A 114,470-nucleotide genomic window follows, 5' to 3' on the forward strand; every position below is an offset into this window, starting at 1 on the left:
ATATCCGGCTTCATCTGAAAGCACGAGCACACATGGAATGTCATCAAGCTGTTTGAATTGTACTGTGTCACTTTTGATCAGTGTTGTCGTGACCGCCGCATCGATTTGCCGGCTTTCCAGTAGTTCCAACAGTGTCGCGGGCCAAATATTAAAGGTGAGATGGGGGTATCTCTCTTTGATCTGTGTTACTTTTTCAAGCATCAGAGCCGCGCAATAAATCGTTGATCCCACGGCAAGTGTGCCGGCTACTTCCTCCTTCAGCTCCTGTACCTCAATGACTGCATCTTCAAACCTATGCAGAATCTCTTTTGCTCTTTTTAGAAAAACAGCTCCTTCATATGTAAGAGTCATTTGTTTTTTCTTGTTCCGGTCAAACAGGACAACACCAAGTTCGTCCTCCAGCTGTTTGAGCTGCCTGCTTAAAGGCGGCTGCGCCATGTGAAGCTTTTTGGCTGCGGACGTGATTTTCTGTTCTTGGGCAATGGTAATGAAGTATCGAAGCTGGCGAATATCCAAAAGAAAGCGCCTCCTTATCATACCTTTTAGGTATTAAATATAGATTTAATAGATATTTTTCATATGGATATATCAGGAGTATGATTGAAATGAAAGCAGAATTCAAGCGTAAAGGAGGGGGCAAAGTGAAACTCGTTGTCGGAATGACAGGGGCAACAGGGGCCATTTTCGGGGTCAGGCTGCTACAGTGGCTGAAGGCCGCCGGAGTGGAAACCCATCTCGTTGTGTCTCCTTGGGCAAACGTCACGATCAAACACGAAACAGGCTATACCTTACAAGAAGTAGAACAACTGGCCACATACACTTACTCACATAAGGATCAGGCGGCAGCCATTTCAAGCGGGTCGTTTGATACCGATGGAATGATTGTTGCGCCGTGCAGCATGAAGTCTCTCGCAAGCATTCGCACCGGAATGGCGGATAATCTGCTGACACGTGCGGCGGATGTCATGCTCAAGGAGAGAAAAAAACTCGTCCTCTTAACGAGAGAGACGCCTTTGAACCAAATTCATCTCGAAAATATGCTAGCGCTTACGAAAATGGGCACCATCATTCTTCCTCCGATGCCGGCATTTTATAATCAGCCGAGAAGCTTAGAGGAAATGGTTGACCATATTGTTTTTAGAACGTTGGACCAATTCGGCATTCGGCTTCCTGAAGCGAAGCGCTGGAATGGGATTGAAAAACAAAAAGGAGGAGCTTGATCATGGCTTATCAAGATTTCAGAGAATTTCTCGCTGCCCTTGAAAAAGAAGGACAGCTGCTTACAGTGAATGAAGAGGTAAAGCCGGAACCGGATTTAGGGGCCGCCGCACGGGCAGCCAGCAATCTTGGCGATAAAAGCCCTGCGCTCTTATTTAACAACATTTACGGCTATCATAACGCGCGAATTGCGATGAATGTCATCGGCTCTTGGCCAAACCATGCCATGATGCTGGGCATGCCGAAAGACACACCGGTAAAAGAACAGTTTTTTGAATTCGCAAAGCGTTATGACCAGTTTCCGATGCCGGTCAAACGTGAGGAAACAGCGCCATTTCATGAAAATGAAATCACAGAAGATATCAATTTGTTCGATATACTGCCTCTTTTCAGAATTAACCAGGGTGATGGAGGCTACTATTTAGACAAAGCATGTGTCATTTCCCGTGATCTTGAGGACCCTGACAACTTCGGCAAACAAAATGTCGGCATTTACAGAATGCAGGTCAAAGGAAAAGACCGTCTCGGCATTCAGCCTGTCCCGCAGCACGATATTGCAATCCATCTGCGCCAAGCTGAAGAACGCGGCATCAATCTTCCGGTCACCATTGCGCTCGGCTGTGAGCCGGTCATTACAACGGCGGCATCGACTCCGCTTCTCTATGATCAATCAGAATACGAAATGGCAGGCGCGATTCAAGGCGAACCATATCGCATCGTCAAATCAAAGCTGTCTGATCTTGATGTTCCGTGGGGCGCTGAAGTGGTGCTTGAAGGTGAGATTATTGCCGGAGAGCGCGAATATGAAGGGCCGTTCGGTGAATTCACAGGCCATTATTCCGGCGGACGCAGCATGCCGATTATCAAAATTAAACGCGTCTATCACAGAAACAATCCGATCTTTGAACATTTATACTTAGGCATGCCTTGGACAGAATGCGATTACATGATCGGCATTAACACATGCGTGCCGCTTTATCAGCAGTTAAAAGAAGCGTACCCGAACGAAATTGTGGCAGTGAACGCCATGTACACACACGGTTTAATCGCGATTGTTTCCACAAAAACCCGCTATGGCGGGTTTGCGAAAGCGGTCGGCATGCGCGCACTCACAACGCCGCACGGACTCGGCTACTGCAAAATGGTCATTGTCGTTGATGAGGATGTCGATCCATTCAACCTTCCGCAGGTCATGTGGGCGCTTTCGACCAAAATGCATCCGAAACACGATGCGGTCATCATTCCGGACTTATCTGTCCTGCCGCTTGATCCGGGATCCAATCCATCAGGAATCACTCACAAAATGATTCTCGACGCCACTACACCGGTTGCGCCGGAAACAAGAGGCCATTATTCACAGCCGCTTGATTCTCCGCTAACAACGAAAGAATGGGAACAAAAACTAATGGATTTAATGAATAAATAAGGAAAGGATGTTCGAAATGCATACATGTCCTCGTTGCGACTCAAAAAAGGGAGAAGTCATGAGCAAATCGCCTGTAGAAGGCGCATGGGAAGTTTATCAGTGCCAAACATGCTTTTTTACATGGAGATCCTGTGAACCGGAAAGCATTACGAATCCCGAAAAATACAATCCAGCGTTTAAAATTGATCCAAAGGAAACAGAAACAGCAATTGAAGTTCCGGCGGTGCCGGAACGAAAGGCTTGATCCGCGTGAACTGTATGTCAGACCGTCTCTTTGAGCTGCTTGACGGGAGCTGCCTGAATGAGAAGCAGCATGAGGCCTTCGTTCTGCAAACAGTATCAGAGGATGGCTGGCCGCATGCCGCTATGATCAGTGCAGGTGAAATCATCGCGCTGAGCCGAACTGATATCCGAATCGCTCTGTGGAAAAACACAATGACTTCGGCCAACATCCTTCGCACAGGAAAAGCACAGTTCACGGCGTGGTGGAAGGGAGCGGCCTATTATGTAAAGCTTGAATGCGCGCCTTTACCGCCTTTGAAAGATGCCGAATATGAAAGAGACCGTTTTTCCTGCCGCATCGTTTCAGTGAAGGAGGACGTTGCGAAATACGCTGATTTGACTTCTGGTGTCCGTATACAGCTTCACAGACCTGAAGAGGTGCTGGGCAGATGGGAAAAGACCCTGGAAGATTTAAAACGGTAATATCGATAGCCTGACGCCATGCGTCAGGCTTTTTTTATATAATGAAAACAAAGGGGGCGTGAGAAATGGAACGTGCGGGGATCTGTCACTCGGACGGCTTTGATTTAGCTTATCAAATTGAGGGCGAGGGCGCACCCATCCTTGTGATCGGGAGTGCGGTTTACTATCCGCGCCTTTTTTCCTCAGATATCAAACAGAAATATCAATGGGTCTTTATCGACCATAGGGGATTTGCTAAGCCTAAGCGGGAGCTTCGTGCGGAGGATTCGAGGCTTGATGCCGTCTTGGCTGATATCGAAAGGATGAGAACATTTCTTCAGCTTGAGGATGTTACTATCCTGGGACATTCCGGGCACGCTTTTATGGCTTTAGAGTATGCCAGGACATATCCCAAACAAGTTCGGAAGGTGGCGCTCTTTAATACTGCGCCTGATAACAGTGAAGAAAGACAGCGAAAAAGCGAATCATTTTTCATGGAAACAGCCAGCCTTGAGAGAAAGAAACGCTTTGAAAAAGACATCGCGAATTTGCCGCAGGACATCGACAAAGATCCTGAAAGGCGCTTTGTGCACATGTGTATTCGCGCTGAAGCGAAAAGCTTTTATCAAGAGCGGCCGCATGCAGCTGCCTTATGGGATGGCGTATTCACGAATATGCCGATCATTGATGAATTATGGGGCAATACATTTGCCCGGATTGATCTTCTTCAGCGGTTAGCTGATGTTCGTATGCCGGTGTATATCGGATTAGGGAGATATGATTATTTGGTTGCGCCCGTTGCGCTATGGGATGCAGTTGACGGTTTATATCCCCATGTGGATAAGGTTATTTTTGAAAGGAGCGGCCATCAGCCGATGCTGGAAGAACCGGAAGCCTTTTCTCAAAGCTTCAGCAAATGGCTGGATCAATAAAAAAACAGCCCGCAGATCAACATCCGCGGGCTGTTTCTGATTATAAGACCCCTTTCATCGCGCGTTTGATAACCGGCGAGAGCAGCAGGAGAATGCCGCCAAGAACGATAGAAATCAAACCGATGGTGCCGAAGTACATTGTTTCAGGAATTTTATCAAACAATCCGGCTACTTGGGCATTGATCGCTTGTGCTGCTGCGTTCGTCAGAAACCACATACTCATTGTCTGTGCAGAGAAGGCAGCTGGTGCCAGTTTCGTTGTCACGGATAAACCGACTGGAGACAGGCACAGCTCTCCAAGCACGACAAGCAGGAAGCTGAGAACGAGCCAAAGCGGGCTTACGAGTGCTTCTTTTCCTTGCATAGCAGGGAATACCATAATGATAAATGACAATCCGGCTAAAATAATTCCGATTGAGAATTTAACTGGTGTAGACGGCTGGCGTTTGCCAAGCTTCATCCAGAGCCATGCGAATATTGGCGCAAAAATGACGACAAACAATGGATTTAATGATTGGAACCATGATGACTGAAGTTCGAATCCGCCCAATGAAAGTCTTATGCGTTCATCAGCGTATACCGCAAGAATGGTCGCTCCCTGTTCCTGAATGGCCCAGAACATGACAGCACCGATAAACAAAGGAACGTAAGCGGCAAGACGGGATTTTTCTGTTTTGTCCGCTTTTTTGCTTGTAAACATGATGATGAAATAAATCACAGGAATCAAAATACCGAGAATACTTACAAGGTCGATAAAACGATTGATCGTCAGCACGCCTGTTTGTACAGAGATAATCACTGCGATCGCCACGATGATAACACCGATTCCGGTGCCAATCGCAGATTTTTTAGACAGCGGATTCGGCACATTGGAACCTGCAAGCCCGAGGTTTTTCTTTCTTGTCAAAGCAAAAACGATAAGTCCGAGAAGCATTCCGACCGCGGCAGCTCCGAAGCCGAGATGATAGTTGTACTTCTGTCCGAGTGTTCCGACAATTAACGGCGCAAGTAAACCACCGAGGTTAATCCCCATGTAGAAAATACTGAAACCTGAGTCGCGGCGCGGGTCTTCTTTCGTGTAAAGATCCCCAACCACGCTTGAAACGTTTGGTTTTAATAAGCCTGTTCCGACAATGATAAGCACCATGCTGATATAGAATGCGATCGCGCTGCCCGGATAGGCGAGTGCAATGTGGCCGAACATAATGAATATGCCGCCGTAAAACACGGTGTTTGCGGTACCGAATACCCGGTCAGCGAGCCATCCGCCAATAATGGTGGACATGTATACGAGTGATCCGTAAATCGACATAATGGCAACCGCAGTGCCCTTGTCAAAGCCGAGCCCTCCGTTTACCGTCTCTGTATACAAATAGTAAAGTAAGATTGCTCTCATTCCATAGTAAGAGAAACGCTCCCAAAATTCGGTGAAAAATAGTGTAAATAGTCCTCGCGGGTGACCAAAGAACCCTTTTTGCGGGACGCTTTTAATGATACTTTCGTTATCAATCGAAGCCATGTCAGCCAAACCCTTTCTAAAAAAAGTGTATTATAAAAATCATATTCTTATATAATACTTGTGTCAATATAATTTATACTCATTTCAAATAGTTCCATAATGGAAAAATTATAAATACCTAAAAATAGTGATTTTCTCCTAATTTTTATACTCTTTATCGTGAGATTTTCTTACACAACTATTCCTTTATATTTTTTTAATAAAATTTTAGAGAAATGTACAAGCAGATCGGGCCTTTGTGAGTAACATGATAGTAATCATAGAGAAGGAGGCTCGCAATTGGCTGAATTCATATTAAATGCAGCGGATTTCGGTGTTCCTGGAGATGGTAAAACGGATTCGACAGAACGGATTAATCAGTGCCTCAGTACAGCTGTTTCGAAAGGCTATCATACTGTCTGGTTTCCAAAGGGAACATATTTAATAGACGCAACGCTTGGCGGAGATCTTAATCAGAGGTTTCGAAACGCGGGGATCATTGTTCCCGGCAACCTTGAGATTATGATGGACCCCGAATGTATTATGAAAGTGATACCGAATAGTTCGTGGGGTTATTCCGCATTTTATGTGGGCAAGCAAGAGAATATAACCATTTCCGGGGGACAAATTATCGGCGAACGGGATGAGCATACGTATGCCTCGGCAGGGATAAGGTCAACCCATGAATGGGGCTTCGGCATATGTATTGAAGGATGCTCGAATGTTGTCATTGATGATGTGAAAATTTCCGATTTTACCGGCGATGGGATCATAGTCAGCCCAAGGGGATTAAAGACCAATCAAGATTATCGAACGTCAGAGCAAATTATCATCCGCCGCTGTGAGGTTCGGCGGTCGAGGAGAAATAACATTTCCATTACCGGATGTGACATGGTCACGGTGGAGGAATGCTTGATTGAAGATGCCGGAACGGGGAATGGAACAGCGCCGAAATTCGGAATTGACATTGAAGGATATGGCGAAGGTGATGTTGATTATGAGGAACCGATTAATGTATCAATTCGCAATAACCACTTTGTTGGAAACGTTTCAAGTTCTGTGACCAATTTTAACGGGTATGGCATTTTAATAGAAGGAAATCACTCAGACAATACAATCAGCTACGGATATGGGACGCAAACAGTGATCAAGGGCAATATTCTGAGACGCCCTGAAGACGCGGCGGCTGCGCCAAGAGTCGGGATAACCGGACTCGGTGTATCACAAGGAAAAGAGACCAGTGATGCAGTGATCGCTGGCAACCTCATTACCGGATTTTCAACTGGAATTGATGTCAGGGGAAAGAGCGTTCTTGTGACCAACAACAAAATCAGCAACTTTGAAAACACAGGGATATTGGTTTATCAGTCTTCCGATGTAAAGGTAGACGGAAACCAAATTCAAAACGGACTGTCTGAAACAAGGCGCAGCATCGGTCTTCGCGCAGTGCTGTCAGATGACATCGCATTTCTGAATAACTGTCTCATTCAAGTCGTTGACGGTGTGAACGTTTCCGGCGGAAATATGATCATTAAAGATAATCTCCTGAGAAAATTCAGCCGGGGCATTTGGATTGCTCAAGGGAACGCGGTGATTGAAGGGAATATACTGAATCCTGACGCGTTTGAAGCAGTGCCGGAATCATATTCTGTTTCCGTCACAAACAATGCCGGCGCCATCATCAAAAACAATACATTTAAAGAGTTCAAAAATTACCCCATTTATTGCTCCACAAGTGCGAAAACCTCAATTATCAGCAACCACTTAGAGAGATCTCCGCTTTTGGTCACCATCTATATCAGCGCCGGTGTGCATGAGATTTTTGATAATACCATTTCAGTCAACAGAACAGCCGGGAATCCGATTGTGATTTATGTCAATGGCTCTGCAGGCTCTATCATCTCAGGAAACACCATCCATAACCTCTCCGCGGGCACTGCGACAGCAATTCAAACAAACACGTCAACCAATTCCAAAATCATCGGCAACCGCATTTTTAAAGGGACCATCAACAAACACAGCAGTGATACAATAGACGGCAATATGATCGTCTGAAAAAAGAGCCCCCTCTAGGGGTTCTTTTTTTTCGATTTATAGATCACGTACATTTCTCTTACAAGTACTAACACAAAAAATAAAATCACGACCCATTCCGCAAATGTTGTCATCTTAAAGCTGGACATATTGTTATAAACGGCTTTTGTTAAACTGAACCCTTGAAGCATGTCCATCAATACAGAAATAGCTAATAAACAAATTAATATGACTCCGGTCACGCCCAATATCTTCATGCTTCATCATCCTCCGCTTTTAGTGTCTATCGTTGGCGGAGAAGTTATACCGCATCTAACCCTAATGCATAATCTCAATTTTAAAAGGAAGAATATGAGAAAACGACAAGGAAAGGTATTTGTGTATGCCTTTATTTTCTAAGCGAAAGAACAATACCGATTCAAAAGACAAGCAGAATACAGACGAAAGGAACCAGGAACAGCAGCAAGAAAAAGAAAGGCCGGTTCTCATTTCTCCAAGTTTGGCAAAGAATATAGCGGAAACGAAAAAGGAAGTCGGAAGCAGCTCTGACGTCATCATTCGCGAGATTAAAATCGGGGAGCAGGATCATGTCCACCTAGCTGTTATCTATATTGCTGGGCTGGTCGATAATAACACGATCCATGAGTCGTTAATTGACCCATTGGTACAGGATGAGTCTATCCAGAATACTCATGCGATCCAGCAAATTCTTGAAAAAACGCTCCCGCTGGGCGGGGTGAAAGCGGAAAAGAGCTGGGACAAGCTTTTTTCCGAGTTAATGCTCGGCAATGCGCTCATTTTTGCTGATGGCCATGATGAAGCTTTGATTTGCAGCACTCAAGGGGGAGAGCAGCGCTCCATCCAAGAGCCGAGCACCCAGGTGTCATTCCGCGGCCCGCGCCAAGGGTTTACAGAGTCTCTGCAAACCAATATTTCCATGATCCGGCGATACATTAAAAATCCGAATTTATGGGTTGAAAAAATGAAAAAAGGTTCTGTTACGAATACGGATATCGCTCTCATGTACATTCAAGGAATATGCGATGAAAAGGTGCTGAAAGAAGTGAAGCAGCGCCTGGAAAAAATAGATATTGACAGTATTTTGGAATCTGGATATATTGAGCAGCTGATTGAAGATGAAACCTTTACGACGTTTCCGACTATGTATCATACAGAACGCCCTGATGTTGTAGCGGGTAATCTGTTAGAAGGAAGATTCGCGATTATTGTGGACGGAACACCGTTTGTGCTTATTGCCCCGGCCTTATTTGTCCAGTTTTTTCAGTCTGTTGAGGATTATTATTCGCGTTTTGACATTGCGACAAGCATAAGAATTCTTCGTGTTTTAGTCTTTTTCATTTCGCTTGTGGCTCCGGCTGTATACGTGGCAGCCACGACGTTTCATCAAGAAATGATACCGACTCAGCTGTTAGTGGTCATTGCGGCCCAGCGGGAAATTGTCCCGTTTCCGGCTGTTGTGGAGGCGCTGACGATGGAGGTTGCTTTTGAGATTCTGAGGGAAGCGGGAGTCAGGCTGCCCCGGGTTGTCGGCTCGGCAGTGTCAATCGTTGGCGCGCTCGTAATCGGCCAGGCTGCCGTACAGGCTGGTATCGTCTCTCCGGCAATGGTGATTATCGTGGCACTCACCGCGATTGCGAGCTTCGCAACACCGGCGTTTGCAATGGCGATTTCAGCCCGGCTTATTCGATTTATTTTTATTATTGCCTCAGCTGTTATGGGTTTTTACGGGCTGATTTTAGGGATCATTATGATGTTTGTCCACTTATGCAGTCTTCGTTCATTCGGCGTTCCATATATGTCGCCGCTTGCACCCTTTTCTTCACAAGGCGTAAAGGACGCGCTTTTTCGGGTTCCGTGGTGGGCCGATGAAAAAAGGCCGGAATCGGTCAGTAAGGAAGATAAGGTGCGGCAGGGACAAGATCAACGCCCAGAGCCAGCCGCTTCACGAGGAATGGTGAACAAAGATTTGGAAGAAGGGGATCAGAATGGTACGTAAATGTCTATTAGCCGTTCTCATACTTTTGAGCGTCATTGTGCTGCCCGGCTGCTGGGATAAGAGGGAGCTGACGGATCTTGCGATTATCTCGGCGATTGGCATCGATCGGACAAACGACAGCAACTACGTGCTGCATCTTCAAATTATCAATCCAGGAAATGTTGCCGGCGGCCTTCAGGGAGGCGGTGCTGGAGACAGGCCGCCTGTATCTGTCTATTCGATTGAAGGTAACAATATAACGGAAGCACTCAGAAAAGCCTCCATGAAGGTATCACGGCGGCTTTATTTTGCCCATACCAATCTAGTCGTGATCAATGAAAAGCTGGCAAAAGAAGAAGGTTTGGATTTTGTATTAGATAATCTTGACCGGGACACAGAATTCAGGACAACAGCAACATTCGTCGTTGCCCATAAAACAAAAGCAGAAAATATTGTGAAAATCTTGACGCCGATTGATAAAATTCCGTCAAATAAAGTCAATAAAACACTCGATTTCACGGAGGCACAATACGGGCGGGTGGTCAAAATCAATATTCAGGACGTTTTGAAAACACTTGCCGCCAACACTATGGCACCGGTCATCCCCGGATATATGATGATTGGTGACGATAAAAAAGGAGTCAGCATGGAAAACACGCAGGCGACTGACCCGAAAGCCATTCTTCAGGCAGATGGTTTGGCGGTTTTTGATAAGGCAGGATATTTAAAGTATTGGCTGGAAGATGATGAAAGCGTGGGGGCAGTCTGGCTTATGAATAAGATCCAGCATACGTTTATTAATGCTGACTGGGGCAAGACGAAGGATGCGGTCAGTTTGCAGGTTACCCATCAAGATACAAAGCTGGTACCGAAAATGCGGAACGGACGTCCGTACATCCATGTGAAAGTGTCGGTTGAAGGAATTATAGATGCTGTCAAATACCCTTTCCAATTGTCTGATCCCAAGGTGCTGGCCGCTATTGAAAAAGCGCTCAACAAAGAGCTTGAAAAGGAAATCAGCCATACTGTGAAAAAGATTAAGAAGAATAAAATAGATTTTATCGGTTTTGGTGACACGATATATAGAAAGTATCCGGAGCAGTGGGAGAAAATGAAGGACACTTGGGACAAAGAATATTTGCCGGAACTGCCCATCGATGTGAAGGCCGAGACGTATATCAGAAGGACGGGATTGCGGAACAATCCGATCAAACACCAGTTTAAAGATGATTAGGTCTGAAGAAAGGGGAAGTGACAGATGGAAAAAGCCAGAATAAGCATAAGGCAGCTGTTTGTCATGATTATCATTTTTGAACTGGGCAGCTCCTTATTGATTACACCGGGATCAATGGCGGGCAGGGATGCTTGGATAGCAGTTTTATTAGGCTGTGCGATCGGACTGTTTCTTTTCTATTTGTATCAAGGCATTTATCAATGTTATCCGAATTCTTCTCCGAAAGAATATATGGATGATATGCTGGGAACCAAGCTGAGCTGGCTGTTTTCATTTCTCTATATCTTGTACTTTGCCTATATTGCCGCAAGGGTGCTGCGTGACTTTGGAGAAATGCTGCTGACGTTTGCTTATCATGATACACCTATCATTATTGTAAATGCTTTATTAATGGTAGTAAGCATATATGCCGTAAGAAAAGGAATTGAAGTACTCGCACGCGCGGCCGAACTTCTTTTCGGGGCCATGTATTTACTGGGCGCGATCGGCCTCGTGCTGATTATTGTCTCGGGGACTATAGACCCACACAATTTAAAGCCGGTTTTGGCAAACGGTATCTCTCCTATCCTTCACTCTGTTTTCACGCAGACCATGTACGTCCCATTTGGTGAAATTGTTTTATTTGTGATGATTTTCCCTAACCTGAATGACAGAAAAGATGTGAAAAAAATGGGGATGATCGCCATGGCTATTAGCGGATTGGTTGTGGCGCTCACCGTGGCGATTAATATCAGCGTGCTTGATGTTGATCTTACACTCAGATCCCAGTTTCCGCTTTTAAGCACGATCCAGACAATCAAGGTCGAAGAATTTTTAGACCGACTCGATGTCTTTTTTATGCTGGCGCTGATCATCGGCGGCTTCTTTAAGGTCAGCCTCTACTTATATGCCACTGTGGTTGGGACATCTACGCTCTTTAAGGAAAAGAATCCCTCCCAATTGGCTTATCCGATGGGATTGGGCATCTTAATCCTTTCTATAACGATCGCGACTAACTTTTCAGAGCACTTGAACGAAGGCCTGAACGTGGTGCCGCTGTATATTCATTTGCCTTTTCAATTATTGTTTCCGCTCTTTCTGTTTATTGTGGCTGTTTGGAAAAAGAAACGAAGAGAGAAGTCAAAAGGGGAGGAAGCAAAAAAATGATAAAAAGAGCGGGGGGATGCGGCCGCCGCTCTTTTTATGTTCACTTCTATATAAAAGGGGGATATAGGGTGCGCCCCTGTCTGCACTGGCAGAGGCGCGTTTTGTTATACGACTGCGACGTTTTCCTTCACAGTAAAGCTTCCTCTTGAAAGTCTGATATTGATGTCTGACACTTTAGCAATTTGTTCATCGTGCGTCACCATAATGACGCATTTATCTTCCTTGTGCGCCAGATCCTGAAAGAGCCGTACGATCTCTTTTGATGTGTCCTCATCAAGGTTTCCGGTCGGTTCATCGGCTACGATAAGATCCGTGTCACAGCAGAAAGCCCTTGTAATTGATACCCGCTGCTGCTGTCCGCCGCTCAGTGTGAGCACTTTTTGCCGGGCTTGTTTTTCGTTGATGCCAACCTTCTGCAGCATGTCAAGCGCATATGATTCTTTGTTCTTTTCTTTAGAACCTGTGATTTCCATAGCGGTTGTGACGTTCTGCAAAGCCGTCATATACGGGAGCAGGTTGTACGCCTGAAAGACGATTGATACATATTGATTTCTGAAATTGGTTAAGCCGATTTTAGAAACTGCTTTTCCGTCGTAAAGGATGTTTCCTTCTTTTGGTGCGTCAAGTCCGCCTGCCAGAGACAGGAAAGTGGTTTTCCCCGTCCCTGATGTGCCGACGATTGTGTAGAATTTTCCTTTTTGAAAGCTGATGTTAATATCCTGAAACAATGGCTGGCTTTTGTCTTTATACCAGTAGCCGACTTGCTGAAATTCTAATAAGCTCATAGGTTCCGCCTCTTTCTATTCCTGTTTTGTCAATATCGTTTTCGGATGAAGCCGCAGTACTGAAATTGACGGCAGCAATGTTGCAATGATTGCGATTAGGATGCCGATCCCGCCCAGAATAAGCATGTCGTTCATAGAAACCGCGACGTTCAGTGAATCGATAACGTCCACGTTTGATGAACTGTGGCCGAACATTCCGCCGCCCATGCCGCCACCGCCGCCGGGTATTTGTCCGCTTGCGGTTTGCGTTGAATCGGTTGATGAACTGATTTGCTGGGATAAAAGCTGATTTCCAAGCTGATTCGCGACGAGATTTCCCGTCACAGATGCAAGGCCGATAGCGATAACGGCCACAATCAGAATCTCAGTCAAGAACTGTCCAATCAATTTCCATCGTTTTTCACCGATGGCCATTAACACGCCCATTTCGTATTTGCGCTCCCTGATTGACATCATGACAATCAGGCCAAGAATGACGGCGCCTGCCACTGATACAAGATACACGACGTTTTTAGAGAAAGAAGCCACATTTTCAATCGGTCCGACCATTTGCTGGTAAAGCTGATCGTTTGTATTCAGTGTGTACGTATCAAAGTCAATTGATGTTTTCTTCGCTGCTTTTACGAAAGCATCCATATTTTTCGCGTCGTCCATATAGTAAACAGCTGAGTCAATCGTATTTTTATAGTCGTCGCCTTTCAGCGCCGCTGTTGCTGTGTAAGGCGTATAAAGCTTGTTATAAGGATTTAAGAAAGAGAAATTTTGGGCTTGGTCATCACCTGAAGATGTTGTTTTATAAATACCGACGATCTTCAGTTTTACTGTTGTATCCTCATCCGTTGCTGATTCAATTGTGATCGAATCGCCAACGCTTAAATCATTTTCTTCCGCTAATGTTTCGTTGATCACTGTTACTTTTTTGCCGACATCTGATTTTGTAATCGCGCGTCCGTCTGTGATTTTTGAATCCCCGTCAGAGAAATCATCAACTAATGCTGTGCTGATGACACCTTCAATAGAAAGATCGGCTTGAACCATTTGCGGTCCGCCTTGTCCGCCACCTTGGCTGTTTTTAGCGTTTGAGCTTGAACTGCTGGAGCTGGAATCACTTGAACTAGAACTTGAGCTTTCAATCGCATCAAAGTTTCCCGCGTTGGCTGAAGCTGATGTGGTGTAATTGTAGCTCTTCACATGATCAAGCGCTGCAAGCTTATTCGCATCAGACACTTTGATCGGTGTTGATTCGAAGCTGCGCTTTTCACCGCTGTCCTGCTGTTTTTCCATTTGCTTTTGGCGGTCAACCTGAAGTGTCACGCTTCCGCCGAGTTCCTGTCTGGCCAGTTCGCTTGACTTTTGTGCTGCCGACTGGATGGTGAGGCCTGATAGAACAAAGACACATATGACTGTAAACACAAATAATTGCAATAACGTTTTTCCCTTTTTAGCCTTCATATTCCAAAAGGCCCGTTTGATAAAGTTCATTTATGTTCCTCCGTATAGGTACTTTGATTGATAAGGCCGCCTCTGGGGCGGGCTTGCTTGTTGATAAATTAATAGTAGTCCAAAGGTATGAAAAAAATATGAACAATCTATTTCTAGTTGATGAAATAAAAACTAACAATTGTGAAACGCAAAACCTTCTGTTTAAAATGGTGCTATTATATAAAAAAGCATCAAAACAATCGGAGGATATAATGAAAATATTAATGATAGAAGATAATGTTAGTGTATGTACGATGACGGAGATGTTCTTTTTTAAAGAAGGTTTTGAAGCGGAATTCGTTCATGACGGGTTAGAAGGGTACCAGCGTTTTACGGAAGAAAATTGGGATCTGATCATTTTGGATATCATGCTTCCATCTATGGACGGCGTGACCATCTGCAGAAAAATAAGAGAGACAAGCACGGTGCCGATTATCATGCTGACTGCCAAAGACACTGAATCAGATCAGGTCATCGGATTTGAGATGGGGGCGGACGATTATGTCACAAAGCCGTTCAGCCCGCTGACATTGGTTGCCCGCATCAAAGCCGTCATCAGAAGATACAAGGCGACAGGCAAAGCAGTTATTGATGAAGATATGATCGAATCAGAATGCTTTACCATTAATAAGAAGACGAGAGAAGTATTATTAAACGGAGAGCCTGTAGAAAATCTCACGCCGAAGGAATTCGATCTGCTTTATTACCTTGTCCAAAATCCGCGGCAGGTGTTCTCCAGAGAACAGCTGCTTGAGCAGGTATGGGGCTATCAGTTTTATGGAGATGAGCGGACGGTTGACGTTCATATCAAACGGCTGCGGAAAAAGCTTGCCAGCGAGGACAAGCCTTTCCTGTATACTGTGTGGGGAGTAGGGTATAAATTTGATGAAGATTAAATATTTATATCAGCTGCTGCTAAGCCATATCAGCATTTTGATTTTAGCGTTTGTCATTATCATTTCTCTGTTTTCCCACTTTGTGAAGGAATTTGCCTATCAGAACAAAGTAGAGGAATTGACGTCATATGCGGTGCAGATTGCAAATGAATTCCAAGCCGGCCAGGTGGACATGCGCAGGCTCTATCCTTATCAGGACATGTTAAGCACAAGAAAGACGCAGTTTATCATCTTTAATGAAGAGCAGCAGCCCTATTTTCTTCCTGAAGGCTTTCATCACCCACCAAGGGAACAGCTGAAGAAGTCAGAATGGAATAAGCTAAAAAAAGGGCAGACTGTCATGATCAGGGCAGATGGCCGTTTTGATGATGAAGTGTCCCTTGTGGCGCAGCCTATATTTGTTCAGAACGAATTTAAAGGCGCTGTTCTGCTGATTTCTCCGATCAGCGGTGTTGAACAGATGGTCAATCAGGTCAACCTCTATATGTTTTACGCTGTGATCAGCACGCTTGTGATTACGATTCTCGTGAGTTGGCTTCTGTCCAAATTCCATGTCAAGCGGATTCAAAAGCTGAGAGAAGCGACAGATAAAGTGGCTTCCGGCGATTATGACATCCATTTGGAAAACAGCTACGGGGACGAAATCGGCGTACTGGCGTCTGACTTTAATATCATGGCGAAAAAACTAAAGCAGTCAAGGGATGAAATCGATCGCCTTGAGAAGCGGAGAAGGCAGTTTATCGCTGATGTGTCACATGAATTAAAAACACCGCTGACGACGATCAACGGTTTGGTTGAAGGGCTGAACAGCCATACGATTCCTGAGGATAAGAAGGATAAATGCTTCTCGCTGATCAGTGAGGAAACGAAGCGCATGCTGCGGCTCGTAAAAGAAAATCTGGATTATGAAAAAATCAGATCCCAGCAAATTACCTTGAACAAGCTAGACGTTCCTCTGATCGAGGTGTTTGAAATCGTGAAAGAGCACTTGCAGCAGCAGGCGGAAGAAAAACAAAACAAGCTGATGATCCAGGTAGAGGATCACGTCATCGTACATGCCGATTATGACCGGTTCATTCAAATTCTCGTCAACATTACGAAAAACAGCATCCAATTTACGCAAAACGGTGACATTTGGCTGCGCGGAATGGAAGGTTATAAAGAGACGATTATTGAAATTGAAGACACGGGTATCGGCATTCCAAAAGAGGATATTGAGCATATTTGGGAGCGATTCTATAAAGCAGATATTTCAAGAACGAACACGGCATACGGTGAATACGGACTCGGTCTCTCGATCGTCAAGCAGCTTGTTGAAATGCACCAGGGCACAGTAGAAATCAAGAGTGAAGAAGGGAAAGGCACAAAGTTCATCATCCGCCTTCCTTTAACGGCAAAACAGCAATAGCATACAGGGCGGCGGCATCATCTGATGGAGCCGCCTTTTTTGCACACCGCTTCGGTTTATTGCGTGCTCCCGAAAACAAAGATTGCGTGTTTTTCGGGTTGGGACGGTCTATAAACATGATAAAATATGACATAAACAGTTTTTGATGGGAGAGGGTGAAGGAATGAAGAGCGGGGTAATTCCTTCTTCAGCGGTCGGTCAAAAAATTAACGAGTGGTACAGATATATCCGGACATTCAGCGTGCCGGATGCCGAAGTGTTAAAAGCTGAAATCCAGCAGGAACTGAAACACATGCAGCATGATTCCAACTTGCTGCTTTATTATTCACTAATGGAATTCCGGCACCAGCTTATGCTGGATTATCTTGAGCCGTTAGAGAAATTAAATATTGAAGACCAGCCAAGCCTGTCTGAATTATCAAGAAACATTGACAGCAACCAGGCAGATCTCAAAGGGCTGCTCGACTATTACGTGAATTTTTTCCGCGGGATGTATGAGTTTGATAAGCGGGAATTTATTTCTGCCATCACATACTATAAACAGGCGGAGAAAAAGCTCTCCTTTGTCGCAGACCATATTGAACGGGCTGAATTCTATTTTAAAATCGCGGAAGCTTATTATTATATGAAGCAAACGTATTTTTCATTGATTAATATAAAAAACGCCTATGAAATTTACGTGGAGCAGGAAACCTATAATGTGAGAATCATTCAATGCCATTTCGTGTTCGGGGTCAACCTGATGGATGAAAGAAATTTCGAACAAGCCGCACGCCATTTCAAATTGGCGCTCAATATGGCCCAAGCGGAACAAAAAGCCCAGCTGGTCGGAAGAGCATACTACAATCTCGGATTATGCTATTACAATCAAGACCTTCTAGACCCTGCCATTGATTACTTTGAAAAAGCGGTCTCCACTTTTGAAAGCAGCAGGATCGTCAATTCTCTCCCGCAAGCCTATTTTTTAATCACCCTGATTTATTATAAACGGGGAAAACATGATAAAGCTTCGGAATATCACAAGCGGGGCTATGAATATGCTAAAGAAACAGACGATGCAGACTATGCCGTAAAATTCGAGTTTTTGCAATCCCTATATCAGGATCAGCCCAATGAAGAAGGAATCGAACGATGTTTCCAATACTTAAAAAATAAAAATATGTACGCTGATATAGAGGATTTAGCCCTAGAAGTAGCAAAATATTACTATGAACAGAAATGGTTTAAACTGTCTGCTTCCTACTTTCTACAAGTTGAAGAGGCAAGAAAACAAATACAAAGGAGTGAAGGTTTGTATGAAATTGAAATCTAAGTTGTTTGTTATTTGTTTGGCCGCAGCCGCGATTTTTACAGCGGCTGGCGTTTCTGCTAATGCGGAAGCACTCGACTTTCATGTGACAGAAAGAGGAATGACGTAAGAACAAGCCCCTTCTCATTAGCGAGGAGGGGTTTTTCTTTTCAAAAAAACACCGCAAGACATAGTCTTGCGGTGCCGCCTTCATGGAGATTACGTTTATTTAGTAGCCTCCTACAAATGCAGTTCCCACAATGATCAAGAGGATAAATAACACAACAATCAAAGCGAAAGAAGTTCCGTAACCTGACATTTTGTGCACCTCCTTGCGAGATTGCTTCAGCAAATGCTGCAAAACTGTGGCGGACAGGGTCCCGCAGAGACGGTCAGCAGCTTAGAAGCCGCCAACAAACGCAGTCCCTACGATAATTAATAGAATAAACAATACAACGATTAAAGCGAAAGAACTGATGCCGCCGTAACCGCCGCCGTTAGAGTATCCTGACATAAGGTTTCACCTCCCTATGAAGGATACTATAAGATATGCTGAACCGATCCATTTGGCAGGGATAATAGTGGACAAGAGAAAAAATGAAGAATTCGGCTATATGAAGGTGATATAAAAAAATAGCGGGCGCTGCCGCCCGCTATTTATGTACGATTAAGAGATCAGCACGCCCGCGAAAAATTCCTGGTATAATGCTTGAACGGCTTTTCTTTCTTCGGCTTCTTTTACGCCAAACATCATGCTCACTTCAGAAGATCCCTGATTGATCATTTCGATATTCACCTGTGCCTCTGATAATGCTTTGGCGGCTCTTGCCGTTGTACCGACATTGTGGCGCATCGCTTCCCCTACAACCATAATCAGGGCGAGATGATGCTCGACGATGACTTCATCGGCATGCAAATCCTCTTCGATCCGTTTGATGACGCTGCGTTCAGTGGCGGCATCCATTTGCCCCTGCCGTAAAATGATCGTCATGTCATCGATTCCCGATGGAACATGCTCATACGTCACACCATGCTCCTCCAGGATTTGAAGGGCTCTGCGGCCAAAACCGATTTCTCTGTTCATGAGATATTTGCTGATATAAATGCTGCAAAAACCGGTGTCGCTGGCAATGCCGACGACAGGCCCGTTTTTGTTATCCCGCTTGCTGACGACGCGGGTGCCTTCGGCTGAGGGGTTGTTCGTATTTTTGATCTGAACAGGAATCCCCGCTCTGAATGCCGGAATGAGCGCTTCATCATGAAACACTGAAAAACCCGCGTAGGACAGCTCCCGCATCTCTCTATATGTCAGCTCGCTGATTTCCTTTGGATTCTCAACGAAGGACGGATTGACTGAATACACAGCGTCTACGTCTGTAAAGTTTTCGTACAAATCGGCTTGTAGTCCGTTGGCAAGAATCGAACCGGTAATATCAGAACCGCTCCGTGAGAATGTGATCACATCGCCATCCTTGCTGAATCCGAAAAAACCGGGAAAAATGATGAGTCCGTCACGTTCCCGAAGACGATAGAGGTTTTGATAGGATTCAGGAAGAACTTGCGCGTTGCCGGGTTCATTTGTCACAAAGAGTCCGGCATCCTTCGGGTTTACATATTCCGCTTTGACGCCTTTATAGCGGAAATAAGCGGCGATCAGCTTGGCATTGTTATCCTCTCCGCTGGCCTTGACTGCGTCAAGGTATTGTTCGGGATTGCTTTTATCTCCTTCTAAAAGCGTAAACAGATCATCTCTGATTTTTTCGATAATGCCTTGCCCCAGCTGAAGCTCAGTGGCGATGAGAGCGTACCGTTCCACAACCGCTTTCGCTAGTTCAGGTGCGCTGCCTGTTGCCAAATATTGTTCTGCACATGCGATTAAGAGATCAGTCACTTTCGTATCCTCGGCATAGCGTTTTCCCGGAGCTGAAACGACTACAGCTTTCCGTGCCGGATCTGAGGTAACGATGTGAAACACCTTGTCAAGCTGGGCGCCTGAAGCAAGTGAGCTGCCTCCGAATTTAACGACCTTCATGTTTACATCTCCTAATGTTTAAAATTTTCACACAAATTTAGTATTTATTATCTCTCTTTCAGTACTGTAAATCAAGGGGGAATTTCTTTCTGAGGAGAACATTTGTATTTTTCACGAGGAATAATGTTAGGTTTGCTGACCGTATGCCTGCGTTATAAAGATAAATATGGTAAACAGCCTAACGTTTTGGGATGGAAAATGGTTAGAATGATTAGTAAAATTGATAAATGACTAGGTTAATATTTTTAAAGAATATTGACTAACCCTATAAAAATGGTAATATGTAAATGATAATGATAATCAATTACTATATGGCCATATTGTTTTGAGTCCTTGCGGAGTAGGAGATACGTTCTTTTTGCTGTAAGGATGTAAGGAGGCAGCATGAAGCTACGTTACTTATTTATTCTACTTATCATATTAGCAGTCACATCTGTATTTATCGGTGTAGAAGATCTGTCGCCGCTTGATCTCTTCGATTTAAGCAAACAAGAGGCGTCAACGCTGTTTGCAAGCCGTTTGCCGCGATTGATCAGCATTGTCATCGCGGGATTAAGCATGAGCATCTGCGGTTTGATTATGCAGCAGATCAGCAGAAATAAATTCGTGTCACCGACGACGGCGGGCACGATGGATTGGGCGAGGCTCGGCATTTTAATTTCCTTGCTGCTGTTTACATCCGCCAGTCCTTTAATCAAAATGCTGGTCGCGTTTGTCTTTGCCCTTGCAGGAAATTTTCTGTTTATGAAAATCCTTGAAAGAATCAAGTTTAACGACACCATCTTTATTCCGCTTGTCGGTTTAATGCTCGGGAATATCGTCAGTTCAATCGCGACATTTATCGCATATAAATATGACTTGATCCAGAATGTGTCATCATGGCTGCAGGGAGACTTCTCTTTAGTCGTGAAAGGAAGATACGAGCTTCTTTATCTGAGTATTCCGCTCGTCATCATTGCCTATGTGTATGCGGATAAATTCACATTGGCCGGTATGGGTGAAAGCTTTTCTGTCAACCTCGGCCTCAAGTATAAACGGGTTGTGAACATCGGGCTCATTATCGTGTCCCTGATCACGTCTCTTGTCATTTTGACTGTCGGTATGCTGCCGTTTCTCGGTTTAATCATCCCGAATATTGTATCGATTTACAGAGGAGACAATCTGAAGAGCAGCCTGCCGCATACTGCGCTGTTGGGAGCAGTTTTTGTGCTGTTTTGCGATATACTGGGCAGAATCATTATCTTCCCTTATGAAATCTCGATTGGCCTGATGGTCGGAATCATCGGCAGCGGCATTTTCCTGTTTATGCTGTTAAGGAGAAAAGCCTATGCGTAACCAGATGAAAATAGCTTTGCTCGTTGGTTTAGCCATTGTATGTATTGGCTTGTTTTTGTTTTATGACTTAGGCAATTGGGATTACACCCTGCCGAGACGAATCAAAAAAGTCGCTGCCATTGTGCTGACTGGGGGAGCGATTGCGTTTTCGACCATGATCTTTCAAACGATTACGAACAACCGCATCCTGACGCCGAGCATTTTGGGCCTTGATTCTCTCTACATGCTGATTCAGACTGGCATTATCTTTTTGTTCGGTTCTGCGAATATGGTCATCATGAATAAAAACATCAACTTTATCATCTCTGTTCTGCTGATGATACTGTTTTCTCTTGTTTTGTATCAGATCATGTTCAAGGGTGAGGGGAGAAATATCTTTTTCCTTCTGCTTATCGGAATCGTGTTTGGCACGCTGTTCAGCAGCCTGTCTTCTTTTATGCAGATGCTGATTGATCCGAACGAGTTCCAAGTTGTGCAGGACAAGATGTTTGCCAGCTTTAACAATATCAATACGGATTTGTTATGGCTCGCGTTCATCATCTTCCTGCTGACAGGCGTTTATGTCTGGCGTTTTACAAAATTTTTCGATGTGCTGTCGCTCGGACGCGAGCACGCCGTGAATTTGGGCATTGACTACGACAAAGTGGTGAAGCAGATGCTGATCGTGGTTGCAATTTTGGTTTCTGTTTCAACAGCGCTAGTCGGGCCGATTATGTTTTTAGGCCTTCTGGTCGTCAACCTGGCGAGAGAATTCCTGAAAACATATAAGCATTCATACTTAATCGCAGGCTCCGTTTTCATCAGCATCATTGCGCTGGTCGGAGGGCAGTTTGTGGTTGAGAAAGTGTTTACCTTCTCAACGACGCTGAGCGTCATTATTAATTTTGCCGGCGGGATTTATTTTATCTACTTGCTGTTAAAGGAGAATAAATCATGGTAGAGGTCAGAAATGTAAGCAAACAATATGGCGGGAAAGTTGTTCTTGAAGAGACGTCAGTCACGATTCAAAAGGGCAAAATCACCTCGTTTATCGGTCCTAACGGCGCCGGCAAAAGTACGCTGCTGTCTATCATGAGCCGCCTGATCAAAAAGGATTCCGGCGAGATTTACATAGACGGACAAGAGATTGGAGCATGTGACAGCAAAGAGCTTGCCAAGAAAATGAGCATTTTGAAGCAGGCGAACCAAATCAATATCAGGCTCACGATCAAAGACCTCGTCAGTTTTGGCAGGTTTCCGTACTCACAGGGCCGGCTGACAGAGGAAGACTGGGTTCATATCAACCAGGCGCTTAGCTATATGAAGCTGGAAGACATTCAAGACAAATACTTGGATCAGCTGAGCGGCGGACAGTGCCAAAGGGCATTTATCGCCATGGTCATTGCCCAGGACACAGATTATATCTTTCTGGATGAACCGCTGAACAATCTGGATATGAAACACTCAGTTGAAATTATGAAACTGCTGAAACGGCTGGTAGAGGAGCTTGGAAAAACGATCGTGATCGTCATTCACGATATCAATTTTGCTTCAGTCTATTCTGACTATATCGTCGCTTTGAAAAACGGCCGAATCGTTAAAGAAGGACCGCCTGAAGAAATGATAGAAACATCAGTGCTTGAGGAAATCTACGATATGACCATCCCGATTCAGACGATTGATAATCAAAGAATAGGTGTTTATTTTTCTTAATATATAGAAGAGGTGAGGAGCATGAAAAAGTTCGCGTTACTATTCATCGCTTTGGTCACTGCCGTTGTCATTTCTGCATGCGGAAACCAAAGCACAAGCAGCAAAGGTTCTGATACAAAGAAAGAACAAATCACAGTGAAACACCAGCTCGACAAAAACGGCACAAAAGTACCGAAGAACCCTAAAAAAGTTGTCGTATTTGACTTTGGAAGCTTAGATACATTAGATAAACTAGGACTTGATGATATAGTAGCGGGCCTGCCGAAACAAGTCCTTCCTAAATATCTGTCCAAATTCAAGGATGACAAATACGCTGATGTCGGCAGCTTAAAAGAGCCAGACTTCGACAAAGTGGCAGAATTAGATCCTGATCTGATCATTATTTCAGCAAGACAATCTGAGTCTTACAAAGAATTCTCTAAAATTGCGCCGACGATTTACCTTGGTGTAGATACAGCGAAGTACATGGAATCATTTAAATCAGACGCTGAAACAATCGGTAAAATCTTTGATAAAGAAGACAAAGTGAAAGATGAACTCGCAAAAATCGATCATTCAATCGCAGATGTAAAGAAAACGGCTGAAAAGCTTAACAAAAACGGTCTCGTCATCATGGCGAACGACGGGAAGATCAGCGCATTCGGTCCTAAATCAAGATACGGCCTGATCCATGACGTGTTCGGCGTGACACCGGCTGATAAAAACATCAAAGCGTCTACTCACGGACAAAGCGTTTCTTACGAGTACATTTCAAAAACAAACCCGGATTACCTGTTTGTCATTGACCGCGGTACAGCGATCGGTGAAACATCATCTACTAAACAAGTCGTTGAAAATGATTATGTGAAAAATGTAAACGCAGTGAAAAATGATCATGTCGTCTACCTTGATTCTGCTACTTGGTACTTATCAGGAGGCGGTCTTGAGTCTATGGCACAAATGATCAAAGAAGTGAAAGACGGTTTAGAAAAGTAAAACCAAAAAGAGCCTCCGCTAAATAGCGGGGCTCTTTTTTTGTTAATCAGCGTGCCGGCTGCTGTTCGGCAGGGCGCTGAGGTTTCTTTAATGTGAATGAGAGAAGGAAGCCGACAAGTGCAATGACGGCAGCCACAATAAAAGCGGCATTCATGCCGTGCAGGGCGGCGTGCTTTACATTTGTCGTGCCTGCATGTGCCGCCTGGTTGCTCATCACGGAAACCAATAGTGCGGTTCCGATCGAGCCGCCGACTTGGCGAATCGTGTTGTTCATCGCAGTTCCGTGCGGAATCAAGTGGCGCGGCAGCGCGTTGATTCCGGCTGTTGTCACCGGCATCATGATCATGGCGGTGCCTAAGAGGCGAACGGTGTATAAAACGACAATCCAAGCGAGTGACGTATGGTCAGTCAGCTGCATAAACGGCAGAGATGTCAGGAAGATGATGCAGAAACCGGCAATCGCCAGCCCTCTTCCGCCGACACGGTCAAAAATTCTGCCGATAATCGGTGACATAAAGCCCATCACAACGGCTCCCGGAAGGAGCATAAGCCCTGTATCAAAAGCTGTGACGTCTCTGACATTTTGTGTATAAAGCGGCAGGATGGTTTCCGTACCGATCAATAATGCAAAGACGAGGGTTCCCAGCAGTGTTGTTAAGCTGAAAACGCCAAACGTGAAGACGCGGAATTCCAGCATCGGTTTTTTAAGCTTCATTTGTCTTGTGATAAACAAGAGCAGCGCGATGACACCCACCAGCAGTGAAATCAAGACGGTTGAACTGGACCAGCCATAAGAGCCGACGCTTGAGAAGCCGTACAGAAGGCCGCCGAACCCAAATGTTGAAAGGATGACTGATAAAATATCAATCTGTGTTTTTCTTAAAGTCGTCACGTTTTTCATCAGGATGCTGGCAAGAATCAAATCAATCACAGCAAACGGAAGAATAATATAAAACAATGATCTCCAAGAGAAAGCTTCGACAGCCCATCCGGAAAGAGTCGGTCCGATCGCAGGCGCGAATGAGATGACCAATCCGACCATACCCATAGCCTGGCCGCGCTTTTCAATCGGAAAGATTGTCAGGAATACAGTCTGCATGAGCGGCATCATAATGCCGGCTCCGGCCGCTTGAATGATACGCGCTGTCAGCAGAACCGGGAAGTTCGGCGCGAACGCTCCGACGACTGTTCCGGCAGTGAAAATGCTCATTGCTGTGATGAGCAGCGCCCGGCTTGTGAATTTCTCAATTAAAAACGCGGTAATCGGAATTAAAATCCCGTTGGTTAACATAAATGATGTGGTCAGCCATTGTGCTTGGTTGGCATCGACATTGAAATCCCTCATGATATGGGGAAGTGCGGTAATCAACAATGTCTGGTTCAAAATCGCCACAAACGCTCCGGCTAACAAAATGCCGACAATGACAGAACGGTTAAAAGGTTTTTGTTCAATACTTGTGTTCAATACATATCCCTTCTTTTCTCTAAGTAATTAACAGTGTTTTTAACATGGAAACGGGCTGTGTTAAAACACCGGTTTGTTCCAGATAGCCAATCAGTGATTTGAGTAAAAAAGCGCGGGGTTCTTCCTTCTTCGCTTCTTCCTCCAGCATGGCGGCTGCGGATGTCAGTTCATCTACGTCATAGTCCGCGGCGGACAGGGAAGAGATGCCTTTATGTAATTCCTTCAGGCTTTCCGATAATAGGACTGATTTATCCTTTGGCTTGTAGGAGGATGCTGAATGAATATAAAGCTCGATGGCTTCGGGCGGAAGAAGAGACTGGCGGGTTTCCCTGTTTTTGATAATCTGATTGAGGGTGCTGATGATAAACTCTGCGATCGGGTCAAGCTCAAGCGGTTTTTCCTCGATTTTGATCAGCATTAAAAACTCACGCATCATGCCGTGAAGAATGATAACCAAATCCCACACAAACGGGAGAATGGTTTCTCCATACGCCTGGATCAGCGAATCGCGGTGCCAGCAGATAATCGTCGATCTGGTCTGATGGATATGCTGTTTGACCCGGTCATTATGCAGCTTGGGGTTTCCGTAGGTCAGCATATTGAAAAACTGCTGATTCCGCCTGAAGCCCTCCAGTTCCATTTTGACCTTTTGCGTCAAACGCTCCTCCGGTGTAAGTGCGGTATTTTCCTGAAGTCTTGAAGCTGCGGCCACCATTTGCTTCTGGTTAAATGACAGCAGCTCCAAAAGCAGATCTTCTTTAGATTGGAACAGCTTATATATCGAAGCTTTTGACATCTTACATTCTTCTGCGATCGCCTGCATGGAAACCGACGTAAAATCCTTTTCCGAAAAAAGCTTTCGCGCGGCTAACAAGATATCTGTTTTTTTATCAAGCATCTCATGGCTTCCTTCTTTCTTGAACATTAGAAAACCCATTGGTTCACAGAAAACCAATGAGTAACTATGAAAAAATTTTACCAAATAAACAAAATAGAAGTCAATGGATTTTAACCGGGTAAATGAAAGGCCTGCCGGAAAATCCGACAGGCCGAATAAGAGCTTATTTTTCAACTTTAAATCCTTGTTTTTCAAGCATTTCACGGATGTGCGGATAGTACAGGCGCTCATAGTAGGAAGCGATGCTCTGTGACCAATTTCTTGTTTCTTTTCCGTTTGTCCGTTTATTCATGTATTCAGACATCTGTTCGTCGTATGCCTGAATGTGAGACGTCAGCTCATCCTGATTCAAATAAGTTTCCTGATGATTGACAGCTTCCTGCGGCAAGCGCGGTTTTTTCGCTGAACGGTCGGCAGGATGCCCAATGACAAGGCCGGATAAAGGGAACACGTATTTTGGAAGGCCAAGCAGTTCGATCAGCTCTTGAGGATTTCCGCGAACTGCACCGATCGGAACTGTGCCAAGTCCGAGTGACTCCGCCGCTGCTGTTGCTGTGCCGAGGGCAATACCAGCGTCTACTGCGCCGACAAGAACAGATTCCAATCCATTTGTGATTTCCATTTTGAAATCATGCAGATCTTCAAGCGCAATTTTGGCCCGGTTGAAATCTGCGCAGAACAGCAGGAAAACAGGAGCTTGATCGATCCATGGCTGGCCGCCTGCCAGCTCGGAGATTTTCTTTTTGCGCTCTTTATCCTGGACTGTGATAACAGTCACTTGCTGTCCGTTGATAGAAGAAGGGGCTGATTGCACCGCTTCAATGATTTGGTCCAATTGCTCCTGAGCTACAGGCTCATCTGTGTAGCTGCGAATCGAACGGTGGTCTGTTAAAGATTTAATCACTTCATTCATATGAGACACCCTTCCTTTACTCGCTAAGCTCTGTGCGGACAACATCAAGAGGAGCGCTCAGCAGTTCTTTTCCTTTTGCGACAAACCCTTGGAAATGTGCAGTTTCGTTATGGAATTTCATTGCCGCTTCATCTTTCCATTTTTCAAGCATGACAAATGTATTTTCTTCGCCTACTTTTTCGAATAGGTCGTATTGCGCGTTGCCTTCCTCAGCTCTTGAATGCTGAACAAGTGATTGAGCCTCGCTCAAAAATTCCTCGCGTTTCTCTGGTTTTACTTTGATGTAAGCTTGTAATACGATCATTTAAATCTCCTCCGTTGTTATGCGAATTTATTGTTCGAATTTCATCGAACTAAATGTAACATGTATTCTAAATGAGGTAAAGGAAAAACCCTTATATAGTAAAATTGTCATTCTAATTGTTGTGTGATACATTTGTGTCATGAACATTCCAAACCATCCAGAAACAGAAACATTGCAGCTGACAAAGGTTCTTCATGCACTTAGTGATCCGCTTCGTTTAGAGCTCGTCAAGCAATTAGCTGAAGCAAAAGAAAAAACGTGCAGCACCTGTGCAGATGTGCAGGTTGCCAAATCGACTTTGTCGCATCATTTTAAAGTTTTGAGAGAATCAGGCATCGCTCAAGTTCGGATAGAAGGAAAGCGCCGGTATTATTCGCTTCGCGCTGAAGACCTTGAAAAGGCATTTCCGGGCCTGCTTGAAGCCGTGCTGAATGTAGACCAGGACCACTGGTGAATCAATCCCCTGTAACGGGGATTTTTTTATGTCCGTAAACCGCTTTGAAAAGCCGCTGCACACCCTCCTGAATATCTTCTTCCTTCAGCCGTGCAAAACCAATAATGAGAGCTGGCCTGCCCGTTTGCCGCTTGTTTTCCTTCAAGTTAAATCGGCTCATTCCGAATATTTCAAGCTGCAGCCCGGCAGCATGTGACAGGATGTCTTGTTCGGTGCGCCTGGTATCAAATTCGGTAACAAAATGCAGCCCAGCATTTGCCCCTTTTACGGTAACCTCTCCGCTGAACTCTGCTTCAAAAGCGGTGATCAGGCGTTCTCTCTTTTCTTTATAATGCTGCTTCATTTTTTTTATATGCTTCTGATATTCACCAGACTCGATAAATTCCTGCAGGGTGAGCTGTGTAAGTGATGAGCAAGTCTGTAGATCATAGCCCCGCTGTTTGTATGTCCTCAACAGTTCTGGCGGCAATACCATATAGCTGATCCGCAAGCCGGGGAGAAGGGACTTTGAAAAGGTTCCCATATAGATGACATTTTGAAAACGGTCGAGGCTTTGCAGCGCTGGAATACTGTCTACATCATATGTGAATTCACTATCATAATCGTCCTCAATGATATATCGGCGCGGCTCCTCGGCTGCCCAGTTCAGCAGCTGAATTCTTCTGGATACAGGCATAATCGTTCCGGACGGAAACTGATGCGACGGGGTAGTCACCAGCACATCTGGCTGCTGTCTGGTGATTTCAGCAATCGACATGCCCTTTTCATCCAGCATGATCGTCTTTACTTGTTTTCCGGTACTCTTCAAAAGCTGATACATGCGCCTGTAGCCAGGTTCCTCCATCGCATACACGGCTTCCTTGGGTAAAAGCTCAGTCAACAGCTGCATGAGCACCTGTGTGCCTGCCCCTATGATCATTTGTTCGGGCCTGCATTTTACACCCCTCGTCAGGGAAATGAGCCTGGTAATGGCAGCTCTCACTTCATATATCCCTTGCGGATGTGACATATCGCCGAGCGTGCGGTATGAGCGGGAGGCCGCTTTTTGCTCGCAGCGGAACCAGCTTTTGATCGGAAAATGGTCTGTATCGGAACTCATGTGTGAAAACGATATCCAATCGCTCTGGTCGATGTGAATCTCTTTTAGATCATCCGGCAGTGCAAATGGAGGGTGCTCCTCGGCGGAAAACATGTCTAGTTCCTCCACGAAGAAACCCTTTCGTTCAATGGCGTACAAATACCCTTCAGCCAGCAGCTGCTGATAGGCTGAATTCACTGAATTTACGCTGACCTTGAGATTTTCAGCCAGCTCCCGCTTGGAGGGAACCTTCGAGTGCGGCAGCAGATTGCGGCTGAGGATTTCTTTTTTCAGCTTTTGATAAATTTGCTGATAGATATAATCGGCTTGCTCTGAACGATCGAGTGTAATTGTGATATCCATTTTGTAGTTTCTCCTTCTGATACCATCAAAAAGTTATAATTGGTACTTTTCATCATACCAAAGAGAAGTCAGAATGATAAGAAAATACCGACAGGGGGATATTCACATGAGTCAAACAACAGCAAGCATCACAACTGCACAATGGCAGCAAAAACGGGATCAATTTGTGTCAAAAGGTGTGAGCAACGGCAACCGCAGTCTGGCGATCAAAGGAGAAGGGGCCGAGCTGTACGATCTGGATGGCCGGAGATTTATTGATTTTGCAGGCGCCATCGGCACGTTAAATGTCGGACACTCGCATCCGAAGGTGGTTGAGGCTGTGAAGCGGCAGGCGGAGGAGCTGATTCATCCTGGTTTTAATGTCATGATGTACCCGACTTATATCGAATTAGCAGAAAAACTGTGCGGCATCGCGCCGGGCAGCCATGAGAAAAAAGCGATTTTTCTTAACTCAGGGGCAGAAGCGGTCGAAAACGCTGTGAAAATCGCCAGAAAGTATACAAAGCGCCAAGGCGTTGTCTCGTTTACGCGCGGGTTTCACGGGCGCACGAATATGACGATGAGCATGACAAGCAAGGTAAAACCTTATAAATTCGGTTTCGGGCCTTTTGCGCCAGAGGTTTATCAAGCGCCGTTCCCTTATTATTATCAGAAGCCGGCCGGCATGAGTGATGAAAGCTATGACGATATGGTCATTCAAGCATTCAATGATTTCTTTATCGCTTCAGTGGCGCCTGAAACGGTGGCGTGTGTCGTGATGGAGCCAGTGCAGGGAGAAGGCGGGTTTATTATTCCTTCGAAACGGTTCGTACAGCACGTCGCTTCATTCTGCAAAGAACACGGCATTGTTTTTGTTGCTGATGAAATCCAAACCGGCTTTGCCAGAACTGGCACTTATTTCGCAATTGAGCACTTTGATGTAGTGCCCGATCTGATCACGGTTTCTAAATCGCTTGCGGCAGGCCTGCCATTAAGCGGTGTGATCGGGCGTGCGGAAATGCTTGATGCGGCAGCGCCAGGGGAGCTGGGCGGCACGTATGCCGGAAGCCCGCTCGGCTGCGCGGCGGCTTTGGCTGTCTTGGATATTATTGAAGAAGAAGGGCTGAATGAGCGATCTGAAGAAATTGGCAAAATCATTGAAGGCAAGGCGTATGAGTGGAAACAAGAATTCCCGTTTATCGGTGACATCCGCAGACTCGGGGCGATGGCCGCAATCGAAATCATCAAGGATCCTGACACGCGTGAGCCTGATAAAGCAAAAGCAGCAGCGATCGCAGCCTATGCGAATCAAAACGGATTACTTTTGCTGACAGCGGGAATTAACGGTAATATCATCCGCTTTTTGACACCGCTCGTCATCTCAGACAGCCTTTTAAATGAAGGGCTCAGCATCTTGGAGGCGGGCCTGCGAGCTTAATCATTGGAAAGAAAACGGCTGGGTCTGCTATCATTTTAAGTAATCATGAAAAGAAAGGAATGTTCAATATGCCAGATCAATTAACGGTCTACAACCCGGCTACGGGCGAGGAGATCAAAACGATTCCTCAGCAATCAGCCACAGAGGTAGAAGAAGCCATTGAACGTTCACATCAAGCGTTTAAAACGTGGTCTAAAACATCAGCGAACGAAAGAGCGTCTCTTTTGAAAAAATGGTATGAGCTGATTGTTGAACATAAAGAAGAACTTGCAGATTTAATTACAAAGGAAAACGGAAAACCTTACCAGGAAGCAGTCGGCGAGGTACTTTACGGTGCAGGCTATATTGAATGGTTCGCAGAAGAAGCGAAGCGTGTGTACGGAAGAACGGTCCCGGCCCCGACAACGGGTAAACGAATTGTTGTCACACGCCAGCCGGTCGGCCCCGTTGCAGCTATCACGCCCTGGAATTTCCCGAATGCGATGATTACACGCAAAGCGGCGCCTGCTCTTGCCGCTGGCTGTACATTTATCATCAAGCCGGCGCCGGACACACCGCTGTCTGCTTATGAACTAGCACGCCTCGCATATGAAGCGGGCATTCCGAAGGATGTTCTTCAGGTTGTAATCGGCGATGGAGAAGAAATCGGAAATGTGTTCACAAGCAGTCCGAAAATCCGCAAAATCACGTTCACAGGCTCAACACCTGTAGGGAAAATCCTTATGAAAAACAGCGCGGACACCGTGAAGCACGTCTCAATGGAGCTCGGCGGACACGCCCCGCTGATCGTAGATGAAGATGCAGACATTGACCTTGCCGTTGAACAGGCGATGGCGTCCAAATACCGAAACGCCGGCCAAACCTGCGTATGTGCCAACCGCCTGATCGTTCATGAATCCATCAAGGATGAATTTGCTGCGAAACTGAGCGAGCAAGTGTCTAAGCTGAGAGTCGGAAATGGACTTGAGGAAGGCGTCAATGTCGGACCGATCATCAATAAACGAGGCTTTGAAAAAATCGTCAGCCAAATAGATGATGCGGTTGAAAAAGGCGCGAAAGTGATTGCTGGGGGCACATATGACCGAAACGATGACAAAGGGTGCTACTTTGTGAATCCGACAGTGCTCACCGATGTCGATACGTCCATGAACATCATGCATGAGGAAACATTCGGCCCGGTCGCCCCGATCGTCACGTTTTCTGATATTGATGAAGCGATTCAGCTTGCCAACGATACACCGTATGGCTTGGCTGCTTACTTCTTCACAGAAAACTACCGCCGCGGCATCTATATTTCCGAGAATCTAGAGTATGGCATTATCGGCTGGAATGACGGCGGACCGTCAGCTGTTCAAGCGCCATTCGGCGGAATGAAAGAAAGCGGCATTGGCCGTGAAGGCGGTTCAGAAGGCATCGAGCCGTACCTTGAAACAAAATATTTGTCCATCGGTTTATAAAAGAATGCACGCTCCTGAGAGCTGCCGGATTTTCCGGCAGCTCTTTTTGTGTTCCGGCGAATAATCACAACAATTCCAGCCAAAATAACAGCAAATACATTTTGAAAGAAGGTTCCCCAACAATGGATTTATTATTGGCTCTTCTCCCGGCTTTGTTTTGGGGGAGCATTGTTCTCTTCAATGTGAAATTAGGCGGCGGGCCGTACAGCCAGACACTGGGAACGACGATCGGGGCGCTCATTGTTTCTATCGTTATTTACTTTTTTGTTCAGCCCGTTCTGTCCCTTCGCATTTTTATTGTTGGAATCGTATCCGGCTTATTTTGGTCACTTGGACAGGCCAACCAGCTGAAAAGCATTCAATTGATGGGCGTGTCGAAAACAATGCCGATTTCCACAGGAATGCAGCTCGTTTCCACCTCGCTGTTCGGTGTGATCGTGTTCCGCGAATGGTCAACACCGATTGCGATTACGCTTGGCGTTCTCGCTTTGATCTTTATCATTGTAGGAATCATTCTCACGTCCTTGGAAGATAAGAATGATAAAAAAGAGGGCGAGCCAAGCAATTTGAAAAAGGGCATTTTGATTCTCCTTGTTTCGACTCTTGGTTATTTGGTTTATGTAGTCGTGGCTAGATTATTCAATGTGTCCGGCTGGTCCGCGTTGCTGCCACAGGCAATTGGCATGGTGGTCGGGGGGTTAGTTTTAACCTATAGACACAAACCCTTTAACAAGTATGCGATCAGAAATATTCTCCCAGGGTTAATCTGGGCAGGCGGAAATATGTTTTTGTTTATTTCTCAGCCGCGAGTCGGCGTTGCAACGAGCTTTTCCCTTTCACAAATGGGAATTGTCATTTCTACGCTCGGCGGTATTTTCATCCTGCGTGAAAAGAAAACGAAACGCCAGCTAATAGCAATTGCGATCGGGATTATCCTGATTATTGCCGCCGCCGTATTCTTAGGAATCGCCAAAACAAATTCATAACAAATGGAGGAGGATGTATATGTATCCGGATTTAAAAGGAAAAGTCGTCGCTATTACAGGAGCTGCTTCAGGGCTCGGAAAGGCGATGGCCATTCGCTTCGGCAAGGAGCAGGCAAAAGTGGTTATCAACTATTATAGTAATAAACAAGATCCAAACGAGGTAAAAGAAGAGGTCATCAAGGCGGGCGGTGAAGCTGTTGTCGTCCAAGGAGATGTCACGAAAGAGGAAGATGTAAAAAATATCGTGCAAACGGCAATTAAGGAGTTCGGCACACTCGATATTATGATTAATAATGCCGGTCTTGAAAATCCTGTACCATCTCACGAAATGCCGCTCAAGGATTGGGATAAAGTCATCGGCACGAACTTAACGGGTGCCTTTTTAGGAAGCCGTGAAGCGATTAAATATTTCGTAGAAAACGATATCAAGGGAAATGTCATTAACATGTCCAGTGTGCACGAAGTGATTCCTTGGCCGTTATTTGTCCACTATGCGGCAAGTAAAGGCGGGATAAAGCTGATGACAGAAACATTAGCGTTGGAATACGCGCCGAAGGGCATTCGCGTCAATAATATTGGGCCAGGTGCGATCAACACGCCAATCAATGCTGAAAAATTCGCTGACCCTAAACAGAAAGCTGATGTAGAAAGCATGATTCCAATGGGCTATATCGGCGAACCGGAGGAGATCGCTGCAGTAGCAGCCTGGCTTGCTTCGAAGGAAGCCAGCTACGTCACAGGCATCACGTTATTCGCGGACGGCGGTATGACACAATATCCTTCATTCCAGGCAGGACGCGGTTAAACAAAAAAAGCGACCCAGACATCACATCTGGATCGCTTTTTTATTACGCACGCTTTTTCTTAACAAGTGCTGCTACAGATAAAGTAATGGCAGCCGCAGACAGCACAATCGCTGTAATGTCTAGAGCTGAAGAACCTGAGTTTTCGGAATCGTCTTCTGTTTTCGTGGCGCCGTGCTCATCTGTCACTTGTTTTGCAGACGTGATGTTTGTAATGGAATGAGGTGTATCGGCATCCTCGTCACCTGTCCACTCAACAATGCTGCCGTCTTTGTAATATTGGTAAGCGTCCCAAGCGGCTTCCTCCGCTTTGTCAGGGTTTTTGGCAACAAAGGTAAACTGCTGGAACTGTCCTTCCTGAATGCCTCCGTCAGTCGCTTCCCACGTCACGGACACTGATTTGTCATCATGTTTTTGAGTGGAAACCTTCCAGCCCGGAATTGGCTCATATTGCTGGAATTCAACATCCTTCGGCATTTTGAGGACTACCTTCGTTGTCGGCAGATTTTTCTCTGAAGGAACCTTCATTGTATACGTTTCCCAAGAGCCTGCAGCAGACTCAGCCGGTTTTACAGAAACATGCGCGCTGGCAGGGGCCGTAAAGAATAAGAGGGAGCCGACAATAGCCGGACATAGTGTCAATGCGATTTTTTTCAACAACGTAAACACTCCTTAATTGGTCTTTGTAAACATGATATTGATTTCGTTAAAGTCGCCGGTCAGGCCGTGGACTTTGATCTTCCAGTTTCCTTTTTCATTAATCGACAGGTTTTGATCCTGGAAGACGCCTTTTGTTTTTTCTTTTAATGTAAAAGTGCTTTTGTTTTCGCTGCCTGACAGGCCTGTTTTATAAACGGTTAACGTGATTTGCTGGATGTTTTTCACGGGATCTCCGTTATGGTCGGTGACCCGCAGCTCAAAAACATTTTTTCCGGGCTGGTTTGGGCTGATGCTGAGAGAAACGCTTTGTCCGTTCTCAATCGCTTTGGTTTGGTAGAACGGTTCCGGCGCCGGCTCAGGCGGGCTTGGCAGGCTTGTAAACACGGCCGCTGTGATCAATACAGCGATGCCGATTGCCCACTCCGCTTTCAACGTTCGGCTGATTCCTGTGCGGCGCTGCTTTCTGGTAAGCAGAAAATGAATCGTGCCTAAGACCAGCATGAAAACAAACAGCCCGCTTTTCACTAAAAGAGCTTGGCCGTACGCTGTATGGAACAGTGAATCCATTGAACGAATGATGAAAAATCCATTGAGCAAGCCTGAAAACAAAATGACGCCGACTGCAGTGAGCGCCCATGGGGAGAACCGTCTGACCGTCTCCCACGCGAGCGTTTTGTCAGGCTGCCTCCATTCTTTTGAGAGCAGCAAAACGAGTGCCGCTATTCCGCCGACCCAGATGGAAGCGGAAGTTAAATGAAGAAAATCCATCAAAATGCCGACCGTTTTTTCTTCAACGACAGCAGCATGCCCGGTAAACGCCTTGGCAAGCAGGAGACCGAAAAAGAAAATGAGCGGCGCTGTCCAATAGCCAAAGGATGAAAAGCGGTTTTTCCGTATCGCAGGGATGACAGACAGTGCGAGCAGCACGAACAGCGCAGCCTGTATGATCCAAATGGAGCCGCCTGCTGTCTCAAACAGTGTTTCTCTGATGTAGCCCGGCTGGAATGCGCTGCCCCAGCCGCCGCCTGCGTTCGCTTTTGTCTGAATCGGAAGCTGAAGCAAAAGCGCCAGCCCCAATGCTGCGATCGAGCCGGTCAGGATACGTCTCGTCCGTTTGACGAGCTGTTCTGATTTCCCTTTATACCAGAAAAGATGGAAGAAAACCGTTCCGATAAACAGAGATAAGGCTGTATACAGAATCGCGCGATCTGCTGCTGTTCCCGGATTCAGCGCTGAATCGGCTGCTTTTTGGCTGCTGAATCCGCCATCCGCTTTCCCGATACTGAACGGAATGACGCCGGAAACAGGATGCCCGTCCGCGGATACGGCATTCCATTCCGCTCTGTACACATCTTTAGGCAGATTCTTCTTCAGCTTCACTGTCATGATGTGATGATTATCTTTTTTGATTTCAGTCTTGTCCGTATCCACACGGTCGCCGTTTGAATTATAGACTTTAATGTAATGAAACCCTTCTTCAACCGGTTCATTAAATTCGATTTCCACCTGCGCAGGAGCACTTTTTAATTCGCTGTTTTCCCCAGGTGAAGATTTGACAATATAGGCGTGAGCAAAGCTTGTTTTCGGCAGGAAAACAAGAAAAAGTAGAAGGATGATCCACCATCTGTTTCGCTTCATCACTCAGACACCACCTTCCGCTGTATGTGTTGTGTTATTTCTTGGTGCAGGTGCAGCGTTTCTTTCGGTCTTGAAGCATGTCTTCCAGCGCTTGGTCGAAAGTGCGGACGGCTCCGCCGAATCCTTTTTGAAATCGCTCGGCATGGTCAAGTGTCGCAAACGGAATGGCCTGCGGCTGGCAGCAGTGCAGGTTTAATTCAGCATTTACGACGAAATAAGCCGAACCGGCACTGACGGTTGTCTGTAACAGAAAATCTCTGCAAATCAAGTGTGAAACCTCTTCCGTTTTATCCGCGTAACGCAAAAACGCGCAATGTGCGCAGCATAGCTGTTCAATGTCTTGGTTTACCGTAATCAGCTGAACCGAATGAGCTTGATTGACGGGCTTCAAGCAATAGCTGCACATATGATCCGTTTGAGGTGTTCGGGCGGGGAGCGTGATGCCACCGGCCGTTTTAATGACCTGATTTGACTGAACCAGCTGATTGACATCTCTGTATACCGTCATTTCCGAAACGCCAAACCTTGCGCTGATGTCAGAAATTCTGAGCGCGCCTTCTTCTTTCAGCCACTTCAGTATGTGTTGCTGTCTATTAATCGGAAGCATTCATACACCCTCTTCATTAAGATCTATTTAAGCGTAGAGGATTTTAGAGACAGAGACAAGTAAGCTGATGATAAAAAATGTGAAAATGTGTTGAACAACAACAAAACGAAACAGAAGGGACTCTGGTATAATAGACATATGGAATAGAAAGTGAGGAATACCCTATGAAAGAAACACCATGCCCGAACTGCGGCAAACCTTTGACAGGCGACATGGTCAGATCATCAAATGTGCCTTGTCAATTTCGCTGCGGACACTGCCGGGAACGGCTTTATGAATATAAAGTATCAGCTCCGATTATGCTGGTATCATTAGCGGCCATCGTGCTGCTCATTTATCTTTTGCTGCTCCTCCGCAATGCGGCAGGCTCAATGCTGCCGGCTGTACAGCACGTGCCAATGGCTGTTTTTGCGCTTGTGTGCGCCTATCCCGTTTTTATTGTGAGTGAGCGAATGATCGCAAAGTACGTGATTCAAAACGGCAACATTATTTATAGAGGAAAGAGAAAAGGCTCCTGAAACCAGGAGCCTTTTTATTTTAAAAAATTGTCACAGTCATGTGCCAAAGTCCTCTTTACTTTCAATTGTATAGGGACTGTAAGCGTTTTAACATAGAGTCAAAGGGAAGCATCATTCTCTGAACATATTTTTGCACCTTACAGCGACAAACAAAACAGGGAGGGTTTATATATGCAGCAGCAAGAACAGCAGCAAGGCGGCATGAAAGTGAAAGTGCAGCGCTTTGGGAGTTATTTGAGCGGAATGATCATGCCGAATATCGGCGCGTTCATCGCGTGGGGTATCATTACCGCGCTGTTTATTCCGGCAGGATGGTTTCCGAATGAACAGCTGAACACGCTGGTCAGCCCGATGATTACGTATTTATTGCCGCTTTTGATAGCGTATACAGGCGGAAAAATGATCTACGACCACCGCGGCGGAGTTGTCGGAGCCACAGCGGCAATTGGGGTGATTGTCGGATCGGATATTCCAATGTTTTTAGGCGCAATGATTATGGGTCCGCTTGGCGGATACCTCATTAAACAGACTGATAAATTATTCAAGGATAAAGTCAAGCAAGGCTTTGAAATGCTGATCAACAACTTTACGGCAGGGATTGTCGGCGCGGCTTTAACGATTCTCGCGTTTTACGCCATCGGCCCGGTTGTCCTGACGCTAAATAAATTGCTGGCGGCTGGTGTGGAAGTCATTGTACACGCGAATTTACTGCCCGTAGCCAGTGTTTTTGTAGAACCGGCGAAAGTGTTGTTCCTCAACAACGCCATTAACCACGGAATCTTAAGCCCGATCGGAATCGAGCAAGCATCCCAAACAGGAAAATCAATTCTGTTTTTAGTAGAAGCAAACCCTGGACCGGGGCTCGGCATTTTGCTGGCGTACATGTTCTTTGGCAAAGGATCTTCAAAATCAACGGCTCCCGGTGCGGCGATCATCCATTTCTTCGGCGGGATTCACGAGATTTACTTCCCGTACATTCTGATGAAACCGGCCCTGATTCTCGCAGCCATTGCCGGCGGAGCAAGCGGACTCTTAACGTTTACGATCTTTAATGCCGGACTTGTCGCGGCAGCGTCACCGGGAAGCATTATCGCATTGATGGCAATGACGCCAAGAGGAGGCTATTTCGGGGTATTGGCGGGCGTATTGGTCGCTGCAGCTGTATCGTTCATCGTTTCAGCAGTGATCCTGAAATCCTCAAAAGCTAGTGAAGAAGACCTGGCTGCCGCAACAGAAAAAATGCAGTCCATGAAGGGGAAGAAAAGCCAAGCAGCAGCTGCTTTAGAGGCGGAACAAGCCAAAGCAGAAGAAGCGTCTGAGCTGTCTCCTGAAAGCGTGAACAAAATTATCTTTGCGTGTGATGCGGGAATGGGATCAAGTGCCATGGGGGCATCCATCTTAAGAAACAAAGTGAAAAAAGCGGAGCTTGACATCAGTGTGACCAACACGGCCATTAACAATCTGCCAAGCGATGCGGATATTGTCATCACCCACAAAGATTTAACAGACCGCGCGAAAGCAAAGCTGCCGAACGCGACGCACATATCAGTGGATAACTTCTTAAACAGCCCGAAATACGACGAGCTGATTGAAAAGCTGAAAAAGTAATCTTATAGAAAGAGAGTGATACTCATGCAAGTACTCGCAAAGGAAAATATTAAACTCAATCAAACGGTATCATCAAAAGAAGAGGCCATCAAATTGGCAGGCCAGACGCTGATTGACAACGGCTACGTGACAGAGGATTACATTAGCAAAATGTTTGAACGTGAAGAAACGTCTTCTACGTTTATGGGGAATTTCATTGCCATTCCACACGGCACAGAAGAAGCGAAAAGCGAGGTGCTTCACTCTGGAATTTCAATCATACAGATTCCAGAGGGCGTTGAGTACGGAGAAGGCAACACGGCAAAAGTGGTATTCGGCATTGCGGGTAAAAATAATGAGCATTTAGACATTTTGTCTAATATCGCCATTATCTGCTCAGAAGAAGAAAATATTGAACGCCTGATCTCCGCTAAAAGCGAAGAAGATTTGATCGCCATTTTCAACGAGGTGAACTGACATGATCGCCTTACATTTCGGTGCGGGGAATATTGGGAGAGGGTTTATCGGCGCGCTGCTTCACCACTCCGGCTATGATGTGGTGTTTGCGGATGTGAACGACACGATGGTCAGCCTCCTCAATGAAAAAAAAGAATACACAGTGGAACTGGCGGAAGAGGGACGTTCATCGGAGATCATTGGCCCGGTGAGCGCTATTAACAGCGGCAGTCAGACCGAGGAGCTGTACCGGCTGATGAATGAGGCGGCGCTCATCACAACAGCTGTCGGCCCGAACGTGCTGAAACTGATTGCTCCATCTATCGCAGAAGGTTTAAGACGGAGAAACACTGCAAACACACTGAATATCATTGCCTGCGAAAATATGATTGGCGGAAGCAGCTTCTTAAAGAAAGAGATATACAGCCATTTAACGGAAGCAGAGCAGAAATCCGTCAGTGAAACGGTAGGTTTTCCGAATTCTGCCGTTGACCGGATCGTCCCGATTCAGCATCATGAAGACCCGCTGAAAGTATCGGTTGAACCATTTTTCGAATGGGTCATTGATGAATCAGGCTTTAAAGGGAAAACACCAGTCATAAACGGCGCACTGTTTGTTGATGATTTAACGCCGTACATCGAACGGAAGCTGTTTACGGTCAATACCGGACACGCGGTCACAGCGTATGTCGGCTATCAGCGCGGACTCAAAACGGTCAAAGAAGCAATTGATCATCCGGAAATCCGCCGTGTTGTTCATTCGGCGCTGCTTGAAACTGGTGACTATCTCGTCAAATCGTATGGCTTTAAGCAAACTGAACACGAACAATATATCAAAAAAATCATCGGTCGCTTTGAAAATCCTTTCATTTCGGACGATGTGACCCGCGTAGCGAGGTCACCTCTCAGAAAACTGGGAGAAAATGATAGGCTTGTAGGCCCGGCAAAGAAAATAAAAGAACCGAATGCACTGGCAGAAGGAATTGCCGCAGCACTGCGCTTCGATTTCACCGGTGACCCTGAAGCGGTTGAACTGCAAGCGCTGATCGAAGAAAAAGGATACAGCGGCGTACTTCAAGAGGTGTGCGGCATTCAGTCCCATGAACCGTTGCACGCCATCATTTTAAAGAAACTTAATCAATAACCGATCACCCGTGACACAATGTCACGGGCTTTTTTTACTATCTCGCAATCTAGTATAATAGAAAGCGCTTACGAAAACAGGGGAAGGAGAATGACGATGAAACAATTCGAGATTGCGGCAATACCGGGAGACGGAGTAGGAAAAGAGGTTGTAGCGGCTGCTGAGAAAGTGCTTCATACAGCGGCTGAGGCACACGGAGGTTTGTCATTCTCATTCACGGCTTTTCCATGGAGCTGTGATTATTACTTGGAGCACGGCAAAATGATGCCCGAAGATGGAATACATACGCTTACTCAATTTGAAGCGGTTTTTTTGGGAGCCGTCGGAAATCCGAAGCTGGTTCCCGATCATATATCGTTATGGGGACTGCTGCTGAAAATCCGGAGGGAGCTTGAGCTTTCCATTAATATGAGACCCGCCAAACAAATGGCGGGCATTACGTCGCCGCTTCTGCATCCAAATGATTTTGACTTCGTGGTGATTCGCGAGAACAGTGAAGGTGAATACAGTGAAGTCGGCGGGCGCATTCACAGAGGCGATGATGAAATCGCCATCCAGAATGCCGTGTTTACGAGAAAAGCGACAGAACGTGTCATGCGCTTTGCCTTCGAATTGGCGAAAAAACGGCGCAGCCATGTGACAAGCGCCACAAAGTCTAACGGCATTTATCACGCGATGCCGTTTTGGGATGAAGTCTTTCAGCAGACAGCCGCTGATTATAGCGGAATTGAAACATCATCTCAGCATATTGATGCGCTGGCCGCTTTTTTTGTGACGCGTCCGGAAACGTTTGATGTCATTGTGGCGAGCAACTTGTTCGGTGATATTTTAACTGACATCAGCTCAAGCCTAATGGGAAGCATCGGCATTGCGCCTTCTGCGAACATCAATCCATCCGGCAAATATCCGTCCATGTTTGAACCGGTTCACGGCTCAGCTCCTGACATTGCCGGACAGGGCCTTGCCAATCCGATCGGCCAGATTTGGACAGCGAAGCTGATGCTCGACCACTTCGGAGAGGAAGAATTGGGGGCGAAAATTCTGGATGTAATGGAGCAAGTGACTGCCGACGGCATCAAAACACGCGACATTGGGGGACAAAGCACAACGGCTGAGGTCACTGATGAAATCTGTTCGCGCTTAAGAAAGCTCTGATGAATCAGGCCGGGGCAGATGGCTGCCCCGGCCTGTCCATTTCCTTACGAAAATTTCCACGAAGGTCTAACCAAGCAGATCCAAATGCTGTATAATAATTTGGAATTCTTAGGAAAGCATCGGGTGAAGGAAGTTGAATGCAAAAACAATCACGTTAAAGAAAAAAAGAAAAATCAAAACGATCGTTATACTCAGTATCATTATGATCGCAGCTCTCATTTTTACGATCAGATTGGTGTTTTACAAGCCTTTTCTTATTGAAGGATCATCAATGGCCCCAACGCTTAAAGACTCAGAAAGAATACTGGTTGATAAAGCAGTCAAATGGACTGGCGGGTTTCACAGAGGCGACATCATAGTCATTCATGACAAAAAGAGCGGCCGCTCATTTGTCAAACGTTTAATCGGTTTGCCTGGTGACAGCATTAAAATGAAAAATGATCAGCTATACATAAATGATAAAAAGGTGGAAGAACCATACTTAAAGGAATATAAACAGGAGGTCAAAGAGTCGGGTGTAACCTTAACAGGTGACTTCGAAGTTGAGGTTCCTTCCGGTAAATATTTTGTGATGGGAGATAACCGTCTCAATTCACTGGATAGCAGAAACGGAATGGGCATGCCTTCTGAGGACGATATCATCGGTACTGAATCTCTCGTCTTTTATCCATTCGGTGAGATGAGACAGGCAAAATAAAACTCAGTGCAACAAAGAACATGGAACGTACGGAACCAAAACACGCGATAATAAAGCACTGTAAGCGATTAAAAAATTTCTGATGAAACAGGGCGGAGCCGTTTTTCCGCCCCGTTTTTTATGATAGAAAGCGTTTTGAAGAAAAGGGCCCTGTTGAAATAAACAGAATCAGGATTGGCGAAGCCGTGAAGCGCATCGAATTGATAAATCTCAAGATGGGTATGCTGTTTTTCCCGCAGTTTTTTGATAAGAAGCGCTACGTCAAACGACGGCTCATAATTAGGGAAAAACAATAGGACCGGGCAGGCTGGCACGTGATGAAGAGAGTCGCGTATCCGGGAACCGTAATAACAAACCGATCCGCTCACCTCAGGCATACTGCTGCATTTCCATGCGATAGTAGCCCCCACGCTGAATCCAATCACAAAGATGTGCCGTCCGGCGTTTTGTCTGATCACATTCTGGATGATGGTTTCTCCCGTTTTCAGCCGTTCGTGTTTTGTAAATTGTTCGTATGCCGTTTTTTCTTCTTGCAGTGTGTAGACTTCATCCTCGCCGAGCAGGTTGGGCGTCAACACATCATATCCAGCCATTTTGATCAGCCGGCCCATCTTTTTCATGTGGCTGTTTACACCGTATATTTCGTGTGCGAGAATGACAAGCGGTTTTGGGGACATAACGGCCTCCTTTTGTGTTTTTTTCCATTATATCCTATCGTTTCACTTTAGGCTGAGATATAATGGTCAAAAAAAGGAGATATAAAATGTACTCATTATCTTTGCCTCACCGCTATCCATTTTTGTTTATTGATGGCGTGACGGATAGCGAGCCCGGCAAACATGCGGCAGCTTATAAGCTGATTAGTGTGAACGACTGGTTTATCACTGATACGCAAACAGAAATGCCGTTTTCACTTGTGATTGAAGCGCTTGCGCAAACCGCGGCTTTTACAGGAATTACAGATGAGAACAGCTTGGGATTATTGTCTTCGGTGAAGAAAGCGGAAAAGCTGGGAGAAGCTGTGCCTGGTGACCGGCTTGATCTTACGTTTGAAGTCACGCGCAATCGGCGCGGGTTTGTGTTCGGACATGCCAAGGCGTCAGTTGGAGAGCAGCCTGTTGCTGAAGCTGAAATCGGCATCTATATTGAAAAATGAAAAAAACCCTTCACAACATTTTGTGAGGGGTTTTATTTTGTGTCGTAATCCCGTTCGCTTTGAGAGTTATCTCTTTGCTGGCGTTTGTGTTTTTCATCATTCATATTTTCCTTCAGCTCTTCATTAGGAATCGGATCGGTTAAGTCGTTGTGCTCGGGGTTTTCATTTGGTTTGTTTTGCTGTTTTTTTTCTGTCATGTTTGATCACCTCACCGTTTGTTTTCCTCTTATCCGTTCTCCTCAAACATAGGAAATCGCTTTTTTGTCCCGCTGGGTATAATGTATTAGAATAGAGAGAAGCACAACAAAAAGATAAAGAGAGGTACATATATGTCTGTTAAAAGAGAAGATGTAGATATCAAGCTGATCGCAATTGATATGGATGGTACACTGCTGAACGACGAGCAGCTGATCTCGGATGAAAACCGCAAAGCCATTCGTGAAGCGGAGGATAAAGGTGTGTATGTGGTGATCAGCACGGGCCGGACGCTGATGACGTGCCGGGAGCTGGCGGAATCGCTAAAGCTGTCATCCTTTCTAATCACGGCAAACGGCAGTGAAATTTGGGATTCGAATTTTAATTTGGTGGAACGGAAGCTGCTTCATACGGACCATATTCAAATGATGTGGGATTTGCGGAATAAGCACAACACTAATTTCTGGGCTTCTACGGTGAATAAAGTATGGAGAGGCGAGTTTCCGGAAAACATTACGGATCATGAATGGCTCAAATTCGGCTTTGACATTGAGGATGACGATATCCGAAACGAAGTGCTTGAGGAGCTGAGAAAAAACAAAGAGCTCGAAATCACAAATTCAAGTCCGACAAACATTGAAGTCAACGCGCTTGGCATCAACAAAGCTGCAGCCCTTGCCAAGGTTACGGAAAAACTCGGCTTTACAATGGAGAATGTGATGGCGATGGGCGACAGCCTTAATGACATTGCGATGATCAAAGAAGCGGGTCTTGGCGTCGCAATGGGCAATGCACAAGACATCGTAAAAGAAACGGCTGATTATATCACGGATACAAATATTGAGGATGGTGTCGCTAAAGCGATTCGCCATTGGGTACTATAAAAAAAGAGAGTCCTAAGATGGACTCTCTTTTTTAGTTTGGCAGGTTTTCTTCTGGGACCATGGTAGGTTTTCTGACAAAAGTATTTCACAAACTGATATGATTCACTTATAATGAAATAAAGTTCAAAAATTCGGAATAGTCATTCCGAATTTCGGGACAATAAATGACATAAAGCATACCGTTTGCTTTGGCAGGAGGGATTCTGTGTTTCAGATTGATTTAAACTGTGATTTAGGAGAAAGCTTCGGAGCCTACAAGATAGGCCTTGACCAAGATATTTTAGAGTATGTGACATCAGCGAATATCGCATGCGGATTTCATGCAGGAGATCCTAGTGTTATGCGAAAAACCGTCGCGCTTGCAGCGGAAAAAGGCGTAAAAATCGGCGCGCATCCGGGCTTGCCGGATTTACTCGGTTTTGGGCGCCGCAATATGGCGATTTCTCCTGAGGAAGCGTATGATCTTGTCGTTTATCAAATCGGCGCGCTCTCTGGCTTTCTAAAAGCAGAGGGACTTCACATGCAGCACGTCAAGCCGCATGGCGCTTTATACAATATGGCGGCAGTCGATCAAAAACTGTCGGATGCTATCGCGAAAGCTGTCTATAAGGTTGATCCCGGCCTGATTCTTTTCGGTCTTGCTGAGAGCGAGCTTGTAAAAGCGGGAGAACGGATCGGACTTCAGACCGCAAATGAAGTGTTCGCCGACAGAACATACCAATCGGACGGCACGCTGACACCGCGCTCCCAGCCGGACGCACTCATTGAAAGTGATGATGCCGCCGTCACCCAGGTCATCAAAATGGTGAAAGAAGGGGCGGTCAAATCTCAGCAAGGACATGATGTGTCATTAAAAGCAGATACAGTCTGCATTCATGGAGATGGAGCCCATGCGCTGACATTTGCGCAAAAAATCAGAAAACAGCTCAAAGCGGCTGGAATTGAAGTGACAGCTATTTCAGAACAGAAGTCAACATAAAGGAGGAACAATAGATGGAGAAGCAGAAAAAGACAGCAGGAAAAAAAGCAGGCAGCTGGTCATTGCTGATGGGCGCCGCCTTTTTAATGGCGACATCAGCAATCGGACCGGGTTTCCTCACCCAAACCGCAACATTCACAAACACACTCGCAGCAAGCTTCGGTTTTGTCATCTTAATCTCTATTATTTTAGATATTTTCGCCCAAACCAATGTGTGGCGCATCATCGCAGTTTCTGGAAAACGAGGTCAGGAAATTGCGAATATGGTGCTTCCCGGACTGGGGTATTTCATCGCCATTCTCGTCGTGCTTGGCGGACTAGCTTTTAATATTGGGAATATCGGAGGGGCCGGGCTGGGACTTCAGGTGCTGTTCGGCATTACACCTGAAACAGGCGCTTTAATCAGTGCCGTTATCGCCATTTTGATTTTTGTCATCAAGGAAGCAGGAAAAGCGATGGACCGTTTTACGCAAATCGCGGGGTTCGTGATGATTATTTTAACGGTCTACGTTGCGGCGACGACAGCTCCTCCGGTCGGACAGGCAGTCGCAAATACATTCGTCCCGGAACACATCAGCATATTTGCCATTGTCACCCTAGTGGGCGGAACCGTCGGCGGTTATATCACATTTGCCGGGGGACACCGTTTGCTTGATGCCGGAATTAAAGGGAAGGAATCCATTCCGCAGGTGACAAAAAGCTCGGTTGTCGGCATTTTAATTACATCTGTCATGCGTATCGCTCTTTTTCTTGCGGTTCTAGGCGTTGTATCGAAAGGCCTGCACATCGATGAAAGCAACCCGGCGGCTTCTGTCTTCAAGCTGGCTGCTGGAAATGTCGGTTATAAAATTTTCGGATTGATCATGTGGTCTGCGGCGATTACGTCTGTTATTGGAGCAGCCTATACATCTGTTTCATTTTTCAAGACCTTTTCTCCAAAAATTGAAAAGAATTCACGCGGTATTATTATCGGATTTATTGTGGTTTCTACGTTAGCTTTTGTCACAATCGGCCAGCCTGCGAAGATCCTCGTCCTTGTCGGTTCACTGAACGGCTTAATTCTGCCGATTGCGCTCGGAACGCTGCTTGTTGCCGCCTACAAGAAAAACATTGTCGGTGATTATAAGCATCCGCTTTGGCTGACAAGCACAGGCGCGCTTGTAGTGATTGTAATGGCAGTTATGGGAATCTACACGTTATGTACACAACTTCCTCAATTGTGGAGCTGATATAAGTGGAGCAATTAAACAAAATGGCGCCGAAGGATGTACGCGCCCTGATACGAGAGGGGAAAATAAACGGGCCGACCGCAGGCATGTCCGGCGGCTACGCCCAAGCGAATCTTGTGGTTTTGAAAAAGGACCTTGCTTTTGATTTTCTGCTGTTTTGCCAGCGAAATCAAAAGCCCTGTCCCGTGCTGGATGTGACTGAAGCAGGTTCGCCTGTGCCGTCTCTGGCTGCGCCGGATGCTGATATCAGAACGGACTTTCCGAAATACCGTATTTACAGGCACGGTATCCTAACGGAAGAAGTATCTGATATTACGCCATACTGGGAGGACGATTTTGTCGGCTTTCTGATCGGATGCAGTTTCTCCTTTGAACAGGCACTAATCAATAATGGGATAGCTGTCCGGCATATTGATGAGGGGACAAACGTCTCGATGTATAAAACGAATATCGATTGTGTTCCGGCGGGGGCGTTTCACGGACAGATGGTTGTCAGCATGAGGCCGGTTCCTGAACGGCTGGCTGTACGTGCTGCACAAGTGACCTCGCGTTTTCCGGCTGTGCACGGAGGGCCGATCCATATCGGCAATCCGGGAGCAATCGGGATTCGCGATCTCGGGAAACCGGAGTTCGGAGATGCCGTTCCCATTCGAGAAGGCGAGGTTCCTGTTTTTTGGGCATGCGGAGTGACACCGCAAGCCGTGGCTATGAATGTAAAACCTGAAATGGTCATCACACATGCGCCGGGGCATATGCTCATCACAGATATTCGAGACGAGTCGCTTGCGGTGCTGTAACCTCTCGTCATCCTGATGAACGAGAATTAAAAGAGGTGAGAAAGATGACTGTACGATATCAAATCGAACAGCTCGGTGATTCTGCAATGATGATCCGATTCGGAGAAGAAATCAACGAACAGGTCAACGGCATTGTCCACGCCGCGGCCGCTTATATAGAAGAACAGCCATTTCCGGGATTCATTGAATGTATCCCGGCTTTTACAAGTCTAACTGTATTTTATGATATGTATGAAGTGTACAAGCATTTGCCTCCAGGCATAAGCTCACCTTTTGAGAAGGTCAAGCGCGATGTCGAAGAGCGCCTGGCAGAAATAGCCGAAGACTATGAGGTCAACCGCCGTATTGTAGAAATTCCTGTCTGCTATGGTGGTGAATTCGGTCCGGATTTAGAAGAGGTGGCGAAGATCAATCAGCTGTCACCGGAGGAAGTAATCGACATTCATACAAACGGTGAATATGTGGTGTATATGCTTGGCTTCGCGCCCGGTTTTCCTTTTCTAGGCGGGATGTCAAAACGCATTGCAGCTCCGAGAAAATCATCGCCAAGACCGTCGATTCCCGCAGGTTCGGTCGGTATTGCGGGATTGCAGACAGGCGTTTACCCGATTTCAACGCCGGGCGGCTGGCAGCTGATCGGCAAAACGCCGCTGGCTCTTTTCCGGCCGCAGGAAAACCCGCCGACATTGCTGCGGGCGGGAGATATTGTGAAATTCGTTCGCATCTCAGAAAAAGACTATCACGCCTATAAGGAGGAGTCCAATTGAGCATGAAAGTATTAAAGCCCGGACTGCTCACAACGGTTCAGGATATAGGCAGAACGGGTTACCAAAAATACGGCGTTCTGGCCAGCGGCGCTATGGACACGGTTTCACTGCGCATTGCCAATCTGTTGATAGGAAACGGCGAAAATGAAGCAGGTCTCGAAATAACGATGATGGGGCCCGGTCCGTCGTTTCATTTTTCAAAACAGACACTGATTGCTGTGACAGGGGCGGACTTCACGCTGCGTATTAATGACGAGGAAGCGCCTTTATGGAAGCCTGTGCTCATCAAGGAAAACAGCACGGTCAGCTTTGGCCCCTGCAAACTCGGCAGCCGTGCTTATTTGGCGGCAGCTGGCGGCATTGAGGTGCCTGCCGTCATGGAAAGTAAAAGCACATACGTCAGAGGAAGCATTGGCGGACTTCATGGCAGAGCGCTTCAAAAAGAAGATGAACTGAACATTGGAGAGATGTCAGCTCTTTCGCAAACCATCCTTTCTCGCTTAAGTTCGCAGCTTGGAAAACAGGGATTTGCAGCACCGAAGTGGTCAGTCAGCCGCGGCAGATTTCTGCCATTGAAGAAGAATCCCGTCATTCGGGTGCTGGAAGGAAAGCAATTTGCCTTTTTCACAGAAGAATCAAAAACGCGTTTTTATGAAGAAGCATTTCGTGTCACGCCGCAGTCCGACCGTATGGGCTACAGGCTCAAAGGAGAACCGCTCGAACTGAAGGCCCCGCTTGAGATGGTGTCGGAAGCGGTTTCATTCGGAACAGTTCAGGTGCCTCCTGACGGCAACCCGATTATCCTGCTTGCAGACCGGCAGACGACTGGCGGCTATCCGAGGATCGCGCACATCATATCCGCTGATCTTCCGATTGTTTCCCAAATCATGCCGGGCGAGCACGTTCAGTTTGAGCCTGTGTCCCTTCAGGAGGCAGAAGCGCTTGCGGTAGAACGGGAACAGCATATAAAAGAACTGAAAACGAGAATGAAGATGGAATGGCTGACATAGCAAAGGGGATGAATGATGCAGAATAAAAATAAAACCGTAGTCAAATCTATGGCGCTGCTTAATTTGTTTTTGCATAAACCAAGCCTAACCTTAAGTGAACTGGTGTCGCTGACGGGAATGCCGAAGACCTCTGTTCACCGGATGGTCAGCTCCTTGGAGGAAATGGGGTTCCTCAGTCGGGATGCGTCCGGCGCTTATTCGCTGGGATTGGTGTTTTTGGAATTCGGACAGCTTGTCGCTGACAGGCTGGATATCAGAAAAATAGCGAAACCGGTGATGGAAGAGCTGTGCCGGGAAGTGGATGAGGCCGTGCAGTTGATCATGAGGGACGGCAATGAAGCGATATACGTTGAGAAAATAGAAGGGACACAGACTGTGCGGCTGTATACGGCGATCGGCAGGCGTTCCCCCCTATACGCGGGAGCGTGCGCCAGAAGCATTCTGTCCTTTCTTCCCCGTGAAGAAATCGAAGCATACATCAAACAAACCGAGCTCATTTCGATTGGCTCCGGAACGATTACCGATCCCGAAAAACTGCTTCAGGAGATTGATGCCTCTGTGCAAAATGGCTATACTGTCAGTTATTCAGAGCTCGAAAACTATACGGCGGCGATCGGCGCCCCGATCTTTAACCATAAGCGTCAGGTGGCAGCCGGCATTAGTATTGCAGGCTTTGAAGCGAGATTTACAGAAGACAGGCTGCCCTATTTAACAGAAAAGGTGAAGGACGCCGCTTTACAGATTTCAAGAAAAATAGGATATACATAAGTAGCCAATCTTTTCTCTGCTGCGTACATTAACGTATCGACGTTCAAGAGTGGAGGAAAGAACATGGTGCTTCGATATACAGCTCTGGGCGATTCCTTGACGACAGGGAGAGGCTCCGGGCTGTTTTCACCCGGCTTCGTCCAGCGTTTTGGGGACATGATGGAAGCTGACTTGAAAACAAGAACGGCAATAAACATATTTGCCAGATCAGGCCTGAATACAGAAGAGATTTTGGGACTCCTGTCATATCCCTATGTGCAAAAATGTATTCGAGATGCTGATATGATAACGATCACAGGGTGCGGAAACGATCTCATCGATTCGGTCTTAGCCTACCAAACCTCTAAGGATGAAACGATTTTCAGCCGTGTATCCGCCCATTGCCATGAGAATTTTGAAAAGATGATTGCCAAAATCGCCGAGATTAAAGGAGAAAATCCTTCCCCGTACGCCATTCGTGTGTTCAACTTATACAATCCGTTTCCCGAAATTGATATCGCCGGCAAATGGATCACTTCGTTTAATTCACATTTAGAAACACTTGCATCAGCACCCCATGTCAAAATCGCGGATGCCTATAGCATCTTCAAAGGCAAAGAACAGGAATATCTGTCCTTTGACGGTGTCCATCCGAACAGCAAAGGCTATCAAGCGATGGCTGAAGCCGTTCACAAGCTAGGCTATAAAGAATTATCAGTTTCATAGAAAACGCGCCTCATGACAGGCGCGTTTTTTATGTGTGATCGAAATATTAAAAGAAACTTAAAATTCTCTGTCTTCTGTTCTACAGACAAACAAAGTGCGCTAGAATAATGGAGGGCGTAGGCAAATATAGCCATAACGTTCAATATTTCGTATATAAGGAAGGATGGTCCTTTTGTTTCGGATTTTTAAAATGTCTTTTGCGGTTATCATTATTATACTGGCGCTTATTGCTTTTAACTATACGGAACACACCTCTGTTATCCAATCGGTCATGCTCGTCTTTCTTGGTGCGGTCATGTTTATGCAGGGGCTTGAAGAACGCAAAAAAGAAAATGACGGCTCAGGCGCTTTTAATATTTATACCGCCGTTTTTGTATGGTCTGTCTCCCTTATCGGTTTTACACTTCATATTATATAAATCTATTACACATCCTGAAAATGCTCGACCGTCGGGAACGGGGTATAGAACCGATGAAGCAAGGCTTTCCACTCTTGATACTCTGAAGAACCGCGAAAGCCTTCCGTATGGTCCTCAAGTGTTTCCCACTCCACAAGAAGCAGATATTTATGCGTTTCCTCCATGCATTTTGCTAACGAGTGAGTGATATAGCCCTTCATGCCGGAAATAATCGGCGCCGCTTGCCGGAATGCATCCTCAAACTCTTGTTCAAGGCCTTCTTTAATGTGAAGCATTGCTGCCTCTCTGACCATGCTATCCCTTCTTTCTGTCTTTTCAAATAGTCTACAGCAAACGATAGGAGATTTCTGCAAAATCGGTGAACTTTTCCTTCATTTTCAAAAAAATCTTGCACGCACCAATTCAATTAAGAGAAAATAACAAGTGGAAGGCAGGGGAAAGTCATGTTAAAAAAGTGTATTCTACTAGTATTTCTATGCGTCGGATTGATTGGGTTAATCGGATGCTCCAAAACAGATTCACCAGAGGATCGCATGGAAGCATTCGTGAAACAGTGGAACGATCAGCAATTCGATGACATGTATCAAAGCCTGACTAAAGATGTCAAAAAAGAAATCTCCAAAAAAGATTTCGTCAACAGGTATAAAGCCATCTATGAGCAGGCCGGCGTAAAAAATTTGAAAGTCACTGCGGGAGAAGTAGATAAGGACGATCAAGACAACAAGACAATGAAACATATCCCGTATAAAGTCAGCATGAACACAAATGCCGGCAAAGTCAGCTTCAAGAATACTGCTGTGCTGAAATTAGAAAAAACAGATGACGAGGAGTCATGGAATATAGATTGGGACCCATCGTTTATTTTCAAGCAGCTGGCTGACGACAAAACCGTGCAAATTATGAGCATTGAACCGAAACGAGGCCAAATTTACGATAAAAATGGAAAAGGTTTAGCTGTCAATACAGATGTTCCGGAAATTGGAATTGTTCCCGGAGAGCTTGGCGATAAAAAAGAGAAAGTTATAAAAGAACTCGCCAAAAAACTTGATTTGACTGAAGACGACATCAAGAAAAAGCTGGATCAAGGCTGGGTAAAAGACGATTCGTTTGTGCCGCTCAAAAAGGTCAAGCCTGACCAGGAGAAATTAGTTTCTGAAGCGACGTCATTACAAGGCGTAACAAGAACGAATGTCAGCTCCCGCTACTATCCGTATGGCGAAAAGACAGCCCATTTGACAGGCTATGTCCGCGCCATTACAGCGGAAGAACTGAAGAAAAAGAAAGAAGGAACGTACAGCGATACGTCTAACATCGGTATCGCCGGACTTGAAAATGTGTATGAAGACAAGCTAAGAGGCACAACTGGCTGGAAAATCTACGTGCCGCAAACCGGGGAAGTCATTGCTGAAAAGAAAGCAAAGGACGGCGAGGATCTTCACCTCACAATTGATATCAAAACGCAAACGAAGCTGTATGATGAACTGAAGGATGACAGCGGGGCGGCAGTCGCACTGCAGCCGAAAACAGGCGAAACACTCGCCCTTGTCAGTGCGCCTTCCTACGATCCAAACGGATTTATTTTCGGCTGGAGCGATAAGGAATGGAAAAAGCTAAACAAAGATAAAAACAATCCGTTTTCAGCGAAATTCAATAAGACATACGCGCCAGGTTCTACCATTAAACCGATTGCGGCTGCTATTGGAATCAAAAACGGCACCCTTAAAGCCGATGAGAAGAAAACAATCAAAGGCAAGGAGTGGCAAAAAGATTCGAGCTGGGGCGGCTATTCAGTGACACGTGTGTCTGAGAGACTTCAACAAGTCGATTTGGAAAACGCCCTTATTACGTCAGACAATATTTATTTTGCCCAGAATGCGCTTGATATGGGAGCGGACACCTTCACAAAAGGCTTAAAAACATTCGGTTTTTCAGAGGACGTTCCGTATGAATTCCCGATCCAGAAATCGTCTATTGCAAATGACAAGCTTGATTCAGACATTTTGCTTGCGGATACAGGCTATGGACAAGGGCAAATGCAAATGTCTCCGCTTCACTTGGCAACTGCTTACACGCCATTTGTTGACAATGGAGACCTTGTCAAACCGACGCTGATCAAAAAAGATTCACAAACAGCTGATGTTTGGCACAAGCAAGTGGTCACGAAGGAAGGAGCGGCAGACATTACAAAAGGTCTGAAAGGCGTTGTGGAAGATGAGCGCGGATCAGCGTATCAGCCTGTCGTGAAAGGAATCACAGTGGCTGGAAAAACAGGAACAGCCGAGCTGAAAACATCAAAAGATGATAAAGACGGCACGGAAAATGGCTGGTTTGTCGGCTACGATTACAAAAACAAAGACCTGCTTGTCGCCATGATGATCCAAAATGTGCAGGACCGCGGCGGCAGCCACTATGTCGTTGAGAAAGCGAAAAAGCAATTTCAATCGAATTAAAATGTCTTTTTAAAAGGAGCGAAAGGAAAAAGAGGATCTGAGGCCGAATGAACTAGTAAGGGGCAAAACCCGGTTTATACAAAGAAAAGAGGGATTTTGCATGCAGCGTATTCAATTGGCGGAGGATCTTCAATTTTCAAGAGTCATACACGGGCTTTGGCGGCTGAATGAATGGAACTATTCAGATGCTGAACTTCTGAGCCTCATTGAATGGTGTATCGATCACGGCATCACGACCTTTGATCATGCGGATATTTATGGAGGCTATACGTGCGAAAAGCTGTTTGGAAACGCCCTTGCCCTTTCGCCTGGATTAAGAGAAAACATAGAGCTGGTCACAAAATGCGGTATCGTTCTTGAATCGCCTGAACGGCCCGCTCACAGATCGCATCATTATAACACAAGCAAATCGCATATTTTGGCATCCGTTGAGCAATCGCTTATGAACCTTAGGACGGATTATATCGATATGCTTTTGATTCACAGACCGGACCCGCTCATGGATCCGGAGGGGGTAGCAGAGGCGTTTCAGGCCTTGAAATGCTCTGGCAAGGTCAGGTACTTTGGCGTTTCAAATTTTAAAGATCACCAGTATCGGATGCTGGAATCATATTTGCCTGAGAAGCTCGTAACCAACCAGATTGAGCTTTCCGCATACGAATTAGAAAATATGCTCGACGGCACTTTGAACCTGTGCCAGGAAAAACGGATTCCGCCGATGGCTTGGTCGCCTCTGGCAGGCGGCAAAGTTTTCACTGGTGACACGGAAAAAGACCGGCGTGTCCGCACGGCGCTTGAATCCGTTCAAGCAGAGATTGGCGCCGCTTCATTGGACGAGGTGATGTACGCATGGCTGTATACGCATCCGGCCGACATCATGCCGATTGTCGGAAGCGGAAAGCGCGAGCGGATTTCCGCCGCGATAAATGCGTTGTCATACAAGCTTGACCAGGATCAATGGTTCCGCATTTTTACAGCCGTACAGGGTTACGATATTCCATAAAAAGCATCAGCTTACCAGCTGATGCTTTTTCAATATTGTCACACCGCTTAGTGCCAAATTACCATTTATAAGTGATTGATTCTTTCTTGAAAGCGTTTTATATTAAAAGGAAACCTCTCTATATCCTCTACTGCATCTCCTTGCGACTTCATCCACACATCAAGATTGGCTAGGAGGTCTTTTTTATGTATATGACTGCCAGAGAACAAAAGCTGTTAAAGCACTTATTATTACAAAACAGATATATAACCGTAACTGAGCTTGCTGAGCTGATGCAAGTCAGCACGAGAACCATTCACAGGGAACTCAAATCAATTAAACCGCTGATGGAAACCGTGGGGCTTACGTTAGATAAACAGCCCGGTAAAGGGTTGAAAGCAGTGGGAAGTCCCGAGGATAAACAAAAGCTGCTTACTGATTTATCATATGAACAGCATGAATACAGCGCCGACGAACGGAAACTGCTCATTCTTTGTTCGTTATTAGAGTCTCAGGAGCCCGTCAAACTGTACACGCTTGCTCATGATCTCCAGGTGACGAATGCCACGGTCAGCTATGACTTAGATGAGCTCGAGAAGTGGATTTCTCCCTTCGGACTGACACTGATCCGCAAAAGAGGTTTTGGCATCCAGCTCATAGGGCCGGAGAATGCGAAACGGAAAATTGTCGGCAACTTGATTGTGAACCGTCTCGACATCCAAATGTTTTTGGAAGCGGTTGAATTAAACATCAAAGGAAAAACCGATTCTTCAGAGAAAATGTTCGGGGTTGTCAGCAAAGGTGAGCTGCTAAAAATGGAGCGCATCTTATTTCAGCTCAAAGAAAAAATCGCTTTTTCATTGTCCGACAGCTCCTATATAGCGCTCGTCGTCCATCTGACGTATGCGATTGAACGAATTAAGCTTGGGGAAACCATCACCATGGAGCAAAATGAGCTTGAGGAACTGAAGAATGCGAAGGAATACAGCTCGGCTCTTGAAATCGCGGGCGAGCTTGAACGTGCCTTCGGCGTGACGATTCCAGAGGCGGAGGTCGGCTATATTACAATCCATCTTCGAAGCGCCAATCGAAAATACAAAACAGAATACAAAGCGCAGGAAATTGAGCTGGAAACAGCCCTGCAAACAAAGCGGCTCATTGCTTTTATTTCAGACAAAATCAGAATGGATCTGACGAAAAACTACTCTTTATATGAAGGCTTGATTGCCCATTTGGAGCCGGCCGTCAGCCGCATAAAAGAAAATATTGAGATATACAATCCGATGAAGGAACAGATCAAGCGCGATTATTTTCTGCTTTATATGGCGATCGAAGAAGGCGTCGAAAAGTATTTTCCGGGCATGTCCTTTTCTGATGATGAAATCGCTTTTATCGTTCTTCACTTTGGCTCGGCTCTTGAAATCAAAAAAGAAGAAGCAAAAGTGAAAGCGCTTGTCGTCTGCTCAAGCGGGATCGGCTCCTCGAAAATGCTTGCCTCCAGACTGAAAAAAGAGCTGCCGGAAATTGAATCGTTTGATATGTCATCCCTGATCGAGCTAAAGGGGAAGGATGTTCAAGCCTATGATATGATTGTGTCCACTGTACCGATTCCTTATGAAAACATTGATTACATCATGGTCAGCCCGCTATTAAATGAGGAAGACGCAAACCAGGTCAAGCAGTATATCAAGCGGAAGATTCCCCTTATTCTTAACAAAAAAAGAAGCCCGAAGGAAGAGGCGCAGCAAGCTGATGTACCTGACATGCTAGAGGCGGCGGAAAGCATAGGGCGGTATATGGAAGTTATCCAAGATGTTCTGCGCCATTTTACGCTAGCTCAACTCAAAACAAACCCGGACCATAGCATGCTTCTGCTAGAGCTTTTTCAACAGCTGAAGAAGGATGGCCTGATCCGTGATCCGGAAAAAGCCGCGGTTTGCCTGGCTGAGCGGGAGAAACAAGGGGGATTGGGAATCCCCGGAACAAACATGGCGCTTTATCATCTCAAAAATGATGAAATCGTCCTGCCTTTTTTCAAAATGTTTGATCTCAGCACCTCCTATGAAGTGGATGGCATGGACGGAAATACCCTCAGGATGACACGCATTCTCGTCATGATGGCGCCTAGCTCATTATCTGCTGAAGGCTCGGAGATTTTAAGCGCGATCAGCTCGGCAATTATCGAGAGCGGAGAAAGCATGGCGGGGTTTCAGGAAGAAGGAGAACAAGAATTGTATCAGCGGTTAAACCGCATATTTTTCACATGGATGAAAGAAAAAAACATACTGTAAACCTGCATGGCACACGTCAAAAATTTGGCGTGTGTTTTTCTGTGGATGGGGAACAAAATAAGAAAATGTGGGACTATTTTATCATTCAGTATTGGAATAATTCCAAAATGAAATAGTTTTACAAGTTATCTTTTTTGGGTTAAAATGGGTGAGGTAAGGAAGAAAATCTAACAAATTATTGAAGATTCAAGAGAATATAGGAGATGACGATATGGAAACATTACAGCATCTGATTCTGCATGACATGCCGAATAGCGAAGAAATAGAGGCTGTAAAAAGCGGAGACCATACACTGACATATAAAGGTTACCGTAAACGGATTAATCAGCTGGCGAATGCCATGCTTCAAAAAGGAATTCAAAAGGGCGACCGTGTTGCATTGCTTTGCAAAAACGGCCATCCCGCCTCAACTGTTATGTTCGCCGCACTTGAAATAGGTGCTGTTGTCGTACCTGTCAGCTGGCAGCTGAAACCATATGAAATGACAGGTATTTTAAAAGCAAGTGAACCGAAAGCGATGTTTTACGGAGCGGAGTTTAAAGAGATACTGGATGAAGTTCTTCCTGAATTGTCCTCACTGTGTGTAACAATGGAAACAGGAACAGCTTACGAAACATCTGCTGAATTTGAAGCGCTGTTTGCAGGTCCTGATCATTTGCCAGAGACGGAAATGGTTTCACCTGATGATACAGCACTTCTGATGTTTACATCTGGAACAACGGGAAACCCGAAAAGATGCATGATTACACATGGCGGCATATACAGATACGTTAAAAAATCCAACAGCTCAATAGCACGTATGAAGGGCCTTCGTTTTCTCGCGTGCCATCCGATTTATCATACGAGTGCGCTCATTTGCATCATGCTTGGAACGTTTGCAGAAACAACCTTTGTGTTTACAAAGGATCAAGATCCTGTTCACATGCTGAAGGTCATTGAAGAAGAGAAAATTCAGACCGTGATGGCTCTTCCTGTGTTTTACACGTATTTGCTTGAGGCGTGGGAAACGCACCAAACTGACTTATCTTCACTTGTTATTTTAATGACAGGCGGAACAAAAGTGCCGAGCAGCCTAATCCGCCGCTATCTTGATATTGGCATTCCGCTCGCGCATGGCTATGGAAGCACTGAGGCTTGGGGCATCAGCACATGGACGCCTGATATGGGAATGGATAAAGCGGCATCTGCAGGAAAACCTGTGGCAGGTGTTAAAGTCAAAGTGGAAGATCCTCTGACCGGAGAAGAACTTCCTCAAGGAGAAATCGGCGAAATCGTTGTTCATACTCCATTCTTATTTAAAGGCTATGAAGACAATCCTGAAGCAACAGCGAAAGTGCTGCAAAATGGATGGTTTAAAACTGGAGATTCAGGATATGTGGATGAAGATGGCTTTATTTTCATCACGGGACGCTACAAGGATGTCATTATTTACGGAGGCGATAACGTCTATCCTGATCAGGTTGAAGAAGTTATCCAGCAGATCCCGGGAATCCTTGAAACGGCTGTGGTCGGTATTCCTGACCCGCTTTACGGTGAAAAACCGAAAGCTTTTATCGTGAAAAATGGCGGCCAGCGCATCACGGAAGAGGATGTCATCGCATTTTGTAAAGAACGCCTGTCCGCTTACAAAATACCTGAAGTTGAATTTGTTAACGAACTGCCGAAAAACAACCTTGGCAAGGTGAAAAAAGACGTCCTGCGCAATCAGGCTGTACATTCATAAAAGAAGAAGCCCGTCCACTTTATGTGGCGGGCTTCTTTGCAGTTGCACAGACGGAAAGCTCAGGCTTAATGTTTTTAAATTGTATATCAATGTCTTCGAAGCCGGCTGCTTTAAAGTCAGCAATCATCTGTCTTCCAAATGATTTGGTTTTCTCAGGACTGGCATCCGCTTCCCGCGGCTGCATCGTAATGGCTGCTTTGCCGCCTGGCTTTAATGCCCGATAAATCTGTTTCATGCCTTTTGGTTGGTCATTCCAAATGGTGTAGTTGTTAACGGAAATCACTTTATCATAAAACAAGGCGGGGAGAGGAAATGTCTCGATGCTTCCTTGTATCAGGCGTACGCCCTTTGGTTTCACTCTGCGGGCGGCCAGCTTCAGCATGGCCTCTGACACATCAATCCCATGAAGATGAACATCCTTCTCGCGTTTCAGCATCTGCTGCATGCAGTATCCCGGGCCAAACCCGACTTCTAAAATGCTGTCCCCGCGCGTGATACCCAGCTGATTGATTGTCCACTGATTCAGTGTTTGATTTTCAGCAGCCATGATGTACCCGGCAATCATGCCGATGACGCCCTTTGGCCTGCTGAATCTTCTAGAAAGCATGTTAATCATTCAGCAACCAACCCCCTTTTTGAGTTAATTTCCTCTCAGCGTTCCATGTGAAACATTTTTCTGATAAAGCAATGCGAAGGTGCCAAGCCATGTTTATCCAAAGAGTGTGTGAGGTACACAACAAATAGACATGAAAACAAAGGAGGAGAATCATCATGGCAAATTATCCAAAAGAACTGCCGGCACAAACTCAAAGTCGCCAGCCGGGAATTGAAAGCGAAATGAATCCAAGTCCGGTGTATGAGTACGAGGATTATAAAGGAGCAGACAAATTAAAAGGAAAAGTAGCTCTTATTACAGGCGGCGACAGCGGGATCGGACGCGCGGTTTCCGTCGCTTACGCAAAGGAAGGTGCAGACATCGCCATTGTGTATAAGGATGAGCATGAAGACGCTGAGAAGACGAAGAAACGTGTTGAACAAGAAGGCGTAAAATGCCTGCTGATTGCTGGTGACGTAGGTGAAGAGGAATTCTGCAATGAAGCGGTTGAAAAAACGGTCAAGGAACTAGGCGGCCTTGATATCCTTGTCAACAATGCAGGTGAACAGCATCCGAAGGAAAGCATCAAAGAGATTACGAGCGAACAGCTTCACCGCACATTCAAAACAAACTTTTATTCTCAATTTTATTTGACTAAAAAAGCAATTGATTACCTGAAACCGGGCAGCGCCATCATCAATACGACATCCATCAACCCGTACGTAGGGAACCCGACACTGATTGATTATACAGCGACAAAAGGGGCGATCAACGCCTTTACAAGAACAATGGCGCAGGCGCTTGTTAAAGATGGCATCCGTGTAAATGCAGTCGCGCCGGGTCCAATCTGGACGCCACTAATCCCAGCTACGTTCCCTGAAGAAACAGTTGCTCAATTTGGGCAAGATACGCCGATGGGCCGTCCTGGACAGCCTGTTGAGCACGTCGGCTGTTATGTGCTCCTGGCATCAGATGAGTCCTCTTACATGACAGGACAGACCCTGCATGTCAACGGCGGAAACTTTGTGACGACATAAGAGGGAGTGAGACATATGGGCATCACGAAAGAAGAAGTGAACAGCTACTATCAAAAAGCAGGGATTGTATTAACGGACGAGGAAGTAGACCAAATCCAGTTGATGGATTACGGCTTAGGAAAAGAAAGAAAAGTCGGGCTCCAGCTCTTCGTCTACGTCAATACAGACCGTTATTGTTCAAAGGAATTGGTGCTGTTTCCGGGACAGACTTGCCCGGAACACCGCCATCCGCCGGTCGACGGCCAGGAAGGTAAGCAGGAGACCTTCCGCTGCCGCTACGGAAAAGTGTATCTTTACGTAGAAGGAGAAAAAACGCCGCTTCCAAAAGTTCTCCCTCCTCAGGAAGACAGAGAACACTATACGGTCTGGCACGAAATTGAGCTAGAACCGGGCGGGCAATACACGATTCCACCAAACACAAAGCATTGGTTCCAGGCCGGAGAAGAAGGTGCCGTCGTGACGGAAATGTCATCGACGAGTACGGATAAACATGATATCTTTACCGATCCAAGAATATAAGGATGGGCTTAACAGCCCATCCTTTTTTGTATTGAAAAAAACGAAATCATCGCTATAATGGGTAAAAAAGGAAAGAGGGCGAGGCAATGTTCACCTGCAAGGTAAATGAGCACATCACCATCCGATTATTGGAGCCGAAGGATGCGGAGCGGCTGGCCGAACTCATTATCCAAAATCAGCAGCGGCTTGGCAAGTGGCTGTTTTTTGCGGAAAATCCAAGCAGCGCTGACACGTACCGAGAAACAATCATTCCAGATTGGCGGCGCCAGTATGCCGACCTGAACGGCATTGAGGCGGGTCTCCTTTATGACGGCAGCCTATGCGGCATGATCAGCCTGCATAACCTTGATCAAGTGAATCGTAAGGCGGAAATCGGATATTGGATTGCCAAAGAATTTGAAGGGAAAGGCATTATTACAGCTGCCTGCCGAAAACTCATTACGTATGCTTTTGAAGAGCTTGAGCTGAATCGTGTGGCGATCTGTGCGGCTGTCGGAAACGAAAAAAGCAGAGCGGTTCCGGAGCGGCTCGGGTTTCTAGAGGAAGGCAGGGCACGGGACGGCTTATACGTAAACGGCATGCATCACGACCTCGTCTACTACAGTCTGTTAAAGCGTGAATGGGAAGGCGAAAAATAAAGAGCACACTTTCTTGTTTAAATCTTCCCCGGATGTGGAAAAGTAACAGCGGAGACGTTAAAAAGGAGTGATTCGAGATGAATCAGCAAGACATTAAACAAAAAGTGCTTGATGTTCTAGATCACCATAAAGTAGGTTCGCTCGCAACAGTTCAAAAGGGCAAACCGCATTCCCGCTACATGACTTTTTTCCATGACGGGCTGACGATTTACACACCGACAAGCAAGGAAACTCATAAAGCAGAAGAAATTGAGAACAACCCCAATGTCCACATTTTATTAGGCTATGATTGTGAAGGTTTTGGCGACGCATATGTCGAAGTTGCCGGAAAAGCCAAAATCAACAATTCGGCAGAACTCAAGGACAAAATATGGAGTTCCAAATTAGAGCGCTGGTTTGACGGCAAGGATGATCCGAATCTGGTGATTCTTGAAATTGAACCGGAGGATATCAGATTAATGAATGCCGGGGAGAAAACACCGGTCTCACTCAAACTATAAAAAATTTGTGTTTTCAGGGGCGATATGTTATTATGAATAGATAGTAAGAAAAATAAGCAAATAAAAAAGAAAGTAAACTTCTTTTTTCTGTTTTGAGAGAGAAGCTTACCGCTTCCCAAGCAGCATAACCAGCTGCCCTTATTCTTTTCCTTCATAACAAATCGCCCCTAACGATGAGATGGAAAAAAGACTTTTTTGTTTTACAATTCACACCGGCGCGGCTTCGGAGCCGCAGTGACGATTGAGAGGTAGGGCTTTCGTTGTCTTGTGTTCAAGAAATTTCCATGGTGTTTACTTTCCAGAATGATTCTTCGGAACAATGCTTTATGAATCTAACCCGCCTGACTTGGCGGATGATATAATCTTTATTTGCGTATAGAAAAGAATAAGACAAACCGCCCGGCGTACGCCGGACGGTTTTTTTATTGCAAAAAACACATCGTACTGAAACCTCCTTGTCTTCTTTCCAGTCTTATCTCTAGGATGAAATTGGAGGAAGAATAACGTGCATGTCATTACAACACAAGTACTTTTTATTTTTTGTTTTTTATTGCTGATTCACTCGATAGAAACCTTAGCCTATGCGACAAGGCTTTCCGGAGCCCGCGTTGGATTTATTGCGTCCGCGCTTTCTCTGTTTAATGTCATGGTCATCGTATCCAGAATGTCGAATATGGTGCAGCAGCCCTTTACCGGGCATTTAATTGATGATGCTGGAAAAAACGCACTGGCGATTGTAGGGGAGCAGTTCCGCTTTTTAATTTTCGGATCGACAGTCGGCACCATTTTGGGTATTATCCTGCTCCCGTCTTTTGTCGCTCTTTTTTCACGGGCGATTATTCACTTGGCGGGCGGCGGAGGCTCCGTTTTTCAAGTTTTCCGAAAGGGATTCTCGAAACAAGGATTCAAAAATGCCATTTCTTATTTGCGTCTGCCGTCTATTTCATATGTAAAAGGATTTCATATGCGCTTGATTCCGAAGCGTTTGTTTGTCATCAACATGCTGATTACATCGATTTATACGATTGGCGTGCTTTCGGCTTTATACGCAGGCCTTCTGGCACCCGAGCGCAGTACGACAGCCGTCATGGCTTCGGGTTTGATCAACGGAATTGCGACGATGCTGCTGGCCATTTTTGTTGATCCTAAGGTATCTGTTCTCGCCGATGACGTGGCAAAAGGAAAAAGAAGCTATACGTATTTAAAGTGGACCTCTATCACAATGGTCACATCACGGGTGGCGGGCACACTCCTCGCCCAACTCATGTTTATTCCGGGGGCCTACTATATCGCGTGGCTGACAAAGTGGTTTTAATAAAAAAGGCTGGATCATAAAAATCCAGCCTTTTTTGCGTTCCCTTATTTATATTTCCTTAATCCGCGGTCGTACAAAAAATTTCCGAATGGGACGAAAGCGGCGATGAAGCCGGCAGCTGACCATTTCAGCGGCCATTTGACAGAGAAGGTTGCATAAGCCAAGACAAGCAAATACAAAATGAACAACCCGCCGTGAACCGAACCGACAATTGTCACCGCAAGCGGAAGGCCTGCCCAATATTTAAGCGGCATAGCGATGAACAACAGGATTAAGAGTGACATTCCTTCAATAAAACCCATCGTGCGAAGTCTTCCAATCGGCGTGTGCAGCATAAATCGCCCTCCTTGTGGACACGTTTTCATTTTATACTATAAACAATCCGGAGGGGCATATGACAGCTTTCAAAAAATGTTCGGAAAACATTCATTTTTACATGCCTTTTCTAGGGAACTGTACTTGTCATTTACAAAAATACCCGAGATAATGTGTACAAAATCAAAAAAGAAGGATGTTGAAATGAAACTTGACCAGATTGATCTGAATATCATTGAGGAGCTGAAGAAGGACAGCCGTTTGTCGATGAGGGAATTAGGCAGAAAAATTAAGCTGTCGCCTCCATCTGTAACAGAACGGGTAAGACAGCTTGAATCGTTTGGCATCATCAAGCAATACACGCTGGAGGTCGACCAGAAAAAACTTGGGCTTCCCGTTTCCTGTATTGTGGAAGCAACCGTTAAAAACGCGGATTACGAGCGGTTCAAAAGCTATATTCAAACATTGCCGAATATTGAATTTTGCTACCGGATTGCAGGTGCAGCCTGCTATATGCTGAAAATCAATGCCGAAAGCCTCGAAGCGGTAGAAGATTTCATTAACAAAACATCGCCCTACGCGCAAACCGTCACTCACGTCATTTTCTCAGAAATTGACACGAAAAACGGGCGCGGTTAGAGAGTGCCGCGTGAAGTCTGTTATAATAACAGGATGAGCGCGAAAGAAAGAGAAGTGATCAAGCATGTCAAAAACAGTTGTATTAGCTGAAAAACCTTCAGTCGGCCGGGATTTAGCCCGGGTGCTGAAGTGCCATAAAAAAGGAAACGGTTATCTCGAAGGCGATCAATATATTGTGACCTGGGCTTTAGGCCATTTGGTGACGCTTGCTGATCCAGAAGGCTACGGAAAAGAATTTCAATCATGGCGCCTAGAGGATCTGCCGATTATCCCAGAACCCTTAAAGCTTGTGGTGATAAAAAAAACCGGAAAGCAGTTCAATGCAGTCAAATCCCAGCTTACCCGTAAAGACGTCAATCAGATTGTCATCGCGACTGACGCAGGCCGGGAAGGTGAGCTTGTTGCGCGCTGGATCATTGAGAAAGCGAATGTCCGAAAACCAATCAAGCGGCTGTGGATTTCATCTGTGACGGATAAAGCGATCAAGGAAGGTTTTCAAAAGCTGCGCAGCGGCAAAGAATATGAAAACCTGTACCATTCTGCCGTCGCCAGAGCGGAAGCGGATTGGATTGTGGGGATCAACGCCACCCGTGCACTTACCACAAAATTCAATGCCCAGCTCTCATGCGGGCGTGTGCAGACTCCGACGCTTGCCATGATTGCAAAGCGCGAGGCAGACATTCAGGCGTTTACGCCCGTTCCGTATTACGGCATCCGTGCTGCAGTCGACGGCATGACGCTGACGTGGCAGGATAAGAAATCAAAGCAGACGAGAACGTTCAATCAAGATGTAACAAGCCGTTTGCTAAAAAACCTCGAAGGAAAGCAAGCGGTCGTAGCTGAGCTGAAAAAAACAGCGAAAAAAAGCTTTGCGCCTGCGCTTTATGATTTAACGGAGCTCCAGCGTGACGCCCACAAGCGCTTCGGTTTTTCTGCCAAAGAAACGCTTTCTGTCCTGCAGAAGCTATATGAGCAGCATAAGCTCGTCACATATCCGCGGACGGACTCTAGATTTTTATCCAGTGACATCGTCCCGACGTTAAAAGACCGTCTGGAAGGCATGGAAGTAAAACCGTATGCCCAATATGTCAGCCAAATTAAAAAACGCGGCATTAAATCTCATAAAGGATATGTCAATGACGCGAAGGTGTCAGACCACCACGCGATTATCCCGACCGAAGAGCCGCTCGTTCTCAGCAGTCTGAGTGATAAAGAACGAAAGCTGTATGACCTGATTGCGAAACGTTTCCTTGCTGTATTAATGCCTGCATTCGAATATGAGGAAACAAAGGTCATCGCAGAAATCGGCGGAGAAACCTTTACGGCGAAAGGCAAAACCGTGCAGTCGCAAGGGTGGAAAGCCGTTTATGATATGGCGGAAGAGGATGATGAGCAGGAGGATGACAGAGACCAGACACTTCCTGCGCTTCAAAAAGGCGACACACTTGCCGTCCGCACGTTAACGGAAACAAGCGGCCAAACGAAGCCGCCTGCCCGCTTTAATGAAGGGACCTTGCTGTCAGCGATGGAAAACCCAAGCGCATTTATGCAAGGAGAAGAAAAAGGCCTCGTCAAAACGCTTGGAGAAACAGGCGGCCTCGGCACGGTGGCAACGCGTGCCGACATTATTGAAAAACTGTTCAACAGCTTTTTAATCGAGAAAAAAGGCCAAGATATTTTTATCACATCTAAAGGAAAACAGCTCCTGCAGCTTGTTCCGGAGGATCTGAAATCACCGGCCTTAACAGCAGAATGGGAGCAAAAGCTGTCTGCGATTGCGGCCGGCAAATTGAAATCGGCTGTTTTTATTAAAGATATGAAGGCTTACGCTCACCAAACGGTAAAAGAAATCAAAAACAGCAGCCAAACCTTCCGACATGACAACATCACGGGAACGGCATGTCCGGAATGCGGCAAAATGATGCTGAAAGTAAACGGCAAACGCGGGACGATGCTCGTGTGCCAAGATCGTGAATGCGGAAGCAGAAAAACGATTGCCCGAAAAACAAACGCACGCTGCCCGAACTGTCATAAAAGAATGGAGCTTCGCGGCCAAGGCGAGGGCCAAACCTTTGCGTGTGTGTGCGGTCACCGTGAAAAGCTCTCTGTATTTGAAAAACGAAAAAACAAAGACAAAGCGCGTGCTACCAAACGGGACGTATCCTCTTATATGAAAAAACAAAATAAAGATGAGCCGATTAACAACGCGCTGGCAGAACAGCTGAAAAAACTCGGTTTGGATAAATAATAAAAAAACCTGTGCCTATCGCACAGGTTTTTTTAGTGGACTTAGGTCCTGTTTTCTTAATGTTCAAAAAGGGGAAAAAAAGCTAGCAATCTGCATTTTTTTCTTTTATAGTAAATGTACTTTGTAACATGGCAGTCATATTTTCGTCTATAACTATTTGTGAGCGTCTGATTTGCTTCAGGCGACAAAGGGGGATTTGCCTGTGAGGCATGTACTAATTGCTGTCATCTTATTCTTCTTATCTATCGGACTTTCCGCAGGGTGTGCTGAAGCTGGAAACAAGACCCAAAATCAGTCGGCGACAGAAGTGAATGCCAGCCCGCTCCAGCCGGCGGAATATTTCATCTATCACAATTTAATGAATGACCAAGGGCTGATTAAAACCGATTTTTCAGACCAGCCTTCTTACTTGTCGGAATCTCTCGGCCTGTGGATGGAGTTTCTGCTCAGCAAAAATGACGCACCGCATTTCCAGGATCAATATCAGCATCTGACTGATTCATTTCTGATGAGCAATCACTTGGTGACGTGGAAGATTCAAAATGGCCAAGCGAGCGGGACGAATGCGCTGATAGATGATATGAGAATTATGCTGTCTCTTGACCAAGCCGCCGCAAAATGGGGCCGCAGCGACTACGCGCAAATGGCTAGGGATATCGGCACGTCTTTGAAGACATACAATATGAACAACGGGTTATTTACAGACTATTACGACTCACAGGCCGCTTCAAAGGATGTGACGCTTTCATACGTCATGCCTGATGCCTTAGCTGTCTTAAAGAAGAATGGAATCATAGACGAAGAAACAGAACAGCGGAATGCCAATGTTCTCTATTCAGCTCCTTTAAAAAATGGCTTTCTGCCGAAGACATACAGCTCGGAGACGAAGGGATACACATATGATAGTGAAATCAACCTGATTGATCAGCTTTACGCTGCTTGGCATTTGCCGGAAGGGGATGAAAAAGCATCTGTTTTAGCGGACTGGATCAAGCAGGAATTTCAGAAAAACGGAAAGCTGTACGGGCGGTATTCGGCAGATACGAAGGAGCCTGCCGTCCAATATGAGTCTCCATCCGTATATGCCTTAGCCGTATTGTTTTTGACAAAACAGCATGAAAACAGTTCTGTCATCAAAGCCATATATGACAGAATGAATGACTTTGAAATTCATGATCCGGTGAAATCGTATTATGGAGGCTATATGAGCGGCACTCAGACGCATTCATTTGACAATCTGCTGCCGCTGTTAGCCGAAAGGAAGCTTTTTAATGAAAATATCATTCAGTGAATCACAAAAATTATTTGCTTATTTTTCAGGGCTCATCGCGGCCCTGTCTTTGTTTATTTATTATGTGTCAGCCCAGCAATCAGAAGGTGCTCTGATCCTTTGCATCACATTTGGCGTCATCGCCGCAGGCATCTGGTTCGGCCCGATTTACGCGCTGGCAGTGACCTTAATCGTACTCTTTGTTCTCGGCACCTTAATGATGTTTTTCCAGACTGGACAGACATCGCTCTTTCCGGCTGAGGAAGGGCTGCGAATGCTTGTTGTGTGGGGAATCGCGCTTTTGCTGTTTTCTTTTATTTCTGGAAGAATCCACGATATTACAGCAGAGCTTCGGCGCTCAATAACACGGCTTCAATCCGAAATTAAAAGCTATGTTGCTGTTGACAGAGTGACTGGTTTTGATAACAAGCAAAGGATGAAGCTGGAGCTTTCAGAAGAAATCAAGCGGGCGGAGCGCTATGGCAATTCTTTTGTTTTTTTGCTGCTGCATATGCATTATTTCAAAGAGTTTAAGTCTTTGTACGGTGAAAAAGAAACCGACCGCCTCTTCCAATATGTCAGTCAGCAAATCAGGACAAGCGTTCGGGAAACGGATAAGAAATTCCGTCCCTCTGACGAGCGTATCGGGATCGTGCTGACGCACACGCCTGCTGAACATATGCCAGCCGTTCTGACCAAGCTGAAGAAACAATTGGATACATATCAGCTGGAAAATGGAAAGTATGTGTCGCTTACGTTCCACGTTTGCTATTTGCCCTACCGCAACGATATCAAAACAGCTGATCAATTTTTAGAAGAACTGGAAAACGAGATGATGATGAATGAACTATAAAGGAATCACATTGCTATGCGTCATGATGCTTCTAGTTTCAGCTATTGCGTCTTTTCCCGTTTCTGCGCAAGCGAAAGATCAGGACGCCGGTATTCTCATCATCTACTCAACCTTGGACGGCAAAGAGTCGTCACAAGTCAAAATGCTCGATTTGCTTGCGGGCCACTTTACATCCCATGTGACAGTCAAAAAAGATTCAGACGTTGAAGCGTCGGATTTCAAAGGGAAAGACCATGTGATTTATTACGGCCAAACGAAAAGAAAGCTCAGCAAAAAACTGCTGTCTCTTATCAGCGGCGTAAAAAAACCGGTTGTCGCCATTGGCTATAACGCAGGTCAAATCAGCCAATTTTCCGGGCTTTCATTAGCCCGCAAAGAAAATGTGTTTCAGGTTCACAGCAGGTCGGAAAAGGCCGATGTGTCTCTGGAAAGCGGGCTTAACGTGCTGAGTGTATCAGGCCTGAAAGGAACGGCGCTTTACACCTTCAAAGCCGATGACGGCACAACGCATTCTTTTATATGGAAAACAAAAAAAGGGAATGTGTACATTGGATTAACAAATTTGTTAAATAACAATTTGATCGTGGCGAAACAGCTCAGAGAAGCTTTCGGAGAGAAGGCGGGGACGACGTTATTGTATTTGCGTCTCGAGGATATCAGCCCGATGTCTGATGAAAAATTGCTGCTTCAAGCCGGTACATACCTGCATAAGCGGCATATTCCTTTTATCCTGGCGGTCATTCCGGTTTACTTGAATCCGGAAACAGGCGACAAAGTGTATTTGTCTGATCAACCGAAGATGGTCAAGGTGCTGAAGAAGCTGCAAAGCATGGGCGGCAGTATCATTGTTCACGGCTATACTCACGCTTATCGCTACAGTGAAACAGGAGAGGGCTTTGAATTTTGGGATGCAAAGGCGGATCAGCCGATTACATCCGGAAATGCCGAAGACCCCCCGTCCATTTTGGAGAAAGAACAGGACTTCCCGAACGAACAAGCCTATCACAGCTATCTCGAACCATTTCGGGAAAAGGAAGAAACGTATACAAAACAAAAACTGACGCGTGCCATTGAGGATTTGACATCATCGGGTCTTTACCCGCTGGCGTTTGAAGCGCCGCATTACACGATGTCCGATTATGGCTATCAAATCGCCTCGCAGTATTTTACAAGCATTTTCGGCCAGGTCCAGCTCAGCAGCACAACATGGAAAACATCCGGTGCACCTCCTTTTGTGACTGCTCCTTCGATGTTGCACGGAATGACGCTTTATCCGGAAACGATCGGCTTTGTCGACACATCGAAGCAAAACCCGCTCGGTGAGATGGAGGAGCACATCTCCCAGATGATTGATTTTGAAGGCGGAGTAGCCGGAGGATTTTATCACCCGTACCTCGGGATGAAATATCTGCCGGAGCTGGTTGATCAGATGGAACGCATTCCAGACAGTGAATGGCTTGATTTAAAGAAAACGAAACAAACCGTCAAAACAGACAAAGTGGAAATTCATACAAGCGGTGACGGAACGATTCAGGTGAAAAACGGCGTAAGCGCGATTGACGAGTTTTTCGATCATCACCGGCAAACCCCTCTGGAAAAGGCGTTATGGATTCTCTCCGCTGTTGTGCTCCTATTTGTCATCATGTTTGTCAGTTATACGTTTTACTTGAGAGCCACATTGAAAAAACGAATTTTTAAGGAGAGAAGAAGCCTTGGGTAATACGCTGTTCTTTATCTCGCTAAGTTTAATATGGGTTATGCTTCTCTACCACATGTTCCTCATGCAGGGCGGGTTTCGCCACTATATGACCTTCGAACGGAATATCCCGAAGTGGAGAGAAAATATGAAGGAACTGCCGAAGGTCAGCGTCCTCATCCCGGCGCATAACGAAGAGGTTGTGATTCGGCAGACGCTGAAGGCCATGGTCAACCTTTATTATCCGAAGGACCGGCTGGAGATTATCGTCGTTAATGATAATTCATCAGACCGGACGGGTGATATCGTCAATGAATTTTCCGAGAAATACGATTTCATCAAAATGGTGATTACGAAGCCGCCAAATGCAGGAAAAGGAAAATCCTCTGCACTTAACTCGGGTTTTGCCGAATCGAACGGCGATGTGATCTGTGTGTATGACGCCGACAACACGCCTGAGAAAATGGCTGTGTATTACCTTGTGCTCGGCCTGATGAATGACGAAAAGGCAGGCGCCGTGGTAGGGAAATTCCGTGTCATCAATGCGGCAAAGACGCTGCTGACGAGGTTTATTAATATCGAAACGATCTGTTTTCAGTGGATGGCCCAGGGAGGCAGATGGAAGTGGTTCAAAATCGCCACGATCCCAGGCACCAACTTCGCGATCCGCAGAAGCATTATCGAAAAGCTCGGAGGCTGGGATGACAAAGCGCTCGCTGAGGATACTGAGCTGACCATCCGGGTATATAATCTCGGCTATCACATCCGCTTTTTCCCTGCCGCCATCACGTGGGAGCAGGAACCGGAAACATGGAAGGTATGGTGGCGCCAGCGCACCCGATGGGCGCGCGGCAATCAATATGTCGTGCTCAAATTTTTTGGCGCAGTTTTTTAAGCTGAAACGAAAACGGATTATCTTTGATTTGTTTTATTTTTTCTTTACGTACTTCCTGTTTTTCTTTGGCGTGATCATGTCAAATGCGATTTTTGTAGTGAATTTGTTTTATGATTTGCATTTGTCTGTTGGATTTTTGGCAATGATTCTCTGGATTTTGGCGTTTTTCTTATTTATGACAGAGGTCATGATTACGTTGAGCATTGAAAAAACAGAAATGAACAAGCAAAACTTTTTTATCGTATTTCTCATGTACTTCACATACTCGCAGGCATGGATTGTGCTTGTTATCTACTCTTTATTCGTAGAAATCAAGCACCGTTTATTCAAGCAAGAGGTCAAATGGTACAAGACAGAACGATACAATCAACATAAAAGCGGGTGACCTTTTTGAAACAAATAATGATTTTTCTCACAAGCTTCATGCTGCTGGCGATGACTGGACAAACGGCTCTTGCCAAAGACGTACAGGTCAGCGGTTCGCTCCTCGGGAAAAGCAGCCAAGAACAAGCCAAACAGCAGGTGCTGACAAGCGAGTTGATTACACTGTATGGATCAAAAGACAGCGCAGAGCTGACGTACCAGATCCCGGCAGGCGCCTCTTCGGGCAATCAGCAATTGGTAATCGAATACGAGGCATCAAATCTTTTAATTTCTCCATCATCGTTAACGGCTGTCATTGATGATGAACCGGTCAAGACGTTAAAGCTTGATGGTGATTCCAAACGGAAAACAGTGAAGCTGAATCTGAATAAAAGCCAGTCTGCGCAAGGCTATCACAACGTATCGCTGAAATTCTACGGCGTAATGAAAGAGGGCGTGTGCGTCAGACAGGATACATCAGGCAACTGGATCAAAATTTATCCGGACAGCCGGCTGACACTTGCTGACAGCAGTGAAGCGAAGGGAACGTCGCTGGACCATTATCCGTATCCTTTCGCCCAATCTGGAAATACAGCGGAAGAAACAGCTATCGTCATTCCGGATAACCCAAGTTCAGCAGAAATAGAAGCTGCTGTTAAAACAGAAGGCTATTTGAAAACGGTGGACAGCAGTGTCAGTATTGCGTATGTCACGGAATCTGAACTGAAAAAAATCGATAAGCCGACGATTGTTATCGGCGTGGACAAGCATTGGAACGGCAAAGTGAAAAAACTGTTGAAACAAGCTGGGCTACAGGCAAAAGGAGAAAACCTTCTGCTTGCGGAGCGGGTGCTGAAAGCAGAGGGCAAACAGCAGCCGGTTCTGTTTGCGCAAGCGGCGTCCGAGGACGCGCTCACTAAAAAAATCAGCGTGATGACAGATCAGACATATACAGGCCAGCTCAGCGGCGATACACTTTCAATCAGCAAGCTTCAGCAGACTGAAAAAAAAGAAAGCGATAAGCTGACCCTTGAGAATTTTGGAGCGGGTGATATCACAATTGGAGCCGACAAAACATCTTCAGCACATTATTTTTATCCGGCTTCGGCTGTTTTAGATGAAAACCAATCGGCGAAGCTGTCGCTTAAACTGAAAAAGTCTGAAACGATTCAAGCCTCAGCGACTGAAAACGAGTCTGCCTCTCAGGCTGCAGAACTGAAAGTGATGATCAATGGCCAGCCGCACTCGGTCCGGCTTGATGAATTAGGAAAAGAAGATAAAAACGGATTCTATCATGTCACAGTGAAAGTGGACCCTAAGCTGCTGCAAAAAAACCGCTACATTGATATTCAGTTTGTCACGACCGGTTTAAAGGAAAACAACCCTTGTAATACGACTGATGAAGAAAAGTGGGTTTTTATCGATAAAAACAGTACATTATCATACGCCATCAAAGGCATGTCTCCGTCAGCGGATTTTCAAGAGTGGCCGCTTCCTTACGCCGGAAACCAGGATCAAACAACGTTAATCGTGCTTCCTGACACCGTAAGCCAATCGAAGCTTGAGGAGCTTTCTCTCGTGACGGAATCCTTTGGCAGCGAAGCACAGCATTCATATACGGTAAAGAAATCATCTGACGTTACAGCAAATGATGCGAAAGGACGAAACCTCATTTTCATAGGGGGGATCAATCAATTTTCTCTTCTGAAGGAGAAATCATCAGATCTGCTTGTACCGCAGGAAAAGAACGGCTCATTTGATGTATCTGGTTTCGAGATGCTGAATGAGACAACAAAACAAGTGGTATTTACCCAAGCATCGGTTTGGGATTCACGCTATACAATGGCTGTCTTTGCACCGTCAAAAGGAGATGGCACGGCTGTCACAAAAGAGATCATCAGTTATCTGAACAGCAACGATGAGTCGGCAACCGTCCTTAATGAAACAAACAGCCAGCAGGTGTTTACAAACCACCAGCAGCTCAAATCGGAAACAAACAGTTCCGATGCAGAACAACCAACACAGGATCATAGCCAGAAATGGATGTATATTGGTGTGCTGGCACTCATTATGGTGATTGCGGCAGTGTTCATTTGGATTGCCGTAAGACGCAAAAAAAGAAAGACAGATACAGAATAAAACAGAGGCGATTTTAGCCTCTGTTTTTTTTATTTTTGGTAAGTGAATTCCATTTGTGGAACCTGTCATTTTATTTTTTTCTCTCAGCCAATAAGCCTCTTTACAACGTGCGGGAACGGGAGTATGATCTCTTTTAGAAAACAAATCGCTTAATCTGAAATCAGAGCGGGGGACCCAATAGAACGGCTTTTTGCCGTTGGGGTGAATCCTTTTTAGGTAGGGCTAACTCTCATATGCCCGAATCCGTCAGCTAACCTCGTAAGCGTTCGTGAGAGGAGATGAATGAAACCTGTGTTCGATGTTATGGCACAGGGGCATCCGTTTGCCTCTGTGTTTTTTGTTGTTCATTTTTGAATGCAAATCGCATACAGAGACATCATAGCAGAAAGGACTATCATCAACATGTGAGAGCAAGACACTGATGTTTTATTGTTTTAATTGAAAAATGAGAAATTAAAAGGGGAAGACATCGATGTATCATTCAATCAAACGTTTTTTGATTGGGAAACCACTAAAATCCCAAGCAGCTGGAGAGCAAAAACTGACGAAATTAAAAGCCTTGGCTATGCTTTCCTCAGATGCGCTGTCATCTGTCGCATATGGGACAGAACAAATTCTAATCATTTTGGCAACAATCAGTGCTGCCGCATTTTGGTACTCCATTCCGATTGCGGTGGGCGTTCTCATATTACTGCTCGCACTGATTCTTTCATACAGGCAAATTATTTACGCTTATCCGCAGGGCGGCGGGGCGTATATCGTTTCTAAAGAAAATCTCGGTGAAAAACCGGGATTGATTGCGGGCGGTTCATTGCTTGTTGATTATATTTTAACAGTAGCGGTAAGTATTTCCGCCGGCACGGACGCCATCACGTCAGCCTTTCCTGCATTGCATGATTATCATGTGCCGATCGCTATTTTTCTCGTGTTAGTGATTATGATTTTGAACCTGCGCGGTCTTTCGGAATCGGCATCCATTCTTGCCTACCCGGTTTATCTGTTTGTGGTGGCGCTTTTGGTTCTCATTGCAGTCGGGTTGTTTAAACTCATGACAGGACAAATAGACCAGCCAGCCCATCATACACCGCTGGGCACACCTGTAGCCGGCATTACGCTTTTTTTGCTGCTTAAGGCTTTTTCCTCCGGCTGCTCAGCGTTGACCGGAGTTGAGGCCATTTCTAATGCGATTCCTGCATTCAAAAACCCGCCTGCGCGAAACGCGGCAAGAACGCTTGCGATGATGGGGATTTTGCTGGCGATTCTGTTCTCCGGCATCACGGTGCTCGCGTACGGGTATGGTACGGCGCCGAAGCCTGATGAAACAGTGGTTTCACAAATTGCGTCCGAAACCTTCGGACGGAATGTGTTCTACTATGTCATCCAAGGTGTCACATCGCTTATTTTGGTTCTTGCGGCAAATACGGGATTTTCAGCCTTCCCGCAGCTTGCCTTCAACCTGGCGAGAGACCAGTATATGCCGCGAATGTTTACAGTCAGGGGCGACCGCTTAGGCTTCTCAAATGGGATTATCTTTTTAGGCTTTGCCTCCATTGTTCTCATTATCTTATTCGGAGGACAGACGGAGCACTTAATCCCGTTATATGCTGTGGGCGTATTTATTCCATTTACACTTTCACAAACCGGCATGTGCATGAAATGGATCAAGCAAAAACCAAAAGGCTGGATCGGAAAAATGCTGATCAACTCCTGCGGTGCTCTGATATCATTTATGGTTCTATCCATTCTGTTTGTGACGAAGTTTAATGTCGTATGGCCTGTGTTAATCTTTATGCCTATCGTCGTTTTGCTGTTTTTTGCGATTAAAAATCACTATACTGCGGTTGGTGAACAGCTTCGCATCGTAGACAAAGAGCCGGAAGAAATCAAAGGCACCGTTGTGATTGTGCCTGTGGCCGGTGTCACCACCGTCGTACAAAAATCGATTCACTATGCGAAATCACTGTCCGATCAAGTGATCGCCGTTCACGTGTCATTTGACAGAGAACAGGAAAAGAAATTCGAAAAACGCTGGGAAGAGCTTAATAACGGCGTGCGTCTCGTTACGCTTCACTCCTCGTACAGAAGCCTTGTCCATCCGTTTGATAAGTTTTTGGAAACAGTTGAGGCAAAAGCGAAGAAGGAGCAGTTTTCCGTTATGGTGCTGTTTCCGCAATTTATAACGAAAAAACGCTGGCACACCATCCTTCACAACCAATCGGCCTTCCTCCTCAGAGTCCGGCTGTTCTGGAAAAAGGACATAATGGTTGCCACACTGCCGTATCATTTTAAAAAGTAAAGCTCTAGGACCAAGGGAATTACCTTGGTCCTTTTTTGCGGGAAAAGGAGGTATGGAGTGTATACACAAGGTGCTTTTGTGATCGTATTGAACGAAAGTCAGCAAATTCTGCTGGTGAAACGAAAAGATGTCCCTTTATGGGATTTGCCGGGCGGCAGGGTTGATCCCGGGGAATCGGCTGAGGAAGCGGCAGTGCGGGAGGTATTGGAAGAAACGGGATACAATGCAGCGCTTTCTGCGAAAATAGGTGTTTACCAAAGGCCAAAGTTTCAAGATGAACAGCATGTGTTTTTCGGAAGCATAACAGGCGGACAAGCAGTGGCTGACGGCACAGAGACAGCGGGATTAAAGTGGGTTTCCCCGGAGCGTTTGCCGCTTTTTATGGTGCCGAACCGAAAAAGGCAGATCAATGATTTCAAGAATGGCGCTCAAGATGTAAATGTCACCGTCAAGGATAGAGGGTTGCTCGCGGATCGACCTGTTGAAAAGAAGACTGGGCAAGTGATTCAGGTCTCCGGGTTTTAAAGCCTTTCTCCTGTGGTATTGAAAAAAGGAAAAAGGAGGATACGTTATGGCACACAAAACTGCAGGACAAGCAATGACAGAGCTGCTTGAGCAATGGGGAGTTGATCATGTATACGGCATCCCCGGAGACAGTATAAATGAGTTTATTGAAGAATTAAGACACGAAAGAAATCAACTGAAGTTCATTCAAACCCGCCACGAAGAGGTAGCGGCACTGGCAGCCGCAGCTGAAGCAAAACTCACCGGCAAGATCGGAGTCTGTCTGTCAATCGCAGGGCCGGGAGCGGTGCACTTATTAAATGGTTTATATGATGCAAAAGCGGACGGCGCCCCTGTGCTGGCGATTGCAGGACAGGTTTCTTCTGGCGAAGTCGGACGGGACTATTTCCAGGAGATTAAGCTGGAGCAAATGTTTGAGGACGTGGCTGTGTTCAACAGAGAGGTACATAGCGCAGAATCACTTCCGGATCTCTTAAATCAGGCGATCAGGACCGCCTACAGCAAAAAAGGCGTTGCGGTATTGAGCGTGTCAGATGATTTGTTTGCGGAGAAAATCAAACGGGAGCCCGTGTATACTTCACCGGTGTATATTGAAGGGAACCTTGAACCGAAAAAAGAACAGCTCGTCACCTGCGCCCAATATATTAATAACGCTAAGAAGCCGATTATCCTGGCAGGGCAGGGAATGAAAAAGGCGAAACGGGAGCTCTTAGAATTTGCGGACAAAGCCGCCGCTCCGATCGTTGTTACACTCCCGGCAAAGGGTGTTGTTCCCGATAAGCACCCGCATTTTCTCGGCAACCTCGGTCAGATCGGAACAAAGCCGGCTTACGAGGCAATGGAGGAATGTGATTTATTAATCATGCTCGGAACGTCATTCCCGTACCGTGATTATTTGCCTGATGACACGCCGGCGATACAGCTCGATTCAGACCCGGCAAAAATCGGAAAACGGTATCCGGTGACAGCGGGCCTTGTCTGTGATTCGGCTCTCGGTCTGTGCGAATTGACAGAGTATATTGAACGCAAGGAAGACAGAAGATTCCTGAATGCCTGCACAGAACATATGCAGCATTGGTGGAACGAAATTGAAAAAGATGAGACAGAGGCAACAACACCGCTTAAACCTCAGCAGGTCGTGGCCCGTCTTCAGGAAGCGGCAGCCGATGATGCGGTGCTCTCTGTAGATGTCGGCACTGTGACAGTCTGGATGGCGCGTCATTTCAAAATGAACGCGAATCAGGATTTCATCGTTTCCAGCTGGCTTGCGACAATGGGCTGCGGCCTGCCGGGAGCGATTGCAGCGAGCTTGTCCGAACCGGAACGCCAGGCGATCGCCGTCTGTGGTGACGGGGGATTTTCCATGGTCATGCAGGATCTTCCGACCGCTGTCAAATATAAGCTCCCGATCACAGTCGTCATTTTAAACAACGAAAATCTTGGCATGATTGAGTACGAGCAGCAGGTCAAAGGCAATATCGACTATGTCACAAAACTTCAAAATGTCGACTATGCCGCATTTGCAGAAAGCTGCGGAGCAAAGGGCATCAAAGTGACTAAAGCGGAAGAGCTTGCGCCGGCATTCCATGAGGCGCTGCACTCTGACCAACCGGTCGTTGTGGATGTCATGATTGGAAACGAACCGCCGCTTCCTGGCAAAATCACCTACGGGCAGGCGAAAGGCTTTAGCAAGTACATGCTGAAAAACTTCTTCGAAAACCAAAAATTTGAAATGCCGTCACTGAAAAAAAGTTTGAAACGGTTATTTTAGTGAATATAACTAAGGGTTATTGGGATAACTCCCAATAACCCTTTTAATTAAATTGAAAAACCTATTTTTAGATTTAGATGTCGACTCATAGGATCATAGATGTATTGTAAGAAAGTGTTTACATATAAAAAAATGATATGTTATTATGTCCTTGTATTTCCAATTTTTTAAAAAGGAGGAACTATAAGGCTAAGTGTTTCGGTCGATAAAAATAAGTATAAGGGGAATTAGATTATGAAAAATAAGTTATTTAGTACAATTTCAATAGGGGTATTAGGAGTAACATTTTTTGCGAATTCTTATACAACGCAAGCTGCACCAGAGCATATTAAACAGGTAAAACATATTGAATTAAATACTGGTGAAGATGAATACACAACAAAAAATGCATTTGCTGCTGGAGTTGCTGCCGGTATTGTTAGTGCAGCAGTTTATGATGGCATTAAAGCCGCTGGAAATTGGTTGGGAAAACAAGCAAACAAAGCTAATGCACAATCTATATATAGTGCAGCTCCTGCTAGAAAATATGCATGTTATATAGTGAATCCTCAAGATCACAAGGATATTGATATTTCAGAAGTTGCGGAATTTGGTAGGTAAAAAGGAAGGGGCCTCCCTTCCTTTTCAAATGGAGGTTGTATAATTTGAAGACAAAGAGGAAATATAATTTACTTGTTTTGTTCCTTTCTTTATTAGTAGTATTCCATACAATAATAATGATAATGTATAACTTGCCGTTAAATCCTGTTAACTTTAAGCATGAGAAATTAATTTCAACGTATATGAATCCATTATTTACTCAAAACTGGCAATTATTTGCCCCAGATCCGGTAAGCACAAATAACAATATTATCTGCAGGGGGGTCTTTACAAATAATAAAGGACAAAAAGAATATACTGAGTGGATAGATATTACAGAAAGTTATAATGCAGACATTAAAAACAATTTATTTTCACCAAACAGATTAATGAAAACTGCGCTTTCTGGTGCTGTCTTTGAGGTTCAACCGTATCTAAAGCTGAATGATAAAAAGAAGAATAAACAATTAATTGAGAACGAGTACATCCAAATTATATCTAGTATAGCTGTGAAAAAAATAGAGAGAAGTAAGAAAGTAAAATTAGAATCATTAGATGTTAAGTTGTCTATAGAATCGTTTCCTGAGTATGGAAAGAAGGGGAAGTCAAAATTTAATGTACAGCAGTTCCCCCATATCAATTTACTAACAAAGGAATGAGATTTAATTTGAAAATTATTTTAAATAAGTTCAGAAATTTTAATCATTTAATGTCAAATAAAATGCATTATTTAATAGGTTCAAGCATCTTAAGGATATTTATTGGATTACATATTATGTTTACTTATTTAATTCACTTTGCTCAAAGGAATGAAATATGGGGACCTAATGCTTTTTATTCATTTGAAAAATGCTTTGAAGCTTATGGTTTTACTTCTCTATATCTTTTTAGTGACTCACAGTTATATTTTGAGTTTATTTTTATAAGTGGAATAGTCATTAATACTCTGTATATATTAGGGTATAAAATGAGAGTAGTCAGCATCATAAATTTTATTTGGGTTTGGTCTTTATATCAAAGGAATCCTTACATACATGACGGTGGTAATAATATTCTTATTCTTATTATGTTGTATCTTATTTTTGCATCCTTAGGTGAGTTTTTTACTATTCATACTGAATCCCGTTCGAAAGAAAAGTCTAAAGTTACTATTATTATTCACAATTTCTCAGTGATGATTTCAATGATTCAAGTGTCTTTACTTTATTTTTTTGCGGGCTTTAACAAAGCGCAAGGAAAAATGTGGACCCATGGGACCGCACTTTACTATATACTACAGGTTGATGAATATAGTATAAACAAAGGGTTTACAAATCTCGTTATTGATAACCCTTATCTTCTAGTATTAGGAACATACTCAGCATTGTTTCTCCAGCTAATGTTTCCAATATTAGTTTGGAATAGGTATTTTAAAATTCCCCTGCTTATAGGTTCAATTCTTTTTCATTTATCTATAATTATATTTATGGGTCTTCTTCAATTTGGTGTTATAATGATAGCCCTTGATTTATTGTTTATAACGGATACGGAGTATAGGAAATTGTACAAGTTTTTATCACGAATTTATGATAAGTTTAAACTGAAGTTTAGGAATATTTTCAACCAAAAGTTAAGAAATCCCACCATTTAAAATATCGTTTAAATGTTAATGTCAGACTGTTATAATTATTATGTCTTTTCAATCCAATTTAGGGGGAAGGGGTTTTATGTTTGATTACATTAAGATTATTATTTATTTAATCGGATCAATTGGAATGATCTACGCTTGTTATCACGATTATAACTATGCAAAAAAAGGACAAAATGACAAGTGCATATTTTTCAAAAATAAACGATTAAGTGGAGTAGTGCTATTTTGTTATTTGTTTTTATTTTTAGCTAATCTTAAGGACTTCTTGTTTTTGTTAATTAACACGAAATAAATACAATTGTATAGTTAAAAGACTGTCGATGTGAGTCGGCAGTCTTAATTTTACCTAGTCAATTATTTTTGTCCTTGTATGTTTATTCTTATCAAATCTTACAGAACTCTTCTCATTATAAGCTTATTTCTCTTTTTTCTTCAGCCCGAAGAAGAAAGGAAAAGCAGAACCGACCAAGAAGGTGCCGAATAAAAACATGCCGCCGATAAACACGTGGAAATTTGTGTGTCCGGCCGTAAACGCCGTGATTAGGGAAATAATACTGAGCACGATCATGGCAATGCCGGGCGCGACTCTCATTTTTCCCTTGGATCTATGGGCAGCAACAGAACATAAAATGCCGATAACAATAGGAACAATCCACAAATAAAACAGAATAAATACTGACATCATCAAAACTCCGATTTTTCTTCTATCATAACAAATTTCTGTCAAAAAGGGTATCAATGAGCTTTTGCGGAAAAATAAAAACCGGCTTTAGAAGCCGGTTTTTTTATCGAAACGTATCTACAATTAAAAACACATTCAAAGCAACGATCAATACAGCAATCAGCCAAGACACCACTGTGACCCATTTGGCGTTTATCAGAGATCCCATGATCCGTTTATTGCTTGTAAACATAATAAGCGGAATGAGGGCAAAGGCGATCCCGAAGGACAGCACGACCTGGCTCAGTACGAGAGCGGTCGTCGGATTAACACCTGACGCGATGATCAAGATCGGCGGAATGATCGTGATAAAACGCCGTACATACAGCGGAATGCGGTAGTTGATAAATCCTTGCATAATCACGTCGCCTGAAAGTGTGCCGACAGACGAACTGGATAGACCGGCAACGAGCAGCCCGATCCCGAATAAAGCCGCAGACATAGGGCTGACAAGATGTCCGAATTGCTGAAATGCGACGTCAAGATCCTCAACAAACAGGCCGTTTTTGAAGAATAATGCAGCAGCCACAATCAGCATACTTGCATTAATAGCCCCTGCAATCAGCATCGCTATTAAAATATCAATAAATTCAAACCTAAAGATTTTCTTCCGTTCTGCATCAGTTTTGCCAACCACCCGCCGCTGTGTAAGGGCAGAGTGTAAATAAATGGCGTGCGGCATAACAGTTGCGCCAAGAATACCCGCTGCAAGAAGCACACTGTCGGTGCCATGAAACGCCGGGACAAAAAGGCCCTTCATCACTGACACGGCATCAGGCTTTGCGAAAAAGGTCTGCAGCGCAAAGGCGATCACGACCACAAACAGCATACCGGCAATACCGGCTTCAAGTGAGCGATAACCGCGGCGCTGAAGCTCCAATATCGCGAAAGAACCGATCGCCGCAATAATAGACGCTTCAAGCATCGGAATGCCGAACAGCAAATACAGTCCCAGAGCCGCTCCGATAAATTCCGCCAGATCAGTTGCGATAATGACCAGCTCGCCCTGAATCCATAATCCGATCGAGACAGGCTTCGGGAATTCTTCACGGGCAACCTCAGGCAGGTTTTTGCCTGTCGCAATACCGAGTTTGGCGGATAGGGATTGAATTAAAAGGGCCATGATATTGGAAAATAAGATCACCCATAAGAGCATATATCCGTATTTAGAACCCGCCGAAATATTCGTTGCGAAGTTGCCGGGATCAATATAGGCAATGGCTGCTATAAATGCAGGGCCGAGAAAAGGGAGCAGCCCTCTGAATCCTCTGATTTTCCCGTCAAGCGCATCTTGGACGGCTTTGGAACGGGGAGATTGTGCTGTGATGTCCTTGTTCATCATGTCTCACCTGAATTCTGTTTGTTTTTGCCGTACAACAAAGAGTTTCCTTAAGGCAAATTATTTTATCTACATCATATGACCATCCCGGTTTCTTGTCAACCGAAAATGTTCAAAATACACTTCTGAATTTTTCCCTGTTATGTAACATGATATGTAGGGATTCGGGATAAGGTCCCATATAAAAAGACATCGTTTCAGTTCGAAACGATGCCTTCTGTATCTAATGAGTCTAGGCTTCCTTCCGCAGCCCGCGGAATATAAGGCCCAGCAAGAATACGAAGATGGCTGCCCCGATGATGGCCGGGAAAATAGCAAAGCCGGCGAGGCTCGGTCCCCATGTGCCAAGAAGTCCGTGCCCAATCCAAGCGCCGATCAGCCCGGCAATCATAGAGCCGAAAATTCCTCCCGGCAGCCGGTTTCCTACAATGGCGCTCCCAATTAATCCGATAACAATTGCAACAACTAATGAAACCAAAAAGCTAAGCATCATGATCACCTCTCATAAATGATTTACCAATCAATAACCGCTCCTGATCATTTCGAAACACCTAAAAGCATATTCCTTTATGATCCTGTTTTAATCTTTCTCTGCACACTGCCGTCAGCTAAATGAACAATGACCTCAGTGCCTTTATGCGCCGCGATTTCCTTTGCCCGTTCAATCGCTTCTTTCTTTGTATCCTTGATTTCAGACACACGTTTGGCGCCCTCGGCTTTGACTGCCCAGCCTTTTTTATGCTTAATAACATGCTCTGCTTTATTCATGAGCTCGGGGCCGCTGCCGCTGCTTGGATCAGCATCGCGTTCTGTCTCATCATCATGCGTCAGGAAATCATCAATTTCATCTGTAGAGGCGTTTTCCGCCCATTCCTTCGCTTTGCTTGTCGCAATTGGAATCGCGCGCCCTTCCTCATAGCCTTCATCAATCATCGCATTCGCAATGTCTATTGCCTTTTTTCTCACCGGCTTCTCAAGATTTTTTAATGAAGCAGGATAATCCTTCATCGACCAAGGCATGTCCATCACTCCTTTTCCTTTTATAAAAATGGTACCCGCAGGTGAAAAATAAAAACGCATCCGAAAAAATGAAGGTATACTATATAGTAGAAAAAACGGAAGGGAAGTGCGGATTGGGTGCCAACAGAACGAAAAGAAGACTTACATCAGCAATTAAAAGAGATAGAGAAATGGGAAAAAGATCAGCAAAAAGTCTGGTTTTGGGAAAAGCTCAGCCGTCTCCCGTTTCAACTCCTGGACAAGCTGACACCGGAATTCATCCAGAAAAAGATCGGCAAGCTCTTGGATGAGGTCGGCAGCTTTGTTCAAACAGGCGGACAGTACCTGACATCTGAAAAACAGATTATCAGGATATTTCAAAAGAAACTGCCGGAGGAGATCTTTGAATCGCTGGAGGACATCCGGAAAGCGCCTCTTCCTGTCATGGATGAAATTGCGGAAGGAATGGGCAAAAACAGAACCAACGCAGCAACCGTTCAAGGCGCGACAACCGGTGTGGGCGGCGTGTTTACGCTGGCGGCAGACATTCCGGCAGTGCTTGGCTTATCACTAAAAACATTACAGGATATCGCAGTCGCATACGGCTATGACCCAAAGGAGAAAAAAGAACGCGTCTTCATTGTGAAATGTCTGCAGCTGACGTCGGCTGATGTTGTCGGCAAAAGATCGATTTTGCAAGAATTAAAACACTACGATCAAGACCGTACATATAAGAATGTCGCTTCTCAAATCCAAGGCTGGCGAGAAGTCGTTTTGGGCTATCGAGACACGTTTGGCTGGAAAAAACTTTTCCAGATGGTGCCGGTTGCCGGAATGGTTTTTGGCGCCGCTGCCAATCGCTCAACATTAAACGACATTACCGAGACAGGCATGATGCTGTACAAAAAGAGGCGCATTCTTGAACGACTGAAAGAAACAGAACGAGAGATGGAATAGCAGAAAGCAGACGGACACCGCGATCCGCCTGCTTTTTTTAGTGGAAACATACCCAATGTGTTTTGTTTGTTTAAAAGAATTGTGAGCGGGAATACAACAACCAACACCAATTAAAGGAGGAATTCAAAATGGCAGACAATAACAAAATGAGCAGAGAAGAAGCAGGTAGAAAAGGCGGAGAAACAACAAGCAAGAACCATGACAAAGAATTCTATCAAGAGATTGGTCAAAAAGGCGGAGAAGCCACTAGCAAAAACCATGACAAAGAATTCTATCAGGAAATCGGCGAAAAAGGCGGAGAAGCCACTAGCAAGAACCATGACAAAGAGTTCTATCAAGAAATCGGTGAAAAAGGCGGAGAAGCCACTAGCGAAAATCATGACAAAGAATTCTATCAAGAAATCGGCCGAAAAGGCGGAGAGGCAACAAGCAAAAATCATGATAAAGAATTCTACCAAGAAATTGGCTCAAAAGGCGGAAACGCCCGCAACAACGACTAATCAAAAGCATAAAGGCAGACAACCTGTAAATAAAAAAGCGATCCGGCACATCAGCTGGATCGCTTTTTTTTGGAATCTTCTCAATTTATGCCACTATTGCGATACAATAAGTGAAAAAGGGGTTTTCGCTAATGTCCAAGATGCAAAACTTGCTCGCCATCGCAAATGAAGTCAAAGAAAAGCACGCCAATTTTTCAATCTCAGAGGTCAACGACCACTGCGTGCGCCTTGCGGTGTTTACGGGAGAATATGACTGGCACCATCACCCTGACTCAGACGAATTGTTTATTGTTCTTGAAGGGGAGCTGCTGATCGATTTTAAGGACAAAGAAACCGCGGTGCTCAAAGCAAATGACAGCCTGCTGATCCCGAAAGGCACGGTTCACCGCACACGCTCTTATGTCAGAACGGTTAATCTCTGTGTGGAGCATAAACAAGCCGAAACCGTCATCATAGAGGAGCAGCCATGCTAATCAAAAAGATGATATGTGAAGTAGACGCTGCAAACGCTGAAGCATTTGCAAAAGCGCAGTCACAGTGGGGAGCATTATCGCATATAAGCGGCTTTATCAAACAGGCCGGCGGCTGGCGAAAAACGATAGACGAGCCGCCCACCGCAGAAATCATCAGTGTATGGGAAAACAGAGAAGCCTATGATCATTTTATGGAGAACGAACATGACAGCATATACGAGGAAAACGATCAGAAGGCTGTAATTCTTTCGATAGAGGTGACGGTGTACGAAGAGGATAAACCGTTCGTTCACGATCTGTTACATAACCCCGATATCCGGTACGAACCAAACTGGACGGTTCTGAAGGCATAATCAAAGCCCAAAACATCATGTTTTGGGCTTGTCTCTTTACTCGCGTCCCGGAAGTGTATTATGAACATAAGGCGGTGCTGGTTTTAACTCCGGTTTTTCTCCAAACGTTTTTGCCTCTTTCACATATTCAAAGGCTTCTCCGTCCGGCGCTTTTTCATTCAGCCAGTTTTGCTTGGCGCTTTCTTCGCCTTCAGAGAAATTGATAAGCTGATGTGAGAACTCTTGTTTTTCGAGCGCTTTCGGGAAGGTACCCGGCACAACCGGACCTTCCTGTGCTTCTAATTCTTTAATGGCGGCAAGCCATTGGTTCTGGTGCATTGTGTCACGCGCCAGCAGGAAGCTGAGCATATCTTTGACGCCTTTGTCATCCGTCATTTCAAACAGGCGTGCGACCTGCAGACGGCCCTGTGATTCTGCATTCAGGTTGGCGCGGAAGTCTGCCAGCAGGTTTCCGCTTGCTACGATATAACCGCCGCTCCAAGGTACGCCTGTACTGCTTTCCGGCATGGCGCCAAGTCCTGATACAATCGCATGGTGAGGGTTCATGCCGCCTAGGATGGAGCCGATGACCGGATCTTCAGCAGCTTTTTCCTGCTGATCAAGAGGGGCATTCTCAAGAAGTCTGGCAATCATCGTTGCGATCATTTCAACATGCCCGAGCTCCTCAGTTGCCGTATCCATCAGCAAGTCCTTGTATTTTTCATTTCCTCTTGTGTTCCAGCCTTGAAATAAGTACTGCATGGCAACTGAAATTTCTCCGAATTGCCCGCCTAAAATTTCTTGCATTTTTTTAGCGAATAATGGATCTGGACGATCTGGTTTAGCAGGATGCTGCAGCATTTTTGTGTGCTTAAACATGTACCCATCTCCTTTTTCGTTTATCTCTTTTTATATTTCCGATCGATAGAAAGATAAACGAAAAACAGCGTATCGAGATAGGAACTATGAATCTATTCGCAGCTCCAACAGTTCCCGGATCAGCTCCCGGCCAAAGATGGGCTCATACTGCCGGTAAACAGGGTCAAGACGCTTCATCCATTCTTTTTTCTCTTTATCTGACAGCTCATAAATATGTATAGCAGAATTCTTTTTGATTTCTTCCAGCTGCTCCTTGTTCATTTGTTCGGCATACGTTTCATTCCACTCCGTCGTCTCCTTCATCGCTTCAGTCAAAATGCGTCTTGTTTCTGGTGTTTGCGCCTTCCAGAAGTGTTCATCAGTCATGACAGCGTAGCCGAGGTAACCGTGGCTGCTTATTGTCAAATAGTCCTGAACATTATAAAATTTTTTAGAATAGATGTTTGAAATTGTATTTTCTTCGCCATCGACTACATTGTTTTCTAACAGCTGAAAGGTAGAATTGAAGGATTCCTGATGAGGTGTTGCGCCAAGCAGCTTGAACTGATCCTCAATCACATCGCTTTGCATAATGCGCAGATCCTGCCCTTTTAAATCATCCGGTGTTTTGACCGGCCCTTGATTTGTTGTGATTTGCTTAAAGCCGTTCGTCCAATAGGCCAGTCCTCTTAATTGGTTTTTCTTTAGAGAATCAAACAGCTGTGTGCCGATGCTTCCGTTCAGCCCTTTTTTGGCGGCGTTGTAATCTGTAAATGCATACGGCAGATCCAGCACTCCCCATTCAGGCGAGAGCATGCCGAGCTTCGATGTGGAGGGGGCGATAAATTGAACATCACCGTTTTGCAATGCTTCAATTTCTTCAATATCCGAGTACAGGCTTCCATTCGGAAATACTTCTATTTTTATTTTCCCGCCTGATTTTTCGTTCACCAGATCAGCGAATTTATTGGCGGCCAGCCCTTTTGGCGTATTTTCAGCAACCACGTGGCTGAATTTAAACACGATTTGATCCTGCAGGCCTTCCTGGTCGTCATCATAAACAATCTTTTTATTGCCTGTATGATCATGGAATCCAATAAATAAAGCGGTTGCAATTCCAGCGATCATCAGTGCGAGACATGCAAGCAAACTCTTCATGAAAAGCCCTCCCCTATGTTAAGGATAATGGGGGCAATGACATTCGTAAAGATCCGAAAGGAGAAGCTGATGAACAAAAAGAAGCTCTCAATCCGTTGGAAAATCACAATCTTATCCTATATACTCGTCATTTTCTCCTTTTTGATCGGCGGCATTGTGCTCATCGGCAACATTCAGCATACAGAGGAGCGGGAGCTGAAAAAGCGGCTGATGAATACGGCACGGACGGTGTCAGAGATGACAGAAGTGAAAGAAGCCTTGGCGCGAAAAAAACAAACAGAAGCTGTTCGCCATGCGGTTGAAGAAATCAGGATGATTAATGAAGCAGACTATATTGTCGTCATGGATATGAATCATATCCGATATACGCATCCTGTCAGCACAAGCATCGGCAAGAAATCAGAAGGTGCAGACGAGGAGGCAGCGTTTGCGGAGCACATTTATTTCTCTGAAGCAAAGGGCGAGCTCGGCACGGCGGTTCGCGCTTTTTATCCGGTTAAGGATCAAGACCTGAACCAAATAGGCGTGGTGCTTGTCGGAAAAACGCTGCCGGGGATCGCTGACATCCTGCTTCATTTAAAGCGTGATATCGCCTTCATCGTTGTGCTGACACTCGGCTTCGGCCTTGCTGGTTCCTTTTTGCTGGCCCGCCATATCAAAAAACAAATGTTTCAGCTTGAACCCCATGAGATTGTCCGAATGTATGAAGAACGGACAGCGACGTTTCACTCGATGAATGAAGGGGTGATCGCCATTGACAATCGTCTCATTATTACGATTTTCAATGAAAAAGCGAAACAGATCTTTGAAGTGCAGGGGGATCTGATCGGCAAGGTGATTTGGGAGGTACTCAAGGATTCGCGCCTGCCCGAAATCGTGGAGCGGAACAAAGCGGTTTATAATGAAGAAATTCGTGTCAGCGGAAAAGTCATCATGAGCAGCAGAATTCCGATCGTCATGAAGAAAAAAGTGATCGGCGCCGTCGCGATTTTTCAGGACAGAACGGAAGCGGCCAAGATGGCAGAGGAATTGACTGGTGTCAGAAACTTTGTGGAGGCGCTCCGTGTCCAAAACCATGAGCATATGAATAAGCTGCACACGATCGCCGGTCTCATCCAGCTGGGGAAATCTGAAAAAGCCTTGCAGCTTGCATTCCAGGCATCAACTGAGCAGGAAAATGTGACTGAATTTCTGCACCGCTCGATTCAAAATGACGCTGCGGCAGGCCTTCTATTAAGTAAAATCAGGAGGGGAAGAGAGCTCGGCATTGCTGTTCATATAGATGAAAACAGCAGTCTTCAGCAATTTCCCGAGCATGTTGATCAGCATGATATTGTCGTGCTTTTGGGGAATCTGATTGAAAATGCCTTCGGCTCATTTGAAACCGTTCAATCTGAAGAAAAACGAATTGACATTAGTATCGAACAAACGGATGATATCCTTGCTATTTTAATAGAAGATAACGGCTGCGGAATTGATCCGGCACATATGCCTCGCCTTTACGACAAAGGTTTTACGGTCAATAAAACTGGCGGCACAGGCTATGGCCTGTATCTAGTGAAACAAATCATAGACAAAGGATCGGGCACGATAGAAGTTGATTCACATGCGGGGCAGGGGACATCTTTTTCTATCGTTTTTCCAATGAAGGGGGAGGAAGTACAGCATGGCTCGTAAAGAATGGAAGGTTCTGCTCATTGAAGACGATCCGATGGTTCAAGAGGTCAATAAGGATTTCATTACAACTGTTAAAGGCGTTACTGTCTGTGCAACGGCAGGAAACGGAGAGGAAGGCATGAAGCTGATTAAAGAAGAACAGCCAGATCTCGTCATTCTCGATGTGTACATGCCGAAAAAAGACGGCATCAAGACCTTGCAGGAGATCAGAAAGCAAAAGCTTGAAGTGGATGTCATTGTCGTCTCCGCTGCAAAAGACAAGGAAACGATCTCACTCATGCTGCAAAACGGGGCGGTTGACTATATCTTAAAGCCGTTTAAGCTTGAGCGAATGAGACAGGCACTCGAAAAGTACAAGCAATATAAACAAAAAATCGAAGCGAATGATACGCTGTCCCAGGAACAGCTCGATGCGATCCTGAATATTCCGCAGCAGGCCGTACAGGATCTGCCGAAAGGGTTGAATCACTTCACGATGAATGAAGTCACTGCTTTTTTGAAACAGCAAACCGCATCCCTTTCTGCTGAAGAGGTCGCCAAGGCGCTCGGCATCGCCAGAGTGACAGCCAGACGATATCTTGATTACTTAGAAAAAACCGGGATCATCAAATTGGACGTTCAATACGGCGGAGTCGGCCGGCCGGTCAACCGCTACGTGTTAAAAGGATAAACCTGAGACCAAAAAGACCAAAATGTCCGTTATGATCATAAACTTCCCCAGACGTTATGAAAACGCTATCATTCTAGTAAGAAAGACACAAAAGGCGAATAGGACAGGGGGATGAAGGATATGAAACTGTTTAAAAATTTAACAGTTCAGGTCATAACCGCGGTCATCATTGGGGTCATTGTCGGGCTGGTCTGGCCAGATGTCGGCAAAGAAATGAAACCGCTTGGCGATACATTTATCAACGCTGTTAAAATGGTGATCGCACCAATTATTTTCTTCACAATCGTTCTCGGGATTGCAAAAATGGGCGATATGAAGAAGGTTGGAAAAGTAGGGGGAAAAGCGTTTATCTATTTCGAGGTTGTCACCACCCTCGCACTCATTATCGGTTTATTTGTCGTCAATATTATGAAGCCGGGTGCGGGTCTTGATTACAGCAAGCTTGAAAAGGGAGATGTATCACAATACACGCAAAATGGCGGTCAGGGAATCGACTGGATTGAATTTGTTACACACATTGTTCCATCCAACATGGTTGATGCCTTCGCAAAAGGGGACATTTTGCAGGTCTTATTCTTTTCTATTCTTTTCGGAGTGGGTCTTGCGGCATTAGGTGAAAAAGGGAAAAGCGTCATTGATTTCTTCGACAAGGTTTCTCACGTTTTTTTCAAAATTATCGGCTACATTATGCGTGCCGCGCCAATCGGGGCATTCGGGGCGATGGCGTATACAATCGGACACTTCGGGCTCGATTCCATCAAACCGCTGGCAAGCTTAATGATGTCTGTTTATATTACGATGTTCCTGTTCGTATTTGTTGCTTTAAATATCATCTGCAAGCTTTACGGATTCAGCCTGTGGAATTACCTTCGCTTCATTAAGGATGAGCTTTTGATCGTGCTTGGCACAAGCTCTTCCGAATCGGTGCTTCCGCGTATGATGGATAAAATGGAGCGCTACGGCTGTTCCAAATCAGTTGTCGGGCTTGTTATTCCGACGGGCTATTCGTTTAACCTCGACGGCACATCCATTTATTTATCAATGGCAACTGTCTTTTTGGCACAGGTGTTTGGAGTAGACCTCAGCATCGGCCAGCAAATTACGATTATCCTCGTTCTGATGCTGACATCGAAGGGAGCGGCAGGTGTGACGGGAAGCGGATTTATCGTCCTTGCCTCAACGCTGTCAGCGCTGCAGGTCATTCCGCTGGAGGGTCTTGCACTCCTGCTCGGGGTTGACCGTTTCATGAGTGAAGGAAGAGCCATTGTGAACCTGATCGGAAACGGAATCGCCACGATCATTGTTGCCAAAAGCGAAAATGAATTTGATGAAGCAAAAAGCGTAGAGGCTGTGGAAGGCATGAAAAAAATGAAAACAGCAGTCTGAAAAAAAGAACGGCCCATCCATGGGCCGTTTTTTTAATTGTTTAAGAATTATTAAGGTAAGGACAGAGACCTCAGCATTTTTTTGTTATATAATTTACAAATGGATACTATATTGAATGAAGGACGTTTGTCCTAACAGGAGTGTATAAATGGCCGCTTTAGTTAAATTTTTTCAGCACCCGGGAGTAAGGCGTTTCTCCATCTTTGTCGTGTTAACTGGTGTGTTATATCTATTTAAGAGCATGATCAACTTAATATTGCTTACCTTCATTTTCACATTTCTAATGGATCGTTTGGAGCTTGTCGTGCGGCAGTTTGTAAGCCAGTTCTTCCGCGTGAGCCAGCGGGTTGTCATTACGTTTCTTTACATGTTGCTGGCTGTGCTGCTTACAGTCGGGGGCTTTGTGTTTTATCCAGTCGTCGCGGCGCAGATCCAGCAGCTGGTAAAGCAGATTAAACATATTGCGTATCATCCTGACAGCATCCCTTTCTTTGATGAGATCACCAGTGTCTTCGGAGATATTAACATCAGTTCATATGTCAAAGAGGGCTTCAATGTAGTGTATACGTATCTGGCCGATATCAGCACATTCGGCTTGCAGGTCGTGATGGCGCTCATTCTCAGCATGTTTTTCTTATTTGAGAAAAAACGGCTTTCTGAATTCATGGCGAAATTTAAAACGAGCAAACTGAGGGTCTTTTATGAGGAAATTGCTTTTTTCGGAAGCAAATTTGCAAGAACGTTCGGCAAGGTGCTCGAGGCTCAATTTATCATTGCGCTCGTCAACTGTATTCTGACGTTTATCGCACTTTGGATTATGCATTTTCCGCAGCTGTTTGGGCTTTCGATTATGGTGTTCTTCCTTGGATTGATCCCTGTAGCAGGCGTCGTCATTTCCCTGATTCCGCTCAGCATTATCGCCTACAGCACTGGCGGTGGAATGTATGTGCTCTACATTGTTCTTGTCATATTCGCCATTCATGCGATCGAAACCTATTTCTTAAATCCGAAGCTGATGTCGGCGAAAACAGAGCTGCCAATCTTTTTCACCTTCACAGTACTCATTTTCTCTGAACACTTCTTCGGCATTTGGGGTTTAATTATCGGGATTCCGATCTTTGTGTTTCTCCTTGATATTCTGGATGTCACCAACAAGGAAGATAGGTCTAAAGGACCCCGAGAGAATAGCGATAAAAAGTAGTTTAAAATCGAATAATGAGTGTGCCTCGATCTGCCGGCCTGCCTGTTCAGGGCATGGAATTAAGACTCGGAATTGGAGTTTGGCATTGCTTCGCACAGTGGTGAACACAACAGGTGACAATGCCTGTCATCATTACAGAAACTGAAAAGAACAAACAGTCGGAGCAAACGCTCATCATCGGTTTAACCAAACATTTGGAAGCAACAAATGCTATAATACAAACAGTGCCTAATGTTGGGCACTGTTTATTTTTTGTCGAAAAAGGAGGAAGGCTTTATGGCTGAGCCGATTTTACATATTGAAGGCCTCGATAAAAAGATTGGGTCTAAACAGATTTTAAAACAGATCAGCATGGACGTTATGGAGGGCGAAATCATCGGCCTGCTCGGTCCAAATGGTTCCGGAAAAACAACACTCATCCGTATCATCGTCGGGCTGCTGAAACAAAACAGCGGAAGCGTGACAATCAGCGGATTCCAGCATGATACAGAGTTTGAAAAAGCGATGGAAGCGGTTGGAGCGATTGTTGAGAACCCTGAGTTCTATCCGTACCTGACAGGCTGGGAAAACCTCAAGCACTTTGCGAATATGCACAAAAAAATAGCGGATGAACGGCTTGATGAAGTGGTGGAACGTGTCGGGCTGACGTCAGCGATTCATGATAAGGTGAAAACCTATTCCCTTGGGATGCGCCAGCGTCTGGGAATCGCCCAGGCAATTCTTCACCGGCCGAAGCTTCTCATTCTAGATGAACCGACAAACGGCCTCGATCCTGCGGGGATGAAGGATTTTCGCGATCATGTTAAGGAACTCGCAGAAATGGAAGGAACAGCTGTCCTGTTCGCCACTCATTTATTGCGCGAGGTTGAAGACTTGTGCGACCGTGTCATCATCATTCAAAAAGGTGAGATCAAAGCGGAAGTCAGCTTACAAGGAACTGGCCAAACCACAGAAAAAGCGATTATAGAAGTGCAGCCGCAAGAAAAAGCGCTCAATTGGCTGACAGGCAATCAATATCAAGCTGAGTGCCAAGCTGGGGCGATTGTAGTTGAGGTGGCAAAAGAAAACATACCGGAGCTGAACCGATCACTTGTCGGACAAGATCTGAATGTATTTTCCATTACGCCTTACACGCAGTCACTGGAAGACGAATTTATAAAAGCGACAACAGCTCATCAAGAGGAGGGAGAAGAGCTTGTCTAAATTAATTTGGAATGAACATATGAAACTTTTTAATCGGAAGGTCACTTTGGTTTCTCTTATCCTGATGGCTGTCTTTCAATTCTTCATGGCATTGATCATTAAACGGATTGTCATCAGTGCCGGAACAGATGAAAACTTCATCGGCTATTTATCGTATACACCGAGCCTGAACATTTTGCTGCAGGCTTTAACGATCGTAATTGCAGCAACAATTGTTTCGATGGAATTTGATAAAAAGACGATCAAATTTTTGCTCATTCGTCCGGTTAAACGCCAAAAGGTCTTTTGGTCAAAATTAATCACAGTCGTGATGGTCAGCTTCTATTTGTATTTGGCATACTACATTCTGGCATTATTATTCGGTCTCGTGTTTTTTGGCACATCGGTGACTGCGGAATCAAAGACATTGCTGGTCAACACCTTGGCGCTGATCGGGTCAAACTGGCTTGAAGCTGTAATGATGGGATTATTCGGGCTGCTTTGTTCTTCGCTGTTCCGCAACAGCGCGGTAGCAGTTGTTGTTTCTTTTGTCGTTTTATACGGAGCGAGTACACTTGTTCAGCTCATGAAGTTGTTTGAAAACAAGTGGGGCAGCTTTTTGCTTTTTGCGAACACTGACTTTACGCAATACAGAAGCGGAGAGACAGCGTTGTTTTCAGGCATGACGCCATTGTTCTCAATTGGAATTCTCATCATACATGCCATATTCTTCATCGTTGTTGGCTGGTGGTGCTTCTGTAAACGGGATGTTCGGGTCTAAAGGCAAGGAATGACATTTTTGTGAAAAAGCTCACGTAAATCAATATCAAGTGATATTTTGGTTTATACTAAAGGTACTGACGGAGGTGTCTCGATTGAGGAACTTTATTACCGCTTTACCGATTGTATTGCTGCTTGGATTCTCATTTGTGTCATTTATGTTTCAGTTTGAACATCTTGTTTATTTCAGGCTCGCGCTTGGGTTGTTTTCTCTCGTGGGACTGTACATGATATATAAAATGAAGACGGGCATCCGCTATTTTATCATCTATCTGTATGCCAGCTGGATTGTGTTGGCCGCAGTGACCGCTTTTGAAGAGCCGATTTTCTCAAGCTTTTTCTTTGGCGGCCTGGTGATGACGATGGGTTACCTGACATATATGCTGATTTATCTCGGCATGAAACAAGACCGGGATGCAAATCCTGTGTAATCGCGCTGTTCCCTTGGGGAACGGCGTGTTTTTCTATACTGGGCAAAAGGTTAACAGTTGCGGAAAAAGGGCAGGAAATCTATAATACATATTAAATTTATCGGAATTAAAACTGGGGGGCTGCCGGATGTCATTATTTATACAAAACGATCAACAGCGGCAATGGATGGAGAAAATCGGACGGATTGCGGATGAATTTCATCAAACAGCTGCTGAAGATGACGAACAGGGACGTTTTCCTGCAGAGAAAATACAAAAACTGCGTGATGCTGGGTATACAGCATTAACATTGCCGGCATCTCATGGCGGAGGGGGCATTTCTGTTTACGATATGCTCCTGTTTCAAGAACGGCTTGCACGGGGAGATGCTCCGATGGCTCTTAGCATCGGCTGGCATTTGAGTGTAATCGGGGAGCTTGGAGAAGGCAACAGCTGGGATGAAGACGTATTTGCATTTGTTGCCAAGGAAGTCCAGAACGGAGCTGTCATTAACAGGGCGGCGACTGAAGCGAAAACCGGAAGCCCGACAAGAGGAGGGCGTCCCGGTACAAACGCCGTCAAAAAGGATGGCAAATGGGCAGTGAACGGGAGAAAAACCTTTACGACGATGTCACAAGCACTGGATTATTTTTTAGTAACCGCATGGATTGAAGAAAAACAAACAACAGGTGTGTTTCTCATTCATAAAGATGATCCCGGCTTGTCGATTGAAGAAACGTGGGATATGATGGCGATGCGGGCGACTGGGAGCCATGACCTTGTACTGAACGAAGTCATGCTTGATGAGAATAAGCTGGTGGAACTGCTTCAAGGGCCTCGCGGAGCTAAGCCGAATGGCTGGCTGCTTCACATTCCGGCGATTTATCTTGGTGTTGCTCAAGCTGCTCGTGACTATGCAGTGCAATTTGCATCTGAATATTCTCCAAACAGTTTGAATGGACCGATCAAGAATGTCCCGGCCGTACAGCAAAGAACAGGCGAAATGGAGCTTGAACTGCTCAATGCCAGACACTTTCTTTTTCATATCGCTCAATTGTATGACGATCCGGTGCGGCGTCCACACTTGACCAGCGAGCTCGGTGCGGCGAAACATATCGTCACAAACGCTGCACTGTCTGTTGTTGATAAAGCGATGAGAATTGTCGGGGCCAAAAGCCTGGAACGAACCAACCCGCTTCAGCGCTATTACCGTGATGTGCGCGCCGGTCTTCACAACCCGCCGATGGATGACGCCGTGATACACAAGCTCGCAGCTGAAGCATTTGAGTCATAAAAAAAGAGCCTTACCGGCTCTTTTTATGTATTGTTTTGCTCTTGCAGATTTTTTTGATGCTTGCGGTCGATCCTGTCATAAATAACGTTCATCAGCTTTGGATTGCCCATAATCGCCTCTTTGTTTTCCTGGATCAGCTGTTGGTAAGTTTTCACTTTACGCTTCGGCATGCTCCGGCGCCCTCCTGACATGGTTGTATTCACTTTCTAACTCCGTCAGCGACAATTCATACAGATGACGCTTTGACTTTTTGTATATACCATTCTGTATTAACAGATGAATGAGCTGTTTTTTTCTGATTTCTGCAGACTGAGGTGTCATTGTGTCACCAACCTCCAATCAAACGATATTGATAATCATTATCAATTAACTTCAGTATACAATGTCCGCAATAGCCTGTAAAGATGAAAAGAGTCCTATTCTTGGCCAATTTACAAACATTCAACAAATCGACAAAAAGTTTCCCGGGCAATAATTTGCTGTCGAAATATTCCGCATCATTGAACGCACCCTGCTATTTTTCATGTTTTGAACCATACTATGTAATAGAATGGAGGCTGGTATTCAATGGAGCGGACAGAAAATCTGAAAAAGGGAGAAAAAGGGGCGCTCCTCAATATTTTTGCATATGTCATTCTTGCTGTTGTAAAGCTAGTCATCGGGATTCTATATCATTCTGAAGCGCTGAGAGCAGACGGGTTAAATAATGGAACAGATATTGTTGCGTCAGTAGCAGTGCTGATAGGATTGCGGATTTCTCAAAGACCGGCTGACAGCGATCATCCATACGGCCATTATCGGGCTGAAACAATTTCGTCTCTTGTTGCGTCTTTTATTATGATGGCAGTCGGCATTGAAGTGTTAATCGGCGGAGGAAAAGCGATTGCGGGCGGCACAACGGAAAAGCCAAATCTTATCGCGGCATGGACGGCGTTAGGCAGTGCTGTGTTTATGTATGGCATCTATTTATATAACAAAAGGCTGGCAGCGTCCATTAAAAGCTCTGCCCTGATGGCAGCGGCAAAGGACAGCAGGTCAGACGCTTTTGTAAGCGCCGGCGCGTTTATCGGTGTTTTTTCGTCCCAGCTGAAGCTGCCGTGGATTGATCCGGTAACGGCTTTTATCATCGGCATCATCATTTGCAAAACAGCGTGGGATATCTTTAAAGACGCTTCACATTCCTTAACAGACGGCTTCCATTTAAAAGATCTTGAGCCTTACAAACAGACCGTCGGCAGGATCGAAAATGTGCATCGCCTAAAGGATGTGAAAGCGAGGTATTTAGGCAGTACAGTTCATATCGAGATGGTCATTACGGTTGATCCGAAGCTTACAGTAGAAGAAGGCCATGGAGTGGCGGATGAAGTAGAAGACAAAATAAAACATGAACACGATGTCACTCATGTTCATGTTCATGTAGAGCCTGACGACATAAAATAAGGCTGTTTAACGAATTAGCTTATATGTTCAGATAAAAATTCAGTCACTTCTTCAGGCGTTTTGGCATTGGCGCTGTGAAGGTGAGCTGTTTTTTCACCGTTCTTGAAAATAAGCAGGCTGGGAATGCCCATTACTTGGTATTTTTCAGCCAGGTCAGGAAGCTCGTCCTTATTCAGCTCATACCAATCGTTTTGATTGTATTCTTCCAAAATATCGCCGATGAACATATTCATGCGTGTGCAGTCTGGGCACCAATCAGCATAAAACTTTACAATGATTTCTTTATCGGATTGAATCAGTTCATTAAATTGTTCGTTTGTTGTGATTTTTTTCATATGTCACATCTCCTTTTCAATGCCATTTTAATATAAAATAAAAAGGAATTACATACAAATGCATTCAACATCAGCATGCCCAAAAATAATTAGATCATTTTCCGGTGAAAATGATAAGATAGTAAAGATGAATTGTAGTGGGGGGAGTATCCATTGAAAACAAGTCTAGGATTAGTGTACGGAGGAAAGTCGGCAGAACATAATGTTTCCCTGCAGACGGCTCTGGCTGTAATCAAAGCGCTAAATACTGAGAAGTTTGATATACATCCGATTTATATAACAGAAAAAGGCGAATGGGTAAGAGGCGCCCGTTTAACCGAGCCTGTTTCAAATGTGAAAATGCTTCAATTTGAGCAAGGAGGCAGTGCTTTTTCTCCAGCTGCCTTGAACCAGGAGATGTTTCCGCAGGAAGCGTCACAGCAAAATGAAGCCATCGACGTCGTATTCCCGCTCCTCCACGGACCGAATGGAGAAGACGGTACGATCCAGGGAATGCTTGAGCTGTTGAACATTCCTTATGTCGGCAACGGAGTGCTTGCTTCCTCAGCTGGCATGGATAAAGTTGTCATGAAACATTTATTTGCGCAGGCTGGCCTTGCTCAGGCTAAATACGCAGCTTTCCTTAAGAAAGACTGGACTCGTTCTCCGAAAGAAAGCTGTGAGGAAGTTGAACAGGAATTAGGCTACCCTTGCTTCGTAAAACCGGCGAACCTCGGCTCAAGTGTCGGAATCAGCAAATGCCGAAACCGTGAAGAACTGCAAAAAGCGTTTGAGCTTGCTTTCCAATATGACCGCAAAGTCGTCGTTGAAGAAGGAATTAACGGCCGCGAGATCGAAATCGGCGTTCTTGGAAATGACGATCCTAAATGCTCTGTTGTGGGGGAAATCGCACCGAAAACGGATTTCTACGATTACAAAGCGAAATATGAGGATGGAGATACTGATCTGATGATTCCGGCGATTGTGACTGATGAGGAATACGCAACAATCAGTGATATGGCGATCAAAGCATTTAAAGCGATCGACGGTTCAGGACTCGTCAGAGCGGACTTTTTCCTGACAGCTGACGGCGAAGTTCTGATCAATGAAGTCAACACAATGCCTGGCTTTACACCTTTCAGCATGTTCCCGCTGCTCTGGAAAGAAGCCGGAGTGGAATATGCTGACCTGATTGAACAGCTTGTGGAGCTTGCAAAAGAACGCCACGCTGAAAAACAATTGATTAAGCATACATTCTAATGAAGAAGGACACTGCCGGTAAAAGGGCAGTGTTTTTTCCCGTATATACAAAAGAAAGAGAGGGACCTTACTTGATTAAGCGAACAGTAAAAAACATTGCCGAAATGGTTAATGGCACACTAACAAATCCGCAATATGAACAAACAGTCATTCATGGAGTGGCAACCGATACAAGAAAACTGGAACAACATCAGCTCTTCATTCCGCTGAAAGGGGAACGTTTTGACGGCCACACTTTTGTGGAGCAGGCCTTTGAAGCTGGTGTAGCGGCTGTTCTTTGGGATCGGTCAGTACCAAATCCGCCCGAGAATCACGCCGTCATTTTAGTGGACGATACCCTTACCGCACTTCAGCAGCTTGCAAAAGCCTATTTGCAGGAGCTTGGCACGCGTGTCATCGGAGTAACTGGAAGCAATGGCAAAACGACAACAAAAGATATGATTCACGCCGTACTGGGGACCAAGTACCGTGTCCACAAAACTGGAGGAAACTTCAATAATCATATCGGTTTGCCGCTGACAGTTTTAGCGATGCCTGAAAATACGGAGATCGCCGTATTGGAGATGGGAATGAGCGCCAAAGGAGAAATTGACCTCTTGAGCCGCCTGGCAAACCCGGATGCGGCAGTGATTACGAATATCGGCGAATCGCATATGCAAGACCTCGGCTCTAGAGAGGGCATCGCAGAGGCGAAGCTTGAAATCATTAACGGGCTTAAAGAAGACGGAGTGCTGATTTATATCGGGGACGAACCGCTTCTTCAAAATGCATACAGCTGCCAGACGAAAACGTACGGGACGGGAGCGCATAATGATTATCAGCTTCAGGATGTCAGCCAGAGTGAGGAAGGAACCCATTTTACAATCAAAGGGATAGAAAACACGTTTTTTATTCCGATACTCGGCAAGCACAATGTGATGAACGCCATGGCAGCGATTGCTGCAGGGGCTTATTTTGGCATCACGCCTGAGGGTGCGGCAAAAGGACTGAGCGGCCTAAAGGTAACCGGGATGAGACTTGAACTCATCAAAACAGACAGCGGCCTTTCGATAATCAATGACGCTTATAATGCGAGCCCGACTTCCATGAAAGCTGCAATTCAATTGACAGAAAGCCTCGAAGGCTACGGCAAAAAAATGCTCGTGCTCGGTGATATGCTTGAACTCGGCGATCTTGAAGAAACGTTCCATAAAGAGTGCGGCGCTGTGATCAGCCCTGATAAAATTGACCGCGTCTTTACGTACGGAAAACTGGGAGCTTTTATCGCGGAAGGCGCCCTGAAACACTTTGAGAAAGACCGCGTCAGCCATTACACTGAGAAAAAAGATCTCCTCCAAGCTGTGAAGGAAAACGCATCAAAAGGCGATTTGATTTTATTCAAAGCGTCCAGAGGTATGAAGCTTGAAGAAATCGTTAAAGATTTAATAGAGAGCCCGCTTTCATAAGAAAATATTTTTGCGAAAAAACGCATATTGCATCATAAAATAACATGATATGCAAACACTAATGTATGCCGGCCTAAAATTATATATATCTGGCTGGCTGCGGCTATGATACAATATATATAGGTTATTTCGCGATACGAACATATTCGTCCGGACTTATCATCGTGACCCGAAGTTCTCCGCCGGATTCTTGGGAGCGGATGGAGCAGCAGTCGGCATATTCGAGATGCCGATCTGCTTCTCATCTTATTGAAAAACAAATAGTGTAATGGTAAGATAAAACTTAAAGTAATTCGGGCTTTGTATACGGATGGATCCTGTCCTTCTTGTCTAAAGGGCAGTTTTATAAGTGGTAAATCACGACATTACTGAAACAGCAATTAGAAGGAGTTTGAATAATTTGACTATAACGTTTCAAGATTTTAATTTAAGTTCTGATCTCATGAAAGCAATTAATCGTATGGGATTTGAAGAAGCAACACCGATTCAGGCACAAACGATACCGCTCGGACTTTCAAATAAAGACGTCATTGGACAAGCGCAAACAGGTACAGGTAAAACAGCTGCGTTTGGTATACCCCTTGTTGAAAAAATTAACCCCGAGTCTCCTAATATTCAAGCAATCGTAATCGCGCCAACCCGTGAATTAGCCATTCAAGTATCTGAAGAATTGTATAAAATCGGACAAGATAAACGTGCGAAGGTTCTTCCTATTTACGGCGGACAGGATATTGGACGGCAAATCCGGGCGTTAAAGAAGAATCCGAATATTATTGTCGGAACACCTGGCCGTCTTCTTGACCACATCAACCGCCGCACCATTCGTTTAAACAACGTAAATACCGTTGTAATGGATGAAGCGGATGAAATGCTGAACATGGGATTCATTGACGATATTGAATCTATCCTTTCAAACGTGCCAAGCGAGCATCAGACACTTCTGTTCTCTGCCACAATGCCTGCGCCGATCAAACGCATTGCAGAGCGCTTCATGACTGAGCCGGAACACGTAAAAGTAAAAGCGAAAGAAATGACGGTTTCTAACATTCAGCAGTTCTATTTGGAAGTGCAAGAACGCAAAAAATTCGATACACTGACTCGTCTTCTTGACATTCAGTCTCCTGAGCTTGCGATCGTATTCGGACGTACAAAACGCCGTGTCGATGAGCTGGCTGAAGCCCTGAACCTTCGCGGATATGCAGCTGAAGGAATTCACGGTGACTTAACGCAGGCGAAACGTATGGTTGCGCTTCGTAAATTTAAAGAAGGCGCAATCGAAGTTCTAGTCGCAACTGATGTTGCCGCTCGCGGACTTGATATCTCAGGTGTTACACACGTATACAACTTCGACGTGCCTCAAGATCCTGAAAGCTACGTTCACCGTATCGGAAGAACGGGCCGTGCAGGAAAAACAGGTATGGCAATGACGTTCATTACACCGCGTGAGAAAAGCATGCTTCGCGCAATTGAACAAACAACAAAACGCAAAATGGACCGCATGAAGGAGCCTACACTTGATGAAGCGTTAGAAGGCCAGCAACAGGTTACTGTTGAACGTCTTCGCACAACAATCAGTGAAAACAACCTGAACTTCTACATGACAGCGGCAGCTGAGCTGCTTGAAGATCATGATGCAGTAACAGTGGTTGCAGCGGCTATCAAAATGGCTACAAAAGAGCCAGACGACACACCGGTTCGCTTAACAGACGAAGCGCCGATGGTCAGCAAACGCTACAAGAACCAGCGCTCTTCTAAACGCAGAGACGGTCAAGGCGGCGGCTACCGCGGCGGAAAAGGGAAAAGCAACAACCGTTCTTCCTATGACAAAAAGCGTTCAAACGATCGCCGTTCTTCAGGTGACAGACGCCAGAAAAAATCTTACTAATTTGATCGATTCAGAGCCCAAAACATGATGTTTTGGGCTTTTTTATGTTCGCGATTTGTTATTCAGCAAATTTTCAGCTGACGGAAGCCATTTTTCTCTGTATGCTTAAGAATGAAACCTTTCTGTAAAAGAGACGTATAAGTAACGACGAAAAAAAGGGAGGTAGGTATTTTTGAGAGAGCAGCCAAAAAACCAAATCAGTCCAGACGGATTAAAGGTTTGGCGACTTCAAGAGATCATCATATCCGCTGTTTGCTTACTTATTGTCATTGCAGTTGCAGTGTTAAGCTATTATTTTCATTGGCCGTACTGGATCAGCGGCGTGCTCGGCGCGGTTTGGCTGCTGGGATCGATTGTGACGGTCTTTATCATTCCGAAGGTCCGTCATAAGGTGTGGCGATATGAAGTCCATGAACATGAAATAGATATTCAGTCAGGTATTTTTGTGGTAACACGTGTGATTGTTCCGATGGTCAGAGTTCAGCACGTCGATACGTCACAAGGGCCATTATTAAAAAAATACAACCTGGCAACGGTGAAAATTTCCACGGCCGCGACCGTTCATTCGATCCCCGCTTTAGAGATGGAGGAAGCGGATCGGCTGAGAGACTCCATTTCCCGTCTGGCGAGGGTGACTGACGATGATGTCTGAACCGAAACGCCTGCACCCGGCAGCAGTCATTTTGAATTTATGCCATACCATTATTCAAACGATAAAAAATATCATTCTGCCATTCTTTTTTGTGTATATTGTCAATTCAAACCATACTGTCCGTTTTTACGGAGCCATTGCGCTCGGTGTGCTATTCATCTGGCTTGTAGCGGCAAGCATTATCAAATGGAGAAGGTTTACCTATCGAATTGAAGATGATGAATTTAGAATCGAAGAAGGCTTATTTGTTACGAAAAAGCGATACATATCGATTGATCGGATTCAAACGATGAATACGAGCGCAGGCCTTGTCCAGCAAATCTTTAAGCTTGTGAAGCTGCAAATTGAAACAGCAGGCGGAGGCAAGGAGGCAGAAGCCGTTCTTTCTGCTATTTCTGTTGAAGAAGCCGAACGCATCAAAGAAGCTGTCTTTAAGAAAAAAGCGCAAAGACGAGAAAATGAACTTGATGAAGAACGGCTTGAAGCTGAAGAGGAGTTGGAGCCGGCCGTTGAGGTGCAAGAGCACTATCGCATGAACGCGAAAGAATTGCTCATGGCCGCTTCTACCTCCGGCGGAATTGGAGTCATTATCTCCGCTGTATTTGCACTTATTTCCCAGCTTGATGAAGTGCTGCCAATGGATTGGTTATTCGATAAATTTTCCTTCCTTCAGCACGCCAGTATTGGTATTTACGCGGTACTCATTTTTATCGGTTTATTTATCGCCTGGATTTTCAGCATCGCGGGCATGATGTTTAGATACGCAAACTTTCAAATCATAAAAAAAGAGCAGGAACTGGTGATTTCAAGGGGGATTATTGAAAAACATCAAGTCACGATTCCGCTGCGAAAAATACAAGCCATTAAAATCAAAGAAAATATCATTCGCCAGCTTTTCGGCTTTGTAACGGTGTCCATCGTCAGCGCAGGAGGCGGCGACCGGGAAAAAGCAGAAGGCGCTTTGACCATTCTCTTTCCAATGATTCATAAAAAAAAGCTTCCGCACATGCTCCGAACATTTACGCCGGAATACACACTGGAAGAAAACTGCCGCCGCCTGCCGCGGCGCGCGTTGAAACGCTATTTGTTCCGTTCTGTCATTTTTTCACTCTTTTTGATCATCCCGTTATGTATCTTCTTTCAGCCATGGGGCTATCTGTCAGTGATCTTGCTGCCGATAGAATTGTTCTTCGGCTATCTCGCGTATAAAGAGGCTGCATGGACGATCAACGGGGACCGTCTTCAGCTGACGTCTAGATTTATAGGCAGAACAACCGCCATTGTACTGAAAAAACGAATGCAGGTCTGCAAGTTCAGCCAATCCTATTTCCAAAAGAAAGGCCGCTTGTATACCATTTCTACTTCGGTGAAATCATCGAGCCATATGGAAGAATTAACGGTGAGGGATGTAGGTGAAGAGGATGCAGCCTTCATTTTAAACTGGTACTCATATGAAAAAGCGGACGGTTAATACCGCCGCTCCAGCGTGTCGACAAACCCTCGCATTCGTTGTCAGGACTGCGCTTCGGTGCTCACGAATTAGAACATTCGCTCCGCTCCTATGCTCGTCCTTCCTAGACTTCAAGGGTTTTCAATCACGCTGAAAAGATGACAAAATCCTAAAATGAAAACCATTTTAGGATTTTGTCAACAATCTGAAGCGACGGTTAATACCGCCGCTCTTTTTTTTGCACGAATAAAAACGAAAGAAGAAGCCCGCCGCATAGTCCAAACAGATGGGCCATCATGTTAATATTGGAGTTGATAAACGACATGAGAACGGCAAATGCGAGCAGTGTGATGATCATTTTTGAATGCTCCTGCCCTATTAGCTCATTGCGAAAAAGAACCATAAACAGGTACACGCCGAATAGCCCGAAAATGGCGCCTGAAGCACCGACATGCACGTAATCAAGCGGCTCTGTAACATAAGTGCCGATATTGCCGATGATGCCGGAGCCGGCGTATACAAGAAGGAAACGCGCTTTTCCCAGCATGCGTTCCAAAGCCGGGGCAAATAAAAAGATGGACATGGAATTAAACAGCAGATGTGTGAAACCGGCGTGCAGCAAAATCGGTGTGATAAGCCGCCACCATTCACCGTTTGCGACACCTAGATTATAGCCTGTGACGGTATCCCTCCATAACACGACTGAATGGGCAGGAAGTGAAAAAAACAGCCAGAGAACGGCTTGCAAAGCCAATATAAAGGTGACAACGGGGTAAAGCCTGATAAATGTTTGAAAATTTTCAGTCCGTATAAACATTCCGAGCCCCTTTTCTTCATTTTGGTATATCTATAGTAACACGTTTATGAGACAAACCATTTAAATAGTACGTACGCAAAGGAGGTTATCATACATGATTTACGGCATTGGGCTGGACATTACCGAGCTTAAACGGATCGCCTCTATGGCTGGACGCCAGAAAAGGTTTGCCGAGCGGATTTTGACGCGAAGCGAGCTTGACCAATACCATGAGCTTTCAAAGAAAAGAAAAATCGAATTTCTCGCGGGCAGATTCGCGGCAAAAGAAGCGTTCTCGAAAGCATTTGGCACCGGCATTGGGAGGCAGCTCAGCTTTCAGGACATTGAAATTAGGAAAGACCAAAATGGCAAGCCCTATATCATTTGCACGAAACTGAGCCAGGCTGCCGTTCACGTATCGATCACTCATACAAAAGAATACGCTGCCGCGCAGGTTGTGATTGAAAGGTTGTCAAGCTAGTCTGCATATTAGGGAAACCCCACTCATATATTTGATAGTGCATTAAGGGAGACAAGTTGTTTGAGGCTTTTATGGTACGCATCTGTTCTGCCTAAACGTGTACCGAGCGTACCGTTAAAGTCAAACAAGCGATTTCTTCCTTTTACATCAATTGAGAAAAAGGGGTTGAAAAAGGTGAGAAAAAGCTTTGTTTTGCTTTTAACGGGACTGCTTGCTGTTCTTATTCTTTCTGCCTGCGGGCAAAAAACACAGCAAGATATTGTGGCCGGGTTAGATGAAAAGGCGAAAGAATACACCTCGTACAAAGCAAAAGCGAAAATGACCATCGAGACAGGGAGTGAGCCTCAAGTATACAATGTGGAAATCTGGCACAAAAAGCCATCTCTGTACAGGGTTTATTTAGAAAATCCGAAAAAGGACCAAAATCAAGTCATTTTACGAAATGAAAACGGAGTATTCGTTCTCACGCCGTCTTTAAATAAGAGCTTCAGATTTCAAAGCGATTGGCCAAACAACAGCAGCCAGGTTTATCTGTTTGAATCGCTCGTAAAGGATGTTCAAAACGATTCGGATGCAGTTTTCACAGCGAAAGAAAAGAAATACGTATTCGAAACAAAAACAAACTATCAGCATAACAAAATGCTGCCGACGCAAGAAATCACATTTAACAAAAAAGATATGAGCCCGTCATCTGTCAAAGTGATGGATACCGACCGGAAAGTGATGGTCAAAGTAGAATTCAGCAGCTTTGAATTTAATAAACAATTTGATAAAGAATCATTTGATGAAAAGAAAAATATGACCCTTTCTCAAATGGATGTCGCCACAAGCGCGAAGCCTTCCGATACATTTGCGGTCAAAACGCCGCTGGAACTGCCGCTTGGCGTCAAGCTGCTTGAAGAAAAAGATATATCTACTGAAGACGGGAAGCGCATCATCATGACGTACGGAGGAGAAAAATCATTTACGTTAATTCAGGAAAAAGCCCAGATTGCCAAGGCTTCCTCCTCCGTTACGCTGAACGGCGAACCGGTAAATCTCGGCTACACCATCGGCGCCCTGTCGGATGCATCATTGTCATGGACATATGACGGCGTAGATTACCTTCTCTCTTCTAAAGATCTTTCTAAAGAAGAAATGGTAACAGTAGCGAAAAGCATGCAGGGACAATCATCGAAATAACCGCCAAAGGCCAAACATGATTTGGCCTTTTTTTCGTTAGACATCGTTTCCCTTTAGCCTTTAATTTTAGTATGATATGTAAATGATATTGAATAAAAGCTAGGAAGTGTCGTAATGAGCACAAAACCTTTTTACAGAGATACGTGGGCGGAAATTGACTTGTCCGCGATAAAGGAAAATGTCAGCAATATGAAAAAACATATCGGTGAACATGTCCACCTGATGGCAGTTGTGAAAGCAAACGCCTACGGGCATGGTGATGCAGAAACAGCAAAGGCTGCTCTTGACGCAGGTGCTTCATGCTTGGCCGTGGCCATTTTGGATGAAGCGATTTCACTGCGCAAAAAGGGATTGAAGGCGCCTATATTGGTGCTTGGCGCGGTTCCCCCAGAGTATGTGGCAATCGCTGCTGAGTATGACGTGACCTTAACAGGTTATTCTGTTGAATGGCTTCAGGAGGCAGCCCGCCACACAAAAAAAGGTTCTCTTCATTTTCATCTGAAGGTCGATACGGGGATGAACAGGCTTGGTGTAAAAACAGAGGAAGAAGTTCAGAACGTGATGGCCATTCTTGACCGCAACCCTCGTTTAAAGTGCAAAGGGGTATTTACCCATTTTGCGACAGCGGATGAAAAAGAAAGAGGCTATTTCTTAATGCAGTTTGAGCGTTTTAAAGAGCTGATTGCTCCGCTGCCGTTAAAGAATCTGATGGTCCACTGCGCGAACAGCGCCGCCGGACTCCGGCTGAAAAAAGGCTTTTTTAATGCAGTCAGATTCGGCATCGGCATGTATGGCCTTCGCCCGTCTGCTGACATTTCGGACGAGATACCGTTTCAGCTGCGTCCGGCATTTACCCTGCATTCGACGCTGTCGCATGTCAAACTGATCAGAAAAGGCGAGAGCGTCAGCTACGGAGCCGAGTACACAGCGGAAAAAGACACATGGATCGGGACGGTGCCTGTAGGCTATGCGGACGGCTGGCTCCGAAAATTGAAAGGGACTGACATCCTTGTGAAGGGAAAACGCTTGAAAATTGCCGGCCGAATTTGCATGGACCAATTTATGGTGGAGCTGGATCAGGAATATCCGCCGGGCACAAAAGTCACATTAATAGGCCGGCAGGGGGATGAATATATTTCCATGGATGAGATTGCAGGAAGGCTCGAAACCATTAACTATGAGGTGGCCTGTACAATAAGTTCCCGTGTTCCCCGTATGTTTTTGGAAAATGGGAGTATAATGGAAGTAAGAAATCCTTTATTGCAGGTAAATACAAGCAATTAACTTACCTAAATGGAGAATTCATAAAACAGCTTTGCTTGAAGAGTGAATAATGGTATCATTATCACTGGATGGATAAAAGAGTCGTATCCGTAAGTTTGGTGGAGGTGTATGTTTTTTGTCTGAATCCAGCGCAAGAACCGAAATGAAAATCAGCTTGCCCGAAAACCTAGTAGCTGAATTGGATGGTGTAGCGATGCGGGAGAAACGAAGCAGAAACGAACTGATATCACAAGCAGTGAGAGCGTATGTCAGCGAACGAACAACTCGTCACAACCGTGATTTGATGAGACGCGGCTATATGGAAATGGCGAAAATCAACCTGAATATTTCTTCTGAGGCTCACTTTGCGGAGTGCGAGGCTGAAACGACAGTTGAGCGCTTAGTCAGCGGAGGATAATCATTTGATTGTGAAACGCGGCGATGTTTATTTTGCTGATTTATCTCCTGTTGTTGGCTCAGAGCAAGGCGGGGTGCGCCCGGTTTTAGTGATCCAAAATGACATCGGAAATCGCTTCAGCCCAACTGCTATTGTTGCAGCCATAACAGCACAAATACAGAAAGCGAAATTACCAACCCACGTCGAAATCGATGCAAAACGCTACGGTTTTGAAAGAGATTCCGTTATTTTGCTGGAGCAAATTCGGACGATTGACAAGCAAAGGTTAACGGATAAGATTACTCATCTGGATGATGAAATGATGGATAAGGTTGATGAAGCCTTACAAATCAGTTTGGCACTCATTGATTTTTAGACATATTTGCAGGTTGCTCAAATAGAGCAACTTTTTTTGTTTTCAAAAAACATAAACGATATAATAGTGAAATAACGAAAAAAATATGTTGTTTTTTATTGGGAGGTAAGCGAATTTGATGTCGAATCAGACTGTATACCAGTTCATTGCCGAAAATCAAAATGAACTGCTCCAACTGTGGACTGACACACTAAAAGAATTAAGCGAGCAAGAATCCTATCAGCTGACTGACCAAGTGTATGAAAATATATCTAAAGAATATATCGACATTCTGCTGCTGTCTGTTAAGGACGAAAACGCTGCTGAAAGCCAAATCAGCGAACTGGCGCTTCGAGCGGTCCAAATCGGACTGTCTATGAAGTTTTTGGCTACTGCGCTTGCTGAATTCTGGAAGCGTCTCTACACGAAAATGAATGATAAGAGATTGCCAGATCAAGAGAGCACGGAATTAATCTGGCAGATTGACCGCTTTTTCAGCCCGATTAACACAGAAATTTTTAATCAATACTCAATCTCATGGGAAAAAACAGTATCCCTGCAAAAAATCGCGCTGCAAGAGCTGTCTGCGCCGCTTATCCCGGTGTTTGAAAATATCACTGTGATGCCTCTTGTCGGAACAATTGATACCGAACGCGCGAAACGAATTATGGAAAACCTTCTTAATGGCGTCGTCAAACACCGTTCCCAAGTCGTGCTGATTGACATTACAGGTGTCCCTGTCGTCGATACGATGGTTGCCCATCATATTATTCAGGCATCAGAAGCTGTAAGGCTTGTCGGAGCAAAATGCCTGCTGGCCGGAATCCGTCCGGAAATTGCTCAAACAATCGTCAACCTGGGGATTGATTTATCCCAAGTTATAACTAAGAATACCCTGCAAAAAGGAATTCAAACAGCATTGGAAATGACGGATCGAAAAATCGTTTCATTGGGGGAATAACATTTTGAGACATCCGAAAATCCCGATCTTGAAACTGTATAATTGCTTATTAGTATCCATTCAATGGGAACTTGATGACCAGACAGCATTAACCTTTCAAGAAGACTTATTAAATAAAATATACGAAACAGGTGCTAACGGAGTCGTCATTGACCTGACATCTGTGGATATGATTGATTCATTTATCGCGAAAGTGCTGGGCGACGTCATTACAATGTCTAAGTTAATGGGGGCAAAAGTTGTCTTGACCGGCATTCAGCCCGCTGTGGCAGTGACGCTGATTGAACTTGGAATCGCACTTGAGGAAATCGAAACTGCGCTCGACTTAGAGCAGGGGCTTGAGACATTGAAGCGGGAATTGGGGGAATAGCGAATGAACGACCAATCCTGTGTAAGAATCATGACAGAATGGGATATTGTGGCCGCCAGACAGCTGGGACGAAACGTTGCGAAAGAACTGGGTTTCGGCACGGTAGACCAGGCTAGAATTACAACGGCTATTTCAGAATTAGCCAGGAATATTTATTTATATGCCGGCAAAGGGCAGATTGGAATTGAACAGGTCGCAGACAGAGGAAAAAAAGGCCTGAAAATTATAGCGGAAGACCAAGGGCCGGGAATTCCTGATATCCGAAAAGTCATGGAAGACGGGTTTTCAACGTCTGGAGGACTTGGTGCGGGACTTCCCGGGGTCAAAAGGCTGATGGATGAATTCAGCTTAAATTCCGTAGCGGGGGAAGGAACAGAGATACAAGCCATCAAATGGCTTCGGTAGGAGGTAAGAACGTGGATTTTAGGGAGGTTATTGAGCAGCGGTATCATCAGCTGCTTAGTCGATATATAGCCGAATTAACAGAAACATCTTTATATCAAGCCCAAAAATTCAGCCGAAAAACAATCGAACACCAAATTCCTCCGGAAGAAATCATCAGCATTCACAGGAAAGTGCTGAAGGAGCTGTATCCAAGTCTCCCGGAAGATGTGTTTCATTCGCTGGATTTTTTAATAGAAGTCATGATTGGCTATGGAATGGCTTATCAGGAGCATCAAACCCTTAGAGGGATACAGCAGGAAATCAAATCAGAAATTGAAATCGCGGCAAATGTCCAGCAGACGCTTCTCGGAACTAAAGTTCCTCAGGAGGAAGCGCTGGATATCGGCGCCATCAGTGTTCCCGCTAAACAGATGAGCGGTGATTACTACCACTTTGTCAAAGACAAGGAATCCATCAATATCGCAATCGCGGACGTGATCGGAAAAGGCATTCCAGCGGCTTTATGCATGTCCATGATTAAATACGCAATGGACTCTTTGCCGGAAACGGGCATACACCCTTCTCAAGTGCTGAAAAATTTGAATCGTGTTGTTGAACAAAACGTTGATGCCAGCATGTTTATTACGATGTTTTATGCGAATTACAATATGGACAAGCATCAATTTACATATGCTTCAGCGGGACATGAACCGGGATTCTATTATTCTCAAAAAGACAACACGTTTTACGATTTAGAGGCCAAAGGACTCGTTCTCGGCATCTCACAGGACTATGACTACAAACAATTCGATCAGCATCTGGAAAAGGGCGATATGATTGTTTTATTTTCTGACGGCGTCACAGAATGCAGAACGGAAAACGGTTTCTTGGAGCGTCCTGATCTGCAGAAGCTCATTGAGGAACATATGTGTTCCTCCGCGCAGGAAATGGTCAAAAACATTTATGACAGCCTCCTCAAATTGCAGGATTTTCAGCTTCACGATGATTTTACGTTAATTGTTTTGCGGAGAAAGGTTTAACGTCTGTCAGACGAGGGTATAAAGCAACTAGTGATTTGAAGGAAAATTTGAGGTGATACGAATGAATATAAATGTTGATGTGAAGCAAAACGAGAATGATATACAAGTAAACATTGCAGGAGAAATTGATGTATACTCAGCACCGGTGCTCAGAGAGAAGCTCGTTCCTCTGGCAGAACAAGGAGCTGACTTAAGAATTTGCCTGAAAGATGTCAGCTACATGGACAGTACCGGATTGGGCGTTTTTGTAGGGACCTTTAAAATGGTGAAAAAACAAGGCGGTTCGCTGAAACTTGAAAATCTTTCTGAACGGCTGATCCGACTGTTTGACATTACAGGCTTGAAGGACATCATTGATATTTCTGCAAAGTCAGAAGGTGGAGTGCAATGAAGAATAATGCTGATTACATCGAAATGAAAGTGCCGGCCCAACCTGAATATGTGGGAATTATAAGACTGACGCTGTCAGGGGTCGCAAGCAGAATGGGCTATACGTACGATGAAATTGAAGACTTGAAAATCGCAGTCAGTGAGGCGTGCACAAATGCGGTTCAGCACGCTTACAAAGAAGATAAAAATGGGGAAGTGTCAATACGATTCGGTGTGTTTGAAGACCGTTTAGAGGTTATTGTGGCGGATGAAGGAGACAGCTTTGACTTTGATCAAAAGCAGCAGGATTTAGGGCCGTACACACCTTCGCACACAGTTGATCAATTATCAGAAGGAGGGCTCGGTCTATATTTAATGGAAACGCTCATGGATGAAGTCAGAGTGCAAAACCACTCCGGCGTCACCGTAGCGATGACAAAGTATTTAAATGGGGAGCGAGTTGATCATGACACAACCATCAAAAACTACGAAACTAACTAAAGATGAAGTCGATCGGCTCATAAGCGATTACCAAACAAAGCAAGATGAACAGGCGCAGGAAACGCTTGTGCGGGTGTATACAAATCTGGTTGACATGCTTGCGAAAAAATATTCAAAAGGCAAAAGCTTCCACGAGGATCTCCGCCAGGTCGGCATGATCGGGCTGCTAGGCGCGATTAAGCGATACGATCCTGTTGTCGGCAAATCGTTTGAAGCTTTTGCAATTCCGACAATCATCGGTGAAATTAAACGTTTCCTCAGAGATAAAACATGGAGCGTTCATGTGCCGAGACGAATTAAAGAACTGGGTCCAAGAATCAAAATGGCGGTTGATCAGCTGACCACTGAAACACAAAGATCGCCGAAAGTCGAAGAGATTGCCGAATTCCTCGATGTTTCTGAAGAAGAGGTTCTTGAAACGATGGAAATGGGCAAAAGCTATCAAGCCTTATCCGTTGACCACAGCATTGAAGCGGATTCGGACGGAAGCACCGTCACGATTCTTGATATCGTCGGATCACAGGAGGACGGATATGAGCGGGTCAACCAGCAATTGATGCTGCAAAGCGTGCTTCATGTCCTTTCAGATCGTGAAAAACAAATCATAGACCTTACGTATATTCAAAACAAAAGCCAAAAAGAAACTGGGGACATTCTCGGTATATCTCAAATGCACGTCTCGCGCTTGCAACGCAAAGCTGTGAAGAAGCTCAGAGAGGCCTTGATTGAAGATCCCTCGATGGAGTTAATGTAATGATCCAGGTTGAAGAAAACGAGCATATTCAAACTCTAGTATATCAACTGAATAAAGAAGGGAAATCGATTTGCGGTGACAGCTTTTTTATGAAAGCTGATGATAAGGAGTTAATTTGCGCGGTTGCTGACGGACTGGGAAGTGGATCACTTGCTAACGAATCCTCTGCAGCCATCAAAGACTTAGTGGAAAACTATGCGAATGAAGACGTAGAAAGCATTATCGAACGCTGTAATCAGGCGATGAAAAACAAAAGAGGCGCTACAGCATCTATCCTGAAAATCAATTTTGAGCAAAGGCAGTTTACGTACTGCTCTGTCGGAAATGTACGGTTTATTCTGCATTCCCCGTCTGGTGAAAGCTTTTATCCTCTGCCGATTTCGGGCTATTTATCAG

120 protein-coding genes, 2 pseudogenes and 1 riboswitch (2 of these 123 cut by a window edge) are annotated in these 114,470 nt (G+C 45.2%); of the genes and pseudogenes, 91 read left to right on the top strand and 31 right to left on the bottom strand.

Annotated features, from left to right (window positions below; genetic code table 11):
• Nucleotides 1–516 carry the 5' portion of a transcriptional regulator BsdA gene (bsdA, locus tag NSQ16_RS02065; RefSeq protein WP_339232542.1) on the bottom strand. The gene continues 348 nt to the left of window position 1, outside the view, so 516 of the gene's 864 nt are visible here — the first part of the coding sequence; it begins with the start codon at nt 514–516; the stop codon falls past the left edge of the window.
• 89 nt (nt 517–605) lie between these two features.
• Here bsdA and NSQ16_RS02070 point away from each other — a divergent pair, with 89 nt between their 5' ends.
• From NSQ16_RS02070 to NSQ16_RS02090, 5 genes are all read left to right on the top strand, one after another.
• Nucleotides 606–1,220, top strand: a complete 615-nt coding sequence (locus NSQ16_RS02070) for a non-oxidative hydroxyarylic acid decarboxylases subunit B (protein WP_015715236.1) — start codon at nt 606–608, stop codon at nt 1,218–1,220.
• Nucleotides 1,221–1,222: 2 nt separating this feature from the next.
• Entirely contained in the window at nt 1,223–2,644 is a 1,422-nt protein-coding gene (bsdC, locus tag NSQ16_RS02075; protein ID WP_003234529.1) for a phenolic acid decarboxylase BsdC, read from the top strand.
• A 16-nt stretch (nt 2,645–2,660) separates the two neighbouring features.
• Complete coding sequence (gene bsdD, locus NSQ16_RS02080) at nt 2,661–2,888, top strand: phenolic acid decarboxylase subunit BsdD (RefSeq protein WP_010886405.1); 228 nt, start codon at nt 2,661–2,663, stop codon at nt 2,886–2,888.
• A complete protein-coding gene (locus NSQ16_RS02085; protein WP_072557075.1) occupies nt 2,885–3,349 on the top strand; it encodes a pyridoxamine 5'-phosphate oxidase family protein in 465 nt (154 codons plus the stop codon). Before bsdD ends, NSQ16_RS02085 begins: the two co-directional genes overlap by 4 nt.
• Nucleotides 3,350–3,414: 65 nt before the next feature.
• Nucleotides 3,415–4,260: an alpha/beta hydrolase gene (locus NSQ16_RS02090; RefSeq protein ID WP_230488161.1), complete on the top strand. Its 846-nt coding sequence runs from the start codon at nt 3,415–3,417 to the stop codon at nt 4,258–4,260.
• A 40-nt stretch (nt 4,261–4,300) separates the two neighbouring features.
• Here the strand turns inward: NSQ16_RS02090 and NSQ16_RS02095 are convergent, their stop codons facing one another.
• Nucleotides 4,301–5,779, bottom strand: coding sequence for a peptide MFS transporter (locus tag NSQ16_RS02095; protein ID WP_029726571.1), 1,479 nt, complete (start codon nt 5,777–5,779; stop codon nt 4,301–4,303).
• 279 nt (nt 5,780–6,058) lie between these two features.
• Between NSQ16_RS02095 and NSQ16_RS02100 the strand changes: the two genes are divergently transcribed.
• Nucleotides 6,059–7,813: a right-handed parallel beta-helix repeat-containing protein gene (locus NSQ16_RS02100; protein ID WP_160221342.1), complete on the top strand. Its 1,755-nt coding sequence runs from the start codon at nt 6,059–6,061 to the stop codon at nt 7,811–7,813.
• 14 nt (nt 7,814–7,827) lie between these two features.
• On the opposite strand, the gene NSQ16_RS02105 is transcribed toward NSQ16_RS02100, so the two are convergent.
• Complete coding sequence (locus tag NSQ16_RS02105; protein ID WP_015252828.1) at nt 7,828–8,049, bottom strand: hypothetical protein; 222 nt, start codon at nt 8,047–8,049, stop codon at nt 7,828–7,830.
• A 125-nt stretch (nt 8,050–8,174) separates the two neighbouring features.
• Between NSQ16_RS02105 and gerKA the strand changes: the two genes are divergently transcribed.
• From gerKA to gerKB, 3 genes are read left to right on the top strand one after another with little or no spacing between them, the layout of a single operon-like run.
• On the top strand, nt 8,175–9,809 hold the full coding sequence (gerKA, locus tag NSQ16_RS02110) for a spore germination protein GerKA (protein WP_160221343.1): 1,635 nt from the start codon (nt 8,175–8,177) through the stop codon (nt 9,807–9,809).
• Nucleotides 9,799–11,022, top strand: a complete 1,224-nt coding sequence (gene gerKC / locus NSQ16_RS02115) for a spore germination protein GerKC (RefSeq protein WP_160221344.1) — start codon at nt 9,799–9,801, stop codon at nt 11,020–11,022. Before gerKA ends, gerKC begins: the two co-directional genes overlap by 11 nt.
• Before the next feature lie 24 nt (nt 11,023–11,046).
• The gene (gene gerKB, locus NSQ16_RS02120; RefSeq protein ID WP_160221345.1) at nt 11,047–12,168 is read left to right on the top strand and encodes a spore germination protein GerKB; all 1,122 of its coding nucleotides are present in this window, start codon (nt 11,047–11,049) and stop codon (nt 12,166–12,168) included.
• 104 nt (nt 12,169–12,272) lie between these two features.
• Here the strand turns inward: gerKB and NSQ16_RS02125 are convergent, their stop codons facing one another.
• Nucleotides 12,273–12,953 carry an ABC transporter ATP-binding protein gene (locus NSQ16_RS02125; RefSeq protein WP_014662766.1) on the bottom strand — a complete coding sequence of 227 codons (681 nt, stop codon included), beginning with the start codon at nt 12,951–12,953 and terminating at the stop codon, nt 12,273–12,275.
• Nucleotides 12,954–12,968: 15 nt separating this feature from the next.
• Nucleotides 12,969–14,435, bottom strand: coding sequence for an ABC transporter permease (locus NSQ16_RS02130; RefSeq protein ID WP_128480738.1), 1,467 nt, complete (start codon nt 14,433–14,435; stop codon nt 12,969–12,971).
• A gap of 212 nt (nt 14,436–14,647) precedes the next feature.
• On the opposite strand from NSQ16_RS02130, the gene yclJ reads away from it, so the two are divergent.
• The 4 genes from yclJ to phrC all read left to right on the top strand — a co-directional run bounded on the left by yclJ (nt 14,648) and on the right by phrC (nt 18,157).
• The gene (gene yclJ, locus NSQ16_RS02135; protein ID WP_015482792.1) at nt 14,648–15,331 is read left to right on the top strand and encodes a two-component system response regulator YclJ; all 684 of its coding nucleotides are present in this window, start codon (nt 14,648–14,650) and stop codon (nt 15,329–15,331) included.
• Complete coding sequence (gene yclK / locus NSQ16_RS02140) at nt 15,318–16,739, top strand: two-component system sensor histidine kinase YclK (protein ID WP_230488160.1); 1,422 nt, start codon at nt 15,318–15,320, stop codon at nt 16,737–16,739. The genes yclJ and yclK overlap by 14 nt, the downstream gene beginning before the upstream one ends.
• 163 nt (nt 16,740–16,902) lie before the next feature.
• Nucleotides 16,903–18,051, top strand: coding sequence for a response regulator aspartate phosphatase RapC (gene rapC, locus NSQ16_RS02145; RefSeq protein WP_015252823.1), 1,149 nt, complete (start codon nt 16,903–16,905; stop codon nt 18,049–18,051).
• Complete coding sequence (gene phrC / locus NSQ16_RS02150) at nt 18,035–18,157, top strand: phosphatase RapC inhibitor PhrC (RefSeq protein WP_003224994.1); 123 nt, start codon at nt 18,035–18,037, stop codon at nt 18,155–18,157. The genes rapC and phrC overlap by 17 nt, the downstream gene beginning before the upstream one ends.
• Before the next feature lie 99 nt (nt 18,158–18,256).
• On the opposite strand, the gene NSQ16_RS02155 is transcribed toward phrC, so the two are convergent.
• From NSQ16_RS02155 to NSQ16_RS02165, 3 genes are all read right to left on the bottom strand, one after another.
• Nucleotides 18,257–18,346 carry a YjcZ family sporulation protein gene (locus NSQ16_RS02155; RefSeq protein WP_015482794.1) on the bottom strand — a complete coding sequence of 30 codons (90 nt, stop codon included), beginning with the start codon at nt 18,344–18,346 and terminating at the stop codon, nt 18,257–18,259.
• Between the two features lie 81 nt (nt 18,347–18,427).
• On the bottom strand, nt 18,428–18,541 hold the full coding sequence (locus NSQ16_RS02160) for a YjcZ family sporulation protein (protein WP_003234495.1): 114 nt from the start codon (nt 18,539–18,541) through the stop codon (nt 18,428–18,430).
• A 153-nt stretch (nt 18,542–18,694) separates the two neighbouring features.
• Nucleotides 18,695–20,059, bottom strand: coding sequence for an aspartate kinase (locus NSQ16_RS02165; RefSeq protein ID WP_230488159.1), 1,365 nt, complete (start codon nt 20,057–20,059; stop codon nt 18,695–18,697).
• Nucleotides 20,060–20,443: 384 nt separating this feature from the next.
• Here NSQ16_RS02165 and yclN point away from each other — a divergent pair, with 384 nt between their 5' ends.
• From yclN to yclQ, 4 genes are read left to right on the top strand one after another with little or no spacing between them, the layout of a single operon-like run.
• Nucleotides 20,444–21,394, top strand: coding sequence for a petrobactin ABC transporter permease YclN (gene yclN, locus NSQ16_RS02170; RefSeq protein WP_014475804.1), 951 nt, complete (start codon nt 20,444–20,446; stop codon nt 21,392–21,394).
• Entirely contained in the window at nt 21,387–22,334 is a 948-nt protein-coding gene (gene yclO, locus NSQ16_RS02175) for a petrobactin ABC transporter permease YclO (protein WP_003246705.1), read from the top strand. Before yclN ends, yclO begins: the two co-directional genes overlap by 8 nt.
• Entirely contained in the window at nt 22,328–23,086 is a 759-nt protein-coding gene (gene yclP, locus NSQ16_RS02180; protein ID WP_003234487.1) for a petrobactin ABC transporter ATP-binding protein YclP, read from the top strand. Before yclO ends, yclP begins: the two co-directional genes overlap by 7 nt.
• A 21-nt stretch (nt 23,087–23,107) precedes the next feature.
• A complete protein-coding gene (yclQ, locus tag NSQ16_RS02185) occupies nt 23,108–24,061 on the top strand; it encodes a petrobactin ABC transporter substrate-binding protein YclQ (RefSeq protein ID WP_230488158.1) in 954 nt (317 codons plus the stop codon).
• A gap of 46 nt (nt 24,062–24,107) precedes the next feature.
• On the opposite strand, the gene NSQ16_RS02190 is transcribed toward yclQ, so the two are convergent.
• The 4 genes from NSQ16_RS02190 to NSQ16_RS02205 form a co-directional block, all read right to left on the bottom strand.
• Nucleotides 24,108–25,526, bottom strand: a complete 1,419-nt coding sequence (locus NSQ16_RS02190) for an MDR family MFS transporter (protein WP_003246604.1) — start codon at nt 25,524–25,526, stop codon at nt 24,108–24,110.
• 19 nt (nt 25,527–25,545) lie between these two features.
• Entirely contained in the window at nt 25,546–26,424 is an 879-nt protein-coding gene (locus tag NSQ16_RS02195) for a TetR/AcrR family transcriptional regulator (RefSeq protein WP_003246592.1), read from the bottom strand.
• Between the two features lie 163 nt (nt 26,425–26,587).
• Complete coding sequence (gene nfsA / locus NSQ16_RS02200; protein ID WP_046664282.1) at nt 26,588–27,337, bottom strand: oxygen-insensitive NADPH nitroreductase; 750 nt, start codon at nt 27,335–27,337, stop codon at nt 26,588–26,590.
• A gap of 16 nt (nt 27,338–27,353) precedes the next feature.
• Nucleotides 27,354–27,641, bottom strand: a complete 288-nt coding sequence (locus tag NSQ16_RS02205) for a putative quinol monooxygenase (protein WP_003234477.1) — start codon at nt 27,639–27,641, stop codon at nt 27,354–27,356.
• Nucleotides 27,642–27,780: 139 nt separating this feature from the next.
• Between NSQ16_RS02205 and NSQ16_RS02210 the strand changes: the two genes are divergently transcribed.
• Entirely contained in the window at nt 27,781–28,095 is a 315-nt protein-coding gene (locus NSQ16_RS02210) for a metalloregulator ArsR/SmtB family transcription factor (RefSeq protein ID WP_163260124.1), read from the top strand.
• 1 nt (nt 28,096) lies between these two features.
• On the opposite strand, the gene gabR is transcribed toward NSQ16_RS02210, so the two are convergent.
• On the bottom strand, nt 28,097–29,536 hold the full coding sequence (gene gabR, locus NSQ16_RS02215) for a transcriptional regulator GabR (protein WP_327837545.1): 1,440 nt from the start codon (nt 29,534–29,536) through the stop codon (nt 28,097–28,099).
• Nucleotides 29,537–29,642: 106 nt separating this feature from the next.
• Between gabR and gabT the strand changes: the two genes are divergently transcribed.
• The 4 genes from gabT to gdh all read left to right on the top strand — a co-directional run bounded on the left by gabT (nt 29,643) and on the right by gdh (nt 34,201).
• Nucleotides 29,643–30,953 carry a 4-aminobutyrate--2-oxoglutarate transaminase gene (gene gabT, locus NSQ16_RS02220; RefSeq protein WP_327837547.1) on the top strand — a complete coding sequence of 437 codons (1,311 nt, stop codon included), beginning with the start codon at nt 29,643–29,645 and terminating at the stop codon, nt 30,951–30,953.
• A gap of 68 nt (nt 30,954–31,021) precedes the next feature.
• Nucleotides 31,022–32,410: a succinate-semialdehyde dehydrogenase gene (gene gabD / locus NSQ16_RS02225; protein ID WP_251218010.1), complete on the top strand. Its 1,389-nt coding sequence runs from the start codon at nt 31,022–31,024 to the stop codon at nt 32,408–32,410.
• A 122-nt stretch (nt 32,411–32,532) separates the two neighbouring features.
• The gene (gene glcU, locus NSQ16_RS02230) at nt 32,533–33,396 is read left to right on the top strand and encodes a glucose uptake protein GlcU (protein ID WP_003234455.1); all 864 of its coding nucleotides are present in this window, start codon (nt 32,533–32,535) and stop codon (nt 33,394–33,396) included.
• Nucleotides 33,397–33,415: 19 nt separating this feature from the next.
• Complete coding sequence (gene gdh / locus NSQ16_RS02235) at nt 33,416–34,201, top strand: glucose 1-dehydrogenase (protein WP_003246720.1); 786 nt, start codon at nt 33,416–33,418, stop codon at nt 34,199–34,201.
• 43 nt (nt 34,202–34,244) lie between these two features.
• On the opposite strand, the gene NSQ16_RS02240 is transcribed toward gdh, so the two are convergent.
• From NSQ16_RS02240 to ycnK, 3 genes are read right to left on the bottom strand one after another with little or no spacing between them, the layout of a single operon-like run.
• Nucleotides 34,245–34,859 (bottom strand): DUF1775 domain-containing protein, encoded by a 615-nt coding sequence (locus NSQ16_RS02240; RefSeq protein WP_247471232.1) that lies wholly within the window; start codon nt 34,857–34,859, stop codon nt 34,245–34,247.
• A gap of 12 nt (nt 34,860–34,871) precedes the next feature.
• Nucleotides 34,872–36,497: a copper transporter YcnJ gene (gene ycnJ / locus NSQ16_RS02245; RefSeq protein ID WP_326131542.1), complete on the bottom strand. Its 1,626-nt coding sequence runs from the start codon at nt 36,495–36,497 to the stop codon at nt 34,872–34,874.
• Nucleotides 36,498–36,531: 34 nt separating this feature from the next.
• Nucleotides 36,532–37,104, bottom strand: coding sequence for a copper uptake transcriptional regulator YcnK (ycnK, locus tag NSQ16_RS02250; protein WP_003234446.1), 573 nt, complete (start codon nt 37,102–37,104; stop codon nt 36,532–36,534).
• A 164-nt stretch (nt 37,105–37,268) separates the two neighbouring features.
• Here ycnK and NSQ16_RS02255 point away from each other — a divergent pair, with 164 nt between their 5' ends.
• From NSQ16_RS02255 to lepB, 6 genes are all read left to right on the top strand, one after another.
• Nucleotides 37,269–37,622, top strand: a complete 354-nt coding sequence (locus NSQ16_RS02255) for a hypothetical protein (RefSeq protein ID WP_003234445.1) — start codon at nt 37,269–37,271, stop codon at nt 37,620–37,622.
• A 171-nt stretch (nt 37,623–37,793) separates the two neighbouring features.
• Nucleotides 37,794–39,230 carry a PTS mannitol transporter subunit IICB gene (locus NSQ16_RS02260; RefSeq protein ID WP_010886406.1) on the top strand — a complete coding sequence of 479 codons (1,437 nt, stop codon included), beginning with the start codon at nt 37,794–37,796 and terminating at the stop codon, nt 39,228–39,230.
• A gap of 24 nt (nt 39,231–39,254) precedes the next feature.
• Nucleotides 39,255–39,686: a PTS sugar transporter subunit IIA gene (locus NSQ16_RS02265; RefSeq protein WP_003246714.1), complete on the top strand. Its 432-nt coding sequence runs from the start codon at nt 39,255–39,257 to the stop codon at nt 39,684–39,686.
• Nucleotide 39,687: 1 nt separating this feature from the next.
• The gene (locus tag NSQ16_RS02270; RefSeq protein WP_029946494.1) at nt 39,688–40,809 is read left to right on the top strand and encodes a mannitol-1-phosphate 5-dehydrogenase; all 1,122 of its coding nucleotides are present in this window, start codon (nt 39,688–39,690) and stop codon (nt 40,807–40,809) included.
• A 90-nt stretch (nt 40,810–40,899) separates the two neighbouring features.
• Nucleotides 40,900–41,964, top strand: coding sequence for a tartrate dehydrogenase (locus NSQ16_RS02275; RefSeq protein WP_074794498.1), 1,065 nt, complete (start codon nt 40,900–40,902; stop codon nt 41,962–41,964).
• A 133-nt stretch (nt 41,965–42,097) separates the two neighbouring features.
• Nucleotides 42,098–42,661: a signal peptidase I gene (lepB, locus tag NSQ16_RS02280; protein ID WP_327837561.1), complete on the top strand. Its 564-nt coding sequence runs from the start codon at nt 42,098–42,100 to the stop codon at nt 42,659–42,661.
• Between the two features lie 68 nt (nt 42,662–42,729).
• Here lepB and NSQ16_RS02285 read toward each other — a convergent pair whose 3' ends face one another.
• On the bottom strand, nt 42,730–43,338 hold the full coding sequence (locus tag NSQ16_RS02285) for a dienelactone hydrolase family protein (protein ID WP_064671947.1): 609 nt from the start codon (nt 43,336–43,338) through the stop codon (nt 42,730–42,732).
• An 86-nt stretch (nt 43,339–43,424) separates the two neighbouring features.
• On the opposite strand from NSQ16_RS02285, the gene NSQ16_RS02290 reads away from it, so the two are divergent.
• Nucleotides 43,425–43,817 carry a 3-hydroxyacyl-ACP dehydratase FabZ family protein gene (locus NSQ16_RS02290; protein ID WP_327837563.1) on the top strand — a complete coding sequence of 131 codons (393 nt, stop codon included), beginning with the start codon at nt 43,425–43,427 and terminating at the stop codon, nt 43,815–43,817.
• Between the two features lie 32 nt (nt 43,818–43,849).
• Here NSQ16_RS02290 and NSQ16_RS02295 read toward each other — a convergent pair whose 3' ends face one another.
• On the bottom strand, nt 43,850–44,014 hold the full coding sequence (locus NSQ16_RS02295) for a hypothetical protein (RefSeq protein ID WP_003234425.1): 165 nt from the start codon (nt 44,012–44,014) through the stop codon (nt 43,850–43,852).
• Between the two features lie 132 nt (nt 44,015–44,146).
• On the opposite strand from NSQ16_RS02295, the gene NSQ16_RS02300 reads away from it, so the two are divergent.
• From NSQ16_RS02300 to NSQ16_RS02340, 9 genes are all read left to right on the top strand, one after another.
• Complete coding sequence (locus NSQ16_RS02300) at nt 44,147–44,896, top strand: phosphoglycolate phosphatase (protein ID WP_327837565.1); 750 nt, start codon at nt 44,147–44,149, stop codon at nt 44,894–44,896.
• 205 nt (nt 44,897–45,101) lie between these two features.
• On the top strand, nt 45,102–45,875 hold the full coding sequence (pxpA, locus tag NSQ16_RS02305; RefSeq protein WP_049141379.1) for a 5-oxoprolinase subunit PpxA: 774 nt from the start codon (nt 45,102–45,104) through the stop codon (nt 45,873–45,875).
• A 14-nt stretch (nt 45,876–45,889) separates the two neighbouring features.
• Nucleotides 45,890–47,104, top strand: coding sequence for an NRAMP family divalent metal transporter (locus tag NSQ16_RS02310; protein ID WP_230488154.1), 1,215 nt, complete (start codon nt 45,890–45,892; stop codon nt 47,102–47,104).
• Between the two features lie 23 nt (nt 47,105–47,127).
• On the top strand, nt 47,128–47,901 hold the full coding sequence (locus NSQ16_RS02315; protein ID WP_230488168.1) for a putative hydro-lyase: 774 nt from the start codon (nt 47,128–47,130) through the stop codon (nt 47,899–47,901).
• Nucleotides 47,902–47,945: 44 nt separating this feature from the next.
• Nucleotides 47,946–48,668, top strand: a complete 723-nt coding sequence (pxpB, locus tag NSQ16_RS02320; protein ID WP_103031573.1) for a 5-oxoprolinase subunit B — start codon at nt 47,946–47,948, stop codon at nt 48,666–48,668.
• Nucleotides 48,669–48,670: 2 nt separating this feature from the next.
• Nucleotides 48,671–49,678 (top strand): 5-oxoprolinase subunit PxpC, encoded by a 1,008-nt coding sequence (pxpC, locus tag NSQ16_RS02325; protein WP_003234419.1) that lies wholly within the window; start codon nt 48,671–48,673, stop codon nt 49,676–49,678.
• 15 nt (nt 49,679–49,693) lie between these two features.
• Entirely contained in the window at nt 49,694–50,446 is a 753-nt protein-coding gene (locus tag NSQ16_RS02330; RefSeq protein WP_014478857.1) for an IclR family transcriptional regulator, read from the top strand.
• A 63-nt stretch (nt 50,447–50,509) separates the two neighbouring features.
• Complete coding sequence (gene lipC, locus NSQ16_RS02335) at nt 50,510–51,151, top strand: spore germination lipase LipC (RefSeq protein ID WP_029317305.1); 642 nt, start codon at nt 50,510–50,512, stop codon at nt 51,149–51,151.
• Nucleotides 51,152–51,323: 172 nt separating this feature from the next.
• Entirely contained in the window at nt 51,324–51,569 is a 246-nt protein-coding gene (locus tag NSQ16_RS02340) for a YczI family protein (RefSeq protein ID WP_003240256.1), read from the top strand.
• 5 nt (nt 51,570–51,574) lie between these two features.
• Here the strand turns inward: NSQ16_RS02340 and NSQ16_RS02345 are convergent, their stop codons facing one another.
• Nucleotides 51,575–51,862, bottom strand: a complete 288-nt coding sequence (locus NSQ16_RS02345) for an antibiotic biosynthesis monooxygenase (RefSeq protein ID WP_043858113.1) — start codon at nt 51,860–51,862, stop codon at nt 51,575–51,577.
• A gap of 150 nt (nt 51,863–52,012) precedes the next feature.
• Here NSQ16_RS02345 and pbpC point away from each other — a divergent pair, with 150 nt between their 5' ends.
• The 4 genes from pbpC to NSQ16_RS02365 all read left to right on the top strand — a co-directional run bounded on the left by pbpC (nt 52,013) and on the right by NSQ16_RS02365 (nt 59,015).
• Nucleotides 52,013–54,019, top strand: a complete 2,007-nt coding sequence (pbpC, locus tag NSQ16_RS02350) for a penicillin-binding protein 3 (protein WP_014478860.1) — start codon at nt 52,013–52,015, stop codon at nt 54,017–54,019.
• A gap of 100 nt (nt 54,020–54,119) precedes the next feature.
• Nucleotides 54,120–55,022, top strand: a complete 903-nt coding sequence (locus tag NSQ16_RS02355; RefSeq protein WP_003234411.1) for an aldo/keto reductase family oxidoreductase — start codon at nt 54,120–54,122, stop codon at nt 55,020–55,022.
• 185 nt (nt 55,023–55,207) lie between these two features.
• Nucleotides 55,208–57,292, top strand: coding sequence for a mannitol operon transcriptional activator MtlR (mtlR, locus tag NSQ16_RS02360; protein ID WP_080528932.1), 2,085 nt, complete (start codon nt 55,208–55,210; stop codon nt 57,290–57,292).
• Nucleotides 57,293–57,503: 211 nt separating this feature from the next.
• A complete protein-coding gene (locus NSQ16_RS02365) occupies nt 57,504–59,015 on the top strand; it encodes a class I adenylate-forming enzyme family protein (RefSeq protein WP_230488153.1) in 1,512 nt (503 codons plus the stop codon).
• 19 nt (nt 59,016–59,034) lie between these two features.
• On the opposite strand, the gene NSQ16_RS02370 is transcribed toward NSQ16_RS02365, so the two are convergent.
• Nucleotides 59,035–59,631, bottom strand: a complete 597-nt coding sequence (locus NSQ16_RS02370; RefSeq protein WP_230488152.1) for a class I SAM-dependent methyltransferase — start codon at nt 59,629–59,631, stop codon at nt 59,035–59,037.
• 155 nt (nt 59,632–59,786) lie between these two features.
• On the opposite strand from NSQ16_RS02370, the gene NSQ16_RS02375 reads away from it, so the two are divergent.
• The 5 genes from NSQ16_RS02375 to amj all read left to right on the top strand — a co-directional run bounded on the left by NSQ16_RS02375 (nt 59,787) and on the right by amj (nt 63,619).
• Complete coding sequence (locus NSQ16_RS02375; protein ID WP_015252798.1) at nt 59,787–60,647, top strand: SDR family oxidoreductase; 861 nt, start codon at nt 59,787–59,789, stop codon at nt 60,645–60,647.
• Nucleotides 60,648–60,662: 15 nt separating this feature from the next.
• Nucleotides 60,663–61,166 carry a D-lyxose ketol-isomerase gene (gene lyxE, locus NSQ16_RS02380; RefSeq protein ID WP_003234400.1) on the top strand — a complete coding sequence of 168 codons (504 nt, stop codon included), beginning with the start codon at nt 60,663–60,665 and terminating at the stop codon, nt 61,164–61,166.
• An 86-nt stretch (nt 61,167–61,252) separates the two neighbouring features.
• Nucleotides 61,253–61,804, top strand: coding sequence for a GNAT family protein (locus NSQ16_RS02385; RefSeq protein ID WP_038427389.1), 552 nt, complete (start codon nt 61,253–61,255; stop codon nt 61,802–61,804).
• Between the two features lie 77 nt (nt 61,805–61,881).
• Nucleotides 61,882–62,304 (top strand): pyridoxamine 5'-phosphate oxidase family protein, encoded by a 423-nt coding sequence (locus NSQ16_RS02390; protein WP_015252796.1) that lies wholly within the window; start codon nt 61,882–61,884, stop codon nt 62,302–62,304.
• Between the two features lie 505 nt (nt 62,305–62,809).
• Nucleotides 62,810–63,619, top strand: a complete 810-nt coding sequence (gene amj / locus NSQ16_RS02395) for a lipid II flippase Amj (protein WP_015252795.1) — start codon at nt 62,810–62,812, stop codon at nt 63,617–63,619.
• A 44-nt stretch (nt 63,620–63,663) separates the two neighbouring features.
• Here amj and NSQ16_RS02400 read toward each other — a convergent pair whose 3' ends face one another.
• The gene (locus NSQ16_RS02400; protein ID WP_014475846.1) at nt 63,664–63,954 is read right to left on the bottom strand and encodes a DUF3817 domain-containing protein; all 291 of its coding nucleotides are present in this window, start codon (nt 63,952–63,954) and stop codon (nt 63,664–63,666) included.
• A gap of 184 nt (nt 63,955–64,138) precedes the next feature.
• Here NSQ16_RS02400 and lrpC point away from each other — a divergent pair, with 184 nt between their 5' ends.
• The 13 genes and pseudogenes from lrpC to NSQ16_RS02465 all read left to right on the top strand — a co-directional run bounded on the left by lrpC (nt 64,139) and on the right by NSQ16_RS02465 (nt 80,838).
• Nucleotides 64,139–64,573: a transcriptional regulator LrpC gene (gene lrpC / locus NSQ16_RS02405; protein WP_003246585.1), complete on the top strand. Its 435-nt coding sequence runs from the start codon at nt 64,139–64,141 to the stop codon at nt 64,571–64,573.
• Nucleotides 64,574–64,637: 64 nt separating this feature from the next.
• Nucleotides 64,638–66,821 (top strand): DNA topoisomerase III, encoded by a 2,184-nt coding sequence (locus tag NSQ16_RS02410; RefSeq protein WP_015252793.1) that lies wholly within the window; start codon nt 64,638–64,640, stop codon nt 66,819–66,821.
• A 202-nt stretch (nt 66,822–67,023) separates the two neighbouring features.
• Entirely contained in the window at nt 67,024–68,112 is a 1,089-nt protein-coding gene (locus NSQ16_RS02415) for a lipoprotein YdaJ (protein ID WP_046664274.1), read from the top strand.
• Nucleotides 68,093–68,944 carry a cyclic-di-GMP receptor EpsK gene (gene epsK, locus NSQ16_RS02420; RefSeq protein WP_015252791.1) on the top strand — a complete coding sequence of 284 codons (852 nt, stop codon included), beginning with the start codon at nt 68,093–68,095 and terminating at the stop codon, nt 68,942–68,944. The genes NSQ16_RS02415 and epsK overlap by 20 nt, the downstream gene beginning before the upstream one ends.
• A 10-nt stretch (nt 68,945–68,954) precedes the next feature.
• Nucleotides 68,955–70,664 carry a DUF2334 domain-containing protein gene (locus tag NSQ16_RS02425; protein WP_174223549.1) on the top strand — a complete coding sequence of 570 codons (1,710 nt, stop codon included), beginning with the start codon at nt 68,955–68,957 and terminating at the stop codon, nt 70,662–70,664.
• Nucleotides 70,657–71,920, top strand: a pseudogene (locus NSQ16_RS02430) (glycosyltransferase family 2 protein). Before NSQ16_RS02425 ends, NSQ16_RS02430 begins: the two are co-directional and overlap by 8 nt.
• A gap of 5 nt (nt 71,921–71,925) precedes the next feature.
• Nucleotides 71,926–74,037 carry a cellulose biosynthesis cyclic di-GMP-binding regulatory protein BcsB gene (locus tag NSQ16_RS02435; RefSeq protein WP_029726553.1) on the top strand — a complete coding sequence of 704 codons (2,112 nt, stop codon included), beginning with the start codon at nt 71,926–71,928 and terminating at the stop codon, nt 74,035–74,037.
• 136 nt (nt 74,038–74,173) lie between these two features.
• Nucleotides 74,174–74,317: riboswitch (cyclic di-AMP (ydaO/yuaA leader) on the top strand.
• A gap of 192 nt (nt 74,318–74,509) precedes the next feature.
• Nucleotides 74,510–76,333: a potassium transporter KimA gene (gene kimA, locus NSQ16_RS02440; protein ID WP_021481720.1), complete on the top strand. Its 1,824-nt coding sequence runs from the start codon at nt 74,510–74,512 to the stop codon at nt 76,331–76,333.
• Nucleotides 76,334–76,390: 57 nt separating this feature from the next.
• Nucleotides 76,391–76,838, top strand: a pseudogene (gene mutT, locus NSQ16_RS02445) (8-oxo-dGTP diphosphatase MutT).
• A gap of 66 nt (nt 76,839–76,904) precedes the next feature.
• Complete coding sequence (locus NSQ16_RS02450) at nt 76,905–78,629, top strand: pyruvate oxidase (RefSeq protein ID WP_106074079.1); 1,725 nt, start codon at nt 76,905–76,907, stop codon at nt 78,627–78,629.
• A gap of 234 nt (nt 78,630–78,863) precedes the next feature.
• Nucleotides 78,864–79,229 (top strand): hypothetical protein, encoded by a 366-nt coding sequence (locus NSQ16_RS02455; protein ID WP_230488149.1) that lies wholly within the window; start codon nt 78,864–78,866, stop codon nt 79,227–79,229.
• Between the two features lie 44 nt (nt 79,230–79,273).
• The gene (locus NSQ16_RS02460; protein ID WP_014478874.1) at nt 79,274–79,867 is read left to right on the top strand and encodes a DUF5819 family protein; all 594 of its coding nucleotides are present in this window, start codon (nt 79,274–79,276) and stop codon (nt 79,865–79,867) included.
• A gap of 8 nt (nt 79,868–79,875) precedes the next feature.
• Nucleotides 79,876–80,838: a hypothetical protein gene (locus tag NSQ16_RS02465; RefSeq protein WP_014478875.1), complete on the top strand. Its 963-nt coding sequence runs from the start codon at nt 79,876–79,878 to the stop codon at nt 80,836–80,838.
• A 415-nt stretch (nt 80,839–81,253) separates the two neighbouring features.
• On the opposite strand, the gene NSQ16_RS02470 is transcribed toward NSQ16_RS02465, so the two are convergent.
• From NSQ16_RS02470 to NSQ16_RS02485, 4 genes are all read right to left on the bottom strand, one after another.
• Nucleotides 81,254–81,520, bottom strand: coding sequence for a hypothetical protein (locus NSQ16_RS02470; RefSeq protein WP_021481716.1), 267 nt, complete (start codon nt 81,518–81,520; stop codon nt 81,254–81,256).
• A gap of 103 nt (nt 81,521–81,623) precedes the next feature.
• The gene (locus tag NSQ16_RS02475) at nt 81,624–82,901 is read right to left on the bottom strand and encodes an Nramp family divalent metal transporter (protein WP_032680356.1); all 1,278 of its coding nucleotides are present in this window, start codon (nt 82,899–82,901) and stop codon (nt 81,624–81,626) included.
• 229 nt (nt 82,902–83,130) lie between these two features.
• Nucleotides 83,131–83,388 carry a GlsB/YeaQ/YmgE family stress response membrane protein gene (locus NSQ16_RS02480; RefSeq protein ID WP_003246519.1) on the bottom strand — a complete coding sequence of 86 codons (258 nt, stop codon included), beginning with the start codon at nt 83,386–83,388 and terminating at the stop codon, nt 83,131–83,133.
• Between the two features lie 77 nt (nt 83,389–83,465).
• On the bottom strand, nt 83,466–83,918 hold the full coding sequence (locus NSQ16_RS02485) for a DUF2188 domain-containing protein (RefSeq protein ID WP_003246574.1): 453 nt from the start codon (nt 83,916–83,918) through the stop codon (nt 83,466–83,468).
• Nucleotides 83,919–84,035: 117 nt separating this feature from the next.
• Between NSQ16_RS02485 and NSQ16_RS02490 the strand changes: the two genes are divergently transcribed.
• The 4 genes from NSQ16_RS02490 to NSQ16_RS02505 all read left to right on the top strand — a co-directional run bounded on the left by NSQ16_RS02490 (nt 84,036) and on the right by NSQ16_RS02505 (nt 86,180).
• Nucleotides 84,036–84,854, top strand: coding sequence for an EcsC family protein (locus NSQ16_RS02490; RefSeq protein ID WP_003234359.1), 819 nt, complete (start codon nt 84,036–84,038; stop codon nt 84,852–84,854).
• Nucleotides 84,855–84,982: 128 nt separating this feature from the next.
• A complete protein-coding gene (gene gsiB, locus NSQ16_RS02495; RefSeq protein WP_003246542.1) occupies nt 84,983–85,354 on the top strand; it encodes a glucose starvation-inducible protein GsiB in 372 nt (123 codons plus the stop codon).
• A 131-nt stretch (nt 85,355–85,485) separates the two neighbouring features.
• Nucleotides 85,486–85,827, top strand: a complete 342-nt coding sequence (locus tag NSQ16_RS02500) for a cupin domain-containing protein (RefSeq protein ID WP_003246564.1) — start codon at nt 85,486–85,488, stop codon at nt 85,825–85,827.
• Nucleotides 85,821–86,180, top strand: coding sequence for a YdbC family protein (locus NSQ16_RS02505; protein WP_106074080.1), 360 nt, complete (start codon nt 85,821–85,823; stop codon nt 86,178–86,180). The genes NSQ16_RS02500 and NSQ16_RS02505 overlap by 7 nt, the downstream gene beginning before the upstream one ends.
• 36 nt (nt 86,181–86,216) lie before the next feature.
• Here NSQ16_RS02505 and NSQ16_RS02510 read toward each other — a convergent pair whose 3' ends face one another.
• Nucleotides 86,217–87,038 (bottom strand): manganese catalase family protein, encoded by an 822-nt coding sequence (locus NSQ16_RS02510; RefSeq protein WP_327837575.1) that lies wholly within the window; start codon nt 87,036–87,038, stop codon nt 86,217–86,219.
• An 84-nt stretch (nt 87,039–87,122) separates the two neighbouring features.
• Nucleotides 87,123–88,175 (bottom strand): C4-dicarboxylate TRAP transporter substrate-binding protein DctB, encoded by a 1,053-nt coding sequence (dctB, locus tag NSQ16_RS02515; protein WP_128737521.1) that lies wholly within the window; start codon nt 88,173–88,175, stop codon nt 87,123–87,125.
• A gap of 69 nt (nt 88,176–88,244) precedes the next feature.
• On the opposite strand from dctB, the gene dctS reads away from it, so the two are divergent.
• From dctS to NSQ16_RS02555, 8 genes are all read left to right on the top strand, one after another.
• Nucleotides 88,245–89,852 carry a two-component system sensor histidine kinase DctS gene (gene dctS, locus NSQ16_RS02520; RefSeq protein ID WP_327837580.1) on the top strand — a complete coding sequence of 536 codons (1,608 nt, stop codon included), beginning with the start codon at nt 88,245–88,247 and terminating at the stop codon, nt 89,850–89,852.
• A complete protein-coding gene (dctR, locus tag NSQ16_RS02525) occupies nt 89,842–90,522 on the top strand; it encodes a two-component system response regulator DctR (protein ID WP_003234347.1) in 681 nt (226 codons plus the stop codon). The genes dctS and dctR overlap by 11 nt, the downstream gene beginning before the upstream one ends.
• Before the next feature lie 120 nt (nt 90,523–90,642).
• On the top strand, nt 90,643–91,908 hold the full coding sequence (gene dctP / locus NSQ16_RS02530; protein ID WP_014475862.1) for a C4-dicarboxylate transporter DctP: 1,266 nt from the start codon (nt 90,643–90,645) through the stop codon (nt 91,906–91,908).
• A 148-nt stretch (nt 91,909–92,056) separates the two neighbouring features.
• Complete coding sequence (locus NSQ16_RS02535; RefSeq protein ID WP_003246523.1) at nt 92,057–93,109, top strand: AI-2E family transporter; 1,053 nt, start codon at nt 92,057–92,059, stop codon at nt 93,107–93,109.
• Nucleotides 93,110–93,385: 276 nt separating this feature from the next.
• Nucleotides 93,386–94,312, top strand: coding sequence for an ABC transporter ATP-binding protein (locus NSQ16_RS02540; RefSeq protein WP_080528942.1), 927 nt, complete (start codon nt 93,386–93,388; stop codon nt 94,310–94,312).
• Nucleotides 94,305–95,072 carry an ABC transporter permease gene (locus NSQ16_RS02545; protein ID WP_015715273.1) on the top strand — a complete coding sequence of 256 codons (768 nt, stop codon included), beginning with the start codon at nt 94,305–94,307 and terminating at the stop codon, nt 95,070–95,072. The genes NSQ16_RS02540 and NSQ16_RS02545 overlap by 8 nt, the downstream gene beginning before the upstream one ends.
• A 94-nt stretch (nt 95,073–95,166) precedes the next feature.
• Nucleotides 95,167–95,502: a hypothetical protein gene (locus NSQ16_RS02550; protein ID WP_003225151.1), complete on the top strand. Its 336-nt coding sequence runs from the start codon at nt 95,167–95,169 to the stop codon at nt 95,500–95,502.
• Nucleotides 95,503–95,629: 127 nt separating this feature from the next.
• Complete coding sequence (locus tag NSQ16_RS02555; protein ID WP_160221357.1) at nt 95,630–96,775, top strand: acyl-CoA dehydrogenase family protein; 1,146 nt, start codon at nt 95,630–95,632, stop codon at nt 96,773–96,775.
• Between the two features lie 23 nt (nt 96,776–96,798).
• Here NSQ16_RS02555 and fbpB read toward each other — a convergent pair whose 3' ends face one another.
• Both fbpB and NSQ16_RS02565 read right to left on the bottom strand, forming a co-directional pair.
• The gene (gene fbpB / locus NSQ16_RS02560; protein ID WP_072592579.1) at nt 96,799–96,978 is read right to left on the bottom strand and encodes a Fur-regulated basic protein FbpB; all 180 of its coding nucleotides are present in this window, start codon (nt 96,976–96,978) and stop codon (nt 96,799–96,801) included.
• Nucleotides 96,932–97,096: a Fur-regulated basic protein FbpA gene (locus NSQ16_RS02565; protein ID WP_014478893.1), complete on the bottom strand. Its 165-nt coding sequence runs from the start codon at nt 97,094–97,096 to the stop codon at nt 96,932–96,934. Before NSQ16_RS02565 ends, fbpB begins: the two co-directional genes overlap by 47 nt.
• 246 nt (nt 97,097–97,342) lie before the next feature.
• Here NSQ16_RS02565 and NSQ16_RS02570 point away from each other — a divergent pair, with 246 nt between their 5' ends.
• Complete coding sequence (locus tag NSQ16_RS02570; RefSeq protein ID WP_151262007.1) at nt 97,343–98,215, top strand: cation diffusion facilitator family transporter; 873 nt, start codon at nt 97,343–97,345, stop codon at nt 98,213–98,215.
• A gap of 14 nt (nt 98,216–98,229) precedes the next feature.
• Here the strand turns inward: NSQ16_RS02570 and NSQ16_RS02575 are convergent, their stop codons facing one another.
• Nucleotides 98,230–98,550, bottom strand: a complete 321-nt coding sequence (locus NSQ16_RS02575; RefSeq protein WP_003234326.1) for a thioredoxin family protein — start codon at nt 98,548–98,550, stop codon at nt 98,230–98,232.
• 153 nt (nt 98,551–98,703) lie between these two features.
• Here NSQ16_RS02575 and NSQ16_RS02580 point away from each other — a divergent pair, with 153 nt between their 5' ends.
• From NSQ16_RS02580 to NSQ16_RS02600, 5 genes are all read left to right on the top strand, one after another.
• Complete coding sequence (locus tag NSQ16_RS02580) at nt 98,704–99,789, top strand: D-alanine--D-alanine ligase (protein WP_046160073.1); 1,086 nt, start codon at nt 98,704–98,706, stop codon at nt 99,787–99,789.
• Nucleotides 99,790–99,860: 71 nt separating this feature from the next.
• Complete coding sequence (gene murF / locus NSQ16_RS02585) at nt 99,861–101,234, top strand: UDP-N-acetylmuramoyl-tripeptide--D-alanyl-D-alanine ligase (RefSeq protein WP_230488146.1); 1,374 nt, start codon at nt 99,861–99,863, stop codon at nt 101,232–101,234.
• Nucleotides 101,235–101,634: 400 nt separating this feature from the next.
• Nucleotides 101,635–103,119 carry an ATP-dependent RNA helicase CshA gene (cshA, locus tag NSQ16_RS02590; RefSeq protein WP_003246685.1) on the top strand — a complete coding sequence of 495 codons (1,485 nt, stop codon included), beginning with the start codon at nt 101,635–101,637 and terminating at the stop codon, nt 103,117–103,119.
• A gap of 172 nt (nt 103,120–103,291) precedes the next feature.
• Nucleotides 103,292–103,771 carry a PH domain-containing protein gene (locus NSQ16_RS02595; RefSeq protein ID WP_003234318.1) on the top strand — a complete coding sequence of 160 codons (480 nt, stop codon included), beginning with the start codon at nt 103,292–103,294 and terminating at the stop codon, nt 103,769–103,771.
• Complete coding sequence (locus tag NSQ16_RS02600; RefSeq protein ID WP_230488145.1) at nt 103,761–105,242, top strand: PH domain-containing protein; 1,482 nt, start codon at nt 103,761–103,763, stop codon at nt 105,240–105,242. Before NSQ16_RS02595 ends, NSQ16_RS02600 begins: the two co-directional genes overlap by 11 nt.
• A gap of 196 nt (nt 105,243–105,438) precedes the next feature.
• On the opposite strand, the gene NSQ16_RS02605 is transcribed toward NSQ16_RS02600, so the two are convergent.
• On the bottom strand, nt 105,439–106,038 hold the full coding sequence (locus NSQ16_RS02605; RefSeq protein ID WP_032722928.1) for a rhomboid family intramembrane serine protease: 600 nt from the start codon (nt 106,036–106,038) through the stop codon (nt 105,439–105,441).
• A 94-nt stretch (nt 106,039–106,132) separates the two neighbouring features.
• Between NSQ16_RS02605 and acpS the strand changes: the two genes are divergently transcribed.
• The 13 genes from acpS to rsbX form a co-directional block, all read left to right on the top strand.
• Nucleotides 106,133–106,498, top strand: a complete 366-nt coding sequence (gene acpS / locus NSQ16_RS02610) for a holo-ACP synthase (RefSeq protein ID WP_230488144.1) — start codon at nt 106,133–106,135, stop codon at nt 106,496–106,498.
• Nucleotides 106,499–106,663: 165 nt separating this feature from the next.
• The gene (locus NSQ16_RS02615; RefSeq protein WP_003234282.1) at nt 106,664–107,680 is read left to right on the top strand and encodes an outer membrane lipoprotein carrier protein LolA; all 1,017 of its coding nucleotides are present in this window, start codon (nt 106,664–106,666) and stop codon (nt 107,678–107,680) included.
• Between the two features lie 114 nt (nt 107,681–107,794).
• Complete coding sequence (alr, locus tag NSQ16_RS02620) at nt 107,795–108,964, top strand: alanine racemase (RefSeq protein ID WP_015252766.1); 1,170 nt, start codon at nt 107,795–107,797, stop codon at nt 108,962–108,964.
• A gap of 115 nt (nt 108,965–109,079) precedes the next feature.
• Nucleotides 109,080–109,361, top strand: coding sequence for a type II toxin-antitoxin system antitoxin EndoAI (gene endB / locus NSQ16_RS02625; RefSeq protein ID WP_003225183.1), 282 nt, complete (start codon nt 109,080–109,082; stop codon nt 109,359–109,361).
• Nucleotides 109,362–109,365: 4 nt separating this feature from the next.
• The gene (ndoA, locus tag NSQ16_RS02630) at nt 109,366–109,716 is read left to right on the top strand and encodes a type II toxin-antitoxin system endoribonuclease NdoA (protein WP_003156187.1); all 351 of its coding nucleotides are present in this window, start codon (nt 109,366–109,368) and stop codon (nt 109,714–109,716) included.
• A gap of 115 nt (nt 109,717–109,831) precedes the next feature.
• Nucleotides 109,832–110,656, top strand: a complete 825-nt coding sequence (gene rsbRA, locus NSQ16_RS02635; protein ID WP_009966610.1) for an RsbT co-antagonist protein RsbRA — start codon at nt 109,832–109,834, stop codon at nt 110,654–110,656.
• Between the two features lie 4 nt (nt 110,657–110,660).
• Entirely contained in the window at nt 110,661–111,026 is a 366-nt protein-coding gene (gene rsbS, locus NSQ16_RS02640) for an RsbT antagonist protein RsbS (protein ID WP_003225190.1), read from the top strand.
• A 3-nt stretch (nt 111,027–111,029) separates the two neighbouring features.
• Nucleotides 111,030–111,431 carry a serine/threonine-protein kinase RsbT gene (gene rsbT, locus NSQ16_RS02645; RefSeq protein ID WP_003246640.1) on the top strand — a complete coding sequence of 134 codons (402 nt, stop codon included), beginning with the start codon at nt 111,030–111,032 and terminating at the stop codon, nt 111,429–111,431.
• A gap of 11 nt (nt 111,432–111,442) precedes the next feature.
• Nucleotides 111,443–112,450 carry a phosphoserine phosphatase RsbU gene (rsbU, locus tag NSQ16_RS02650; protein ID WP_003234295.1) on the top strand — a complete coding sequence of 336 codons (1,008 nt, stop codon included), beginning with the start codon at nt 111,443–111,445 and terminating at the stop codon, nt 112,448–112,450.
• A 61-nt stretch (nt 112,451–112,511) separates the two neighbouring features.
• Nucleotides 112,512–112,841 carry an anti-sigma factor antagonist RsbV gene (rsbV, locus tag NSQ16_RS02655; protein WP_003234298.1) on the top strand — a complete coding sequence of 110 codons (330 nt, stop codon included), beginning with the start codon at nt 112,512–112,514 and terminating at the stop codon, nt 112,839–112,841.
• Complete coding sequence (gene rsbW, locus NSQ16_RS02660; RefSeq protein WP_003234299.1) at nt 112,838–113,320, top strand: anti-sigma B factor RsbW; 483 nt, start codon at nt 112,838–112,840, stop codon at nt 113,318–113,320. The genes rsbV and rsbW overlap by 4 nt, the downstream gene beginning before the upstream one ends.
• Nucleotides 113,286–114,074, top strand: coding sequence for an RNA polymerase sigma factor SigB (gene sigB, locus NSQ16_RS02665; protein WP_003246715.1), 789 nt, complete (start codon nt 113,286–113,288; stop codon nt 114,072–114,074). Before rsbW ends, sigB begins: the two co-directional genes overlap by 35 nt.
• On the top strand, nt 114,074–114,470 hold the 5' portion of the coding sequence (gene rsbX, locus NSQ16_RS02670) for a phosphoserine phosphatase RsbX (RefSeq protein ID WP_003234303.1). The gene runs 203 nt beyond the window's last position; only the first 397 of its 600 coding nucleotides appear in the window; its start codon is at nt 114,074–114,076; its stop codon lies beyond the right edge, outside the window. Before sigB ends, rsbX begins: the two co-directional genes overlap by 1 nt.

Origin of the sequence: Bacillus sp. PS108, assembly GCF_037963335.1 — a bacterium.
GTDB classification, from domain to species: domain Bacteria; phylum Bacillota; class Bacilli; order Bacillales; family Bacillaceae; genus Bacillus; species Bacillus subtilis.

Coding starts and splice junctions, on each gene's coding strand:
- NSQ16_RS02070 (WP_015715236.1), top strand. CDS start 606: ATGAAAGCAGAATTCAAGCGTAAAGGAGGGGGCAAAGTGAAACTCGTT.
- bsdC (WP_003234529.1), top strand. CDS start 1,223: ATGGCTTATCAAGATTTCAGAGAATTTCTCGCTGCCCTTGAAAAAGAA.
- bsdD (WP_010886405.1), top strand. CDS start 2,661: ATGCATACATGTCCTCGTTGCGACTCAAAAAAGGGAGAAGTCATGAGC.
- NSQ16_RS02090 (WP_230488161.1), top strand. CDS start 3,415: ATGGAACGTGCGGGGATCTGTCACTCGGACGGCTTTGATTTAGCTTAT.
- NSQ16_RS02095 (WP_029726571.1), bottom strand. CDS start 5,779: ATGGCTTCGATTGATAACGAAAGTATCATTAAAAGCGTCCCGCAAAAA.
- NSQ16_RS02105 (WP_015252828.1), bottom strand. CDS start 8,049: ATGAAGATATTGGGCGTGACCGGAGTCATATTAATTTGTTTATTAGCT.
- gerKA (WP_160221343.1), top strand. CDS start 8,175: ATGCCTTTATTTTCTAAGCGAAAGAACAATACCGATTCAAAAGACAAG.
- gerKC (WP_160221344.1), top strand. CDS start 9,799: ATGGTACGTAAATGTCTATTAGCCGTTCTCATACTTTTGAGCGTCATT.
- gerKB (WP_160221345.1), top strand. CDS start 11,047: ATGGAAAAAGCCAGAATAAGCATAAGGCAGCTGTTTGTCATGATTATC.
- NSQ16_RS02125 (WP_014662766.1), bottom strand. CDS start 12,953: ATGAGCTTATTAGAATTTCAGCAAGTCGGCTACTGGTATAAAGACAAA.
- NSQ16_RS02130 (WP_128480738.1), bottom strand. CDS start 14,435: ATGAACTTTATCAAACGGGCCTTTTGGAATATGAAGGCTAAAAAGGGA.
- yclJ (WP_015482792.1), top strand. CDS start 14,648: ATGAAAATATTAATGATAGAAGATAATGTTAGTGTATGTACGATGACG.
- rapC (WP_015252823.1), top strand. CDS start 16,903: ATGAAGAGCGGGGTAATTCCTTCTTCAGCGGTCGGTCAAAAAATTAAC.
- phrC (WP_003224994.1), top strand. CDS start 18,035: ATGAAATTGAAATCTAAGTTGTTTGTTATTTGTTTGGCCGCAGCCGCG.
- NSQ16_RS02155 (WP_015482794.1), bottom strand. CDS start 18,346: ATGTCAGGTTACGGAACTTCTTTCGCTTTGATTGTTGTGTTATTTATC.
- NSQ16_RS02160 (WP_003234495.1), bottom strand. CDS start 18,541: ATGTCAGGATACTCTAACGGCGGCGGTTACGGCGGCATCAGTTCTTTC.
- NSQ16_RS02165 (WP_230488159.1), bottom strand. CDS start 20,059: ATGAAGGTCGTTAAATTCGGAGGCAGCTCACTTGCTTCAGGCGCCCAG.
- yclN (WP_014475804.1), top strand. CDS start 20,444: ATGAAGCTACGTTACTTATTTATTCTACTTATCATATTAGCAGTCACA.
- yclO (WP_003246705.1), top strand. CDS start 21,387: ATGCGTAACCAGATGAAAATAGCTTTGCTCGTTGGTTTAGCCATTGTA.
- yclP (WP_003234487.1), top strand. CDS start 22,328: ATGGTAGAGGTCAGAAATGTAAGCAAACAATATGGCGGGAAAGTTGTT.
- yclQ (WP_230488158.1), top strand. CDS start 23,108: ATGAAAAAGTTCGCGTTACTATTCATCGCTTTGGTCACTGCCGTTGTC.
- NSQ16_RS02195 (WP_003246592.1), bottom strand. CDS start 26,424: ATGCTTGATAAAAAAACAGATATCTTGTTAGCCGCGCGAAAGCTTTTT.
- nfsA (WP_046664282.1), bottom strand. CDS start 27,337: ATGAATGAAGTGATTAAATCTTTAACAGACCACCGTTCGATTCGCAGC.
- NSQ16_RS02205 (WP_003234477.1), bottom strand. CDS start 27,641: ATGATCGTATTACAAGCTTACATCAAAGTAAAACCAGAGAAACGCGAG.
- NSQ16_RS02210 (WP_163260124.1), top strand. CDS start 27,781: ATGAACATTCCAAACCATCCAGAAACAGAAACATTGCAGCTGACAAAG.
- gabR (WP_327837545.1), bottom strand. CDS start 29,536: ATGGATATCACAATTACACTCGATCGTTCAGAGCAAGCCGATTATATC.
- gabT (WP_327837547.1), top strand. CDS start 29,643: ATGAGTCAAACAACAGCAAGCATCACAACTGCACAATGGCAGCAAAAA.
- gabD (WP_251218010.1), top strand. CDS start 31,022: ATGCCAGATCAATTAACGGTCTACAACCCGGCTACGGGCGAGGAGATC.
- glcU (WP_003234455.1), top strand. CDS start 32,533: ATGGATTTATTATTGGCTCTTCTCCCGGCTTTGTTTTGGGGGAGCATT.
- gdh (WP_003246720.1), top strand. CDS start 33,416: ATGTATCCGGATTTAAAAGGAAAAGTCGTCGCTATTACAGGAGCTGCT.
- ycnJ (WP_326131542.1), bottom strand. CDS start 36,497: ATGAAGCGAAACAGATGGTGGATCATCCTTCTACTTTTTCTTGTTTTC.
- ycnK (WP_003234446.1), bottom strand. CDS start 37,104: ATGCTTCCGATTAATAGACAGCAACACATACTGAAGTGGCTGAAAGAA.
- NSQ16_RS02255 (WP_003234445.1), top strand. CDS start 37,269: ATGAAAGAAACACCATGCCCGAACTGCGGCAAACCTTTGACAGGCGAC.
- NSQ16_RS02260 (WP_010886406.1), top strand. CDS start 37,794: ATGCAGCAGCAAGAACAGCAGCAAGGCGGCATGAAAGTGAAAGTGCAG.
- NSQ16_RS02265 (WP_003246714.1), top strand. CDS start 39,255: ATGCAAGTACTCGCAAAGGAAAATATTAAACTCAATCAAACGGTATCA.
- NSQ16_RS02270 (WP_029946494.1), top strand. CDS start 39,688: ATGATCGCCTTACATTTCGGTGCGGGGAATATTGGGAGAGGGTTTATC.
- NSQ16_RS02275 (WP_074794498.1), top strand. CDS start 40,900: ATGACGATGAAACAATTCGAGATTGCGGCAATACCGGGAGACGGAGTA.
- NSQ16_RS02285 (WP_064671947.1), bottom strand. CDS start 43,338: ATGTCCCCAAAACCGCTTGTCATTCTCGCACACGAAATATACGGTGTA.
- NSQ16_RS02290 (WP_327837563.1), top strand. CDS start 43,425: ATGTACTCATTATCTTTGCCTCACCGCTATCCATTTTTGTTTATTGAT.
- NSQ16_RS02295 (WP_003234425.1), bottom strand. CDS start 44,014: ATGACAGAAAAAAAACAGCAAAACAAACCAAATGAAAACCCCGAGCAC.
- NSQ16_RS02300 (WP_327837565.1), top strand. CDS start 44,147: ATGTCTGTTAAAAGAGAAGATGTAGATATCAAGCTGATCGCAATTGAT.
- NSQ16_RS02310 (WP_230488154.1), top strand. CDS start 45,890: ATGGAGAAGCAGAAAAAGACAGCAGGAAAAAAAGCAGGCAGCTGGTCA.
- NSQ16_RS02315 (WP_230488168.1), top strand. CDS start 47,128: ATGGCGCCGAAGGATGTACGCGCCCTGATACGAGAGGGGAAAATAAAC.
- pxpB (WP_103031573.1), top strand. CDS start 47,946: ATGACTGTACGATATCAAATCGAACAGCTCGGTGATTCTGCAATGATG.
- pxpC (WP_003234419.1), top strand. CDS start 48,671: ATGAAAGTATTAAAGCCCGGACTGCTCACAACGGTTCAGGATATAGGC.
- NSQ16_RS02330 (WP_014478857.1), top strand. CDS start 49,694: ATGCAGAATAAAAATAAAACCGTAGTCAAATCTATGGCGCTGCTTAAT.
- lipC (WP_029317305.1), top strand. CDS start 50,510: ATGGTGCTTCGATATACAGCTCTGGGCGATTCCTTGACGACAGGGAGA.
- NSQ16_RS02345 (WP_043858113.1), bottom strand. CDS start 51,862: ATGGTCAGAGAGGCAGCAATGCTTCACATTAAAGAAGGCCTTGAACAA.
- pbpC (WP_014478860.1), top strand. CDS start 52,013: ATGTTAAAAAAGTGTATTCTACTAGTATTTCTATGCGTCGGATTGATT.
- NSQ16_RS02355 (WP_003234411.1), top strand. CDS start 54,120: ATGCAGCGTATTCAATTGGCGGAGGATCTTCAATTTTCAAGAGTCATA.
- mtlR (WP_080528932.1), top strand. CDS start 55,208: ATGTATATGACTGCCAGAGAACAAAAGCTGTTAAAGCACTTATTATTA.
- NSQ16_RS02365 (WP_230488153.1), top strand. CDS start 57,504: ATGGAAACATTACAGCATCTGATTCTGCATGACATGCCGAATAGCGAA.
- NSQ16_RS02370 (WP_230488152.1), bottom strand. CDS start 59,631: ATGATTAACATGCTTTCTAGAAGATTCAGCAGGCCAAAGGGCGTCATC.
- NSQ16_RS02375 (WP_015252798.1), top strand. CDS start 59,787: ATGGCAAATTATCCAAAAGAACTGCCGGCACAAACTCAAAGTCGCCAG.
- lyxE (WP_003234400.1), top strand. CDS start 60,663: ATGGGCATCACGAAAGAAGAAGTGAACAGCTACTATCAAAAAGCAGGG.
- NSQ16_RS02385 (WP_038427389.1), top strand. CDS start 61,253: ATGTTCACCTGCAAGGTAAATGAGCACATCACCATCCGATTATTGGAG.
- NSQ16_RS02390 (WP_015252796.1), top strand. CDS start 61,882: ATGAATCAGCAAGACATTAAACAAAAAGTGCTTGATGTTCTAGATCAC.
- NSQ16_RS02400 (WP_014475846.1), bottom strand. CDS start 63,954: ATGCTGCACACGCCGATTGGAAGACTTCGCACGATGGGTTTTATTGAA.
- lrpC (WP_003246585.1), top strand. CDS start 64,139: ATGAAACTTGACCAGATTGATCTGAATATCATTGAGGAGCTGAAGAAG.
- NSQ16_RS02410 (WP_015252793.1), top strand. CDS start 64,638: ATGTCAAAAACAGTTGTATTAGCTGAAAAACCTTCAGTCGGCCGGGAT.
- epsK (WP_015252791.1), top strand. CDS start 68,093: ATGAAAATATCATTCAGTGAATCACAAAAATTATTTGCTTATTTTTCA.
- kimA (WP_021481720.1), top strand. CDS start 74,510: ATGTATCATTCAATCAAACGTTTTTTGATTGGGAAACCACTAAAATCC.
- NSQ16_RS02450 (WP_106074079.1), top strand. CDS start 76,905: ATGGCACACAAAACTGCAGGACAAGCAATGACAGAGCTGCTTGAGCAA.
- NSQ16_RS02455 (WP_230488149.1), top strand. CDS start 78,864: ATGAAAAATAAGTTATTTAGTACAATTTCAATAGGGGTATTAGGAGTA.
- NSQ16_RS02470 (WP_021481716.1), bottom strand. CDS start 81,520: ATGTCAGTATTTATTCTGTTTTATTTGTGGATTGTTCCTATTGTTATC.
- NSQ16_RS02475 (WP_032680356.1), bottom strand. CDS start 82,901: ATGATGAACAAGGACATCACAGCACAATCTCCCCGTTCCAAAGCCGTC.
- NSQ16_RS02480 (WP_003246519.1), bottom strand. CDS start 83,388: ATGCTTAGCTTTTTGGTTTCATTAGTTGTTGCAATTGTTATCGGATTA.
- NSQ16_RS02485 (WP_003246574.1), bottom strand. CDS start 83,918: ATGCCTTGGTCGATGAAGGATTATCCTGCTTCATTAAAAAATCTTGAG.
- gsiB (WP_003246542.1), top strand. CDS start 84,983: ATGGCAGACAATAACAAAATGAGCAGAGAAGAAGCAGGTAGAAAAGGC.
- NSQ16_RS02500 (WP_003246564.1), top strand. CDS start 85,486: ATGTCCAAGATGCAAAACTTGCTCGCCATCGCAAATGAAGTCAAAGAA.
- NSQ16_RS02505 (WP_106074080.1), top strand. CDS start 85,821: ATGCTAATCAAAAAGATGATATGTGAAGTAGACGCTGCAAACGCTGAA.
- NSQ16_RS02510 (WP_327837575.1), bottom strand. CDS start 87,038: ATGTTTAAGCACACAAAAATGCTGCAGCATCCTGCTAAACCAGATCGT.
- dctB (WP_128737521.1), bottom strand. CDS start 88,175: ATGAAGAGTTTGCTTGCATGTCTCGCACTGATGATCGCTGGAATTGCA.
- dctS (WP_327837580.1), top strand. CDS start 88,245: ATGAACAAAAAGAAGCTCTCAATCCGTTGGAAAATCACAATCTTATCC.
- dctR (WP_003234347.1), top strand. CDS start 89,842: ATGGCTCGTAAAGAATGGAAGGTTCTGCTCATTGAAGACGATCCGATG.
- dctP (WP_014475862.1), top strand. CDS start 90,643: ATGAAACTGTTTAAAAATTTAACAGTTCAGGTCATAACCGCGGTCATC.
- NSQ16_RS02535 (WP_003246523.1), top strand. CDS start 92,057: ATGGCCGCTTTAGTTAAATTTTTTCAGCACCCGGGAGTAAGGCGTTTC.
- NSQ16_RS02540 (WP_080528942.1), top strand. CDS start 93,386: ATGGCTGAGCCGATTTTACATATTGAAGGCCTCGATAAAAAGATTGGG.
- NSQ16_RS02555 (WP_160221357.1), top strand. CDS start 95,630: ATGTCATTATTTATACAAAACGATCAACAGCGGCAATGGATGGAGAAA.
- NSQ16_RS02565 (WP_014478893.1), bottom strand. CDS start 97,096: ATGACACCTCAGTCTGCAGAAATCAGAAAAAAACAGCTCATTCATCTG.
- NSQ16_RS02570 (WP_151262007.1), top strand. CDS start 97,343: ATGGAGCGGACAGAAAATCTGAAAAAGGGAGAAAAAGGGGCGCTCCTC.
- NSQ16_RS02575 (WP_003234326.1), bottom strand. CDS start 98,550: ATGAAAAAAATCACAACAAACGAACAATTTAATGAACTGATTCAATCC.
- NSQ16_RS02600 (WP_230488145.1), top strand. CDS start 103,761: ATGATGTCTGAACCGAAACGCCTGCACCCGGCAGCAGTCATTTTGAAT.
- NSQ16_RS02605 (WP_032722928.1), bottom strand. CDS start 106,038: ATGTTTATACGGACTGAAAATTTTCAAACATTTATCAGGCTTTACCCC.
- acpS (WP_230488144.1), top strand. CDS start 106,133: ATGATTTACGGCATTGGGCTGGACATTACCGAGCTTAAACGGATCGCC.
- alr (WP_015252766.1), top strand. CDS start 107,795: ATGAGCACAAAACCTTTTTACAGAGATACGTGGGCGGAAATTGACTTG.
- rsbT (WP_003246640.1), top strand. CDS start 111,030: ATGAACGACCAATCCTGTGTAAGAATCATGACAGAATGGGATATTGTG.
- rsbV (WP_003234298.1), top strand. CDS start 112,512: ATGAATATAAATGTTGATGTGAAGCAAAACGAGAATGATATACAAGTA.
- rsbW (WP_003234299.1), top strand. CDS start 112,838: ATGAAGAATAATGCTGATTACATCGAAATGAAAGTGCCGGCCCAACCT.
- sigB (WP_003246715.1), top strand. CDS start 113,286: ATGACACAACCATCAAAAACTACGAAACTAACTAAAGATGAAGTCGAT.